This window comes from Rhodopseudomonas pseudopalustris (assembly GCF_900110435.1).
GTDB classification, from domain to species: Bacteria; Pseudomonadota; Alphaproteobacteria; order Rhizobiales; family Xanthobacteraceae; genus Rhodopseudomonas; species Rhodopseudomonas pseudopalustris.
This window is the reverse complement of record NZ_FODT01000007.1, coordinates 1-115,343: the sequence shown is the minus strand read 5'-3', so window position 1 is coordinate 115,343 and position 115,343 is coordinate 1. Positions and strand designations below refer to the sequence as shown.

The window sequence follows — 115,343 nt, the reverse complement described above, 5'->3', positions numbered from 1 at the left end:
GGTCGAAGCCCGTCAGGACACCGTGGTGGTGATCCACTCTTTGACCGACCACCGCCGCACGCTGCCGCTGGAAAAGAAGGGCGAAGTGGTCGAAGCCCATCCCGACTTCCAGGTGGTGATCAGCTACAACCCCGGTTATCAGAGCCTGACCAAGGACCTGAAGCCGTCAACCCGGCAGCGCTTCGGCGCCATGGTGTTCGACTTCCCCAATCCCGATGTCGAGACCGAGATTGTCGCGCACGAAGCCGGCGTCGACACCGCCGTCGCCGCCAAGCTGGTCGAGGTGGCGCAGCGCAGCCGCAATCTGCGCGGCCATGGCCTCGATGAAGGCATCTCGACCCGTCTCTTGGTCTATGCCGGCCGGCTGATCGCGATGGGCATTCCGCCGGCGGACGCCTGCCGCACCGCGCTGGTGCGGCCGCTGACCGACGATCCGGACATGCAGGACACCCTCGACGCCGCGGTCGACACCTTCTTCGGGTGAGACACCAGCGCTGAGATCTGACGGCAGAAGGCGAACAGCATGACCATCAAGCTCGAAGCATACCAAGCCGAACTCGACACCACTGCGCCGGGGCTCTCCGACCTGGTTCAGGCTGTTTACGCCGACGCGGTCCGGCAATTGTCGCCGGCCGGGCTCGAAGACCTGTTCGACGGCGCCTGCGGCCTGGCCCGGCTCGGCAAAGGCAGCGCCGTCGTCGTCGCCTATCTCGACGCGATGCCGATGGTGGCGCGCGAGTGCGGCGAGGAAGCGATCCGCGATTGCCGCCTGGCGGTGATGAAGCTTGCCTCGATGACCTCCGGCGACGTGCTGGCGATGACCTTCGCCAGCCTGCCGGCGGCCGCCAGCCGCTTCAGCGATGCGGAACTGGTGGCCGTCTATCTGCAACTGCTGCATCGTCTTGCAGCCCGCGTGCCGCGCGGGCTGCGGCCGATGCTCAGCCGTATCGACGAGTTGTTGAACCGGCTGACGCTGTCGGGGCTGCGCGCCTGGGCCGAATTCGGCGCGGAGGCGCATCAGCGCAATCTCGCGGCGCAGGCCGCGTATTTCGGGCTGGAATCGCAGGACAGCCGCGCGGTGCTGGAGCGCGAGCGCCGCGGCACCTTGTTTGTCGATGTGCAGCGCCGGCTGTCGGCCTATCTGCGGGCATTCTGGGGCCGCGACTTCCTGCTGCGGCCGACGATCAGCGATCACGAGGATTTCCGCTGCTTCATCGAGGACGGCCGGCTGCATCTGCCGGACGCCGCCGACGTGCATGGCACGGTGTCGGGCCTCGATGTCTATCGCGCCATGGCCGCGCATCTGGCGGCGCATCTGGTCTATACCGGCCGGCTGCCGGTGGCCGACGGGCTGACGCCGGCCGAACGCTTTCTGATCGGCTTTGTCGAAGACGCCCGCGTCGAGCGTCTGGCGGTGAAACGCTTCCCCGGCCTGCGCCGGCTGTGGCGCTCGTTGATGCCGACCGAGGCGACCCCGCCTCCCAGCCATCCGACCATCGCCGTGCTGGAACGCTTTGCGCTGGCGCTGCTCGATCCGGCCGAGCGCATTGGCGATGCCAAGCTCGATGCGTTGGCGGCACGTTTCCACGCCGCGCTCGAGCAAGGCGAAAACATCTCGCTCAATCTTGGCCGGGCGTTGGCCGACCATCTGACCGCGCAGAAGATCATGCCGAGCCTCCGCTTGCTGGAGCGGATTCGTTTGCCCTGGCGCGACGACAACCGCTTTCTGTGGCAGCCGGAACATTTCGACCGGCTGGAAATGTTCGGCGGCGCCGCGTCCGGCGAAGCGCAGATTCGCCGCCGGGTCGGGCTGATGGAGTTCATCAACGAGACCGATGTCGAAAACGCCGGCGATGACGCCCAGGAAATCTGGGTGCTCGGCACCGAGCTGTTCCCCTACGAGGACGAAGGCGTCTCCTACAATCAGCGCGAGGGCCGGCCGCAGGTGTCGGCGCCGGTGCACTATCCGGAATGGGACTACCAGATGCAGGTGGCTCGTCCGAACTGGGTGACGCTGCGCGAGCACGCCGCCACCCGCGGCGCGCCGGCGGTGATCGACACCATGCTGACCGAGCAGAAGGCGGTCGGCCAGCGGGTGCGGCGCATCGTCGATCAGCTGCGCCCGCAGGGGCTGCAGCGGGTGCGCCGGCTCGAAGACGGCGAGGAGCTTGATCTTGGCGCGGCGGTCGACGCCATGGTGATGCTGCGTCTCGGCCGCCAGCCGGATGCGCGCATCACCATGCGCAACGTGATCCATCGCCGCGATCTGGCGGCGCTGATCCTGATCGACCTGTCGGAATCGACCAATGAGCCGGTGCATGGTTCGACCCGCTCGGTGATCGATCTGACCCGCGAAGCCTGCGCGCTGCTGTCGACGGCGATCTCCGGAATCGGCGATCCGTTCGCGATCCACGGCTTCTCCTCGAACGGCCGCCATGACGTGCGCTATATGCGCTTCAAGGATTTCGATCAGCGCTTCGACGCCGACGCCAAGTCGAAACTGGCCGGCATGTCCGGCGGGCTATCGACGCGCATGGGGGCCGCGATGCGCCATGCCGGCCGCTATCTGGCGCAGCGCCGCGAAGCGCACCGGCTGCTCTTGGTGATCACCGACGGCGCGCCGGCCGATGTCGATGAGCGCGATCCGCAGCACCTGCGCATGGATACCAAGAAGGCGGTCGAAGATTTGCGTACCGACGGCATCCGCACCTATTGCCTCAGCCTCGATCCGCTGGCGGACCGCTATGTCGAACGGATTTTCGGCGCCGGCGGCTTTGCGGTGATCGATCACGTTAGCCGCCTGCCGGAACGCTTGCCGACCTTGTTCGGCAGCCTGACGCGCTGACGCGAAGGATGCGTTGCGAGTGTGCGCCCGCCGGAGATTCCGGTAAGAGCACCGGCGCTGCGGCTGCGAAGCCGGGCGCCGAGCGATCAGCGATGGACGAAGCTCGGCTTTCGCTTTTCCAGAAAGGCCCGAATGCCCTCGCGGGCATCGGCGGTCGCGAAGCGGGCGTGCAGTTCGCGCCGTTCGAACAGGATGCCCTCCGCAAGCGGAATTTCAAAAGCGCGATTGAGACTTTCCTTCAGCGCCATCAATGCCGGAGCCGAGAACGAAGCGATCGTCGTGGCGAGTTTCATGGTTTCCTCGCGGAGCCTGTCATCGTCGACCACGCGTGAGACGAGGCCATAGCGATCGGCCTCTTCAGCGTCGAGCGGGCGTGCGGACAGGCACATGTCCATCGCCTTGGCCTTGCCAATGGCGCGCGGCAGGCGCTGCGTGCCGCCTGCGCCCGGCAGCAGGCCGAGCTTGATCTCCGGAAGCGCAAACTTCGCGTTGCGGGCGGCAATGATGATGTCGCACGCCAACGCCAATTCGCATCCGCCCCCGAATGCGAGACCCGCGACCGACGCCAGCACCGGCTTGCGGACCCGTTTGATGGTCTCCCAGTTCCGGGTGATGAAGTTCGAACTGTAGACGTCGCTGTAGCTCCATTCCGCCATGCCCGCGATGTCGGCGCCTGCCGCAAACGCCCGCGCCGTACCGGCAATCACGATGGCGCCGATGCCGTCGTCTGCGTCGAAGTCGAGCAGCGCGGCGCCGAGCGCATCCATCAGCTCATCGTTGAGCGCGTTGAGGACTTCAGGCCGATTGAGCGTGACGATCCCGACCCGCCCTTCCCTTTCGACGATGATCACGTTCTCTGGCACGAGCTTGCTCCTGGTGTTGTCTCCCGCCACCGATTTCCAGTGAGGACGATCCAGCGCCGCCGGCTCTGCTCCTCGTGGCGCGGTCCCCTAAAGGTCGTTCTGCTGCAGCATCTCGCGCAGGCGGAATTTCTGAATCTTGCCGGAAGGCGTCGCGGGCATGGCTTCACGAACGATCAGCCGTTCAGGAATGTACTGGACCGCGAGTTTCTGAGATTTCAGAAACTCGACCATCGCTGGGAAATCGATCGCCCCGCCGCTCCTGGGAACCACCACGGCGCAGGCGCGCTCGCCGAGGCGCTCATCGGGATAGGCGACGATGGCGACCTGCGCGACAGCAGGATGCTTGTAGAGCAGGGCTTCGACTTCGACGACCGGGATGTTCTCGCCGCCGCGAATGATCACGTCCTTGCTGCGGCCGCTGATCCGGATGTAGCCCTCGGCGGTCATGTAGGCGAGATCGCCGGTGTCGAACCAGCCCTCAGCGTCGGTGGCGTTCCAGTGCGGGCGTTTCAGATAGCCGCCGAAATTCGAGCACGCCCGCACCACGAGGCGACCTATCTGGCCGGCCGGCAACGCGTTGCCGTCGCCGTCGACCACCCTCACCTCGACGCCCGGCAGCGCGCAGCCGTCGGTGGTCGAGGCCAGTCTGTCGTCATCGTCGAGCTTGATCAGAGTGACGGCGCCGTTCTCCGTCATCCCCCAAGCAGAAACGATCTTGGCGCCGAGGCCGATCTGCGCCTGTTCGACCAGCGGCCCCGGAATCGGCGCGCCGGCGCAGAGGAAGGTCTTGAGGCTCGGAACCGGCTGCGCGCTCTCCTTCACGACGCGGGTGAGGTCGGTGAGGAACGGGGTGGAGGCCATGGTGAAGCTCACTTGCTCCGCCCGGATCAGTTCGGCCGCCTTGGCCGGGTCCCAGACGTCCTGGAGCACGGCGCTCGCCTTCAGCATGATCGGCAGCATCAGCCCGTACATGAAGCCGGTCTGATGCGCCATCGGCGAGGCCATCAGGATGACGTCGTCTGCGCCGAGCCGGAGCCGCTCGGCATAGGGAATGATATTGGCCATCAGCGTGTTGGCGCTGTGCATCACGCCCTTGGGCTCGCCCGTGGTCCCCGAGGTGTAGATCAGTTGCGTGATGTCGTCCGGACCCGGCCGGTTGCTGCTCAGGATCTTCTGCGCGTCCGGCTGCTGCTCCCATTCCGGGATGGTCAGTAGCGCGTTGAAATCATCTGCCCCGCCGCCGTCGACCACCACGATCCGCTGCAGCGCCGGCAAAGACGGCTGCAGCCCGCGCGCCATGGCTTCGTGATCGAAATTGCGGAAGGTCTTCGGAACGACGAGCACCTTGGCCTCGCCGTGCTTCAGCATGAACGACAATTCGCGCTCGCGGAAGATCGGCATCAAGGGATTGAGCACCGCGCCGATGCGCGAACAGGCGAGGTAGAGAATGCTGAACTGCCACCAGTTCGGTAGTTGCATCGCCACCACATCGTTGCGCGCGACCCCGAGCCGCGACAGCCCGACCGCGACGCGATCAGCGAGCATTGCGAGTTCGCGATAGCTGAAACGGCGCGGCTGACCGCCGTCGAGACGCACCGCCGTCAGGGCGGTCTTGTCCGGGCAGGCGGCGACGCAGGCATCGAGATCGTCGTTGATGGTGCGGTCGTGCCAGAACCCGCGGGCGATGCTCTCGGCCCGACGCGCCGGCAGCAATACGGCATCGAATTCCATGGTCATCTCCCCGTTGTGATCGGCGCGCGTTGTCGTGGCCGCAGCCCTGCTCAGGCCGGCACGGCGGCGCGGCCGGCCCGGCTGCGGGCAATGATGGTCTTCATGATCTGGGCGGTGCCGTCGCCGATCTGGAAGCCGAGCACATCGCGCAAACGCTGCTCCATCACGCCGCGGTCGTAGCCGCCATGGCCGTGCATCAGCAGGCATTGATGCACGACGTCGTAAGCGAGCTTGGGCGCCCACCATTTGCACATCGCCGCTTCGGCGCTGTGCGGCGCGCCCTTGTCCTTCAGCCACAACGCCTGCAGGCACAGCAGGCGCGCGGCCTCGACCTTTGTGTCGAGATCGGCGAGCGGATGCGCGACGCCCTGGAACGCCGACAGCGGCTTGCCGAAGGCCTGCCGCTCGGCCACATGCGCCCAGGTTTCCTCCAGCGCGACCCGCGCCACCGCGAGCACCTGCAGTCCGATCAGCGCGCGGGAGAAGTCGAAGCCCTGCATCACCTGGACGAAGCCCTTGTTCTCGTCGCCGAGGCGATGCGAAACGGGGACTCGGACGTTCTCGAAGAACAGCGAGCCGCGGCCGATCGCGCGCTGGCCGTGGCAGTCGAAGCGGCTGCGGCTGATCCCCGGCAGGTCCATCGGAATCAGCAGCGCCGTCACCCCGTGCGCGCCGGCCTCCACCGTTCCGGTGCGGCCGAACACCACGGCTGCGTCGGCCTGGTCGGCGGCGGAGATCGAGGTCTTCTCGCCGTTGACGATGTAGTCGTCGCCGTCGCGCGCGATGCGCAGCCGCAGATTGGCGGCGTCCGACCCGCCGCGCGTTTCCGTCAGCGCGATCGCCACCAGCGCATCGCCCGCGGTCAGACGCGCAAGCCACGGCTTCACCACCTCCGGCCGGCCGAATTGCGACAGGATCTGTCCGTTCAGCGACGCCAGCAGATTGATGTAGGAGATGCTGAGATCGGCGCGCGCGACCTCCTCGTGGATGACGCCGGCGGCAAGGCAGCCCAGGCCCAGCCCGCCGAACTGCTCCGGCAATTCCGGCGCGATGAAGCCCATCTCGCCCATCGCCCGCATCAGCCCGCGGTCGAGCACGCGCGTCCGGTCGCGCTCCTGGAATCCGGGTGCGATGCGATCGGCTGCAAATCGCCGCACCTGATCGCCGAGCGCGACCAGATCGTCGTTCAGATAAGGATTCACCGATCCGCCTCCCTAACTGCCCGCCGACGCCGAGACTGTCCTCGGCGTCATTCGATGTCCGGAGCGATGTGCTACTTGGCGTATTTGCGGAATTCGGGCTTGCGCTTCTCCTGCAGTGCCTTGACGCCCTCGCGCGATTCCTCGGTGTCGTAATAGAGCTTCAGCGCATACATGCCCATGCCGGCGATGCCGGCCTGATGCGCGGTGTCCATGTTGAAGCTGCGCTTGGCGATGGCGATCGCGGTCGGGCTGCGTTCGCACAGCTCCTCGCCCCATTTCTGCACTTCGGCGTCGAGTTCCTCGTGCGGCACGCAGAGATTGGCGAGGCCCATGGCTTCCGCTTCTTTGCCGGAATAACGGCGGCACATGTACCAGATCTCGCGCGCCTTCTTCTCGCCGACCACGCGCGCCAGGAAAGCCGTGCCGTAGCCGGGATCGACCGATCCCATCTTCGGGCCGACCTGGCCGAAGATCGCCTTTTCCGAACAGATCGTCAGGTCGCAGATCGTCGCCAGCACGTTGCCGCCGCCGATCGCATAGCCCTGCACCCGCGCGATCACCGGCTTCGGCACGTCGCGGATCGCGGTGTGCAGCTCCTCCATCGGCAGGCCGACGGTGCCGCGGCCATCGTAATTGCCGTCATGCGCCGACTGATCGCCGCCGGTGCAGAACGCGCGGTCGCCGGCGCCGGCCAGAACGATGCAGCCGACGTCTTTGTCATAGCCGGCCTTGTACAGCGCCTTGATCAGCTCGTCGCAAGTGGTGCCGCGGAACGCGTTCATCTTGTCGGGCCGGTTGATGATGATCCAGGCCACGCCGTTGCGGATTTCGTAGATCAGGTCCTCGAACTTCATGGGCATCCTCCCGCTGTTTTGTTCTGATCAACCGTTCATCGTCAGCCCGCCGGAGACGCTGAGCACTTGGCCGGTGACGAACGACGCATCGTCGCTGCCGAAGAAGACGATCGCGCCAGCGAGATCGTCCGGCTGGCCGAGGCGTCCGAGCGGGATCGCCTTGGTGAAGGCTTCGACCAGCTTTTCCGGATTGGGCGCGCCGCTGGTGACGCCGGCCAGCAGCGCCGTATCGGTCGGGCCGGGACAGACGACGTTGACGGTGATGCCGTGACGGGAGTGCTCGCGCGCGATCGTCTTCGAGAACGCGACGAGACCGCCCTTGCACGCCGCATACACCGCCTCGCCCGACGAGCCGACACGGGCGGCGTCGGAGGCGACATTGACAATGCGTCCGTAGCGACGCTCGACCATGCCCGGCAGGATGGCGTGATGCATATGCAGCGCGCCCGTCAAATTGATCGCGATCAGCTTCTCCCATTCGCCGGGATCGGACTTGGTGAACGGCTTGAAGATGTCCCAGCCGGCATTGTTCACCAGCACGTCGATCGGACCGAGCTTGGTTTGTGTCGCCGCCACGGCGGCATCGACGCTGGCCCGGTCGGCGATGTCGCACTTGAACGCTTCGGCGACGCCACCGGCCGCGCGGATCTCGGCGGCGACTTTCTCGGCGGCTTCGAGATTGAGGTCCAGCACAGCGACCTTGGCGCCTTCTTGCGCAAACTTGCGGCACGTCGCCCCGCCGATGCCGCCGCCGCCGCCCGTGATCACGACTGTCTTGTTCTGCAGACGCGCCATCCCTGCTTGCTCCCTGTCCCGGTGTTTGACTTTGCCCCCGCTCTTGGCCGACGGTCGCCGACCATGGCTTGGCTTTTAGGACAACATGTTGTTATATCTATCGCGCTGGGCCGAAATCCGCAAGAGGGAGTCGATGGCACGGAATACAAAATCTGCATCTAACACCGCTACAACGAAGACTGAGCTCGCTAACCGATTGTTTTTTCGGCTCTATCAATGCGCCAATATGTTGCATAAAACCGGAACGCGCGCAGTCGAAGCGGAAGGGCTGACCACCCAGCAATGGGCCGTGCTCGGTGCGCTGTCGCGCCCGGTCGCGAAAGCGGGCATGAGCATCGGCGATCTCGCCCGCTATCTGATGGTGAGCCGGCAGAATCTCGCCGGGCTGATCGGCCGCATGGAACGCGACGGGCATGTCGCGATCGTGCCCGATGCGCGCGACCGTCGTTCACGCCTGGTAACGATGACCGAAACCGGCCGCCATGTCTGGAACGATCTCGCCCAACCGAAAATCCGCGCCTATTACGATCAGGTACTTGCGGATTTCTCGATCAACGACACCACGCATGCGCTGCACTACCTGCTCAAGATCCTCGACAATATGAAGCGAATCGACGACGGCGCATCCGACCTGGATGCGGATGAGGAACCTCGGGACTGAACTGCGTCGCCATGCGGTGAGGTTTCAGCTGCGACGCACACACGATCAAAAGCAAAATGGGATGGAAGCAATGAAGGCAGCCTTTATGACCGGCCACGGCGGCAACGAGGTCATCGTGGTCGGCGAGCGGCCGACGCCGCAACGTCAGCCGGGCGAGGTTCTGGTCCGGATGAAGGCGGCGACCGTCAACCGCGTCGACCTCTATATGCGCGACAGCGGCGCGGGGATCACCCATACGCTGCCGCAGATCATGGGCGTCGACGGCGCCGGGGTGATCGAGGCGGCCGATGACGGCGCGCTGATCGGCCGCCGCGTCACGATCTACCCGGGCCTCGTCTGCGGCCACTGCGAATTCTGTGCCCGTGGCGAGCCGGTGCTGTGCGCCAAGATGCGCCTGCTCGGCGAGCATTGCGACGGCACCATGGCCGAATATGTCTGCGTCCCGGCCGCGAATGCGCTGGAAATTCCCGCCGGCCTCGACTTCGCCCAGGGCGCGGCATTGGGCGTGAACTATCTCACCGCCTGGCGGATGCTGTTCACCAAGGCGAAGCTACAGCCGGGCGAAACCGTGCTGGTGTTCGGCATCGGCGGCGGCGTGTCGTTCGCCGCGCTGCAGATCGCCAAAGCCGCCGGCGCGCGGGTGCTGGTGACTTCGCGCAGCGCCGAGAAGCTGAACCGCGCCACCGCCCACGGCGCCGACGCGGTGATCGATGCACCGGCGGACAAGATCCCCGCCGCGGTGATGGGACTGACCGGCGGCCGCGGCGCCGATGTGGTGATCGAGAATGTCGGCGGCGCGATGTGGAGCGCGGCGCTGAAATCGCTGGTGCGGGGCGGCCGGATCGCGACCTGTGGCGCAACGATCGGCGACAATCCGTCCGCCGATCTGCGCCGGGTGTTCATCCGCCAGCTGCAGATCTTCGGATCGACGCTCGGCAATCCCGACGAATTCGCCGAACTGATCGAATGGTGCGCCGCAGGACGGCTCCGCCCCCCGATCGACGCCCGCTATCGGCTCGACGACGTCCGCGATGCCTTTGCGCTGCTGGAATCCGGCGAGCAATTCGGCAAAATCGCCATCGATATCTAACAACAGCGGGGCGCGGCATAGCGCCCCCTCGCCCTGGCGAAGCGCAGAGATCTTCGCTCCCGGACGCCGCGCCGTTGATCCAGATCGAATTTGATCCAGATCAATTCTATTTTCGCATTCCAATACTAGTTTACGATTTAATAGTCCGGGGAAGCTGGGCAACAACCGCTTCAGCGACCTTGCGGAGCACAGGGAGGATCATCGGTATGCTCGACAGGGCGCGCCAGACCACGGGTGACATCGTCAACCGCTGCGAGGCGCTGTTTTCCGATCTCAGTTTCTCCGCCGCGCGCGAATGGAAGGCGGCAAAGCCCGGCCGGATCGTGGTCGGCTTCCTGCCGTATTACGCTCCGCGCGAGCTGGTGCACGCCGCCGGCGGCCTGCCGCTCGGAATCTTCGGCGGCGGCGACCAGCTCGAGGTGATCCACGGCGACGCCTACTACCAGAGCTACATCTGCCGGATCCCGCGTTCGACCATCGAGCTCGGCGTCTCCGGCCGCCTCGATTTCGTCGACGGCATGATGTTCCCCTCGATCTGCGACGTGATCCGCAATCTGTCGGGGATGTGGAAGCTGATGTTTCCCGACAAGGGTGCGCGCTACATCGATCTGCCGCACAATTTCGACGACGACCTCGGCGGCGAGTTCTATGTCAGCGAATTGCGCGAGACCTGCGAATGGCTGTCCGGGATGACGGGCAAGCCGATCACCAGCGAGGCGCTGCGCGCCTCGATCGCGGTGTTCAACGAGAACCGCCGGCTGATCCGCGAGCTGTATGCGCTGCGCGCGGCCGAGCCGTGGCACGTGCCATCCTCCGAGCTGTATCTGCTGCTGCGCGCCGGCATGGTGATCCCGGTCGAGGAGCACAACCAGATTCTCGCCGACTATCTCGCCGCCGCCCGGCTGCAGCAGCAGCCGATCAAGGACAATTCCCGGGTGGTGATCTGCGGCATGTTCTGCGAACAGCCGCCGCTCAACCTGATCAAGTCGATCGAACTGTCCGGCTGCTACATCGTCGATGACGATTTCATCCTGGTCGCCCGCTGGGAAAACTCCGACGTCGCGCTGGACGGCGATCCGCTCGGCAATCTGGCGCGCGCCTATCTGCACGACTCCAAATCGACGCCGCCGAAATACGAGCCCGACGAGGCGAAGAAGGGGCTGTATCTGGTCGACAGCGTGCGCAAGAACCGCGCCGAGGGCGTGATCTTCGCGATGACCAGCTTCTGCGATCCGGGACTGCTCGAGCGGCCGATGCTGCAGGCGGTGCTGAAGCAGCACAGCATTCCGCAGATCGCCTTCAAATACGCCGAGAACTCCGGCCAGATGCAGCCGATCCGCGAGCAGGCCGGCACCTTCGCCGATTCGATCAAACTGTGGAGCGGGGCATGACCATCATCGTCGGACCGAAGACCAGGCCGCCCGAAATCGTCAAGGACGCCTCGATGGCGCGGCAGAAGGAGATGGTCAACGCCCATTACGATCGTCTCGCCAACGCCAAGGAGCGCGGCGAGAAGGTCGCCGCCACCTTCGTGCCGGGCAATCTCAACGAATTGCTGATGTGCTTCGACATGGTCAACAACCTGCCGGAGGTCAACGCCATCCAGAACGGGCTGCGTCGCCAGAGCGGCGCGTTCGTGATGGAGGCAGAGAAGCTCGGCCATTCCGAGGATGTCTGCACCTATGTGAAGTCGGACATCGGCATGATGGCGAAGGGCAATATCGGCCCGAACGGCCGCAGGCTGCCGGACCCGGACGTGCTGCTGCTGTCCTATACCGGCTGTTTCACCTTCATGAAGTGGTTCGAACTGCTGCGCCGCCAATATGGCTGCGAGACCATCATGTTCCAGACGCCGTATCTCGCCGACGGCAAGATCACCAAGGACATGATCGCCTATATGGTGAAGCAGCTGAAGCAGGATGTGATCCCGAAGCTGGAGCGGATCTCCGGCGTCAAGTTCGACATCGACCGGCTGCGCGAGTACCTGCGCAAATCCGCCAAGGCGGAGGACGATCACGTCTGGGTGCTGCAATCGGCGAAGAACAAGCCGTCGCCAATCGACGCCTATTTCGGCGGCATCTATTACATCGGGCCGATCTTCGGCGCGTTTCGCGGCACCGACGACGCGATCGACTACTACAAGTTCCTCCGCGCCGAGGTCGAGCAGCGGATCGCCGAGGGCAAGGGGCCGGTGACGCCGGACGGCGACATGGGCAAGGAACGCTATCGCCTGGTGGTCGAGGGGCCGCCGAACTACACCAACTTCCGTCAGTTCTGGAAGATGTTCTACGACGAAGGCGCGGTGGTGGTCGCCTCCAGCTACACCAAGGTCGGCGGCACCTATGATTTCGGCTTCCGCCACGATCCCGACCGGCCGCTGGAGTCGCTGGCCGAATATTGCCTCAACGTCTACACCAACCGCAATCTTCCGATGCGCGTCGACATGCTCGAAAATTACATGAATGAGTACGAGGCGGACGGGCTGCTGATCAACTCGATCAAGAGCTGCAATTCGTTCTCGGCCGGCCAGTTATTGATGATGCGCGAGGTCGAGAAGCGCACCGGCAAGCCGGCGGCCTTCATCGAAACCGACCTGGTCGACCCGCGCTATTTCTCCGCCGCCAACGTCAAGAACCGGCTGGAGAGCTATTTCCAGATGATCGAGCAGAAGCGCGCCGGCCTGCGCGGCGCGGCCTGAGGGAGGGATGATGCGTACCTTTGTCGGTATCGATCTCGGCTCGACCACCACCAAGGCGGTGCTGCTCGACGAGAACAAAGAGGTGATCGGCCGCGGCATCACCAATTCGCGGTCGAACTACGCCACAGCGGCGCGGGTCGCCTCGGAGGAAGCGCGGATCGACGCCCGCTTCACCCTGTTCCGCCGGGCGCTGCATGCCGGCGAGTCCGGCCACGAACACAGCCGCGACTTCCTGGCCGCGCTGGAGCGCAACTTCCGCCTGGTCCAGTTCCTCGAACAGCTCGACGATCTGGAGGAGACCTGCCACGGCCAACTGAAAAGCGACCGCTTCGCCGCCGTCGCCGGCGCGCTCAAAGAGGCGCTGCACGAGGTGTTCACCCGGCTGCGCGCCGAGGCGCCGGCGCTGTACGCCCCCGACGCCAAGCGCAAGTCCGACTTCTTCCGTGACATCGCCGGCTCGCGCTTCCACGTCCATGCCGAAGCGGTGGCGCGCGAGATGGGCGTGGCGCTCGAGATCGTGCTGAACGCCTACGACAAGTCGATCATCGAGGTCGAGAACCGTCCGCCGGGCGGCGAGCTCAGCGAGAAATTCCGGCGCGCCGCCGCGCGGATGCTCGACGCCGATTCGCACGTCGCCGATGGCGAAGGCGACTACACCAAAATGATCGAAGCCACGCTCGAGATCGAGCTGGAGGAGACCTATCTGGTCGGCACCGGTTATGGCCGGGTGACCCTGCCGTTCTCCAAGGAGCACATCCGCTCGGAGATTCTCTGCCATGGCCTTGGCGCGCACATGATGTATCCGGGCACCCGGACCGTACTCGACATCGGCGGCCAGGACACCAAGGGCATCCAGATCGACGGCCATGGCATCGTCGAGAATTTCCAGATGAACGACCGCTGCGCCGCCGGCTGCGGCCGCTATCTCGGCTACATCGCCGACGAAATGAACATGGGCCTGCACGAGCTCGGCCCGCTGGCGATGCAGTCGAACCGCCCGGCCCGGATCAACTCGACCTGCACCGTGTTTGCCGGCGCCGAGCTGCGCGACCGGCTGTCGCTCGGCGAGAAGCGCGAGGACATCCTCGCCGGCCTGCACCGCGCCATCATCCTACGCGCGATCTCGATCATTTCGCGCTCGGGCGGCGTCACCGACCAGTTCACCTTCACCGGCGGCGTCGCCAAGAACGAGGCGGCGGTGCGCGAGCTGCGCAAGCTGATCAAGGAGAACTACGGCGACGTGACGATCAACATCAATCCCGACTCGATCTACACCGGCGCGCTCGGCGCATCCGAGTTCGCACGCCGCGCCGTCGCTGCCTAAGGAGGATTCTCTATGCCGATCACATCCGGGATCGATGTCGGAACCGGCGCCATCAAGGTGGCGCTGTTCGAGGTGAATGATGGCAAGGAGATCTGCCTCGGCAAGCAGGTCGAGCGGGTGCGGCAACGCGATCCGCTCAAGCTTGCCGGCGAGGTCTACGACAATGTGCTGAAGGAGGCTGGATTGGCGCGCGGCGATATCGCCTATTGCGCCACCACCGGCGAAGGCGAGGCGCTGGCCTTCCACACCGGGCATTTCTACTCGATGACGACACACGCCCGCGGCGCGATTTATCTGCGGCCGGATGCCCGCGCGGTGCTCGACACCGGCGCGCTGCACGGCCGCGCCATCCGGATGGATGAGCGCGGCAAGGTGCTGTCCTACAAGATGACCAGCCAGTGCGCGTCCGGCTCCGGCCAGTTCCTGGAGAACATCGCCCGCTATCTCGGCATCGCGCAGGACGAGATCGGCTCGCTGTCGAAGCAGGCCGACAATCCGGAGAAGGTCTCCGGCATCTGCGCGGTGCTGGCCGAGACCGACGTCATCAACATGGTGTCACGCGGCATCACCGCGCCGAACATCCTGCGCGGCATCCATGAATCGATGGCCGATCGCCTCGCCAAGCTGCTCAAGACCCTCGGCACGATCGACGGCGTGGTGCAGATGACGGGCGGCCTGGCGCTCGACAAGGGGTTGGTCGAGGCGATGCAGGACGCGGTCGCCAAGGCCAAGTTCAACGTCCCGCTCGAGAGCCATCCGGACGCGATCTTTGCCGGCGCTTTCGGCGCCGCATTGTGGGGCGCGTTCCGCCACCAAAAGCTCGCCGACATGGCGAACGCGGCCTGAGCCGTAGCCAGGGCACCACGCCGGTGCCTGTAGCAACGGCATGATGAAATCGGAAAGCGGCATCAAGATCGCGTCCGGACGCAAGAGTGGTCAGGGAGTGACACCATGAACGCTGCCGTAGTCGCGGCGCCGCCCGAGAGATTCAACATTGCCCAGCATCTGTTGTCGGCCAATCGCAGCCGGCCGGACAAGCTGGCCTTCGTCGACGATTCCAGCGCCCTCACCTTCGCCGAACTCGACGACAAAGCGCGGCGGATGGCGGCCGGCCTTCGCGCCCTCGGTGTGAAGCGCGAAGAGCGCGTTTTCCTGCTGATGCTGGACGGCACCGACTGGCCGGTCGCGTTTCTCGGCGCGATCTATGCCGGCGTCGTTCCGGTCGCGGCCAACACGCTGCTCACCGCGGACGATTACGCCTACATGCTGGAGCATTCGCGGGCGCAGGCGGTGCTGGTCAGCGGCGGGTTGCGGGCGACGCTGAAGGCGGCGCTCACCAAAAGCGATCACGAAGTGCACAAGGTGATCGTGTCTCATCCGATCGCGCCGCTCGAACCCAACGAGGTCGACTTCGAGGCCTTCGTCGGCGCGCATGCGCCCCTGGAAAAGCCCGCGGCCACCCACGCCGACGATCCGGCGTTCTGGCTGTATTCTTCCGGCTCGACCGGGCGGCCGAAGGGTGTCGTCCATACCCAGGCAAATCCATACTGGAGCGCCGAGCTCTACGGCCGCAATACGCTGCAGCTGCAGGAGAGCGATGTCTGCTTCTCGGCCGCCAAGCTGTTCTTCGCCTATGGTCTCGGCAACGCGCTGACGTTTCCTCTGACAGTGGGCGCGACCACGCTGCTGATGCCGGAGCGGCCGACGCCGGACGCCGTGTTCAAGCGCTGGCTCGGCGGCGTCGCCGGCCTGAAGCCGACGGTGTTCTTCGGTGCGCCGACCGGCTATGCGGGCATGTTGGCGTCGCCCAACCTGCCGGCGCGCGAGCAGCTTGTGCTGCGGCTGGCGTCGTCCGCGGGCGAGGCGCTGCCGGCGGAGATCGGCCAGCGCTTCCAGCGCCATTTCGGCCTCGACATCGTCGATGGCATCGGCTCGACCGAGATGCTGCACATCTTCCTGTCGAACCGGCCCGAGCGGGTGCGCTACGGCACCACCGGATGGCCGGTGCCGGGCTATCAGATCGAGCTGCGCGGCGATTCCGGCGGAGCGGTGGCCGACGGCGAGCCGGGCGATCTGTACATTCACGGACCGTCGTCGGCGACGATGTATTGGGGCAACCGCGCCAAGAGCCAGGAGACCTTCCAGGGCGGCTGGACCAAAAGCGGCGACAAATACATCCGCAATGAGGACGGCTCCTACACCTATGCCGGCCGGACCGACGACATGCTCAAGGTCAGCGGCATCTATGTCAGCCCGTTCGAGATCGAGGCGACGCTGGTGCAGCATCCATCGGTGCTGGAAGCCGCGGTGGTCGGCATTGCCGACGAGCACGGCCTGACCAAGCCGAAGGCCTATGTGGTGCAGCGGCCGGGCACGACCGTCTCCGAGGCCGAACTGAAGACCTTCATCAAGGATCGGCTGGCGCCCTACAAATATCCACGCAGCACGGTGTTCGTCGATGAGTTGCCGAAGACCGCGACCGGCAAGATCCAGCGCTTCAAGCTGCGCGAAGGCGTGTTGGGCTGAAGTCGCAGCGACAAGACGAAAAGGAGGATGAGATGGCGCTGATGATCAATGACGACTGCACGGCGTGCGACGCATGCCGACCGGTCTGTCCGAATGAGGCGATTGCCGCCGGCGAACCGTTGTTCGTGATCGACGCACTGCGTTGCACCGAATGCGTCGGGGCGGAGGACGAACCGCAGTGCCGCCTCGTCTGCCCTGCCGGCTGCGTCGTCGCCAATCCGGATTGGTCGGAAACGCCGGAAGAATTGCAGGTCAAATACGATCAGCTGCATTCCTGAGTCCGAGATGATGGAGACAACGAAATCAACTTGGACATCGGGCGTCGACGGCAGCGGCGTCATTCGAAGAGCGAGCCGATGAGCAAACCGCTGCAGCCGACCACCCTGTCGATCGCTCTCACCGGATCAGGCGGCGCCGGCGTGATGACCGCCGGCCAGATCCTGCTCGACGCCGCGGCGCATTGCGGGCTCTACGGCCTGATGACGCGATCGAGCGGACCGCAGATCCGCGGCGGCGAAGCCGCGGCGATGATCCGGCTCGCCACCCAGCCGGTGCAAACGCCCGGCGACCGCTTCGACCTGCTGCTCGCGCTCGACTTCGAGAATGTCGAACGCTTCGCCGCCGAACTGCCGCTGGATTCCGGCAGCCTGATCGTGGTCGATCCGGCGGCCGGCGAGGTCCCCGCATTCCTGCGCGCGTCGGGAGCGGCGGTGGCCGGCGTGCCGATGGCGAAACTCGCCAAGACGATAGCCGGCGGCCGCGTCGCGATGATCGCGCTCGGCATCCTGGCGAAGCTCACCGGCCTGCCCGAATCCTCGATCATCGCCGCGATCGCCACCTCGATCGGCCGGAAGAAGCCGGAGGCGATGGAGGCCAGCGCCAACGCCGTTCGCCTCGGCGCCAGCGAGGCGCCGGACGGTGGCGTGTCGCGGCTGGCAATGCCGGCCGAGCCGCGGTCGCACCCGCGCTGGTCGATCACCGGCAACGAGGCCGCCGGCCTCGGCGCGCTGCGCGGCGGCGTCAAATTCGTCGGCGGCTATCCGATCACCCCGGCCACCGAGATTCTCGAATGGCTGGCCGGCGCATTGCCGCAGTGTGGCGGCGTGCTGATGCAGGCCGAGGATGAGCTGGCCTCGATCAACATGATCGTCGGCGCGAGCTATGGCGGCCTGCCCTCGTTGACGGCGACCGCCGGCCCCGGCCTGTCGTTGATGATCGAAACGCTCGGCCTCGCCGTGGCCTCGGAGATCCCGCTTGTCGTCATCGACGTGATGCGCTCGGGGCCTTCGACCGGGATCGCCACCAAGTCGGAGCAGAGCGACCTGAACATCGCCGTCTATGGCCTGCATGGCGATGCACCGCATGTGGTCACCGCGCCGCTGTCGATCGCCGATTGCCTGCTGACCGCGCAATGGTCGGTGCATCTGGCGGAAACCCTGCAGACGCCGGTGATCATGTTGTCCGACCAGTCGCTCGGCCAGACCCGAGCGGTGATCGATCGGCCGGAGGATGTCGAGTTTGCGGGCAAGCGGCTGGTGCTCGAGGGCGATCCGACCAACTACCAGCGTTACGCGCAGACCGAGTCCGGCGTGTCGCCGATGGCGATCCCCGGCACGGCCGGCGGCCAGTACACCGCCGACGGCCTGACCCACACGCCGCGCGGCGCCCCCTCGAGCCAGGCCCGCGACCATGTCGAGCAGATGGACAAGCGCCAACGCAAGCTCGACCGCTTCGATTTCGGCGCGCATTGGGCCGAGATCGACGGCGACGGCGATCTGGCGGTGCTGACCTGGGGGTCGTCGAGCGGGCCGCTGCGTGAAGCGGTCGCCGCCGCCCGCGCCGCCGGCATCCAGGTCAGGCTGATCGCCCTGCGGCTGATCTCGCCGACCCAGCCGGAGCGGCTCGCCGCGGCGTTGCAGGGCGTCAAACGCGTGCTGGTGATCGAGCAGAACCACGCCGGGCAGTTCTGGCGCTATCTGCGCGCCCACTACGCACTACCCGACGACGTCGTGCCGATTCACTGTCCGGGCCCGCTGCCGATCCGGCCCGGCGAGGCTCTGGCGCATATCCAGCAAGGGGCACTGGCATGAATATGATCCCCACCGAGGTCAGGGCGTTGAAGCCCGCCGACTATAAATCCGCGGTCAAGCCGGTCTGGTGTCCCGGCTGCGGCGATCATTCGGTGCTGGTCGCGTTCCAGCGGGCGATGGCGGAGCTGGCGCTGCCGCCGGAACAGGTCGCCGTCGTCTCCGGCATCGGCTGCTCCTCTCGCATCCCGTCCTACACCAGTTGCTACGGTTTCCACGGCGTCCATGGTCGGGCGCTGGCGGTGGCCTCGGGGCTGAAAGTGGCGCGGCCGGATCTGACCGTGGTGGTCGCCAGCGGCGATGGCGACGGCTTCTCGATCGGCGGCAACCACTTCCTGCACGCCTGCCGGCGCAATCTCGACCTGACCTATATCGTCATGGACAATCGCATCTACGGCATGACCAAGGGGCAGCCGTCGCCGACCACGGAATCGGATTGGGACACGGCGATCGCGCCCGGCGGCACCGGGCTGAGCCCGTTCCATCCGCTGGTGATTGCGCTCGCATCGGGCGCCAATTTCATCGCCCGCGGTTTCACCGGCGACGTCGGCGGCTGCGCCAAGCTGATCGTCGACGCGGTCCGCACCCCCGGCTTTTCCTTCGTGCAGATCCTCAGCCCCTGCGTCACCTTCCGGTCGGATCAGCAGAAGGCCTGGAAAAGCCTGGTGCGCGAAGCCATCGTGCCGGAGACCGACGATCCGGCGCGGGCCGCCCGGCGGCTGATGACCGATGACGGATTCAATCTCGGGGTGCTGTATCGCGGCAAGCGACTGCCGTATCAGCCCCGCCCCTCCGCCAACCTCACGCCAAGCCATTTCGAGTCCGAGTTTGCAATATGAGCCAGGTCCAGCAGCACGACCAGATTCCGAGCTTCGACAGCGTCGCGGAGTTCTTTGCCCAGGCCCTCGCGATCGAGGTGGAAGCAGCCGAACGCTACACGCTGCTTGCAGACCAGATGGAGGTGCATAACAACCGCGAGATCGCCGAGATCTTCCGCAAGATGGCGGCGATCGAATCCGAGCACCGCGACGAGGTGGCGCGCCGCGCCGGCGATGCGCTGGTCGCCGGTCGGCCGGCGAATTTCAGTTGGACCGCCCCGGACGGCCCCGAAACCACCGAGCTCGAGCAACTGCATTATTTGATGACGCCGCGCCAGGCGCTGATGCTGGCGCGTCACAATGAGGAGCGTGCGGTCAGCTATTTCGAAGCGATCGCCGCGACCGCAACCGATCCGGCGATCGCCGGCTTCGCCAGGGAGATGGCCGAGGAGGAACGCCAGCACGTCGCCTGGGTCGACCAGTGGCTGCTGAAATTCCCCGCCGACGAGCCGGGCTGGGACGAAGACCCCGATCCGCCGCTGTATTCGGAATGATGCCGCAGCTGGATAGACCGGTTTCGCGCGAGCCGGTACCGGTTGGCGCGTAGCGCAGCGGCCTACGCTCTGCTGGCCGATGGCAGGCGCACCGCTTGGCCGTGCGCGGCCCGCTCGCTCTTGCGCCGCTCGATGTCGATCACCTTCAACAGCGAGGTGAGCGAGACCGATCGCAGCGTGGTGATGGCGATCTCGTCGATATCGCCGAGCACCTTGTGCAGCGCGCGGCTTTCTTCATGATCGTCGGAAGCGGTCAGGTCGGAAGCCGGCGCGGTATCCTCGAACAAGGCGATGATGTCGAGCAGCGTGACGCGCTTCGGATTGCCGCTGAACGTATAGCCGCCGCCGGGGCCACGCACCGATTCAATCAGGCGGGCGCGCACCAGGGTCCGCAGCACCTTGGCCAGATGATTGAGCGAGATGTCGTACTTCTTGGCGATGTCGCCGGCGGAAATCTGCTGATCGGCGTGTGCCGCGAGCTCGAGCACGGCATACAGTCCACACATCGTCGATTTCTGCAGCTTCATCGGCTTCAAACTTTTCTTTTTGATCTCGACTTCCGTCGTTCCGAACGACACGCGCTCCAGTGGTCGAGCCCGCCTAGTCGAGATCCTTCTCCATCCCGATGAATCGGCCGACCATCAAGCCCTGACTGCGGAAGAAAGCGATGACCAGCTGGTTCTCATGCTCGATCATCGTCCGAACCTTCCTGACCCCGGCGTCCGCGAAGATTCTGCAAATTTCATCAAACAGTTGCGTGCCGATGCTATTTACCCTTATCGCAGGATCGACGGTCAGCGCAAACACCCAGCCGCAGCTTTCCGCGCCAAATTCAAAATCCCGGACCTCCCCGGAGATGAACCCGACGACCTGTCCGTTGATCTCGGCCACCAGAAAGGCGCGGCAACCGGTTCGATTGAGGGAAAAGCTCTCATAGAGGTTCTGCCAATAGCGAGGCTTCGCCTGTCCGGTTGCGGATTCGTCGAGCTTGACAATCCATGCCAGGTCGTCGGCTTCAGCCGGCCGGATATGCACCTCGCGAGCGACTTCGCCCACGGCGACCTTGTTCTCGCCACTCATCACGTTCTCCCAATTACCGCCACGCATCGTTCCTGCTCCTAAAGATCAAGGGCAAGAACCACATTCTGCGTGGGTCTGAACCCCAGTCGATCAAAAAAGCCGATCAGGGTGACGTCATTCCAATTGACCACGGTCCTCACGCGGTCGACGCGCAAGCTTGCCAGATGCGACAGCAATTGCGCCAGCAGGAACGACCCGACTCCCTGCGTCCGAAATTCCGCGTCGACCCCGATGGTGTCGAGCACCGCCTCCAATTCGGTCTGGCCGAACTCGCCATAGTCGACCCGCGCCATGACGAACCCGGCCGGGGTCTGGTCGATTTCTGCCAGCATCGACAGCCGGATCCCGTTCTTGCGCAACGCCTCACCCATTTTACGCTGATAGTAGGTGGAACGATCGCGCCCGGTGATGCGGCGATCAAGGCCGATCACGGTGTGAAGGTCTTCCACCGCCATCGACCGCACCGCGATCCGATCCCGCGACAAATCCTCGCCGGGTTCAGCCTGAGCTTCCGTCTCATCCGGCAACATGGCGCAGTCGCGCTCCAGCACCAGCCGCGTCCCCAGCCGGAAGCCGAGGCCCGCGAAGAAGTGGGTCATCGCCTGGTCCGACCACACCACCTGCGTTCGCACCTCCAGCGCATCCCGCCGCCGCGCCTTGGCTTGAAGCTCGCGTAACAGCCCGTGGGCGCCGCCATGCCCCCGCGCCGATTGTGCTATTCCGATCGCATCGAGAATCGTCGCGGGACGGGAGCCGCCGAATTCGCCATCGAGCATATGGGCGAGGACGAAGCCCTCGACTCGGTCGTGCTCAATGTAAGCGAGCGAGATAAACGCATTCGGCTCGTTCAGGCTGGCGGTCAATCGATTCTCGAAAAATCCGCGGCGCGCATGCCCGGTGTTGTCCCGATCGATCTCGACCACCCGTTCGAGATCGGACGGCGTCAACGGACGGATCGCGTGATCGACATTCGACTGCGTTTGCGTGTTCGGCATGAAGTCACCTCGGATGTGGCGCCGAGCAGACGGACGGAGCCTTCCGCCGCTGCCTGGAGGCCGGCTTACAATTCAATTCGACAAATGCGCCTGACGTGTTCATACGGCCGACGACTCCTGAGACGTCCGGCGACCAGCAAGTTCTCCTCGACCGAGCGGGCGGGATCATACTGAACCGTCCTAGTCCAGCACCATCGCACGCAACATGTAGCGTTGCAGCTTGCCGCTGGACGTTTTCGGCAGCTCGTTCACGACACGTATCCAGCGTGGATACTTCCACGGACCGATCGCGCGTTTGACGTGCTCCTTGAGGTCTTGGATCAATACGTTGATGTCTTCATCCTGCGAGGCGAGCACGATGAAGGCCTTCGGCTTGATCAGCCCGTCGATGTCTTCGGCCGGGATCACCGCCGCTTCGGCCACCGTGGGGTGCCTCATCAGCGCCTCCTCGATTTCGAACGGCGACACCCAGATGCCACTCACCTTGAACATGTCGTCGCTGCGGCCGCGATAGGTGTACACGCCATCGGCACGGCGGTGATACTTGTCGCCCGTTCGCGTCCACTCGCCGATGAAGGTCATCCGCGACTTGTCGCGCTGATTCCAGTAGCCCGCGGCGGCGGAGCCGCCATTCACTAACAGTTCACCGATTTCGCCGTCGGCGATGTCGCATCCCTGATCGTCCACCAGCTTCAGCCGATACCCATCGACGGGCACCCCCGACGTGCCGTATTCCACCGCGCTCGGAAGATTGGTCAGGAACAGATGGCCCATCTCGGTCGAGCCGACGCCGTTGACGATGTCGCGGCCGAACCGATTGCGCCAGTTCAATCCGACCTGCGCCGGCAGCGGCTCGCCGGCGGAGACGCACAGCCGCAGCCGCTCCGGCAGCCGCTCGTGCTTGCGCTGCCGATCGGCAAGGATCGCCGCATACAGCGTCGGCACCGCGAACAGCAGGGTCGGCTGGTGCAGCCGCAGCACGTCGAACACCGATTCCGCCGTCGGCCGCTCCGGGTAGAGCACCGAGGTTGCGCCGACCCACATCGAGCAGAACATCGCGTTGCCGAGGCCGTAGGCGAAGAACAGCTTCGCCGCCGAGAACACGATATCGTCCTGGCGATAGCCGATGCGGCGCTGGCCGGCGCTCGTCGCCATGACGCGCGGGCTGGAGTGGACGTGCATCACCCCCTTGGGCATTCCGGTCGTGCCGGACGAATATTGCCAATAGGCGACGTCGTCGGCGCAGGTGCGGGCAGGCGCGCCGCCCTCGTTTTCGGCGGCGAGCAGATCGGCCAGCCGCGCCGCCGCTGATGCTCCCTCGCCGACCGCAATGATCGAGCGCAGATGCGACAGGTCGGTCGCGGCCTCCTCGATCAGCGGCAGCAGATCGGTCGAGACGAACACCGCCTTCGCGCGCGAATCCTCCAGAAGATATCGGTACTGATCGGTGGTCAGCCTTGTGTTGAGCAGCACCGGGACGACGCCGGCGCGGATCGCTCCCCAGAACAGGATCGGAAAATCGACGGTGTCCTGCAACACCAGCGCGATGCGGTCTTCCTGCTCGACGCCGAGCCGCGCCAGCATCGGGCCGACCCGCGCCGCCGCGTCGCGTAGCTCGCCATAGGACAGGCTCCGCAACGGATCGATGAAGGCGATCTTGTCGCCCCGACCTTCCGCGACATTGCGATCCACGAAATCGACCGCCGCATTGTAGTCACGAAGCGGCATGCGTTCTCCCGCGCTGGAGTCCCTCTCCTGCTATCACTTGATCGCGCCCGCTTCCTTGACTTTTGCCAGGTACGGAAAGTCAAAATCCTTCGTGACCTCATGCGTCTTGACTTTAGTCATGGAAGCATTTGGTCGGCGCCGACAGTCTGGCGGCGAGGGAGCGGCCCATGCATGAACCACTGCCACGGCGACACAAGCGACTGCTACGCCTGCAGGTCAACGGACGCTGGCGCGAGGACGCGGTCGCCGACGGCCTGTTGCTGGTCGATTACTTGCGCGACGTCGTCGGCCTGACCGGGGTCAAGAGCGGCTGCGATGGCGGCGAATGCGGCGCCTGCACCGTGCTGATCGACGGCGACCCGGTGCCGTCCTGCATCACGCTGGCCGTGCGCTGCGAGGACCGCCACGTCGAGACCATCGAAGGCCTGGCCGGCAATGGCCGGCTCAACCGGCTGCAGCAGGCGTTCCACGAGCGGCTTGGCACGCAATGCGGCTTCTGTACGCCGGGCATGATCATGGCGGCGGAAGGCTTGTTGCGGCGCAATCCGTCGCCCACCGAAGCCGAGATCCGCACGGCGCTGTCCGGCAATCTGTGCCGGTGCACCGGCTACGCCAAGATTCTCGAATCGGTTCAGGCCGCCGCGGACGTAGCGCCATGACCGCGGCCGCGCAGCCGCAGGGCGGCCTCGACCGCGCCGGAGTCCCGCTGATCGACGGCATCGACAAGGTCACCGGCCGGGCCCGCTACACCGCCGACCTCGACCATGCCGGCGCGCTGGTCGGCCGCATCCTGCGCAGTCCGGTCAGCCACGGCGACATCGTCGTGCTTGATATCAGCAAGGCGCTCGCGCTCGACGGCGTGGTGGCGGTGGTCACCGGCGAGGATTGCGCCAGCACCTATGGCGTTCTGCCGATTGCGATGAACGAATATCCGATGGCGCGCGGGCGGGTCCGCTATCGCGGCGAGCCGGTCGCCGCGGTCGCGGCGATCGACGCCGCAACCGCGCAGCGCGCGCTCGATCTGATCGAATTGAAGCTGCGGCCGCTGCCGGCCTACTACGATTCAAACTCCGCCCGCGCCGCCGATGCGCTGTTGCTGCACGACAACAAGCCCGGCAATATCGAGCGTGAGGTGCACAATGAGTTCGGCGATCTGCGCGCCGGCTTCGAGGCGGCGGATCTGGTGCGCGAGCACGTCTTCGACTGCGCCGAAGTCAATCACGCCCAGATCGAGCCGCATGCCTGCCTGATGGAGTATGATCCGGTCAGCGGCAGGCTGACCGCGCAGAGCGTCTCCCAGGTCGGCTATTACCTGCATCTGATGTTGGCGCGCTGCCTCGAGATCGATCAGTCGCGTATCCGGGTGATCAAGCCGTTCGTCGGCGGCGGATTCGGGGCGCGGGTCGAGGTTCTCAACTTCGAGATCATCGCCGCTCTGCTGGCGCGCAAGGTCGGCGGCAAAGTGTCGATGCAGCTGACGCGCGAGGAAACCTTCATCACCCATCGGGCGCGGCCGCAGACCGATATCAAGCTGAAGATCGGGATGACGCGCGAGGGCCGGGTCACCGCCTGCGCCTGCGAAGTGGTGCAGCGCGGCGGCGCCTATGCCGGATATGGCATCGTCACCATCCTGTATGCCGGCGCGCTGCTGCAGGGGCTCTACGACATTCCGGCGATCAAATATGACGGCTACCGCGTCTATGCCAATCTGCCGCCGTGCGGCGCGATGCGCGGGCATGGTTCGGTCAATGTGCGTCACGCGTTCGAAACGCTGGTCGACCGGATGGCGCGCGAACTCGGCCTCGATCCGTTCGCGGTCCGCCGCGCCAATCTGCTGACCGCGCCGACACGGACGCTGAACGACCTGATGGTCAACAGCTACGGCCTCGGCGATTGCCTCGCCAAGGTCGAGCGCGCCAGCGGCTGGCGCGAGCGGATCGGCCGGCTGCCGCGCGGCAAGGGTCTCGGCATGGCCTGCTCGCATTATGTCAGCGGATCGGCCAAGCCGATCCACTTCACCGGCGAGCCGCACGCGGTGGTGGCGCTGCGGCTGGACTTCGACGGCGGCGTCACCGCGCTGACCGGCGCCGCCGATATCGGCCAGGGGTCGTCGACGGTGGTGGCGATCACGGTCGCCGAGACATTGGGCGTCGCGCTGAACCGGGTGCGGGTGATCTCCGGCGACTCGGCGATCACGCCGAAGGACAATGGCGCCTATTCGTCGCGCATCACCTTCATGGTCGGCAACGCCGCGATCGACGCCGCCAGACAGTTGAAGGAGATTCTGGTCGCGGCGGCGGCGCGCAAGCTCGAGGCCGGCCCGGATCAGGTGGAATGCGCCGGCGAGACGTTCTACGTCGGCAGCGGCGCGCAGGCGGCGCTGTCGTTCGCGGAGGTGGTCAAGGCCGCGCTGGTCGCCGAGGGGGCGATCACCGTCAAGGGCACTTTCACCTGCCCGCCGGAGTCCCAGGGCGGCAAGCATCGCGGCGGCGCGGTCGGCTCGACCATGGGCTTCAGCTACGCCGCCCAGGTGGTCGAAGTCAGCGTCGACGACGCCACCGGCCTGATCACCATCGACAGGGTGTGGGCCGCGCTCGATTGCGGCCGCGCCATCAATCCGCTGGCGGTGGTCGGCCAGGTGCAGGGCGCGGTGTGGATGGGCATGGGCCAGGCGATGTGCGAGGAAACCCGCTATCTCGACGGCCTGCCGGCCCATGCCAGCTTTCTCGAATATCGGATGCCGACGATGGCGGAATCGCCGCCGATCGAGGTGCAGATCGTCGAAAGCCACGATCCGTTCGGCCCGTTCGGCGCCAAGGAAGCCAGCGAGGGCGCGCTGGCCGGTTTTCCGCCGGCGATGGTCAATGCCGTCGCCAATGCGATCGGCGTCGATCTCGATGAATTGCCGGTGACGCCGGACCGCGTCGTCGAGGCGCTAATCCGGCGACGGCGCGAGGCTAGACGCGCCAAACCTGCGAGGGCGGCAACATGACCGACGCGCTGCACTCGCTGCGGCTGCTCCAGCCCGGCAGCATCGACGAGGCGGTCGCGGCGCTGGCGCAGCATCCCGACGCCCGCCTGGTCGCCGGCGGCACCGACCTTCTGGTCAACATCCGCCGCGGCGTCAGGCAGCCCGATCTGCTGATCGACGCCGCGAACATCGCCGAGCTCAAGCAACTGAGCGTGGACGGCGATGCGCTGATCATCGGCGCCGGCGTCACCATCGCCGCGCTTGCCGATGACGCGCTGATCGCGTCGCGCTATCGCGCGCTGGCGCAGGCGGCCGCCTCCATCGCCGGCCCGGGCCACCGCCGGCTCGGCACGGTGGGCGGCAATCTGTGCCTCGACACCCGCTGCATCTACTACAACCAGAGCGAATGGTGGCGCCGCGCCAACGCCTACTGCCTGAAGAACCACGGCGAGACCTGCCACGTCGCACCCAAGGGCAACCGCTGCCACGCCGCCTTCAGCGGCGATCTCGCCCCGGCGCTGCTGGTGCTCGGGGCCGAGATCGACGTCGCCGGACCCGGCGGCAGCCGGCGGATTCCGCTCGCCGAGCTGTATGTCGAGGACGGCAAGGCGCATCTGGCGCTGAAGCCGGGCGAGCTGGTGGTCAAGGTCCGGCTACCGGCCAATCCGGCCGCCTCGGCCTATCAGAAGCTGCGGGTGCGCGGCGCCGTCGACTATCCGCTGGCCGGTGTCGCGGTGGCGCTGGCGCGGTCCGGCGCCGACATCGCGCAGCTACGCATCGCGCTGACCGGCACCAATTCGCGGCCGTTCCTGCTCGCCGGCACCGATGCGCTGGCGCAGCGCCCGCTCGACGACCAGATGCTGAAGGAGATCGACCAGTTGGTGCAGCAGCAGGTGCAGCCGATGCGCACCACGCTGATGTCGTCCAACTACCGCCGGCTGGCTGCCGCCGCGATCGCCCGCCGCCTCACCGGCGAGCTATTCGCGGCATGATCAGTAACGCGCAGCCGCTCAGCGCACCACCTGCAGCGTGCCGCGCACCGCGCTGCGGCCATCGGCGGCGAGTTTGCGCAATCTGCCGACGTCGCGCACCGCGACCTGCGATGCGTCGACCGAAACGCCGATGCAGCGCAGCTTGGCGAAGGCCCGCGACAGCGATTCCGGCGTCAGCCCCAATTCGCCGGCGATCAGGGTCTTGTCATAGGGCAGCACCAGCGCGCAGGCCCCTTGCTGATTCAGAGCCAGCGAGACGAGGAATTCGGCCAGCCGCTGCACGCCGCTCTGCGCCTTGAGCTGCTCCACCCGCTGCACCAGGAAATGCATGTGCTGACAGATCGAAGCGATCATCGAGATCGAAATATCGGGATTGTGGCGGATACAGCGTACCAGATGATCGGCCGGAATCCGCGCGACCCGCGCCTCGCTTACCGCCTCCGCCGTCGCCAGATAGCGGCTGCCGGTGAGCGCAGCGGCTTCGGCGAAGCTGCCGCCCTTGGTCATGATCTCGATCACCGCCTCGTCGCCGGCAAGGTTGCTGCGGAACAGCTTGACCCAGCCGTCGATGACGATGAAGAACGCGGTCGCCGGCTCGTCCTGCCGGACGATCGGCTCGCGCGCCCGCACGTTCACCGCGGTCGCCGGCGCTATCATATGCGCGACGGTTTCCGGTTTCAGTCCGCGAAAGACGGCGATCCGCGTGATGATCTGCAGATCACCGCCGGTCAGTTTCGAGGCCATCGAGGACGCTCACTCCCTGTCAGCCCCAACTAGAGCCTATGCGGGATTTGCCGATCCTTGATCGCCATCAACTATTTTTGGTATTGCGCTGCCAAATTATGTTGCATTGCAGTGCGGAGCGCCTGACTAGGATCGCTGTTCGGCCTCTTCGTCGATCACGCCGCCGAACCGCGCATGGAAACTCTTCTCCGCCGGTGGCAATGGCCCATCCGACGTCTCCAGCATCTGCATCAGATGCTCTTCGGTCTTCACCCAGCAGAGTCGGTAGATATCCCGGCACATCGCTCGCGCCTTGTCGCCGGGCCAATCGTCAGGCAGCAATTGCCGTGGCAAAGAAGGGTCGCGCAATTGCACGCGGCGAAACTCATGCATCAGCAGGGTGCGGATGATGAAGCACTGTTCCGGGTCGAGATTCGACGTACTGCGCAGCGCTCGCGCGACGCTGCGAAAGCGATCGATAAAACTCTGATACTCGCCTGCGACCTTGCCCAGATTCCAGCATTGGTCGACCAACTCCTTGATCGGTCGGCTGGACAACGCGCCGAAGGTCCGTGCCTGCAGGACCACGACCTTGTCGTGCGCACCGGCATTCTGCAGGATGTCCAGCAATGCATCGGTCTGCGCCGATGGATGGGCGAGAGCGCCCGGCGCAATAGCAGCATAGCCCGCCCACAGCAGCTCCTTGCGCAGCGCCGGCGTCAGACTGACGCCCGGCGTCAACACCACTTGCCAATCGCCGGCCCAGGAAATGCTCGCATCTTCGTAGATTCGGCGGAAGGCAAGTTCGAAGCGGCGGCGGCCTGTCGCGGTCAGGCTGTAGTAACTACGCCGCCCGATCTGCTCGGAGACCAGCCATTTTTCGCGCGACAGGCGAAAGACTGACGTGCGCACCGCGCGTGCGTTGAGTCCGAGCGGCTCCACAAGCCGGATGAAGCCGCCGAGCCACACCGTGCCGCCAAGCGGCGCAATCATGTCGCCATAGATCGTGATGATCAGGGAGTTCGCCCGCAACGGGCGATCAGCCAGTTGCTTTGCGATCCACTGGCTCAAGACGCGATTCTTCATGACGGCATTGTAACCCCGAGGATCGCCAGGGGCGACCCTCTCGGCATTCATCCGTAGGACTGTGATGAAAAATCAACAGTCTGCGGAGTTATCAGCGTCCGCCCCCTGAGACGAAAGGCGATGGCGAAAGTCGCGTCCGGCCGCCGCCGGACGCGACCAGCCATCAATCGACCAGCACCCAGTCGCCGTTCCGGACTTCGAGTATCCGGAACGCCGACAGGTCGAGGCCCATATGGTCGGTCGGCGACATGTTGAACTTGCCGTCGGCGCCGATATGGTCCTTGGTCTGCTCGATCGCGTCGCGCACCTTGTTCTTGTCGGTGTCGCCGGCGCGCTTGATCGCCGACACCATGATCATCAGCGCGTCATAGGCATGGCCGCCGAAGGTCGAAACCTCTTCCTTGTAGCGGTCGGTGTAGGCCTTGGCGTAGCCGAGCGCGATCGGCTTCTGCGGATCGTTGTCCGGCAACTTGCTTGCCACCAGCAGAGCGGCGGCCGGCAGGCGGATGCCTTCGGCGGCGCCATCCGACAGCTTGATGAACTCCTCCGACGCCACGCCATGCGCATGGTAGATCGGAAGGCTCAGCCCGAGCATCTTGGCGTTCTTGTTGGCGATCGCCGGTCCCTGACCGAGGCCGAAAATAAACAGCGCCTGCACCCCCGCCGTGCTCCTGATATTGGTGAGTTGCGGGCTCATGTCGGTATCTTTCGGACCGTAGGTCTCGTTGGCGACCAGCGTGATGCCGAGCCGCGCCGCCGCCGCCTCGCTCTCCTTCTTGCCGGATTGACCGAAGCCGCTGGTCTCCGACAACAGCGCGACCTTGGTCAGGTTGCGCTTCTTCATGTCGCCGAACACCCGCTCGGCCGCCATGCGGTCGGTATGCGGCGTCTTGAACATCCATTTCTTCACCGGCTCGACGATCACCACGCCGCCCGCCAGCGAAATGAACGGAATTCCGGCGCGATCGACCAGCGGCGCCATCGACATCGTCGAGCCGGTGGTGGTGCCGCCGATCAGCACGTCGACCTTGTCGTCCTCGATCAGGCGCTTGCCGAAACTATTCGCCTTGGTGGCGTCGGAGCCGTCATCGTAATGGATGAGCTGCACCGGCCGCCCGAGCAGGCCGCCCTCCTGATTGATCTTCTCGACATAGAGCTGCAGGGTCTTCAGCTCCGGATCGCCGAGGAAGGCGGCCGGGCCGGTGACCGAAAGCACCGAGCCGATTTTGATCGGCTCGGCCGCCTTGGCCTGCACGGCCAGGCCGAGCCCAAATGCGGCCGCCAGACATGTTGTCAGAAACCTATTCATTCCAATGCTCCTCCCGTTGGATATATCGACGACGACGATTGAAACTTGCTCTGCTCAAATCCCGAGATAGGCCTCGCGGACCTTTTCATTATCGAGCAGTTCCTTTCCGCTGCCCGACAACACGATCTCGCCGGTCTCGATGACATAGGCCCGATCGGCGATCGCCAGCGCGGCGTGCGCGTTCTGCTCCACCAGCAGAATCGTCATCGCCTGCTTGCGCAGCTCGGTAATGGCGCTGAAGATTTCCTCGACCAGAAGCGGCGCCAGCCCCATCGACGGCTCGTCGAGCAGCAAAAGCCGGGGCCGCCCCATCAAAGCGCGCGCGATGGCCAGCATCTGCTGCTGACCGCCGGACAGCGTTCCGGCCGGCAGCCTGGCCTTCTGCTTGAGAATCGGAAACATCGCATACATGCGCTCGAGATCGTCCGCGATCTCGCCGTCGTCGGCGCGGCAATAGGCGCCGAGGCGCAGATTGTCCTTCACCGACAGCGGACCGAACACCCGGCGGCCTTCCGGCACATGGCAGATACCGAGCCGCACCCGCCTGTCGGCGCGCATCCCGGTGATGTCCTCGCCGTCGAACAGGATGCCGCCGCCGGTCGCCTTCTGCACACCGGAGATGGTGCGCAGCAAGGTGGTCTTGCCGGCGCCATTGGCGCCGACCAACGCGACCAGTTGCCGCCGGCCGACCGCGAGATTGACGCCGCGTAGCGTCGCGATCCGGCCGTAGTGGCTGCCCAGTGCGCGGATGTCGAGCAGCGGCGTCGCCGACGCCGGCCCGCCCGCATCCTGTTGCCCGATCTGACCCGGAACGCGATCGACGAGAGGTGTTTGCAACGGCTCGGTCATGGCGATCACGCCGCCGTGCCGAGATAGGCAGCAATCACTTCGGGATTATCGCGAACGTCGCGCGCCGATCCCTCGGTGAGCTTCCTGCCGTAGTTGAGCACGAGGATGCGGTCGGAGATGTTCATCACCATTTTCATGTCGTGCTCCACCAGAACGACGGTGATGCCGCTATCGGCAATCTTTCTGACCAGATTGTCGATCTCGGCGGTTTCCTTCGGATTGAATCCGGCGGCGGGTTCGTCGAGAAACAGAATCCGGGGCTTGGCCGCCAGCGCCCGCGCGATTTCCAGCCGCTTCAGCGCGCCATAGGACATGGCGCTGGCCTCGCTGTTCAGATAGGGCTCGAGCCCGACATAGACCATCAGCTCGGCCGCGTGCTCCCGCAGCACGGCGTCGGCGCGGCGCAGCGACGGGAACCGCAACATGCTCTTGACCAGATTGCGATCGAGCGACAGATGGCCGCCGACCATCACATTCTCGATCGCCGTCATGTTCATGCAGATCTGCAGATTCTGAAACGTCCGTCCCATCCCCTTGCGCGCGAGTTGATGCGGTGCCAGCCCCGACACCAGCTCGCCGCCGAGGCGGATTTCGCCGTCGCAGGGCGTATAGATTCCGGTGATCAGGTTGAACAACGTGGTCTTGCCGGCGCCGTTCGGGCCGATCACCGAATAGACGATGCCCTGGTCGACACTGAAGCTGACGTTCTGCACCGCCAGCACGCCGCCGAAGGTCTTGCTGAGATCGGAGATTTCGAGCAGCGCCATCAGCGCTTCCTTCCCAGTTTGGCGGCGATCGTCGGCACCAGCCCTTTCGGCAGGAAGATCATCGACACCATCAGGATGACGCCGAAAGCCACCGTCTCCCAGCCTTCGAACGTCGCCAGCGCCTGCGGCAACGCGGTCAGCAGCACGGCGCCGATCACCGAGCCGTAGACCGAGGCCATGCCGCCGACCACCACCATCGTCATCAGTTCGATCGAGTGGAGGAATTCGGCGGCGTTGGGGGTGACGAAGCCGACATAATGCGCCGACAGGCTGCCCATGATGCTGGCGAAGAACGCCGACAGCACGAAGATCGCCACCTTGTAGCGGGCGACGTCGACGCCGACGACCTGCGAGGCGACTTCCGAGCCGTGCAGCGCCCGCAGCGCCCGCCCGAACGGCGAGTCGATCAGGTTCTGGCAGGCCCAGACGCTGAACAGCAGGATGGCGGCGAACAGCCAGTACCATTGCCGCTCGCCATAGATCTCGAACCCGAACAGCGTCAGCGGCGGCACCGACATGCCGTCGGGGCCGCCGGTATAGGCCGCCTCGTTCTTGAGCACGATCGAAATCACGATCCCCAGCCCCAGCGTCGCCATCGCCAGATAGTGGCCGCGCAGGCGGAAGATCGGCGGCGCGATCGCCAATGCCAGCAGCGCCGCGCCGACCGCGCCGACCGCCAGCGCCGCCAGCGGCGGCCAGGAGAAGTGCGTGGTGAGAATCGCCGACGCATAGGCGCCGATGCCGAAGAAGCCGGCGTGGCCAAGACTGATCTGGCCGGCAAAACCGATCAGCAGATTGAGCCCGAGTACGATCACCGCATTGATCGCCATGCGGTTGACGATGTCGAAATAGAACGCGTTCGGCAGTACCAGCGGCAACAGCAGCAGGATCGCGGTGAGAACGAGGAGGCCTGCATGGGCGCGTTTCATACCCGCTCCGTCGTCTTGGCGCCGAACAGGCCGCGCGGCATGAAGAACAGGATGACGAAGATCAGCAAGAACGGCACGGCGTCCTTGTAGGCCGAGGAGACGTAGCCGGCGGTCAACGCTTCGACGATTCCGACCAGCAATCCGCCGACCACAGCGCCGAGCCCGGAGCCGAGACCGCCGACCACCGCCGCCACGAAACCCTTGAGGCCGAGCATGATCCCGACATCGTAGGAGGTCATCGTGATCGGCGTCAGCAGAATCCCGCCCATCGCGCCGATCGCCGCCGACAGCGCGAAACTGACCAGCAGCACCAGCTGGGTATTGACCCCGACCAACTGCGCGGCGAGCGGATCGTAGGACGTCGCCAGAATGGCCTTGCCGGCGACGGTCCTGTTGAAGAACAGCCACAGCGCCAGCACGACCACCGCCGTGGTTCCGAGCACCCACAGGCTCTGCGGCGCCAGCGCAGCGCCGCCGATGTTGATCGGCGCGTCGCCGGAAAACGCCGGGAAGGAAGCGGCGCCCTTGCCGAACGAGATCTGCACCAGACCGCGCAGCACCAACGATGCGCCGATGGTGATGATGATCAGGCTCTCGACGCCGGCGCCCTTGGCCGGCTCGATCGCGAGTTTCTCGACCAGGACGCCGACCATCGCCGGAATTGCCACCGCCAGCAACAGCGCGACCGGAAGCGGCAGGCCGGTCTTGAAGAAGAACACGGTGAGGATGCCGCCGAGCATGATGAACTCGCCCTGCGCGAAGTTGATCACGTTGCTGGCGTTGTAGATCAGCGTGAAGCCGAGCGCCGCCAGCGCATAGGTCGCGCCTACCGTGACGCCGGAAAACATGAATTGCAGGATCTGCGAGAACATCTTGCCTCCTTCGCCGGAACGGCGCGCCTGCACCTAGGACGTGCGCTTGTCGATCACCCGCTTGGCTTTGCCGACGATGGTCCGCTCGATGGTGTCGGTCGCGACCACATGGACGGTGGCGCTGACGCCGATCATCGATTTGATGTGATGCGCGACGTCGCGGCCGATCGCCTCGCGCTGCTCGCGCTCGGTCTGGTCCGACAAATCCGGTTGCAGTTCGACGAACACGTCGAGCTTATCCAGATTGCCATCGCGGCTGACCTGCAGCTGGTATTGCGCGCAGAGGCTCGTATTCCGCAGCAGGATTTCCTCGATCTGAGTCGGAAACAGATTCACCCCGCGAATGATCAGCATGTCGTCGGAGCGGCCGGTGATCTTGCCCATCCGCCGCATGTTGCGCGCGCTGCCGGGCATCAGCCGGGTCAGGTCGCGGGTGCGATAGCGGATGATCGGAAGCGCTTCCTTGGTCAACGAGGTGAACACCAGTTCGCCCTCCTCGCCATCCGGCAACGGCTTGCCAGTGAGCGAGTCGACGATCTCGGCATAGAAATGGTCTTCCCAGATATGCGGACCGTCCTTGGTCTCGACGCATTCGCAGGCGACGCCCGGCCCCATCACTTCGGACAGGCCATAGATGTCGACCGCGTCGATGCCGAGCCGCGCCTCGATCTCCCGCCGCATCTCGTTGGTCCAGGGTTCAGCGCCGAACAGCCCGATCCGCAGGCTGGTGCCGCCCGGTTTGACGTTCTGGCGGGTCAGCTCGTCGGCGATGGTCAGCGAATAGGACGGCGTCGACAACAGCACGGTCGGCTTGAAGTCCTGGATCAGCTGCACCTGCCGCTCGGTTTGACCGCCGGACATTGGTATCACCGCCGCGCCGAGCCGCTCCCCGCCATAGTGGGCGCCGAGTCCGCCGGTGAACAGGCCGTAGCCGTAGGAATTGAGGATGATGTCGTCGGCGGTGGCGCCGGCGGCGCGCAGCGACCGCGCCATCAGCCCGGCCCAGGTCGAAATATCGCGCTCAGTGTAGCCGACCACGGTCGGCTTGCCGGTGGTGCCCGACGATGCGTGCACCCGGACAATATCGCGCATCGGCACCGCGAACATCCCGAACGGATAGGTCTGGCGCAGGTCATCCTTGGTGGTGAATGGAAACTTGGCGAGATCGGCCAGCGACTTCAGATCATCCGGATGGACGCCGGCCTGATCGAACTTGGCGCGATAATGCGCGACGTTGTCGTAGGCGTGCCGCAACGTCCATTGCAGCCGCTGCAACTGCAGGGCCTGCAGTTCATCGCGGCTGGCGAGTTCGATCGGTTCGATCCCTTTCGCATTGACGCTGATATTCATGCCGTCCCCCCTGCTACGAAGTTCTGTCGTTCGCGCCTCGAGGACGCTGTGAACTTTTTCTGCCTCAGCCGTTTCGCCTTTTCGGTCTTTTTGGTCTTTTCGGTCTTACTTGGTTGCGTAGCGCGCGCGCCGCGTCAGGCCGCTCTCACCCCGGTCGCGAGCTGTTCGATGATGGCGCGGTTCTCGTCGACCTTGGCCTGGATGTGCCGGATCTGATCGGCGTCGAGATGGCGGAAGCGCCCCATCGCCTTGAGGTAGTCGGTGATCGGCAGCGGCGCGTCGACCGGATGGGTGAAATGCAGGCCATTGCTCGGAGTGAATTCCCAGAGCATGACGAAATTCGTCTCCACCGCCTTGCGCGCCACTTCCATGTTCTGGTCGGTAGGAAACCGCCAGCCGGTGGTGCAGGGCGAGTAGACATGCAGATAGGCGAAGCCTTGTTTGGAGGCGGCGATCGCCTTGTCGAGCTTGTCGTAGAGATCCTGCATGAAGGCGGTGGAAGCGGTCGCCACATAGGCGCAGCGATGGTTGACCATCAGCAGCGGCAGGTTCTTGGCGTCCTGGGTCTTGCCCTTGGACTCGCGTCCCACCGGCGTGGTCGAGGTCCAGGCGCCGTAGGGCGTGCAGCTCGATCGCTGCATCCCGGTGTTCATGTAGCCTTCGTTGTCGACCACCATGAACAGGATTTCTTCGCCGCGCTCGGCGGCGCCCGACAGCGACTGGAAGCCGACGTCGGACGCGCCGCCGTCGCCGGCGATCGCCATCGCCGTCACCTCGCGGCCCTTGCGCTTGAGCTGGCGCTTGACCCCCGCCAGCATCGGCGCGGTATTGGTCAGGAGTGGATGAAACACCGGCACCTTGGTCCCGGTCAGGCCGTTATAGCCGACCGATCCCATCCCCGGCACGCAGCCCGGCGGCGTTGCCAGCACGGTATCCGGACCGACGCGGCGCAGCGCGTGACGCATCAGCAGTTCGGTGTTGCAGCCCTGACAGCCGGCGAGGCCCGGCGTGAACAAATCCTCCCAGTCGCCGACTTCGTTGTAGATCCGCGCGGTGGTGATGTGGCTCAGCGCCGCGGTCGGGCAGGCCGCGACGCAGGCCGGCGCGCCATCGCACATATCGCATTTGGCGACGCGGCCGTCAGCGGCGTCGCGCGCGATCCCCGCATAGGCGCAGCCCACCGTGCACAGCAGGCAATCGACGCATTTGCCGGCGTCCCATCCGATCACGCCGGTGTCGCCGTCCTTGGCCAGTGCTCCGGCCGGACAGACGGTGACGCATTTCGGATCGCCACACTGGCGACACATCGCCAGTTCGAAGCCGCTGTCCGTCGGCAGCACCTGGAGGCGCGCCCGTGCGCTGTCGTCGGCGCCTTTCTTGGCGGTGGCGCAGGCGCTCATGCATTGCTGACAGCCGTCGCATTTGGCGGCGTCGAAGGCGATCGTGGTGTAGGCCTGTCCCATGCTCACTTCCACAACCGAGACATGAATTCGCGGGCGGTGGTCAGCGGATCGGCGAGCAGCCGGTCGAGCGCCGCCGACAGATCGGTGCGGCGCAGGATCAGTTGCCGGATCACGCCGGCGTCGAAGAACTCGTTGACGCCGAACACGCCCTGCAACCGACCATCGGTGCTGACGACGCGCAGATAGCGGCCGCGCTCCGGATCGAAACGCACCCGCACGTCCGCGCCGGCAGGCGCAGCGCCGACCGAGATCGCGTGGCGGCCGAAGAAGTTGTAGGTGTTCAGCGGCACCCCGCCGGCGTAGCCCTTGACCCCCGGATCGCCGGCCATCGCCATCCCGGCAATGCGTCCCTGCTCGGCGGCGTCGGGCAGAATCGCGTTCAGCACCGCCTGATCGCTGAAGAAGTCCCTGCCCTGGGCGCAATCGCCCGCGGCCCAGACATTGTCGATGTTGGTGCGCATGTAATCGTCGACCAGAATGCCGGCGTCATGCGCGACGCCGCTGCCTTCCAGATAGTCCATCTGTGGCTTCACCCCGGTCGCCACCAGCAGCAGGTCGGCGTCGAGGGTCTGGCCATCGTCGAGATGCACGACCGCACCGCCCGCCCCGGGCGACAGCCTGACGACGCGGTGGCCGGTGACGATGCGGGCGCCGTTATCGGCGAAGGCGCGCTCGATCAGCCCGGCCGCCACCGGATCGAAATAGGCCGCCAGCACCTGGCTCTGCATCTCGACGATGCTGACCTCGGCGCCGGCCTTGACCAGGTTTTCGGCGGCGTGCATCCCGACCAGCCCGCCGCCCAGCACCACCGCCCGGCGCGAGGCGGCGATCGCGGCTTTCAATCGCAGCGCATCGTCCAGCGTGCGCAGCACATGATAGGGAACGGCGTCGATGCCGGGGATCGCCGGCAGCGCCGGTGACGCGCCGGTGGCGAGCAGCAATTTGCCATAGGTGATCTCGCCGCCATCGCACAACGTCGCGGCGCTGCGCTCCGGCGCGACCCGCGCCAGCGCGCGGCCCGGCAGGTAGGAGACGCGGCGCTCGGCGAAATACGCCGGCGTCCGCAGATACACATGGTCCGGCGCCGAGCGGCCGGACACCACATAGGGCAGCACGGTCGGCGAATAAGGCAAATGGCTGTCGCGGGTCAGCAGCGCGATGCTGCCCTCGGCATCATGCATCCGAATGGCGTCGACGGCTTCCAACGCCGCGTGGCTGCTGCCGACGACGAGATATTGGGCTTGCATCATCGCGCGTCCCTCAATCGTTCTCGTTGATCCAGACCGGCCCGCTCGGCACGGCGCCGGTGAGCAGGGCTTCGGTCTGGTCGATCACGCAGTGGAAATGCTCGACCGTGATGTCGGCGCCGGCCAGCCCGCCGATGAAACTGGCGGCCGGGACATGGCGGCCGAGCCGGTACAGCACGCCCTGCACCTCCTGATACATCGGCCCGCAATTCCACCGGAAACCGACCGAGCGATCGACCACGCCGAGCGCCTTGATCCCGGACAGCGCCGACCGCAACGCCTCGACCGGAAACGGACTGAAGGTCTTGATCTTGACGATGCCGACGCGCTTGCCGGCGTCGCGCGCCTCGTCGACCGCATCCTTGGCGGCGCCGGTCATGCTGCCGAGCGTCATCAACGCGAACTCGGCGTCGTCCATGCGATACTGCTCGACCAGCGGCGCAAAGCTGCGGCCGAACCGGGCGGCATATTCCGCGTGCACCTCGGTGATCACACGCAGCGCATTCTGCATGCCGCGGCACTGGCCCTTGCGATAGCGCACGAAGGTGGCCGGCCCCTTGCCGCCGGAGCCGCCGGTGAGCGGGTCGACCGCCATCGGCCGGAGCGGATCGAGCGCGGCGTGCCAGTTGACGTCCTTGTCGCCCATGAAGGCGTCGACGTCGGATTGCTCGGGCAGCGTCACCCGCGCGGCGCCGTAGGAAAGATAGTTGCCGTCGAGGCAGATATTGACCGGTAGCATGACGTCATGGTGTTCAGCGATGCGGAACGCCATGATCGTGGTGTCGAGCACCTCCTGCACCGTCTCGCAATACATCTGCACCCAACCGACCTCGCGAACGGTCATCGCATCCTGATGACCGCCCCAGACCGATTGCGGCGTGATGCCGTCGCGCGTGACCAGCGCCATCACGATCGGCAGCCGCATGCCGGAAGTCCGGAAATACGGTTCGAACATGAAGGCCAGTCCGGGACCGCAGGTGGCGGTAAACGTCCGGCCGCCAGCGAGGGCGGCGCCCTGCAGCACCGAGAGCACGGAGTGCTCACCTTCGGCATCGACGATCTCGGCGTCCATCCGGCCGTCGGCGACCAGCTTGGCCAGATGTTCGACCAGGCTCGACTGCGGCGTGATCGGATAGACCGACACCATGTCCGGCCGCACCATCGCCACCGCCAGCGCCGCCGCCTCGTTGCCTTCGCAAACGATGTGGCGTGGCTTGTTGGATGCCGCGTGGTCCTTCTCCAGGATTGCTGTGCTCATCCCGCCGTCTCCTCCACCATGGCGATCGCGCGGTGCGGACATTCGTTGGCGCAGATGCCGCACCCCTTGCAGGTGCGCAGATCGACATCGAACCAGGCCGGGCGTTCGACCATGCATTGCACCGGGCAGTACAGCCAGCACACCGCGCACTTGACGCATTTGTCGCGGTCCACCACCGGCCGCATACTGCGCCAGTCGCCGGGCAGCATCGGGTTGATGTCGGTCGCGATCGGGCAAAGATCGTCGGGCACGCCGGCCTGGCCCGGATCGAACATCGGATAGGCGCGATGGCTGCTCATGCGGCGGCCTCGCAGCCAAGGCGATGCACCTCGGTTTCATGGTAGCCGCGGTCGAGCGCCGCCAGGTTCTGGCCAAGCCCGGCATCGCGGAAATCGGAGTCCGCCAGCGCCTGTTTCAGCGCGTCGAGCGACACCACGCCGGTGGTGCGGGCGAAGGCGCCGAGCATCAGCGTATTGGTGATCGGCCGGCGAAAGATTTCCATGGCGATGCGGATGGCGTCGATCAAACCGACCGTGCCGACGGCATCCGATAGTTCGAGCGCGGCAAGCGGTTTGCTGGTGGTCTGCACCAGCGTGCCGCCCGGCTTCAGCCCGGCGAAGATGTCCACCGACCGCGCCACGGTCGGGTCGATGCAGACCACGCAGTCCGGATAGGTGATGTTGGTCATGCGGCGGATTTCGCGCTCGTCCGAGCGGAGGAACGCAACCACCGGCGCGCCGCGCCGCTCGAAACCGAACGAGGGAATCGCCACCGCAAACCGGCCTTCGGCAACCAGCCCGGCGGCGAGTATGCCGGCGGCCATCACCGCGCCCTGACCTCCGCGACCATGTAGACGGACTTCGTACATCGCATCCCCTCATTGGCCACTGCCGCCCGCCTTGCAGGTCGGCTCGATAATTTAAGCGCGCGTCCACCCAGGCTGGATGCCCGCACCCGCCGCGCCGCCGCCGCGCTCGGGCGTCCGCGGCAGGGCGAACCCCTGGGTGAATCCGGCACGGCAGATCAGCGTGTATTTGAACCAGCCTCCCGCAACGGCGGCCAGCACGCCGGCGAGCGCAATCAGCAAGCTCGATCCGGCGACCACGCCGGCCACCGCAAGTAGCATCGGCAGCGCGTGGCCGAGCCAGACGAACCGGCGATCGATGGCGGCGAACGCCTGCAACGTTCCGGACGGCGCGCCATCGCGGCGCAAGGTGGCGAGGTAGTTGCGCCAGACCAGCAGGCGGACGCCGGCAAGGCCGGCGAGCAGGATGCCGAACGGCAGCAGCGCCGGCCAGTACAACGCCGCAAGGCTGAGCAGGCCCGCGCCCTCGGTCAGGCCGCTGACCACGATCATGCTGACGCAGATCGAGCATCGCCAAGCTGGGATGCCTTTTTGCGCGCGCAGAATGCGCCCCTGCGCGAAGGCGACGGCGAGGCCGAGCAGACCGGCGATCGCCAGCGCCGCCCGCTGGTCGAACACGATGGCGGCGGCGGCGGACACGACCAGCAACAGGACGATGATCGCTTCGCGCGTCATCCACGACGTCGCCGCGTTGCGATAGACGTTGAACGCGCGCAGCGGCCGGCCGATCTCGAACCAGACCGCGGTCATGCCGGTGCCGACCAGCGCCAGCGCCAGCACCAGCAGCGGCCGCAGATCGTCGGCGGCCGGCGAAGCCAGCGCGGTGACGAACAGCAGGCCGCCGCCGGCGCCGACGCAGATGAAGTTGATCGCCGCCCGCGCGTCCCAATAGGTCTGCTGGCGCGGCATCATCCGATCGATGATCTTGTGCGGCCTGCTCATGTTTCGCTCCCGCCCCAGATGTAAAACACCGACGGATCGGTCTCCAATTCCTCGTGCATCCGGAAGTGCTGCGAACTGGCCAGCAATTGCGAAACATTGCTGTCCGGATCGGCAACGTCGCCGAAATGCATCGCGCCGGAGATGCAGGAATTGACGCAGGCCGGCGTCACGTCCGGATCGACGCCGGGGATCTGGCCGGTGGCGGCGGCGCGGTCGACGCGCCCCTGGCAGAAGGTGCATTTGGTGGCGACCGACAGCCGCTCGGGACTGGACCGTGCGATCTCATGCGTCATCGCCTTGCCGAAGGCGTAGCGCGGCTGGTGCTCGATCGAGCGCGCATCATAGGGGCAGGCCATGATGCAATTGGCGCAGCCGATGCAGATGTCATAGTCGATGGTGACCAGCCCATCCTCGCGCCGGCGGGTCGCCGTGGTCGGGCAGACCTCGACGCAGGGCGGATTGGCGCAATGCATGCACGCCACCGGCAGGAAGGTGCGGCGCACATCCGGAAACTCGCCGGTCTCCTGATCGAGCACGCGCCGCCATTGCACGCCGGGGGCTGTCGCGTTGGCGCTCTTGCAGGCCGCGGTGCAGGTCTGGCAGCCGACGCAGCGGCGCAGATCGATCGCCATCACATAGCGTTTGCTCATGCCGCCGGCCTCTGCATCCGGCGCACGGCGACGCGCACGATATCGGCGCCGGAGCCGGTTGCATCGCTGAGTTCCAGCGTCATCGGCGCGATGGTGTTGAGGCTGGCGCGCTCGCTATCCTTGATATACGGCGTCGCCCAATGGTCGAATTGGCCGATGATCACCAGCGTATCCGGACGCACCCCCTTGACCAGCGCGGCCTTGCCGTAGGTGGCGCCGATATGCGAGCGGACCTCGACCCGTTCGCCCTCGCCGATACCGAGTTTCGCCGCGGTGTCGACATTGATGATGACGCCGGTGTGGCCGTGCAGATTCTCGGACACCTCGTCCATCAGCGCGATCCCGGCATTGCCGCCGGAGTGATACTGCATACTCTTGGTGGTCAGCAGCCAGAACGGAAAATCCTCGCTGCGGGCGCCGGAATTGACCAGCGCGCGCTCCCACCGGCCGGGCACGTCGTGCCAATCGGGCAGCGCCGCATATTCGGCGAGCTGCTCGTCCCACCAGTGCATCTTCTGCTCGTGCAGACGATTGCCCAGTTCGCGCCCGACCCGCAGCAGCCGCTCCTGATAGGGGAGCTCGTAGCGCAGCCCCTGCTGCTCCATCGTCGGGGTCAGGTACCATTGCAGCCGGGACATCGGGATGGCGTAGAAGCCGTGCTCCCTGAACCAGTCGAGCCCGTGGCAGTGCTTGCCGTCGGACAGCGTCGTGGTCGCGGCGCGGCAGATCGAATCCCAGATCTGCTCGGGCTCGGGCGCCTGCGCCGGGTCCAGACTGAAATCATAGTCCTTGCCCTTCAGCGGCGACACGCCGGCAATGCCGCGATTCAACTGCTCGACATAGCCGGTGAGCAGCCCGGTGCGCTTGGCGAGTTCGGTGGCGATCCAGGTGAAGTCGCGCGCATCGCCCTGCGGCTCGACCGCTTTCTGGCGCAGCGCGACGCCATGATAGTCCCAGAAATGCTCCATATACTTGGTGGCGCCCATCCGGATCAGCTGCGTCGATTCAAGATCGGTCGCTTCCGGCAGCAGCAGGTCGGCCATGTAGTTGGTTTCGTCGACCGTGTAGGCGAAGGCGACCATGAACGGAAAGCGCGCGACCGACTCGGCCAGCGCGCGCGTATCCCAGAACGAGATCGCCGGGTTCGAGCGGTAGACGAACCACAGATCCGGATGGGTCGGCTTGGGCATGGTCCAGTCGGGCGGCAGATTCTCCTGAAACATCCAGGCGAGCTGGGTCGGCCCGAGCGCCTGGCTCCAGCCGCCATTGCGGCCGACGATCGGCACCAGCGTGCGGTGCAGGTTGCGCGTGGTCGGCTCCGCTTCCCAGCTGTTGCTGCTGGTCGGATTGAAGTGCTGCACCATGAAGCCGTCGTCGCCCGGCTTGACGCTGAGGTGGCGATTGTCCTGCGGACGGTTGAGGCGCACCGTGGTGCCGACGGTGCCACCGGGATTCTCGAGTGCGCCGACCAGCATGGCGAGCACGGTGCGCGCCCAGCAGCATTCATAGGCGCCCCAGCCATTATTGACCGACTTGCCGAGCGTCACCGCCACCGGCCGCAGCGGCAGGGTGACGCCGTCGATCTCGGTGGTGGCGCCGATGCTGGCGGCCTCGAGATATTCGCCGGCGATGCGGCGGATGGTCGCCGCCGGAACGTCGCAGACCTCCGCCGCCCATTCCGGCGTGTAGCGTTTGATGTGATCGGTGAGCGCCTGATAGGCGGTGACGGCCTCGACATCGGCATAGTCGCGGCGCGCGGAATCGGCGTCGATGGTGACGGCGCGCGCGACGCGGAAGCGTCCGGCGACCACCGGAATCGCCCCAAGCGCATCAAACGCCACCGCGCCGCCGGTCACCTCGTCCCACAGCAACGGCTTGTTGCTGAGCGGATCGCGCAGATACAGCCCGTCGGGGCCGATCAGATAGGGCGATGCGGTGCGATCGCGCAGGAACGGAATGTCGAGCCTATCGAGGCCGTGCTCGTGCACCAGCACATGGATCAGCGCGAACATGAAGGCCGGATCGGTCTTCGGCCGGATCGGCACCCACTCCGCCGAACAGGCGCCGGTGATGGTCAGGCTCGGCTCGACCTGCACCCGCTTGTAGCCGCGAATCCGTGCATCGGCGTGGCGGATGACCGCGGTCGGGCCGCCGGTGACTTCGACATTGGCGCCGAACGCAATGATATAGCGGGTGGTGGGCGTATCGGCGGCGACCGTGAAAGCGCGGTGCCAGAACTCGCCGTAGAGATGTTCGGAGTGGGTGCATTTGACCCCCTGCCCCGAACCGAAACTGTAATCCACCGGGCCCCATGCGGCGAGGAAAGCCGGAAACGAGCCCATGTAGTTCGCCGGCGTGCCGCCATGGCCGAAGCTGGCGGCGAGCCGCGGCAGGCCGGCGTCGTCGATCATGCCCTTGGCGCGAATGCCCTTCAGCCGCTCGGCGATGGTGTCGAGCGCTTCATCCCATGAGATCGGCGTGAAGCCCGGATCTTGATGGCGGCCCTTTTTCGGATTGGTGCGCCGCATCGGCGTCAGGACGCGGTTGGGATTGTAGGTCTTCTGGACGATGCCATAGGCCTTGACGCAGGGCCGGCCGCGGCCCGGGTGCACCTGCTCGGCATCGAAATTCGGCTCGACCTCGGTGACGACGCCTTTCTCGACCTTCACTTTCATGAAGTCCGGGCCGGATACGCAATTGTAGCAGAAGGTCGGAACGCGTTTGACGTCCTCCGTCGCACTCATCGCTTCCTCCTCGAGCGCCCGTGCAGGATGCACGTCGAGCGCAAGGCGCCTTTCAGGAGCGATTGGACGGAACTGGCCCGCGCAGGCATCAGCCGCCAACGCGACGATGCACCGTGCCAATCCACGATCCTTGCGTCTTCCTGCCCTCCGGCACCCCAGCCTGGATTCTTATTTGGTATTTCTATGCCGAATTATTGGATACTTTTGGAGGCCATCATGTCAATTGATATGTATCAAATTATCAGCGCCATATTGCTGCGGCGCGCCCAACCATACTGCAACGCACAATTCCAAAAGCCAAAGCCAGCCACATCAGGAAATTCCTACTGAGCCATCTTGATTTATCTTTTGAGCTTCTTCTTGAATGTTTTGTATCATATCGACGTCGACTTTCGGCTTTCAACCACCAGGGGACACAATGAGACCGACTCTGATCGCTGGCCTATCGGCATCCCATCGGATTGAAATCGATCCCGCACGCAGCATCGACTTTCTCGGTGAGACGCTACGCGTCTATGCCACCCCGGAGCTGGTGCGCGATTTCGAAACCGTATGCCGCGAGCTGATACTTGCGCATACGGATCCAGGAGAGGACTCTGTCGGCACCGGCATCACCATCTCCCACGGCGGCGCGACGCTGTGTGGAATGCACGTCGACATCACGGTGACGGTCAGCAAGATCGAAGGCCGCCTCGTGACCTTCGAGCTCAGGGCGAACGACGCGATCGAGGAAATCAGCCGCGGAAGCCACAGTCGATTTGTCGTCGAGATTGAAAAGCTGCGAAAGAAAGTGGCCGAGAAGGCCGCGAAGAGCAGAGAGGCACAGGGTTGATGACAGCTCTCGTGAGGCAGTTGGGCAAGCCGATGGACGTTCGGCATTTCGGAGCTAACCGCCTGCGACACGAATTCATCGATTCCGGGCGATGACGATTTGATCGGCACCTAGTTTGGGGCGGCGGAGCTCGACCGCTGATCCAAGCCATGATGGCCTTCATCGATGATGATCACGAGACGTATGGGGTCGCCGACCTCCACAGTGCTGCCGATCGCCCCTTCGACCTGTGACCGACCGCTCCTGGAGCCGATCGACAACAGCCCGCCGGTCGAAACCGCGCAACACCCCTACGCCATGCTGGAAAAGCCGTCCATGGCGAAGTAACTCACATCTAATGGCCTCCGGCAACCCCGGGTCGATTCAGACAACTTAGAATTGGGCTTGCGGACTAGCGAACTGGTTAAGACGCAAAGAGATCGGACGCGAAATGCACTTCGCCCACTCTACAAATTCCACCGAAGATAATTGGGAGCCGCTGGCTCGGCATCTGCACGAGGTCGCGGAGCTGGCGCGAAGCTTTGGCAGCAAATTCGGCGGCGGCAACGCGGCCGAACTCGCCGGCCTGTTGCACGATCTCGGAAAATACGCGGCAGCGTTTCAGGAATACATCCGTGGACAGCGAGCGCGCGGCGTCGATCATGCGAGCGCCGGTGCGCAGCAGGTGATCAAGCTCGCCACCGGAATCAATGGGCTGGTCGCCCGTCTGCTGGCCTATGCGATCGCAGGCCACCATGGCGGCCTGCCCGATCAGCACGGCTCAGCCGGGCTCGATGATCGGCTCAAGAAACAGCTTGAGCCGATCGATGCGATCTGGCGCAGCGAGCTGCAGCTCAATGCGGCGGCGCTGTTGCCGACCCCGTTCAAGCCCTACCAGGGCGACGCTGCCGTGCCGGAGCGCATGGCATTTCAGTTCGCCTTCCTCGGCCGAATGCTGTTCTCCTGCCTGGTCGATGCCGACTTCCTGTGTACCGAAGCGTTTTACGCCAGGACCGAAGGACGTCAGGTCGATCGCGCGTGGCCCGGCCTGGCGCAATCCATCGATGGGTTGAACGCGCGCTTCGACAGCTACATTGCCGACAAGCAGCAGCACGCGCCAAACACGCCCCTCAACGCGCTGCGGCGCGACATCCTCAATCACGTCCGCAGAAAAGCCGAGCTGCCGCGCGGCGTGTTCACGCTCAATGTTCCGACCGGCGGCGGCAAGACGCTGGCCTCGCTGGCATTCGCGCTCAACCACGCCAAGCGGCATCAGATGGACCGGATCGTCTATACGATCCCGTTCACCGCGATCATCGAGCAGACCGCCGGCATCTTTCGCAACGTCCTAGGCGACGACGTGCTGCTCGAGCATCACTCGGCGATCGAGCTTGATCCATCCAAGGCCCAAAACAAAGCCGGCGAAGAATACGGCATTGATGATGGCGCGCGCGACGGCAAGCTGCGGCTGGCAGCAGAGAATTGGGCCGCGCCGATCGTGGTCACCACCAATGTCCAGTTCTTTGAAAGCCTGTTTGCCAGCCGCGGCGCGCGCTGCCGCAAGCTGCACAATCTCGCCAACGCGGTGATCATTTTGGACGAGGCGCAGACCATTCCGCTGAATCTGCTGCGTCCCTGCGTCGCCGCACTCGACGAATTGGTGCGCAATTACGGCTGCACGGTCGTGCTGTGTACCGCGACGCTGCCGGCGCTCGGCGCGGACCGTTTCAAGGGCGGCCTCGTCATCAGTCCCGATCGCGAGCTGGCGCCCGATCCGGCAGCGCTGCACAACGCACTGCGGCGCACGACGCAGCGGCTCGCGGGCACCATGACCGATGACCAATTGCTCGAGGACATCGCGCAATCGGGCACGGCGCAGGCGCTGGTGATCGTCAACAGCCGCAAGCACGCGCTCGCGCTGTTTGAACGCGCGCAGCAGCGCGGCATCGATGGATTGCTCCATCTCACCACACGGCAGATCGCAGCCGACCGCCGCTTAATCCTCGCCGACATTCGCCAGCGACTGGTGGACAATGTGCCGTGCGTGGTGATCGCCACCTCGCTGGTGGAAGCCGGTGTCGATCTCGACTTTCCGCGGGTGTGGCGCGCAGAAGCCGGTCTCGATCAGGTGGTTCAGGCCGCCGGCCGCTGCAATCGCGAGGGCCGCGCGCCAGCCGACGCCAGCATCGTCACCATTTTCAAGCCAGCGGAGGCCAAGCCGCCGGCGGAAATCGAAGCGCTGATCGGTGACACCTACCGCATCCTCGAGACGCACAAAGGCGATCTGTTCGCGCCCGCGGCGGTCGAAGCGTATTTCGGCGAGGTCCATTGGCGGCTGCAAAGCGACGGGCTCGATCGCATCAAGATCGCCGATGCCGATGGCCGCAAGGTCGCAGCGCAAACCATGCAGCAGTTCAGCGTCAGCGCGGGGCAGCCCAGCTTTGGCTATCGCACCGTGGGCGACGCCTTCCGTCTGATCGAAAGCGGCATGGCGCCGGTGATCGTGCCGACCGACGCCGAAGCACTCGACACGCTGGCGGCGCTGCGCGGTGGCCTGCCGCCGACGGCCGCGGCGCGGCGGCTGCGCAACTACCTGGTGCAGGTCCCGCCGCGCGAACGCCAGCGGATGATCGACAACGGCCACGTTCGTTTCGTCGAGGCCGACAGGTTTGGCGAGCAGTTTGCGGTGCTCGAAACCACCGCTCTCTACTCCGCCACCAGCGGCCTGCGCTGGGAAGACGCCGACGAATTCACATGGGGGATCGTATGATCTCCTGTCGCCGCCGGCATGCGCGACACCGCAACTTGGACGATTGTTTTCGGATTGCTTCTATGCATGATATCAACGCACAGTTGCGTGTTGGGGGCCGGTATGACGTATGGAATTCGCCTGCGCGTTGCGGGGCGATGGGCGTTGTTCACGCGCCCGGAAATGAAGGTCGAACGCGTTTCCTATGATGTGATGACGCCGTCCGCGGCCCGCGGCATTCTCGAGGCGATTCACTGGAAGCCCGCGATCCGCTGGGTCATTGACGAAATCCACGTTCTCAAGCCGATCCGCTTCGAGTCGCTTCGCCGCAACGAAGTCGGCACCAAGGCGCCGGTCGCCGCGATCCGCAAGGCGATGAAGAGTGGCCATGTCGGCGACCTCACCTTGGTGGTCGAAGACAACCGCCAGCAGCGTGCCGCGACGCTGCTATGTGACGTCGACTATGTGATCTCCGCTCATTTCGTGATGACGCCAAAAGCCGGCCCCGAGGACAACGAGGCCAAGCACCTCGACACCTTCAACCGGCGCGCGCGCAAGGGCCAGGCGTTCCATCAGCCCAGCCTCGGCACCCGTGAATTCCCAGCAAGCTTCGAGTTGATCGAACCCGGCGCGCCGCTGCCTCAGGCCGACGAACAACATCGCTCTGCGACGCTCGGCTTCGGCACGCCGCGCGACCTCGGCTTCATGCTGTACGACATCGATCATGGCGGCGACCGCGGCTCGATTCTGTTTCGCGCCACGCTGGTTGACGGCGTCGTCAAAGTGCCCCCGCCCGGCTCGCCGGAGCTACGTCGATGAGCGCGCTCGCCGCCCTAGTCCGCGCCTATGATCGCATGGCCGCGCGCGGCGAGGTGCCACCGTTCGGGTATTCGCGCACCGAAGTTGGCTTTTGCGTAGTACTCGATACCGATGGAGCCCCAGCTTTCCCTCCAATCGATTTGCGCGAAGGTACCGGCAAGCGGCGAACTGGAAAAATTTTCAATCTACCAACACCTTTGGTTCAACGTACCTCCGGCATCTCGTCGAATTTCCTTTGGGATAAGAGCGCCTATTCCCTCGGGATCACGGCCGGTTCTGGCAAGAGAACTGCCGACGAACACGAGCATTTCAAGAGTTTTCACCAGCGCCTGCTGGCAGGCACGCAAGATCCAGGACTGGCGACATTTTTGCGTTTCCTCGAAACCTGGACGCCGGAAAGATTCAACGTCTTGGGCTGGCAGGAGGATATAAAGGACGCGAACATCGTCTTCGCCCTGAAGGACGAATATCACGAACGCCTTCTGCACCAAAGGGAAGCCGCGCATTCGATTTGGATGGACCTCTACACCAGGGAGCAAGCTAGCGAAGCCCAATGTCTGTTGACTGGAGAGGTTGGACGAGTCGCCCGATCTCATCCGCCGATAAAAGGAGTTTGGGGCGCGCAGTCCTCTGGTGCATTCATCGTATCGTTCAATGCGACGGCATTCACCTCATACGGGCATGATACTGCCCCTATCTCCGAAGCATCGGCCTTCGCCTACACCTCGGTGCTCAACCGCTTTCTCGATCGCGGCAGCGGCCATCGTTTGCAGGTCGGCGATGCCTCGACGATGTTTTGGGCCGAGGCGACCGAGCAGGCCGCCGCGGACGCCGCCGAACAAATATTCGCCTCGCTGCTGGCCGTGAACGAAAACACCGAGTCCAAAAAGGTCGGGGCGCTGCTTGAGAAGATCGCGCAAGGCCGGCCGGTCAGCGATCTGAAGCCGGAGTTGCCCCCCGGCGTGCGCTTCCATGTGCTTGGGCTGGCACCGAATGCCGCGCGGCTATCGGTGCGCTTCTATATCGAGGATGATTTCGACGTCATCGCCACGCGCTATCTGCGCCATCTGCAGCGCCTGCGCATCGAACCGCCGCCGCACGAGCCTTCGCCGTCACTGTGGCGCTATCTGATCGAGACCGCAGTGCTGCGCAAGAGCGAGAACATCGCCCCCAATCTCGGCGGCGACTGGCTGCGCGCCATCCTCGCCGACACGCACTACCCGCTGACGCTGCTGTCGTCGGTGATCATGCGGCTGCGCGTCGATCACGACGTCAACGCGCTGCGCGTCAGCCTGCTGAAATCGATCCTGATCAAGAATTTTGCAATGGAGGCTCCGGTGGCGCTCGATCCGGACTTTACCGACAAAGGCTATCTGCTCGGCCGGCTGTTCGCCGTTTATGAGCACATTCAGGAGGCGGCGCTGGGACGCAACGTCAACGCCACCATCCGCGACAAGTACTATGGCGCCGCCGCAGCCCAGCCGCGCAAGGTGTTTGCGTTGCTCGGCTCCGGCGCGGGCAATCATTTGTCGAAGATCGGCAAGCAGCGGCCGGGGCACCGCGTCAATCTGGAAAAAGCCATCGGCGCCATCATGGACATGATGGACCCTGGCGACGATCCGTTTCCCACCAGCCTGTCGGACAAGAGCCAGGCGTTGTTCACCCTTGGTTACTATCACCAGCGCAACGAATTTTTCCGCAAGTCGGACTCTGCGGATGCCGCTGCCGTTTCGGAGACTGCCCCATGACCTCGCTCACCAACCGCTATGACATCGTGTTCCTGTTCGACGTCACCCGCGGCAATCCCAACGGCGATCCCGACGCCGGCAATTTGCCACGGATCGACCCCGAGACCAATTTCGGCCTGGTCACCGACGTCTGCCTGAAACGCAAGATCCGCAACTACACAGAGCTCGCCAAGGGCGACCAACCCGGCTACCGCATCTATGTGCAGGAAGGCGCGATCCTCAACGAAAAGCACCGCGAGGCTTACAAGGCCGTGCGCGGCGACGGCGACAAATCGTCCAAAGACAAGCTCAACCCGCAAAGCGACGACGAGGCGCGCGCGCTGACCAAGTTCATGTGCGACAATTTCTTCGACGTCCGCACGTTCGGCGCGGTGATGAGCACCGGCATCAATGCCGGCCAGGTGCGCGGCCCCGTTCAGGTGACGTTCGCCACCTCGATCGAGCCGATCCTGCCGCTGGAAATCTCGATCACCCGCATGGCCGCCACCAATGAGAAGGAAAAGGCCGAGCGCGACAAGGGCGGTGACGACGAGCGCACCGAGAACCGCACCATGGGCCGCAAGCACATCGTCCCTTACGGACTGTACCGCGCCCACATCTTCGTCAACGCCAAACTCACCGAGCGCACCGGCTTTGGCCAGGACGATCTCGACCATCTGTTCGCGTCGCTGGCCTCGATGTTCGAGCACGACCGCTCGGCTTCGCGCGGCGAGATGGTGTCGCGGCGCGGCATCGCCTTCAAGCACGCTTCGGCGCTGGGCAATGCCCACGCCCAGGCGCTGTTCGACCGCGTCAAGGTGTGGCGTCGCAGCGGTGACGATCTGATGGCGCCAGGTGACGCCCGCCTCGATAACGCCAAGCCGGCACGGCAGTTCTCCGACTACGAGGTCACGATCGACCGCGACGCCCTGCCCGACGGGATCGAGGTGGTCGAACTGTTCTGATCGATGGCACGCGATCATGCTGCCAGGCGCTGCACCCGAGCTCGACGATCCGATTGCGCTGTCGGCGCTGCAGCATGCGGTGTATTGCCTGCGCCAGGCGGCGCTGATCCACATCGAACGAATGTGGGAGGAGAACCGCTTCACCGCCGAAGGCCGGGTGCTGCATAACAGCGTGCACGAGGCTGCCGACCATCGCCGCGGCAGCATCCGGCGCGTCAGCGCCATGCCGCTGGCCTGCCGACGACTGAATCTCGCCGGCACCGCCGATCTGGTTGAATTTCGCGATGGGCCCGATGGCGAGACCGCTTTCCCCGTCGAATACAAACGCGGCAAGGCCAAGCTGCACCGCGCTGATGAAGTGCAGCTCTGCGCGCAGGCGCTGTGCCTTGAGGAAATGACCGGCCGCCCGGTGCCCGAAGGCGCGCTGTTCTACGCCAGTACGCGCCGCCGCGTCGGCGTGCCGTTCGACGCCGAACTGCGCCGATTGACCGAAGACGTCGCCATCAGCTTCCGCGCGCTGGTGGATGCGGGCCGGACGCCGGCAGCGAACTTCCGAGCCGATCGCTGCAACGCGTGTTCCTTGCTCGATCTATGCCGGCCGAAACTCGCGCGGGAATCCGCCGCCGACTTCCGCAATCGTGCGATCCAGGACGCGCTCGCGGACACGCCACGGAGCGACATGCCGTGAAGAAGCTTCTCAACACGCTATACGTCACCGCCGAGGGCGCATCACTGCGGAAGGACGGAGAGAACCTCGTCGCTGAGGTGGACAAGGAGGAACGTGCGCGCGTGCCATTTCACATGCTGTCGTCGGTCGTTGTATTTGGCGGGGTCTATCTGTCGCCGCCGCTGATCCAGGCGCTGGCGCCGCGTGGCATCACCATCGTTCTGCTCGATCGCGCGGGCCGGTTTCAGGCGCGGATCGAAGGACCTGTGAGCGGCAATGTGCTGCTGCGCCGTGCTCAATATCGAATGTCGGAGCAAGCCGACGACGTGGTTCGCAGCCTGGTCTCGGCCAAGGTGGCAAACCAGCGGGCGGTGCTGCAGCGATCGCTGCGGGACTATGGGGCCGAGATGGCGGCCGGCCCGCGCGCGCAGATCGAGGCCGTGGTTGATCGCATGGCCGGCATCGTGCGGCGAGTCACTTTGGCGAACCTGGGAGTCGACGCTTTGCGTGGCGCCGAGGGTGAAGCCGCGCTCGGCTACTTCTCGGTGTTCGGGCATCTGATCCGCGTAACTGACAAGGAGATGCAATTCGGCGGTCGCAGTCGCAGGCCGCCGCGCGACGCCGTCAATGCCGTACTTTCCTTCATCTACGTGTTGTTGACACATGACTGCCGAAGCGCCGCTGAAGCGGTCGGCCTGGATCCCGCGGTTGGCTTCCTGCACCGCGACCGGCCGGGCCGCCCGAGCCTCGCCCTCGATCTGATGGAGGAATTGCGACCGGTCCTGGCGGATCGTCTGGCGCTCTCGCTGATCAACCGTCGGCAGTTGCGGCCACGCGATTTCGAGAACCTGGACGGCGGTGCGACACTTCTCACAGACGATGGCCGACGCACCGTGCTGACAGCCTGGCAGGATCGCAAGAAGGAAGAACGGCGCCATCCCTTTCTCGACGAGACCGCGAAGCTGGGGCTCGTTCCCTATCTGCAGGCACAGCTTCTCAGCCGACACTTGCGCGGTGACTTGGACGCCTATCCGCCTTGGATCTGGAAATAGCCGAACGCGAAGCAAGAGGCCTGCGATGCTCGTCCTAGTGACCTACGACGTCCGTACCAGCGAACCCGGCGGTCAAGCACGGTTGCGGCGCGTCGCCCGGGCGTGCCAGGACTATGGCCAGCGCGTGCAGTATTCCGTGTTCGAGATCGAAGTCGATCCCGCGCAATGGACCGCGCTGCGATCCCGGCTGGAAAGTCTGATCTCGCCGAAGCACGACAGCCTTCGATACTACTTCCTGGGCTCCAATTGGCGCCGACGCGTCGAACATGTGGGCGCCAAGCCGGCAACGGATTTCGGCGAACCGCTGATCGTCTGATCTGGAGCGCGAACCCAGAGCGCACGCGCAGGAGTCGGAACCTTCGCACCGGACTAAACCGCCGTGATTCAAGATGCTTATGCGGCCAGCGGCATTTCACGACGTGGTGCGCCTGGCCATAAGCTGACGTTCGCGCAAACCGTGCGATTTCACGTGGCGTTGCAGTCGGCTATTGCTACTGACGTCGCTCCCCGCGCGGGAGCGTGGATCGAAACATAACCAGGGGTCGGGCTAAATACCTTGTTCCCCGTCGCTCCCCGCGCGGGAGCGTGGATCGAAACATTAAGAACATCAACACCGACGATGTGCCGCAGACGTCGCTCCCCGCGCGGGAGCGTGGATCGAAACTGTGCGGTCGCGTGACGCTCCCGGGGTTCCTGCGTCGCTCCCCGCGCGGGAGCGTGGATCGAAACTCCAATGCAGCACAGTTTGCGGTGCCCGTGTCGAGTCGCTCCCCGCGCGGGAGCGTGGATCGAAACTGCACCTCGTCGAGCCTCGGGGCGTCGAGGTAACAGTCGCTCCCCGCGCGGGAGCGTGGATCGAAACCTTCTTGGCGCGCAGCAGCTCGGCGGGATCGACGGTCGCTCCCCGCGCGGGAGCGTGGATCGAAACCTCGAGGTGATCAGCCGCGTGCTCGGCGACGGCGTCGCTCCCCGCGCGGGAGCGTGGATCGAAACCCGCCTTCGACGCGGACATTCTCCCACGTCCCGAGTCGCTCCCCGCGCGGGAGCGTGGATCGAAACAGCCTCCCACGCCCTAGAGGCTGGCGGCATCGCAAGTCGCTCCCCGCGCGGGAGCGTGGATCGAAACAGGCGTCCGTACCAGACCGGCAACGGCTGTCCGAGGTCGCTCCCCGCGCGGGAGCGTGGATCGAAACTTCGTCACGCGCGCGTCGTCGTCTTCCATCAAAGTCGCTCCCCGCGCGGGAGCGTGGATCGAAACGCTGTCGACGATCGGTATCCGCACCACCCGCGGGTCGCTCCCCGCGCGGGAGCGTGGATCGAAACGGTTGCACAGCTTTGACGCTGAGGCCGAGCCGATGTCGCTCCCCGCGCGGGAGCGTGGATCGAAACTTGTCGCCCTTGTCCTCAAAGGCCTGCAGCCCGAGTCGCTCCCCGCGCGGGAGCGTGGATCGAAACGAAAACGCGGCCCTTCAGAATCTCACGGGGCCGGGTCGCTCCCCGCGCGGGAGCGTGGATCGAAACACCGCATGGGTGCTGGACACGTCGGCGTTGCGGGGTCGCTCCCCGCGCGGGAGCGTGGATCGAAACAAGGCCATCTTGCTGGCCTTGGGCATCAACGCCGAGTCGCTCCCCGCGCGGGAGCGTGGATCGAAACCGACGTTGAGTTTTGCCTGCCACTTTTGCAGCCTGTCGCTCCCCGCGCGGGAGCGTGGATCGAAACTGCGCCGCCGACCATCTGACGCCCGCCGAGCAGCGTCGCTCCCCGCGCGGGAGCGTGGATCGAAACCGCGCCAAGTCGCCCGGTTACACCGGCACCGGCGGTCGCTCCCCGCGCGGGAGCGTGGATCGAAACTCGACCAGGCGGATCACGTCGCCGCCGTCATTGCGTCGCTCCCCGCGCGGGAGCGTGGATCGAAACATCGAAGGCGACGGCCCGGACTATCTGTGCTGCGGCGTCGCTCCCCGCGCGGGAGCGTGGATCGAAACAACGAATACGAAGCCGAACGCCGCCGGGCGGCCGAGGTCGCTCCCCGCGCGGGAGCGTGGATCGAAACTTTTTATCGTTGTGTATCATTGCTAATACGCATTGTCGCTCCCCGCGCGGGAGCGTGGATCGAAACCCTGAAGCTCAAGTGCTCGCTCAGCGCTGGCGTGTCGCTCCCCGCGCGGGAGCGTGGATCGAAACATTCTGTCCAGCCTATTTTAGGCTATGGCCCGTGTCGCTCCCCGCGCGGGAGCGTGGATCGAAACCGCAAAACCTGTTGCCCGATACGGCTTATGAGGCAGTCGCTCCCCGCGCGGGAGCGTGGATCGAAACTGTTCGTCGAGGCAGCGATCACGACCGATCTCGCCGTCGCTCCCCGCGCGGGAGCGTGGCTCGAAACTTCTACTCGGCAAAGGCGTCCAAAGCCGACCGGGCGTCGCTCCCCGCGCGGGAGCGTGGATCGAAACTTCAAGCAGTAGGGCGCATGGGCGCACGTCTCCCGTCGCTCCCCGCGCGGGAGCGTGGATCGAAACCATGGCGTCGGCGATCTGGCGGCGGGACTCGGCGGTCGCTCCCCGCGCGGGAGCGTGGATCGAAACTGCACGCGCATCGAGACCGTTACCGGCGTGCCCTGGTCGCTCCCCGCGCGGGGAGCGTGGATCGAAACTGCCAAGCCCGGATGGCGTCGCTGTGCGCGTCGAAGAGTCACTCCCCGCGCGGGAGCGTGGGTCGGAACTACTGGACGCTGCATGTCGGCGTGATGCGAAACAATCTAACAGGGACGGAATGTCGGAGAGGGAATGACGCGGGCGTGGGGAGCGTCTGTCCTCGTCCGAAGGCCGCTGAAGTCTTACGATCGCTCGCAAAGGAGATCGTCCTGACGCGCAGGATGATGAATTGAAGATCGATGTCCGAGGCGATCTCGCTGGAATCCTTGCGATTCCTCAAAACGAAAACCCCGGCCACTGGGACCGGGGTTTCGCAAGTCAACTTGGTTGCGGGGACCTGCAACCATCTCAAATTGTTGTTTGAGACGGCGGCCTGAACGACTCTTCTCCCGCGGAGATTACGTCGTAGCTTCATTAGCTCTGGGCCACAGCCCTGCCGATGCATCCCAACCATCAAACTCGATCTGAAGGACCATAAAGTTTCCCAGAACTCAGTCCTGCACCACGGGCGCAGGAAGCACTCAGTAGGCATCCTTGGCAAATGACTCCTTGACCTTGCGTGCGTAGGGTTCGTCCGCCACAAGCGCTCAAGGCGTCCAATCCTATCTTTCGCGAAACGCCTTCATGATTTGATCATGGAGAGGTTTGACTAGGTACGAGGCGACGCTTCTGTAGTCCGCCTGAATAAACGCCTCTACCGGCATACCAGGCACTAGGCGAACACTACCTAGACCGCCAATTTCTTCTTTAGAAAAGCCGATGCGTGCGACGTAAAATGTTGCTGGAGATTTCTGATCCTGCGTTACATCAGCAGAGACGTGGCTAACGCTCCCCCCGATCTCGGGCGTGGTTCGTTGGCTAAATGCTGAAAATCGGAGCACCGCGCGTTGTCCCACTCGCACCTGATCAATATCGCTGGGCGCGATTTTGGCCTCAACATTCAATGCATCATCTTCCGGCACAATTATCATCAACGTCTCACTCGCCCCGACAACCCCGCCAATTGTGTGGACAGCTAGCTGATGGACCGATCCACTCCGCGGAGCGCGAATATCGATTCGCTTAAGCTGGTCTTCTGCGGCAATTTTCCGCTCTAACAGTTCTGCTGTCTTCGCCTGAATTTCACGGAGTTCCTTGGCCACGTCGCTTCGTAGATCTTGATCGATTTGGATTATTTGCAAGCTGGTCTCCGTCTGCTTGCCCTTTGCTTGCGCTGCTCCCGCAATAAGTTGGTTCGCCTCGCCGTCCAGTCGCTCTCCCTCGCGCTCAAGGCTCATCACGCGATTCATGGGAACGAGTCTCTTCTGCCATAGCTCGCGAACACCCGACAGTTCCTGACGAATGAACTCGATCTCTCGTCGCTTCGAGGCAGACTGTCCCGTTAAGCCAGAAATCTCTTCATTGATCTGGCCGATCCGCTCAGTGAGTTGAGACTTCTGACCTTGCCTTGCCAAGCGACGCAATTCGAATAGTCGGGTCTCGCCGGCCAATAGGCTATTGATCTCGCGATCGGCGGATTGCATGATGAGCTCGGTGGGATAGATAATGTCATTTACACCGTCCCGCTCGGCTTCCAGACGCGCCTTTCGCGCGTTTAACTCGTTAAGACTCTTGATTAAGATAGTTAGATTGGCGCGTGTCACCGTTTCGTCGAGCCTCACCAAAACCTCACCTGTAAGCACTCGTTGGCCGTCGCGCACTAGAATCTCTCCAACTACGCCTCCGGTTGGATGCTGCACCTTCTTGACGTCGGATTCGACTACCAAGACCCCCGGTGCGACAACCGCACCGGCGAGCTCTGTGTTCATTGCCCAGGCGCCTGCACCGCAGACGAGCAGAGCAAGCGCCGCGAAACCTACGATGCTATGCTTTCGGATCGAAGAACCCGCTGTGCCGACGTCGCTCGTATCTGTCCAGCTGATCATCCTTTAGCCCTGACTGCCTCGGCGCGTATAGTTGACCGCTGCGACGGGTCTCGCGTCCCCTCCGCTAAACGCTTTACGATCTCATCTTTAGATCCGAAGTGTTGGCATTGCCCATTTGCCATCACCAAAAGAAGATCTATGCCCACAAGCGAAGCCGGCCGGTGCGCCACGATCATCACGATGCCACCCCGTCCTCGCGTTGCCGCGATCGCCTGCGTCAATGCATGGTCGCCTTCAGCGTCGAGGTTTGAATTTGGCTCATCCAGCACAAGCAAGAACGGCGACTTGTACACTGCGCGCGCCAGCGCGACGCGCTGACGCTGTCCAGCGGACAGCGCGGAACCACCCTCACCAATCCGCGTCTCATACCCGTCGGGAAGCCGCAGAACCATTTCGTGGATGCTCGCGACTTTTGCAGCCTCAATGATATATGCAGACTCAGGTCTATCCTCGAAACGACATATGTTTTCGGCGATAGTGCCGTCGAAGAGCTCAACGTCCTGCGGCAGATACCCAATGTGATCTCCCAGCTGTTCGGCGTTCCATTGGTCCAGCGCAGCGCCGTCCAGCCGCACCTTGCCGCGTACGGCCGGCCAAACGCCAACAAGAGCGCGCACCAACGAAGATTTTCCAGATCCGCTTGGACCGATGATGCCGAGGCCGTCCCCGGCCTCCAGCCGGAAATTCGCATTCTGCACCACAAACCGTTGAGTACCCGGCGGCGCCACGGTCAACGCCTCGACAGCGATCTCCTTAACCGGAGGCGGCAGCAAAAGGGACGGTTCCGGCACCGCGAGGCGACTAACTAGGTCGGTAAGCCGACGCCAACTCTGGCGTGCGGCCACGAAATTCCTCCAGTGTGCGATTGCGAGTTCGACCGGGGCCAATGCACGCGATGTCAGGATTGAACTGGCGATGATAATCCCGCCTGTAGCCTGCTGATTTATTACGAGCCAGGCGCCCACGGCAAGCACACTTGACTGCAAGAGCATGCGCAATACCCGCGACAAAGCGCCGAGTCCACCCACCACATCCGATGAGCGCTGCTGAGTATCCATGTAGCGCTCGTTGACGATCGCCCATCGCGTAAACACCCGCCCGATCATGCCCATTGCGCGTAACACCTCGGCATTGCGGCGTCCCGCTTCGAGTATACCGAGCCTCACTGAGGCCGACTGCGAGACCTCCCTAGCAGAGGCCCGGGTCATGACATCCGTTAGAAGCGTCAGCGCTATCAAGAGAACAGCACCGACCAGAGCAGTTAGACCAATCCAGACATGGAAAAGGAAACAGAGGCCAAGGTAGAGTGGCATCCAAGGCAAGTCGAAGAGCGCTGTGGGGCCGAGTCCTCCCAAGAAGCTGCGGACTTGGTCGAGATCACGAACAGGCTGCAAGCCATCGGGCCCCGCGCCCTGGACCAGAGGCAGCTTGACCACGGCTTCATAAGCAGAACGGCTTAAGTGCTGATCGAGCGAAGCGCCGATGCGTACCAGCAAGCGGCCCCGAATAGCGTCGAACACTCCCTGGAACGTGTAGAGTACAATAATGAAGACAAAAAGACCAAGCAGCGTTGGCAGACTGCGACTCGGTATCACCCGATCGTATACCTGGAGCATGAAAAACGACCCGGTTAGCATCAGGACGTTAATGATACCAGTAAAAACTCCAACGGCCACTAACCCGAGACGGCATGCACGGAGGGCATTTGTCACCACTGCCGACGGCACGGACCTCTTCTGTGGCAACGTCACGGCGCCCTCACACTACGCTTGAGCGGACTATCAGGCGACACGGAAATCGTCCGCATGCAGATTAGCAATCGCGACGTTTTGCAGTAGAATGCTAGTCGTCGCATCGACAGTAATCAACGTATCATTCCCAGATTGGCTGGCCGCCGCTAATGCAGCGGAAGCATCAGCGAATATGCCATCATGGAATTCGATAGTGTCCGCTCCGACCGTGAAGTCTGTGATTGTATCCTGCCCAAAACCTGCGCCGAATACGAATTTGTCGCTTCCTGTACTTCCCGTTAGAATATCATCGCCGGCTCCTCCCAGCAGCGTGTCGCTCCCGGCCGTTCCGTTTATTGAATCATTTCCGCCGGTCCCATGAAACCAGGCAGCCCCTTGAATCTGCGCTCGCTCCCAGACGGTATCATCTGCAAACTTGATCTGTTCGATGCCGTTGTTGCTGTTGAACTGATTCTCAACCTTGAGTACTTCACCTGACGAAGTGATCGTCACCGATAGATCATTCGCGCTGCGACTGAACACAACGTCGGACGAATTGAGCCCGATCAGATCAACGACATCCGTGCCGCTGTTATAGCCGTATTCGACAATCGTGTCGTTGCCAGAGCCCGCTCGGTAAATGTAGGTGTCGCTGCCATTATTGCCTTCGAGACGGTCGTTGCCTCCCTTGCCGTCAATTGTGTCGGCGTCGTTCGAGCCGCTCACCGTTTCATTGAAGTCTGTGCCTCGGATCCAAGAGGCCGCGAGGATCTGACTGCGATCCCAGACGGCATCATCTGCAAACCTGATCTGTTCGATGCCGTTGTTGCTGTTGAACTGATTCTCAACCTTGAGTACTTCACCTGACGCAGTGATCGTCACCGATAGGTCGTTCGCGCTGCGACTGAACACAACGTCGGACGAATTGAGCCCGATCAGATCAACGACATCCGTACCGCTGTTATAACCGTATTCGACAATCGTGTCGTTGCCAGAGCCCGCTCGGTAAATGTAGGTGTCGCTACCATTATTGCCTTCGAGACGGTCGTTGCCTCCTTTGCCGTCAATTGTGTCGGCGTCGTTCGATCCGCTCACCGTTTCGTTGGCGTCGGTGCCTCGGATCCAAGAGGCGGCAAGGATCTGACTGCGATCCCAAACAGTATCATCTGCAAACCTGATCTGTTCAATTCCGTAGTTGCTGTTGAACTGGTCCTTAACCTTGAGTACTTCGCCTGACGCAATGACCGTGATCAGAAGATCGGTCGAACTGCGACTGAACAGTACGTCGGACGAATTGAACCCGATCAGATCAACGACATCCGTGCCGCTGTTGTAACCGTATTCGACAACCGTGTCGTTGCCAGAGCCAGCCCGGTAAAGATAGGTATCGCCGCCATTATTGCCTTCTAGACGGTCGTTTCCTCCCTTGCCGTCAATCGTGTCGGCGTCATTCGAACCACCCAACGTTTCGTTGGCGTCGGTGCCTCGGATCCAGGAGGCGGCAAGGATCTGACTGCGATCCCAAACAGTATCATCTGCAAACCTGATCTGTTCGATGCCGTTGTTGCTGTTGAACTGATTCTCAACCTTGAGTACTTCACCTGACGAAGTGATCGTCACCGATAGGTCGTTCGAGCTGCGACTGAACACAACGTCGGACGAATTGAACCCGATCAAAGCAACGACGTCCACGCCACTGTTGTAACCGTATTCGACAACCGTGTCGTTGCCAGAGCCAGCCCGGTAAAGATAGGTATCGCCGCCATTATTGCCTTCTAGACGGTCGTTTCCTCCCTTGCCGTCAATCGTGTCGGCGTCATTCGAACCACCCAACGTTTCGTTGGCGTCGGTGCCTCGGATCCAAGAGGCGGCAAGGATCTGACTGCGATCCCAAACAGTATCATCTGCAAACCTGATCTGTTCGATGCCGTTGTTGCTGTTGAACTGGTCCTTAACCTTGAGTACTTCGCCTGACGAAGTGATCGTCACCGATAGGTCGTTCGAGCTGCGACTGAACACAACGTCGGACGAATTGAACCCGATCAAAGCAACGACGTCCACGCCACTGTTGTAACCGTATTCGACAACCGTGTCGTTGCCAGAGCCAGCCCGGTAAAGATAGGTATCGCCGCCATTATTGCCTTCGAGACGGTCGTTGCCTCCCTTGCCGTCAATCGTGTCGGCGCCGTTCGAGCCGCTCACCGTCTCATTGGCGTCTGTGCCTCGGATCCAACAGGCGGCAAGGATCTGACTGCGATCCCAAACAGTATCATCTGCAAACCTGATCTGTTCAATTCCGTAGTTGCTGTTGAACTGGTCCTTAACCGTGAGTACTTCGCCTGACGCAATGACCGTGATCAGAAGATCGGTCGAACTGCGACTGAACAGTACGTCGGACGAATTAAGTCCGATCAAAGCAACGACGTCCACGCCACTGTTGTAACCGTATTCGACAACCGTGTCGTTGCCAGAGCCCGCTCGGTAAATGTAGGTGTCGCTACCATTATTGCCTTCGAGACGGTCGTTGCCTCCCTTGCCGTCAATTGTGTCGGCGTCGTTCGATCCGCTCACCGTTTCGTTGGCGTCGGTGCCTAGGATCCAAGAGGCGGCGAGGATCTGACTGCGATCCCAAACAGTATCATCTGCAAACCTAATCTGTTCAATTCCGTAGTTGCTGCTGAACTGGTTCTCAACCCTAAGCACCTCACCAGACGCAATGACCGTCATCATGAGATCGGTCAAACTCCGACTGAACAGCACGTCGATCGGATTAAGTCCGATCAGAGCAACGACGTCCACACCACTGCTGTAACCGTATTCGACGATCGTGTCGTTGCCAGAGCCCGCTCGATAAATGTAGGTGTCGCTACCATTATTGCCTTCGAGACGGTCGTTGCCTCCCTTGCCGTCAATTGTGTCGGCGTCGTTCGATCCGCTCACCGTTTCGTTGGAGTCGGTGCCTCGGATCCAAGAGGCGGCAAGGATCTGACTGCGATCCCAAACAGTATCATCTGCAAACCTGATCTGTTCGATTCCGCTAGCGCCGTTAAACTGCCTCTCGATCTTCAGCCTCTCGCCACTTTCAATATTGGCGACGTAAAGATCGTCTCCGCTCCGGGCGAACTCGACGTTCGATGTAGAGAGACCCACAAGACGGACCTCATCAACGTCGGTGCCGCCATCGGACTCGGTCACTGTATCGTTGCCCGAACCTACCCCAAAGATGTAGATATCGCCGCCGCCGCCGCCGCTCAAATAGTCATCACCACCGCGCCCATCGATAACATCTGCAAAAGGCGTTCCGGTGATCGACTCGCTCGCCGAGGTACCAAGGTTGGTGATGATCGCTCCATCATTGTCGACCAAATTCGCCGCAATCGTTTGATCGGACCATACTGTTCCGTCGTCGAAAGCAATGGTCGCTATGCTGCTAGATGCAGCAAGCTGACCTACGATTGTAATCCGGCCATTTATGCCATCTTCGCCAAAGAGAAGGATAACATCGTTGCCATGACGGACCGCCATTACCGATGATGGCGGGATTCCATGCAGGACCAGTTCATTTGCCCCCGAGGCACCTTGATCTTGGATCGTGTCGTTGCCATCGCCTAGTGAATAGACGTAAGTGTCCGAGCCACCACCCCCGGACAAAACATCATCTCCACCGCCGCCACGCATCACATCGTTTACGTTAAATCCAATAATGACCTCGTCGCCCTCTGTTTGCGCCAACACCAGACATTGATAACGAAGATCGGCCTGGGTCCATATTGTGCCGTCCGCAAAAGCGATCCGCTCTACGCCTCGGCTGTACCAGTTATCAAGCTCCTCTTTCAACAAGATGGAGCCACCGTTTCCGGCGCCCGAGGCGCTTTCCCCAATCACTAACGTTAGGTCGTTCCCATTCCGGAACAAGCTAATGTCCGATGGATCGATATTCTCGAGAGTAAGGGTGTCAATAGTGCTAGAGTTTCCACCAGTTCCGTCGAAAATGACGTCATGACCATCGCCTCTTGCGTAACGATAAGAATCGTCTCCCGACATCCCGTTAAGAATATCGTCACCAGCCCCACCAAAAATGCTATCGTTAGTATTGAATCCGTCGATAACATCATCGCTCGACGTAGCGCTCTGCGCCAACACCTTCAAACGAAGATCATTTTGTGTCCACGCCGTCCCATCATCAAAAATAATATTCTCAACGCCACGGCTGTACCAGTCGTCCAACTCGTCTCTCAGCGTAATCGACCCGTCATCGCCGGCACCCGCGGCGGAGTCCGCAATCACTAACGTCAAGTCGTTGCCATTCCGTACCAGCGTAACTACAGCAGGCACAACGCCGTGGATAAGAAGCGTGTCAATTGTGCTGAAGTTTCCGGAGGTACCCTCCTCAATTATGTCGTGCCCGTCCCCGCGAGCATAAATAAACGTATCATCGCCCGGTCCACCGGACACCGTGTCATCGCCCATGCCGCCATCGATGATATCATCGGATCCAGATCCGAATATAACGTCATCCCCGGATGTCCCAGACGCACTGATCAGCGCTGCCCGAATGGTCGCTTGCGTCCAGATCGTACCGTCTGCGAAGATTATCTGCTCGACACCGCGACTGAACCAGTCCTCGAACTCATCCTTCAAAAGAATAGTCGCACCGTCGCCAGCCCCAGGCGTCGTTTCCGCGATTGTAAGCGTAATATCGTTACCGCTTCGGGACAACGAAACTTCGACCGCGTCGATATCTTCGAACAACAGCGTATCGAACGTGCTGAAATTTCCGCTCGTTCCCTCGACGATCACATCATTTCCATCTCCGCGAGCATAGATATAGTTATCATCTCCGGCCCCCCCGCTCATCACGTCGTTTCCACGACCAGCACGAATGACATCGTTCACGTTGAACCCGACAATATCGTCGTCCCCAGCCGTGGATGCATCGGCAATTAACCTCAGTCGGAGGGTATTTTGCGTCCAGATCGTCCCGTCGTCGAATACAACCCGCTCGACACCACGGCTAAACCAATCGTCTAACTCCTCTTTGAGGGTGATCGATCCGGCATCGCCAACGCCCGGCCCGCTTTCCGCGATGACGAGCGTGACATCGTTGCCTGTCCGCGAAAGGCTGACTTGGATCGGATCGACACCATGAAGGAATAATGTATCGAAAGCAGGCGCCTGCCCGTCAGCCCCTTCCTCGATCAAATCGTTGCCGTCACCACGGTTATACACGTATCTATCGTTGTCTCTACCGCCGTTCAGGTAGTCGTCTCCGCCCCGGCCGGTGAGCGTATCCTCATAAGAGAACCCGTAAATCACATCATCAAGCGACGTTCCCGCGGCTTCGTTAAATTGACAAATCAGCTCTTCCCAGCTAATAACTGCACCATCTGCAAATTCAAAAAACTCAATCCGATCGTCTTTCGTGGAAATCAAACCATAGTTGACCTGGAATTGCCCGAGGACATTGAGAACGTCGTCCGTTCCGATGATAGTCACCTGGAGATCATTTGAATCTCCAACCTTACTGAACCTTACGTCGCCGCGACTAATTCCTTCCCGAAACCGTATCGTGTCGTCGCTACCACTGAGGATCATCGTCAGGTTGTCACGAATCGTATCGTGCCCATAACCGCGACCGAATACGTATGTATCGTTCTCGTTTCCGCCACTTAGGAAATCGTTACCCCTTCCACCATCTAGGACATCTGCGTAAGAGAATCCGTAAATGACGTTGTCACCGTCTGTACCGGCCTCTGCGTCCAACCGTTGAATGATGTATTCCCAATCAATGTAGTTGCCATCGTCAAACGTAAAGATCTCAATGCGGTCTACGGTCGTATTTAATAGGCCATATGCCACGGTAAACTGGTCTTCAATGGTAATGACGTCATCGGTTCCGGAAATGCCGATGCTCAGGTCATCGGAGCTCCCGATTCTCTGGAACCAAAGATCTGTTAGCGCGACTCCTTCTCCAAAATGAAGAAAGTCCGGCGTCTCCGCCCAGATCCAGCTCTGGTTGTCTCGAATAATGTCGTGGCCATCTCCGCGGCCGAACATGTATTGGTCGCCGTCATTTCCACCGGACATGAAGTCATCACCAGCACCTCCATTCAGGACATTGGAAGATCCCGTACCAACCAAAACATCGTCAGTAACAAACGACTGCATGCCAACTTGGCGCGCAATCTCCACCATATCCCACACTGTGCCATCGCCAAAGGTGATGACTTCGATTGAAGTATCGAAATCCATATACGCCACACCTAATGACGGCCTGCGACCAGCAAACTCATCGACCACGCGAATTTCGTTCTGTGTGCCAATTTGCGTAATTATGAGATCAGTGCCGTCTCTTCGGAACTCAAGCTGATCAGGGTTCAGATGCACGAAACGGATGGTGTCTTCTTGAGATTCTCCATAACCTTCCATCACGTCTTGGATAATATCAATGCCGAAGTCGCGCCCAATTACATACGAATCGTAGCCAGCGGATCCTCGGGCTTCTTGATTAGACGCATCCAGGTATATCAGATCGGCGTCGTTCGTGCCCGACACGGTGCCCGAGCCCGTTAAGATCGCTTCCTGAGGAATTCCAAGAAGTGTTGCTGCCTGCTGTAGCGTTAGTGCAATTGGTACGTTCTCGTAGGCGCCGACCAAATTCTGGAACAGATAGGCATAGGTAGTCTCCAAGAAGATGCCGCCGCGCTCGAAATCCGGAAGCATCACTCCAATGATACTCTTCCACCCTTCTACGAACTGCGGTGCATCAACCGAAGATTGCGGCGCCGCCATAAAGATCGCCTCCAACATAGGACTGAGCTGTCGGTCTGTCGTAGGCCGAAAGACATCTGCCGCAGCGTCGTATTCGATGCCGGCGAAGAATTGTTCGAGTGGACCTTGCGCTGCCAACCGAACGACGATTTCATCGAGCACATGTGTAGCAAAATTTAGAACGGTCGTTACTGCTGCAATTGCCGCCGAGCCCGGATTGTTTGTTACATCTAGATCAATTGCATCGCCGATATATCGCTCGAGAAACGAGATATCGGCTCCCGTCAAGATCGACCATTCTCCGGCTTCTGGGGTGCTGCTGAGCACCTGCTCACGCGTCGGTCGATCGATCGTTACATCGAGTGCGTCTTTAACGACGTGCCCGCTCGCCAGTCCCCAGTATGTCCCGTTTTCGTCCGTCTTTCTGATCAGAAAATCCCTGACCACTATACCTGTCGCTGTTTCTTCGATCACAAGGTTGAAGTCATCTCGCGGGGCGCTTCCTGGGGTACCCTCCGGAACAGGAACCGCACTTGCCCAAGCTGCCAAAATAGGCCGCGCCGCCGAACGCAACGAGTCAAGATTGGTGGAGTTGAGAGCATACAGGCCGTTCTCCACAATGTTGATGAGACCGTCATCAATCGTCATCGCGACGTGAAGATCAGTAAGGGTCCCATGTCCCTTTATATTTGGGAGCGCCGCGGCCTCCGTACTGACAGATTGATCCCCCAACCAAACCGTATCGGAGTCATTCACATTGAGGTCGACGTGCGCAACGGTGCCCGTTGATCCGTCGGCCTTCGTAAATGAGCCTGTGGATACGATCGTGTTGCCGGCCGACGTGGTCCCGGAAGGAGATGACGCGACCGCAATCGAAACGATGCCGAGCGCATCTAGGCCCACAAGTTCCCCTGGATCGGTTTTGCCGTCTTCGTTTACATCAATCCAGATTTTCAGTGCGTCGAATGTGTCCTCTGCGTCGATGACACCGTCGCCGTCGAACTCTGCTAAATAGTTATCCTGCTCATCAATTCTACCGTCGTGATTTCCGTCGAGCATAGAAAGCTGCTCGAAGCCGGACTGATGCTCGTTTCCGAACATCTCGTCGATATTGTCGATTCTTCCGTTATTGTTCCTGTCTCGAACAAGGAGGCCGTCACCACCGGTCGTCCAGCCTACCTGTTCAGCAAACCCATCGCTGTCGATATCGAAGAAAGCTTTGTTTACGTCTCGTGACGACAGACTAATGCCATCACCATTCAAATCGAGCACTAACGGATCTACCGTTACCCAGCCCGAGTGACCGGTCAATGCCTTCATGGCGTGACCCATGAGAGCTTCCCAAGCGTTCAAGATACTGAAGTCGCTCGGGACATCCATGATGTTCCGCCAGTAGACCTCCAAATCGATGACATAGAGTCCCGCTGTTAGATTCGCTCCGCCAATCGCGAAATTGAAATTTGAAATGAAAGTCTCATTGCCGTTCCAATCTTTAATGACGAGATCGCCTTGCTGATTTCGGCCGTAACGCTCTCCGAGCGCTCCATAGGCCCAAGGGCTTTCAGAAGCATGCCAATGTATTCCACCGGTCAGGGTGACGCCGTACATCGTCATTCGATCGAGAGTACTGGCATCGTCGAACAACATCTGACCTTTGTGAGATATTTCGATACGGTCCTCACCGGCTCCGCTGTAGACGATTGCCCCCGCTCCAGACCCTTTGAGGATGTCGTTGCCTTCACCTAGGTCGATTGTCATCCTGACGCCAGTAGCCTTCACTGTGTCGTTGCCATCCCCAGTGTAGAGCTTCTGAACGTCAGACTTGATATAGACGGTGTCGTCGCTCGACGTCAGATGTACCTCTTCGAAATGGAGATATTTGACGCTAATGCCCGCAATAGAGTCGGCAACCTGGCCGGCTGCGGACGCGCCTCGCGAAGAGTAAAGAGCTCCATCGCCGTCCTGCCTAAGAACGATGCCACTGGTCAAGCCCCGAAAATCGAGCACGTCGCGTTGCTCGGCCGACTGACCGCGGGCATCGATCTCCACAGTGCCGTTCAGCGTAGTAAGGCCATCTCCGACATGCACCGTATCTCTCTCATCGGTCAATTCGATGACTTCGACCGCGTTAGCGCGGTCGATGTCGGTGGCCGACATTCGCAACTCCAGCGTCGGAACGTTGCCACTTGCTTCGTCGGCTACAGCTTTGATCGTCAATTCGACGCCAGCGCTACCGACCGATTCATAGAATACGGTGTCCCTGCCGTCGCCCCCGGCAAGGTAGTCCCTGCCTTCACCACCGCTGAGCCGGTCGTCGCCGGCACCGCCCGCGAGAAGATCTCTTCCCGCACCACCGCGAATAGTGTCGTTGCCATCGCCTCCGTAGACAAAATCGTTGCCGCTAGAGCCACGGATGGTGTCGCCGAGACCACCGGCCGCGAATAGGCTGACTTTAGAAGTCGTATATCCGCGATCTGCAATGGTCGTGGTCAGCGCATCATTGGTTGTCGCAAGAATGATGCGGTCGACAATGCTGGCATCATCCGCATTCCATAGCCACTTCATTCCGGCGCTGGTATCGCTGCCAAACGGCTGGCCCGCCGCTCCACCGGAATACTGCGCAAAAACCTGATTGATCAGATCGGATCGGCCCAAGATATTCGTTTGCGGCGCATCCCTACCAAGGGCCCACAGTTGATCGGAAAAATCCACCGCCAGCGTCTGATCGTCGCTCGAAAGGGCGAGAACCCCGGGCAACGCTTCGGAGTGTTCCGTTTGTAGCACCTTGCCAATCGCGAGCTGGCCCGCGAACTGAGTTAGGATTGTTGCCAGGCCATCAGCCGCGTCCTTGAGAGTCTTGGAGACGTTCGCAAGCGCGATCGCCTTTCCCAGGTCATTAGCGTCATCAAACAACGCTCGAATGCCCGTGTCACCGAAGATACGCGTGCCCTCGTCAATCGCTGAATACGCGATTGCGTCGCGCAGGACTGTTGAGAATGTCGAAGATCCCTGGATGCTTTCAGGCACCAGCAAGGTGCCGATACGCTCGTCAAATAGCGCCGGAACGAAATACTTCGTCGCTTGAGACCAATCACCGTCATATCCCAACACTTCGTTGGCATATTTCAGTATCACCAACAGTGACTGGGAATGCCGTTCGGTGAGGAGGTCCAATGGGATGGAGGGATCCAAATCTAGCCGAAGCGTCGGCGTCGATTGTCCAAGGCGGAGCGAAGCAAGAAACTCACCCTGAACATACGTAGTTAGAAGCTTGGAGAGATCAATCGCCCATGGGCTCGTGCCTTGATATATAAGCGCGTTTAGCGCGGCGTTGTACAGGGGATTTGACGGGTCTGCCGAAGCAAACTGATGTGCCTTTTCGGTCGCCAGCTCGAACGGCATATTGTCGAAGAGGGCGCCGTATTTGCCGTAGAGGCCTGCAACAAGTCCGGCGAGCCCGCCACCCAGCGAATGGCCAGTGAGCGAGATATTGGCGCTTTGAAGATTCTCACCATTGGCGAGAACCTTGTAGAATTCGATCGCCAATTGGGCCTGGGCCCCACCGGGGCTTCCGGCGCCAACACCCCAGCCATTCCAAATGTCACCGTCTAAGATATTCGATCCGATTGGTTCGTCAGTCCCCCGGTAGGCGATCGTCGTCTCTCCGGCCGAGAAACCGGATACTGCTGAAGTGTTGTAGGCACTGGCGTAGAAATTAGATTCTACGTTTTGAGACTGAAATTTTAGAATTGCGTTTCCTACTGAGCTACCAATTCCGCCAAGGTCCTTGATGCCGGGCGCGCCTCCACGATTGTACGCATCCATCGAAAGAATTGCGAGAAACAGCTCTTTGGAAATGGCCATAACTAGGGTCCTGCTTTGAAGTCGCGGGAAGAAAGTGAGTTTGCTAGACGCAATGGCGCAGACGCTGACTCGACTCGGTCTCCGTCGAGTTGGCGATTGTAGTAGTTTGGGATCCATTTTAGCGTTTGGTCGATGCCTCTCGTGATCGACTCTCCCGTTATTCCGATGCGATTAAACGGCCAGACGCCAGGGGAGACGATTTCCAACGTCGCGCCAACCAATCTTGCGCCGGTGCCGAAGCTCCTTCCGAGATCGAGCGGGTCGACCCGCTCGATTGTCATTGGGGCATCCAAATCGCGAAAGCGAACGAGTAACGGTAGGCTCCTGAGAGGCAAATCGACCTTCCCAGACAGTCGCCTGACTTTGCCGAGACCGTCTAGCACCGGTCGCGGCAATGCTCCGCCAGGAAAATTAAAAGCACGCAGCACGATGTAGTCAGCACCGGAGCGGCTATCGGAGCCTTCTCTTAGCAGCGCGAACAGCTGTCCTCTGGGCCCCAGATCAACCACAACGGCATCTCCCCGAATATCTATCCGGAATTCAGCCTGAGAAATGGGAAGGTTCTGCTTGCTGTAGCTCACCTCTACTACGCCCGCCCCTGTCTTGCGGACGCCATCGATTTCCGCCTCTAGCGTAAGGCGATACCGCACCGTGGCACTGTTGATCGCGACGTAACCGGAAACGGCTGCCACAATGAGTGCAAAGCCAATCAGCCACCTCACGACCAATGACCCGCTGCAAAATGCTTTTCACTTGCGGCTGGAAACGGGTGGCTATGGGACTTGTGGAGGGGGGCGGAGAAAACGGCGAATTTAATCGGCGCACCGAATCGCAGCTCAAAATGCATCGCTTCTGACAAGAAAAACAGCCGCATGTGCGCCCATAAATGAACCAATCACCAATAAACTGCACTCTAATCGGCTCACGACGTATTGCAAACGGAATCTCGACAACCAAGCCGTGCGTACGTCGAGACGCCTGCCAGTTCCGACTGCCGAAGCCGTCCGCCGACGTTCGGTCAGACCACCTCCGCTCAGGCGGGCCGCTGCCTATGTCTCGGATGAATAGCGTTGAAAATCCAGAAGCCACCCATCGTCGCGCCGACGACCGGCGGCGCTGAAATCAATTGCCCCGTCAGAAAGCCATTATGCTGCATTGAATCATATCCGAAATACAAACTGAGGAGTCCACCAGCCACGGCACAAGATGACCACCCAAATCCGAGCCAGCGGAAGCTCGCTCCAATGATCAGACAAGGAATGGCAGTCGATATCAGACCGTGCGCCCACATCATCAGGATAAACGGACCCATCGTGAGGAATGACAGAAGCAATAGAACCAGAACAAAGCCGCCAGCGAGAACCGAAGGCCACCCGGCAAATATGCGTTGCTCAATCGGGCGATCGAAATGCACTCCCGGCGAGCGGCTGGGCTGCCAGGTGACAAAGGCATCGGCATGACTTTCATCAATTCCCTGCTCCGCATCTCCGACGAGACGTCGGCGCAGCGATTGCGTCATCAGCGCCAGGATCAATCCGAACGCGATTGCCAGAGGAAATAATGACGTCGCAAAGAACATCGCGTAGGTCAGCGTATAAGACAGCGCTGCGGCGACCGAACTGAGCAACATCTTCCAAAGCTCTGCACTGAGAGCAAACGGAATCGTCAGCGTCAATTGACCGATTTGGGCACAGAGAAAGCACACGAAAATACAAACCACCGCGATCTGGGCCATGACGAAGCCGCCGCGCAGCAAAGCCCACGCGCCCGGCTTGATGATGTTCGATGGCCATCGCCACCATGCGAATAGCGCAGCCAGGATCAACGGGTAGTAGACCGGCGTCCAAGGCATGAACGCATCGGGCATCTTGGCGAGATCGATGCCTCCAAGCGGCTTAGGCTCGGTCGCAATCCCCAGAAATACCTTGAAAACAATGGTGGTCAGCGCCACTGCAAAAAGGACTGCCACGGCCTTCGAAAGACGGATCAGGATGACATCAGTTCGACGCGCCGACGCCGAAGCGTCGGTTCCGGCGTCATTTAGACCGGCCGTGGTCTGGTTGATCGTCATTCCTTCGACACCGAAAGCTCGCTGGCAATCATCTGCGCATTGACGATGTCGGTTTTCGTCAGTTCCCTTGCAATTTGCTCGAGCTTGGTTGCGGCGGCTCGGTTGCGGCCGTCGCGATTGGCGAGCATGAAGAGTGCGTACGCCTTCTTCACATCGCGGGGCTCGGCGACACCGGCGTTGATTGCCTCGCCATAGGCGAAAGCGCAGCCCGGATCGGCGGTCTTCTCGACGCAGCGCTTGAGCAGCTCATTGCCGCGGGCAAGATTCACCTCGCCGGTCCGGGCGCCCAGCGAGTGATAGAAATTGGCCAGAAATCGCATGGCGATCGGTTCGTTTTGATCGGCCGCCATGTTGAGCCACTTGAGCGCATCCTCTGCATGGTCCGTCAAACCAGCCAGATAGGGCATCAACTTACGCGCGCCGACAAAGGCCTGGGCCTCACGGTTGCCCTGCAGGGCCGCCTTTTCGGCGAGCCGATCGGCCTCCACTTCATCCTTTTTGACGCCGTTCCCCTGCAACGTCATGTCGGCCAGACGGAAGGTCGATCTTGCATCGCCCTTGTCCATGGCGAACCGGAAGTAGCGCGCGGCCCTTGCGGGATCGATGCTGCCCATCCAGCCGGAGAGAAACCCCTGACCGACGCCTTTCTGACTTGTATTAAGCTTTGCAAACTCCGGGGATTCCAAGGCCCGGTCGATCACAGCAATCAGCTCGGTGTGGTTCTGCGTGAAAGCCGACTGCGTGAACTTGTCGCCAATACCTATTTGCTGTGTAGCACCAGGGCTGTTGGTCTGGTTGGCGATGACGTTCAAAACGGGGTCTTTCTTCAGCCGCTCACTACCCTGCATTCCGTGCACGAAATCGTCGAGCAGTTGCTCCTTTCGGCTTCGCAGTTGGCCCAAGAAAGTAGCGTTTACCCTCGCAGCCTGATCCTCACGCATCCCCAAACGCGTAGCCACCGGCACAACTTCGTCCGTGATAATCTTTTCAACCCGGCCAGCAAAAAACGTAACTTGCTCCACCACGAATGGAGTAACCTCGCCAATCAGATTAAAGGCGAATTGGCAGGCCTCATTCACCTGCTTCGTGAGCAATTCCATCGCTTCGACATCAATGTTCCTTATCGATGCCCCTGTCTGCCCGCGCGAAGCGAGACGGTTCATTACTTCCCGAACAATCTTGGCAATCTCTACGGCTGTGTCGGTCGCACGGCCGTTAAGAGTTCGCCCCAAATAAGCAGGTATGTCGGACACTGAAGCCTCATGCTTCAGGAATAACGTCGACTTTACCTACTTCCTTCTGGAATTCTACCGGGCGTTATTACCCTAATAGGCAATTCCAGTAGCAACCTCCAGGCCCACTGCAGTTGCAAAGACTCATCGAAACCAATGAACGCCACCCGACTTGTCTTTGAGAATAGCCAACGCGGTAAGAATGGCCGTTGCTCTCGCGCCCAGCTTTAAGCGACCAATTGCGTCGATTAGCCACCCCAACCAATGGGAGAGAAAATGCTGACATCAAAACTGGAAGCAGCGAAGCGTCAGCTTGATTGCGCGATACGGCTTTACTTGACCGACGACCACCTCAGTTCAGTCATCACCCTCTCGCGAGCCTCGTTTCGCCTGTTGTGGGACATTTACCCGACTATCGCGCAAGACGGCTTTGAAAAGCCTTTGGGCAAAGTCATTGAAAACATCGGTTGGCACAAGCTCAACGCAATCACCAATTTCCTAAAACATGCCGACAAGGACACTGAGGCTCAGATGGAGCCCCACGACATAAACGCGAGAACGGGCATTGGGCTCGGCATTATTCTCTACAGCCGCGCGACAGAATCCTGTTCCCCGGAAATGAAGGCCTGGGAAAGCTTGATGACGCTCGACCAGCCGGAGATTTGGGATTCTCACCCCGACCCCGGGCACGATGGGTATGCCGACTTCAAAAGAGCGCTCGACCGATACAAAGTTTCTAACCGCGAGGAACGGCTCGCAATGGGTCGTCACTTTCTGCGCGGATTTAAGCGCATCGAAGCGGGCCTCGCCCCTGAGTGATTTACTCATCCCACCAATGCTTTGTGTCGGCACCCGCCCTCAGGTGCGTTTTGGTGCCTTTTTGTGGCCCCTACGACCAAGCGGTGCCCTTGATTTCACTGAATTTTCGACTAAAGCGTTCCTTTCACACGGGAAGGGTTTCCGGTTCATTTTACGTTTTGATTACACGCGAAACACGCATTGAGAACCGATAAGCTTTTGCTCGAAAGCTTATCAGTCAACGAACTGACTCCATTTGCGACCAAACCTTGTCAGTCGACCGACGGTCTCACGAGGCGTTACGCGGTCTGATTGCCAAGACAACGAGGATGGCTTCTGCGAGTTGACAGATCGTAGTAGTCGATCTTCCAGAAATTCCGACCGCATTCTGGTCGATGGCGCCAAGTCGTGTGTGGATCAGCACCGAAGCGGGACCCCGCCGATCCGCAGAATAAATTGCTGATTTACTTGAGACATATCGAATTCGGCAGGGGTCCCGATCGGCGCCGATCGGGGCCCCTGCTCAAACCAATTTTCAGTTAGAAATCCACTGCTTAAGTGGATCTACGAGAGGGTCCCGCTTCGGCGCAGATTTACAACGGACCGCGGAATTGTGGCGACCGCCACGTGCCGGAGTGCATGTCGGGGTCGCGTTTCCGTCGAGGATCACGCCGACCGCGTGGCAGACGCAGTTCGGGTCGGCGATCATAGCACCGCCGATGGAAAGTCCGCCGTCAATCGGCGCGCTCGACCTTGAGAAACTCCTCATCGAGCAGAAGGCGCGCTCTACGGTAGATGTCCAGGGTCAGCTTGTCCTTGCTTAGAAGACCATCGTAACAGCTTGCGTAGGCCGCGACGCTCACATCGATGAAGTCGTTCGGCAACTTGTCCACGTCCTTGGCGACGCCGTTTGCGATGACGGTAATCGCGTGCAGGCGGGCGCACAATGCGAAGCGAAACGTGAACGTGTGAAAGACATCATCTCTCGGCGGCCACCCCGGCTGATCCGGATGATCTTCGAAGAACTGTTGCGTCATCTCCATGACATGCGTCCGGATCTTCTCGATCAGTCCCGGCGTGAAGCTATCGGCGCGGAACGCTTCCAATTCCTCCTTGGTGTAGCGCTTTCGTGCCTCGTCGATGTTCTTTTGGAAGGTGTCCGCATTCTGGCGCATGTCCGCAAGCTGGGCTCGCGCGCCGGCGGCCCGACGGGCGATGTGGTTCAAGGCGAGAACGTCGCCGCTTTTGGCGCGTTCGCGGGTGTGACGGCACCACTTGCGAAAGCTCGAGGTTCTCCGGCCGCCGGTGAGACGCTTCTTCATGCCCTTTCGGCGCCCCTTGAGGCACGCGACGTCGCGCGAATCCTTGGTCAGGACGACCTGTTTGGCGTGTTCGGCCAGAATCTCCGTCGATCTGACGACGTTCAGCGGTGCATCTCCCTTGAGCATCTCAAGCTCGACGAACGGCGTGATCACAACCTTGTTGTTCGGATCCGTCAGGTAACCGCGCAGCTCGTCCCCCTGCAGGTAGTTGGTATCGACCACCATCCGTGTCATGCGCAACCTTCTCCCCTCAGTCGCTCGGGACTTGCGACAGATCGTCGGCGCGCACCGATCCGGAGATTCTGGTCAGGTCCGCCTTATTCCTTTCGGCCCACGTCGACAGGTTCTTGGGGCGGTACGTCTCGTCACTCTGCCATCGCTCGAAAACGGAGCTATCGATCGTTTCGTTGATCGGGCTCTCGACTGCGGTACCGGAATCGATGGGATCGGCCCCGATCGGTCGCTGATACTCCCTTTGAAGATACCTATAGAATCCGCCGAGGAAGCTTCCATAGGAGTCAATCACCGGCGATTTGATGGTCGGAGAGAACTGGTCGACATCACTGCGAAACGATAGTCCCTGGGCGGCGGCCCGCTTCATCATCCATGCGAACGGCCTCTGGGAGAGCAGGTCGTTCGAGTAGCCGCCGCCGACATTGGCGTGAGCGCCGACAAACCAGCGCTGCTCCGCTTCCGCCAGCGATCGAGGAGCTCTCGGTTGATCCGCATTCGGATCCTTCGGGACACTCCTGGTCCATAATGTAGGGGCGAAATCCGGGCGGTGTTCATCGATGGCCAGCGCGTGCGCGGCTGCGATATTAGGAGTGCGAAGGCTGGTGTTGAGAAAGGAGTGACTCTTTCTGAAGCGGCTGATGCCCACGGGAACGCCTAGGGATCCAACGGTATCGAACACGCCCAGGAACTTGATGTTCACGAAGCGCGAGTACCGCACAAGCCATTCCTCTTCCAGTGTGGGATTCTTCGGAGGATGATTGAGAAGGCGTTCGATCGACGGGACCGTCAATCCCAAGCGATAGCGATCATAAAGCTGCTTGATCGAGAGCGGCCCACCTGGCTTCAGCACGCCGCACCGCGAGACGAATCCGGACAAACTGCGCGCCGTGTAGGATCCCCGGGAAAATCCGAAGATGAAGATGTCGTCGCCGTCGTTGTAGTTTTCGACGAGCCACTGATAGGTCTCGAGAAGTATTTCGTCGATGCCGACACCGAACATTCCGCCGCGCACTTTGCTACCGACCTGCGTTCCCAGGCCGGCGTTGTAGTAGATCGACTGCCTGACCCGGTCTGCACCGACGGGGGCGGTAAGAGCACGGAGCCGCCAGACGTTGGTGTTGTCGTTGGTCGTATTCCACGTGCCATCGAGGAACAGTGCTATCCGCTTTTTAGGCTGGTCGCCTGCCAATTCGCCGGTCATTCTCAATACCTTTGGTGAGCAATGGCCGTGATGTTACCTGTAGTTGTGGCAATTGGTAAGAATTCTTCGTGCGATCCAGCGGTTCTGGTCGGCAGGCGTCGCTCACTGCACCACGCCGGCACGAAGGCCGGGAGCCCGCGCACAGGCCAGTGTGCGGGCTTCAATCATTTCCTGCGTTTCCTATTCGACGTCGATCGTACCGTAGAGCAGGTCGCCGGCCTCGCGGAACATGTGCTCCGCCGCCGCCGACGGGCCCCACCCGAGTGTCACCGGCGGCATGTCGAACACGATCGGCGTGAGGTCCGGCATCAAGCCGTTCGAGTGAAGCTGGAACAGCGATCTGTAGAGCGCGTGCAGGAAGCCGAGTATCTCCTTCATCTCGTCGATGTTGGTCTTGGCCATCAGCGCGTCGGCGTCGGCGCTGCTGACGCTCTTGTGCGCGAAGATCTTGTGCCGGATGTCGCGGTAGGTCGCCTCATAGACCTTTCGCCACTTCGCGACCTCCTTGCGCATGGCGCGCACGTCGTCGGTGGTCAGATCGTATTTCGTGGAGGCGTAGGCCGCGGCGTCGACCGGGGTCATGCCCTGCACGACGCGGCGTTGCTGCAGGCCGGCACGGCTCAGGGCGCCGATAGAGGCCGAGACCGCCATCATCAGCTTGTCGATGTTGTGGAGCGATTTCGGATCCTGGTCGAAGATGCGGCCGAGCACGACGAACGCCGACATCAGCAGCGCGTAGCGCGTCGTCCGCCAGAACATCGGCGTCTCGCGCATCTTCTCGAGCACCTCGGGATTGCGGGCCGGCACCAATTGCGTCGCGAGATAGCCGAAGAAGTATTGCTGCGCGGACTCCTCCTCGCCGCGGAACATCTCCAGTTCGTGCCCGAACGCCGGCGGAGCCGGGGCGGTCGGCGGCGTCACCGTTTGGGACATGGCCACGCCTTGGTCAGAGCCTGCACCTGCTGCCAGCGCCGCTCCACGGCCTGAGAAACGAGATCGACGGCCGCCTCGCCGCCAAAGGCGCCATTGAGTCGTCCGCCCGCGTCTAGGAAGACGTCCTTCATACCCTGCGACCAAGTGATCGCGCGCCAGAGGCGACCGCGCAGAAAAGCACTCACCTGAGAGGAGCCGTCCCGACTCGCAGGCACATAGATCATCTGAATGCGGGCGCGGTCAGTCGGCCGCATATCCGAGCGATCGCCGTCCTCAAAATTGCCGATCGCGCGGATGGCCTGGTACTTCTGTTCGATTACGCCCTCGAGCGAACCGTCGTCTGTCCAGCGTCCTTCAAGCCTCAACCGACATTTCAGCCGCCCGTCCTCCTCGCAGGCCATTTGATGAAAAAACTCCGGCACCGCCGCATGGCCGTCTGCGCCGTCGAGCTCCGGAAAGGACAAGATTGCCTCGACCACGAACTCGCGCTCAAGCGGCGCTCCCGCTTCGACGCTGGGCACGTGGAAATCCTGCCGTCGCAGTCGCCGATGCTCGGGCGTGACGCCGAACAGCCTCAGCAGCGCCTGCATCACCGCAGTCTTGCCAGAACCATTGACGCCCACGAACGCGGTCAGACCTCGAGCCGTGTCGATCGTCGTCGTCTGCGGTCCAAAGCACCGGAAGTTCGTCAGGTGAAGTCGTTCGAGATACATGAGTAATCCGCAATCTTGGGGCGGGCCCGATCCATTATTTCCCAGGGCCGCACAATCAGGAGGAGAAAACGCCCTTGATATGCTATCAAGGCGGCTGTGGACCGCGTACCCGGCCAGGATGACACCCCGCCGGCGCTGGCGGGTGAGATCGGGGGCAATGGAGCCAGAGGGAGAGAAACAGGGGGAGACGCTGATCGGCGACTTCGATGTCGCCGACGAATTGCTTTTTGCAGCCGAGAGCGGCGGCTTGCACGATCTCGGGCCTATTCGCGTGCAACGGTCGGGACAGATCGGGCCGCTGGTCGAGCTGGTTCGAGCCCGACAGCAATATCCTGAAGCCTTTGCGTCCGTGGTGTTTGAAGCACCGTTCGTCGCGACCATCCAGGCTGCCCTTGATCGCGACACCGTGACCGGCACCGAAAAGAACGCGCAGGCCGGCGCTTTTCCGCTTCAACGGCTTGGCGTGAATGGCGAGCGATCGGACCTGTGGCAGCTTTGGGCGAGCCGCGCCGACCAGGCCGCCCTCACCGCCGGCTTCCCAGCGCAAATCGCAGCCGAGATTGTCGGCGCGCTCGGCGAGCTCCAAGACAATGTTTTCCGCCATAGCGAGGCGGCACGTACAGGCCTTATCGCATTCGCTGCGCGGCCTGGTACGTTCGAAGTCGTCGTCAGCGACAGCGGCGTCGGCGTGCTCGCTAGCCTGCGCTCGCATGCGGACTATGCCTGCATCAAGGACGCCGGCGCGGCCTTGAAGGTCGCGGTGGCCGATGGGGAATCCCGCTTCGGCCGCGATAGCGGCTGCGGCTTCGGCATGGGACAGATGTTTCGCGCGCTGGCCAACCATGACGGCGACCTACGTTTCCGCAGCGACGATCACGCGCTCGAGGTTCGCGGGCACAGCCCGAGCCTCCAAGGTCGCATCCAGCTCCGCCAGAAAGCTGCCCTGCCTGGTCTGACCATCAGCGTGCTGTGCCGACCGACGAGCGTTCCGGGCCGAGCGCTCTGAGTCCGCCGTCGGCGCGAAGTCGGAGAGCTGAAGCGCCGTGCGCTTGGTGACTATATTGTGGGCGAGCAGGTCGTCGATTGGCGCGCCCTTAGGTGTCGAGATCCGTGGCCAACGCAGACGGCCAGACTCGGTGAATTCCGCCCGGCGGCGTTTCAGGGTGCGCGCAAAGGCATCGGTCTCAATGAGGATTACCTGGCCGAAGTGGCGCTTCAGGCGGCGAAGAACTTGAGCACCACCGCGCACGACAAGCGTGAGCGGTCGTCCCGCCACGTCGGCGATCTGGCAGAGACGATCGACATGCCAGTCGATTCGGCTCGGCACGCCAGCGCCGGTGCGAAACTCGAATGCAACGATCTCGACTTCCGAGCGCTCCTGCACGAAGCGCATCCAGCGCGTATAGTCCTGATCGGTCCGTGCATTCAGGTGCAGCGCCGCCGGAATCCCCGCCGCCATCAGCTCAGCCCAGCCGAGCGCTATGCGCTTGATGCTGTGCAGATTGTCGGACCGCGGCACGTTCAAGAACAGGCTGAAGTTCGGCACGGTGACCAGCGCGATCCGAAGATCGCGCAGCGTCGACATGATCAGCTCGCGATCGGCAAAGGCCCACCACGCCTCGAGCTTGACGTCCCGATCGACGCCCGAGGCAACGACTGTCGCGGTTTCGGGGATGCGGAAGCGCTCGGCGAGTTCAGCGCGAGTGCGAACATGCGGCTGGCCGCTTCCCATGTGGAAGAGCTCATACAAGGGAACGGCGACAACGGGCTCGTTCAGGACCGATTGGCGGCTATATTTATGCCCGATGAGAGGGATGACGGACGGCAGCGCGGGCGTCTCAAGAGCCGCAACCCGGGGCGTCGGTTCAAGTTCAAAGCCGCCGATCTCGAGGTAGCGCTCGAAGAACTGGTCCGGCTTGTTGCGACAGACGGAGTCACAGGCGGCGCGATCCTCACACGAACAGAAATCGTTGCAGTCGAACACGCCAGCATGGGTGTGAAGGCCTCCACAGGTCTTGAAGTCCGGGCAGCCGCCGCAGCCAAGCGACGGCGCATAGAACGCGGCGTCGTCGCGAAGCCGATGGGACGGCTTGAAGTCGCGTGTGGGCTCCTGCGGGGCGCGTCGGGTCATTTGAGCTTGATCTCCGCAGTTGCTCCGAGGATACCGACGCGCTCGACGACGGCCGGAGCCATGCCCTGTCGCGCATCAACGGCGGCCCGCACGGAAGGCGGCGCGTTGGGAATGCTTGCCACCTGCCGAAGCCCGTCGAACACGACCAGATCCGCCCCCTTCGACTGGATCAGCACAGTGGCGCCCTGACACGCCGCTCCCTTCGCGGTCAGCTTCGCCGTGAGCGTGCGGCTTTCCTCCGACATGCTGACGTCCATTAAGGTTGGCGTCCTGATGCGGTCGATGCCCCTCGCCCAGCGCTTGGTGTAAGGTTTGCCGCTGGCGTTTCGGATGAATTCAATCCCCATCACGCGACCTCCAAGACAGGTGCAAAAGTTTTGGTTTTCCCTGATCGGCGCTCGATCAAAAGACCGCGCGCGGCCAGATTGGACAGGCGGTTGTTCCAGGCCGTCGGCGCCAAGCTCTCTTGGCTCTGCGCAGCAAGACTCGGCGCGCTTGCCGTACCGAGGCGCGCGACGAGATCGAAGGTCGAGCGGTGAGCCTCGTCAAGCTCACCGAGTATCTTCGGATCGCGAACCTCGCCTTCGGGCGTCAGGCGGCAAATCCACAGCGCATCCTTCCGATGCCGCAGAAAAAATTCGAGCTCTTCAGTCACTTCGGGTGAGGCGTTTGCGATGACTGGGTAGAGCGCCGGCAAGGTGGCGCGCGCATAGTCGCGAAAAGCGATCACACCCTCGCGCAGGAAGGAGGCGGTTGCGACGGTGACGCCATCGAAATCCAAATAAACAGGCTCCGGCTCGGCCAGCGGGCGCGCAGCTGCGACCAGCTTTCCAAGCAGCTGACGGCCGGCCTGCACACCGCTGAGCACCGGCTGGCCACCGGCCAGAGTAAGAATCGATAACTTCACTTTTTTATCCTCATTGAACTCAGTGAGTATGGGGAGGATGCATTTTGTTGTCAAGAGCCGCCGATTTTATCCCCGAGTTTCCTCAGGATCGGCCGTGGACGAAGAGCTGGGTGACCCGAATTGGGATTCTATTAACCTAACGCGCCCTAGGAAAATTGTAATCTTCGTGCTACATATTCGCAAAATCTGAAGTGCGAAGGTATCAAATGCCAACTCCACACAACCCTCCCGCGGCCGTACGGCGGGCCCTGCGCAAGCTAGGCGCCGACATCCATGATGCCCGTCGGCGCCGACGGCTGCCGATGGCAGTCGTGGCCGAGCGCGCCTTCACGTCCCGCTCGACTTTGCAAAAAGTCGAAGCCGGGGACACCAACGTCAGCATCGGCATATATGCCGGCGTTCTTCAGGCTCTCGGCCTGCTCGACGGCCTGATTAAAGTCGCCGATATCAGCAACGACAGTGTCGGCCAGGCGCTCGCCAGCGCCGAACTGCCCAAGCATATCCACCTCAAACGCAAAACCGGAGCTTCACGCGATGGCTGACTTTGAGGTGCATATCGATCTCGGTGGCAGCACGCGGCGCATCGGACTGGCAAGGAGCAATCAAGTTCGCGGCTCGGAGACCATTCTATTCGAGTACGATGGCGCGTGGCTTGGTGACCCAGACAAGTTCTCGCTGGAGCCTGCCTTGGCCCTGACGCGGGGCACCTTCGCTCCTCCCCCCGGACTGGCGACCTTCGGCTCCATCGGCGACTCCGCGCCTGACACTTGGGGCCGCCGTCTGATGCAGCGCGCCGAACGTCGCCTCGCCAATCGCGAACACCGCGCCGTTCGCACGCTTGCAGAAAGCGACTATTTGCTCGGCGTTGCCGACGAAACCCGACTTGGCGCACTCCGCTTCCGCTGGGTCGGCGAAGAAGCCTTCCAGGCGCCGATCCGCGCCGGCGTGCCCGCCTTGATCGAACTCGGCCGGCTGCTCGAGATCACCGAGCGCATTCTCCGCGACGAGGAGACGGACGAAGATCTCCAGCTTATCTTCGCGCCCGGCTCCTCCCTCGGCGGCGCCCGACCGAAGGCGTCAGTCGTCGACCAGCATGGCAACCTCTCGATCGCCAAGTTTCCGAAGGAGACCGACGACTACAGCATGGAGACCTGGGAGGAGATTGCGCTGCGGCTCGCTGGCCAGGCCGGCATCGCCACCCCGCAACACGAACTGGTCGAAGTGGCAGGCAAGGCCGTGATGCTGTCGCGCCGTTTCGATCGCAATGACTCCGTCCGCATCCCGTTCCTGTCCGCAATGGCGATGATGGGCGCCAAAGACGGCGAGCGCGGCAGCTATCCGGAGATCGTCGATGCTCTCGCCCAACATGGCGCGCAAGGAAAGAAGGACGCCCATGCCCTTTACCGGCGAGTCGTCTTCAACGTGCTGATCTCCAACGTCGATGATCATCTGCGCAACCATGGTTTCCTGTGGTTGGGAAAGGCGGGATGGTCGCTCTCTCCGGCTTACGATCTCAATCCCGTGCCCACCGATGTGAAGGCGCGGGTACTGACGACGAACATCGATCTCGACGAAGGCACTTGCTCGCTCGACCTGCTCGAAGCCGCGTCGGAATTCTTCGCGCTGACCCTGCCGCAGGCCCGCTCGGTCATCAAAGAAGTCGCCACTGTCACCGCGAACTGGCGTGAAACCGCAAAGGCGGTCGGCGCCCGGTCGGCCGAGATCAACCGCATGGCCAGCGCCTTCGAGCATGATGATTTGAAGCGAGCACTGGCCTTATGACGAGAACCTTCCTTCACAGCTTCGACCCGCCATCGGCCAGCCCGGTCACGGGCACGACCGTCGACCTCGACGTGGCGGATATCGAGGATGCGGGCATCCGCGAGGTACTGCAGACGCCGGGCGCTGCCTATGGCGCATGGTCCATTCTCGACGCGCTCCTGGCGCCGACCGGCGTAGGCACGCCTTTCATTTTCCGTGAACCGCTAGGCCAGGCTCGGGAAGTTAAGGTCGCCCTGTCGGGGCTCTTCGGGCGCTTCGTCGCCCGCGCCTATCTCGAGCGCTACTTCAACCTGTCGATCTTCGCGCATCTGGGCAGCCAGACGATCGATCTGGACCGCCGGCGGAAGGTCAAGATCAAGCGGCTGTCGCGCGGTGACCTGCCCGATTGGATCGCCTGCGCATCGGATCTGTCCTCACTGACGGTCGCCGAGGCCAAGGGCTGTCACGATCCCGGAGGCCCGGCCAAAGCGCTGACGCGGGCCTGGGCGCAGGCCGGCCGCATCGACGTAACCGCCCGGGGCCGCAAGGTCACGGTCAAGCGCATCGCTATCGCAACGCGCTGGGGCATGGCCCACGCCGGCCCGGCGGACGCCCATCTCTCCGTCAAAGATCCGCTCGACGAGGGCGAGCCCATCGAGCCGCTGGAGAAGGAGGCCCTCTTCATCGGCATGCTTCGGCTGCACATCGCCAACCTGATCCGACCGCTCGGTCATGCCGAACTGGCGGGAGCGCTCTATCGGCTGACGCAGCAACCGTTCGCACGCAGGCTTCAAGGCGATCTCGATCTGGCCCGCTCCGCGCTCGACGCAGCTTCGGTAGGAGAAGTGGATAAAACAGCAGCTATGGACGGGCTGGTCGGCGGGATCGTCACCCGCGCCGGTCCGGTGACGGACACGGACGTCACGCCCGGCGATCAGGAGTCGCTTGCGCGCCTCAATCTGCGGCCGGTGTTTGTCGGTGTTGAGCGCGAGCTGATCCGGGCTGCCATCGATGCGGAGCCGCAGACGGTGCGCACGCGGCTGACCCAGTCGGTGCGTCCCGATGATTTCGCGCGGCCCGATCGCGCGGGCGGCTGGATCGTGCCGCTCGGCGAAGAACGGCACATTATCGGCGGGACCTGACGCGGGAATACACGGCAAGACATACCAATTGCCGGTATCGGCAAATAAAATCGGGGCGGAAACATGGATGGACAGGATGGAGATCTCTCCAACGAGGCCGCGGCTCTTGCCGACATCCTCAAATGGTCGGCGGACATTCCCGCTTGGCAACGGGATGCCCTGCGGCGGCTGTGTGGCCAAACGAAGCTGGAGCCGGCGGACCTGATGTCGCTCGTGGCCATCTGCAAGGCCGCCGAGCAAGGCACGCCGCTCGACGCGACCCATATCCGAGATCCCGCCGCCAGCCATGCCGTCGTCAGTCTCGGCGCGCTCCACGGCCTATCAAACGTCAACGCGCTCGCGCCGGGCGAACGCCTGTCCTTTGGAAAGGCCGGGCTGACGGTGATCTACGGCGACAACGGCGCCGGCAAGTCCGGCTATGCCCGTGTGCTTAAGCAGCTCTGCCGCGCCCGTTCCCCCAAAGGTGACGCGATCCTGCCTAACATCTACGCGTCCGCTTCCGGCACGCCATCCGCCAATGTGGAGTTCTATATTGGCGGGCAGAAGCGCAACGCCTCCTGGACACAAGGCACTCCGACCGACGCGATGCTCTCGGCGGTCAGCGTATTCGATTCACGCACCGCCAACGTCCATGTCGAGAACACCAACGATCTCGCCTACACGCCTCTGCCGCTCCGCATCCTCGCCGGCCTTGCGCAGGCCTGTCAGGACGTGAAGGCCAAGCTCGCCGCCGAGATCAAGACCCTGCAGGAACAGACACCGGCCGTTCTTTCCAAACCCGAGTGCAAGCCCCAGACAGAAGTCGGCAAGCTGATCGCAGCACTTTCAGGTAAGACCAAGTCGGAAACGGTTGAGAAACTGTCGGGCCTCACTGCCGAGGAGGAAGCCCGGCTTCAGACCCTCGTCACCGATCTCGCCAGCGATCCGACGCGTACGCTGCGCCAGCTCCAGGGCCAAGAGACCCGCCTCAAGACCATCATCGACCATCTCGAGCGGCTGGCGGGCATCGTGGCTGAGAAAACCCGAACCGGGTTGCACGATGCCCATACGCGTCTCGACACCGCACGCCGGGCGGCCGCTACCGCTTCTGCGAACCTCTTCGCCGACGAGCCGCTGCCTGACATCGGGTCGGACGTGTGGAAGTCGCTCTGGGAGGCAGCTCGGGACTATTCCCGCGCGTCAGCCTATCCCGGTAAAGGCTTTCCCGTCACGGACGCCGACGCGCATTGCGTTCTCTGCCAGCAACCCCTCCGCGAAGAAGCTTCGAAACGCCTGAGTAGCTTCGAGGCCTTCGTCCAGGACGAGAGCAAACGTCGGGAGGAAGAGGCTGAGACAGCCTATGACGAGGCGCTGCAGGATGTCGCGTCAAAGGCAATCGCGATGGCCGACGTTCCGGCCATCATCACGCTGATCCGGGATGATCTTGGACAGGAATCGCTCGCGACATCCGTTCGTCGCGAGATTCTCGCTATGGCCTGGCGCCTGCGCGCCATCCTGCGCACCCATCGTCTCGAAACACTGCCGACCCTGCCGCCGGCAATCGCCGTTTCTCTCGATCCCTTGCGAACGGCTCTTTCTGGCCTGGCGACCCGCATGGAAGCCTTACGCTCGGAGGCCAACTCGCCCCAACGAACCGCGCTTGTCGCCGAACGCGATGCGCTTGCCGACCGTAAATGGCTCGGCGTCGTAGAGTCCGACGTACTCGCCCAGATCACACGCCTCAAGGCCGTCGAGGCCCTCGAAAAGGCGAGCAAGGACACCACCACCAACAAGATCACCACCCAGAGCGCCAGGATCGCGCAGGCGCTCGTGACCAATCGGTTGCGCGGGCGTTTCGCCATCGAGGTCGACAAGCTCGGCGTCGCCGGGCTTGCCATCGAGCTCCAGCAGGCGAAGACGACCGCCGGCGTGCCCTTCTTCCAGGTCCGGCTAATCAACAAGCCGAGCGAGCCAGTCGGCAAGGTGCTGAGTGAAGGAGAGCATCGCTGCGTCGCGCTCGCCGCGTTCCTGGCGGAACTGTCCACGATCGACGCACAATCGGCGATCGTGTTCGACGATCCCGTTTCGTCGCTCGACCACCTGCATCGCGACCGGGTCGCCGCGCGCCTGGCCGAAGCGGGTCAGACTCGCCAAGTGATCGTCTTCACCCACGACATGGCCTTCCTCCTGCTGCAGGACGAAGCGTGCCGCGCGACCAAGGATCGCGAGGCGACGCCCGTCACCTATCGCCTGATCAGCCGCGGCGGCGAGAATTCCGGCTTCTGCCATCAAGATCCGCCCGCCAGCGTCATGCCGCTCGACAAGGTGCTCGACGGCATGAAAGCGCACCTGGCCAATGTGAAGATCCACCATGAGCGCGGCGATCAAGCCAAGTGGCTGCGCGAAGTAACCTCATTCCAGGACCAGTTGCGCACGACATGGGAGCGCGCCGTAGAGGAAGTGGTCGGGCCGGTGATCCGCCGACTGTCGCGCAAGGTCGATACCGCCGGCCTCATCAAGCTCACGGTTCTCACCGACGGCGATTGCGCAACCATGCGCGAGGCGTTCGGGAGATGCTCGGCGCTGCTCCACAGCCAGCCCGGCGAGATCAACCCCCGGCTGCCAGCACCGACCGTCATTCAGGCGGAGATCGACGCGCTCGAAAAGTGGATCGTGGATATCCGAACCCGGCAGGAGACGGCAGCATGACGAAGCTCCAGCGCGTTGCGCCGCCTCCCGCCGAAGGACGTCCGCCATGCTGAAATGGTCGGAACTCAAACGGACCTCCGACATCGTGCTGGCGGTCTGGCCTCACTACCGCCCCCTCCACGAACGCTGGTTCATGCAGGAGCTGGTCGACAAGGACGAACTTCCTCCGGTCTGGCGCGAGCGGATGGTGCCGGGAGAAAACGACACCGTGCGCGCTGACCACTATCCCGAACGCGAGACAGCGATCGCCGCCGCCCAGGCGCTCAACCCGGTCTTGAGCGCTGCCGTTTCTGCCCGCACCATGGATCCTGTCGCGAAGCGATCACTCGAACTGAAGATCGACAAGGCCCTCCAGGCCAAGCAGCGGCTGCTGGAGGAAGAAGTGCTGATGTTGCGCGAAGCCCAACGCCGGCATGCCGACGACGCGCGGCCGGACCCTTCCAGCCTGAAGCTCGCGCCGGAGTCCGAGCGCTATCGACAGGACCTCGCCGAACAACTGGCCGAGATGCCCTATCTCAAGGTCGCCAAGGTCGGCCGCTCGAACAGTCGATGGACTTATGCCCTGGTGTTCCTCGGTCTCGATGGCGCCTGGTCGAAGCCCTATCATGCTGGCGAAAAGGCTGCGCTCACGGCCGAGCGCGCGAAAATCGCAAATGGCTTTGATCTGAGCGCAACCGCCCACTGGGGAAAGACCAAGGCGCGGATCAGACAGATCCTTCTCCCCCGCGCCAACCAGTTGCTTCAAATGGCTAGTGTCCAGCGCCTCCTCGCCGAGGCCCTGGCCCGAGGCGATCATGTGCTTGTCTCCAACGGTATCGTCTTCTGGTACGAGCCGGAAGGCGGGATAGGCTGGCAGGTCAAATCGACGTCTTCGACGAAGGACTCCGAGGGCGCGACGATCTGGAAGGAAGGTACGATCCTCTCCACCAACCACGGTCGCCTCGTGGTGCTTCCCTATATCAAGGAGAATGGCGAGCCGATCCGGGGCCACACCAAAAACGGTCCCAATGATGGGCGCGCCTTGCCCCGCCATCCCGATCACTACGTCGAAATCCCGTTCTCGCTTTACGACGGCGATCTCATGATCGGGCTATTTGGGGAACTCCCTTACGAATGACGAAAATTGTGGCCGTTGCACCGCAAGGACACGGCCCGCTTTAAACCTATCAGGAAGGCAAACCGCGAATGACCACATGGACGTTAGATGATCTTCGCCGGCTCGACCTGAAATACGCGGAGGAAGGCATCCACGTCCATCAGCGGCCATTCCGTGCCGCAATGGAGCTTCTCGGTTCCAACTTCGTCATGGGGGTCGGCGGAAACCCCGAAGTCAAACGGATCATGGACACCTATACCGCCATGGTGCCCGAGGTCAGCACGAGCTGGCCTGGTGCTGGGATCGGTTTCGCTGCGTCCGTCGATCAGGTCCGCAAGCTCACTTTCCCGGTCGTGTTCGGCCAGGTGTCGCTCCAGCCCTGGCAGATAGCAGGGTTCTCTAGCGCCGAGGAATGGTGGAACTGGTGTAGGCAGGATAGGGCAATTGCCGGCGAAGTTTCTCTCGCGGACGCCGATCTCCACGATCTCACCAATGGTTTGAATGAAGTCGAACAAGTGAATCCAGCGGCGACCACGCTCTGGCGCATGGCGCGGTCCAATCTCGAAGATGTGGCGAACACCCTCCCGACGACGTTCAGCCATGACTCGGTAATCCAGCCGATCTGTATGGTGGCCGAACTTTCGATGAAGGCGGCTCTTGTCCGGGACGGTGTCGACCCGGATTCCTTCAGAAAGGGCAAGGACGGTCACAATCTGCCGACGCTTTCCCGCCGCATAGCGGACGCGCGCCCGCACCGCGATGACCCGCGCGTCCAAGCCGTCGTCAGCGCCCTGCCGCCATATGTCGAAAGCCGATACAAGCCGGCCGGATTGAAGCGGCTGCAGGTCGTCAAGCTTGCTTTGGGCGTGCAATTCATCGCCGCATCAAGCTTGCGGCGCATCGCCAGCGCTGATCTCGCGCTCCTGATGGAAACCGACGAATGGCCCGGCCCACGCCAACCATTCCTCATCTAAGGCGCGCGACACAAGCCGGAGAGAACCGAGAAATGACGAAGCACCCGCCACGATGGCAAGCGCACGCGACGAAAGGCTATGACGCCGCCATGTCCAGGCGCTGCGGACAGCTATTGACCGAGATCGTTGCAAATCACCATCGGCGACAGGCTATCTTGGCTGATCCGCTCGACCTGCATCGGGAATTGTTTGCGTCTTTCGCGCCTTCCGACCACCCCGAATATGCAGGCACCTATCGCGGCACGCCTGGCACTTCGCTCTTCGACCGGAGGATTTCTGCCGAGAGCCAACTCGAGCCGGGTAACGACTATGAATTCTGCCTGCCCGGCGAAGTGGTGTCGCGCATGGCCGAGTTGCTGAAGAACTCCCGAGACTTGCTTGCGGACACCAACGCAGACGACTTCGGCAGGCTGATCGCCTTGACCTACACCTTCTGTAAATCGGCGTGGCCTTTGACCCCAATCGGCGTCCAAGACTGACCCCACCCGTCGCGCCACAAGCTCCGCATTTTGCTCCAACTTTTGAGATGGCACCGGGGTCAATGTTGGACGCCGAAAGGGGGCAATATTCGGAGCCGAAACACAAGCGAGAGCATGTCGCTCCACCACGCGATCGACGATGCGCCAACGAACGCGACGGCGCCGGCTTCGAGCAATGTCCAGCCCATCGCACTGCGTCCGTCAGTTGCACCGAAATGGTGCCGGCGTTGCACGTATAGCATGTCCGGCGCTTTGGTCGCGATCAGGCAGAAACTCCACTTACCGGCTCTTTCGGCAGAGGCCTGGCCAAAGACATCTGCCAGTTCGGAATGTGATCGGACCTAATCTTACGTTGTGGCCAAGGCATCGTTCCACCCAATAGGCGGCTCTTGACCCCAATGTCGTAAGAACGAAAACGAAAGAAAAGGCACGCGGCTGTGCACAGAATTTGCACACGCCTTCCACTCAACTATTTGATCTACATGAACTCTCCACCCAATCCATCATGGGACAGACTCACACACCCGACATGCAGTGTTTCGATCGGAGCTAGCCATGCCGTACCTCAGATTCAAACCGCTCCGGTTTCGCACCAGAAACGACCTCGATGAAGCACAACGGACGCGATCGAAATCGAACGAAAACCCAACAAAATCGAAGACGATCGATATCCTGCTGCTCATAGCGATCTGGATGCAGGTTCGAGTCCTGGGGGGACAGCTTTTCGAAGTTGTCCTACGCAAATCGAATGTTATGGCACGTCTGGCAAGTCCTCTTTACGACTATGCGCACACAGCAGCATCGGGAAAGTTAGCAACAGGTCAGTAGATGACCAGCCCATCGGCCGTAAGATGCACGTCATCAGTTGCGGCAAGCAGCAAGACCAGCTCACCTATTCCATCGAACTCCTCAAAGCTCTTCCACTCACCGTAATTGCTCCAGATTTCCTCAACGGTCTTATCTAAATCAATCACGTGTTTTGCCAGCCAATTCCCGGACTGCAGGAATTCCTTGAACTTTGGCGCAAGATCAACGTCTTCACCCAGGCCATTCAGGTGTCCAAGGAGGTATGAAGCAAATGTGAGAAAGCGATCGTACTCTCCCGTGACAGCGTTGAAGCACTTCCAACCATCGCCATCGCCGCTGAAGGCATCCATTGCGGCTTCAACACGATCATCGAGCCCATCGAGTGCTGCGAAGAACGTCTCTTCAAAATGGGCTACCTGCTCGGGATAGAACGACGCGCTCAACCTGGTCGCCGCATATTCACACCAGCTTCCCCAACCTAGACCGAACTGGATGCGAGCCAGATCACTCCCAAAATTGTACGGCCTCTGCAGAAGACCGGGAATCGCGACATCAAATGCTGTACGGTCGTGAACGTGGCCACATTCGTGGGCAAGCTGGTAATAGACATGGGAGAAGCCCTCGCCCTCCCCGTCCATCAGGTGCATCAGGACGTTTGCATTGAATGCTAAATGAGTCTTGAGTACCCCATCACGGAACACGCCGGGTGCCATTGCGACGCCGTGCGCAATCTCAGTTGAAGCTGTCAGGACGTGTGAGGTCTCATATCCGCGGTCGATCTCGGTCAGAGCTTGGGCGTAATCATACGCGACGGTGACGCCGTCGAGGTCCTCCAAGTTCATCCGCGTGCCGATAAAGTTGATATAGGTTGCCGTCTTGTTGGCCAAATCCGTCGCCGTTTTCTCGTCAGCGAAGCCTTTCAGATGAAATGGAATGTTGGCCGGCGCGGTTGAGGTGGCCAGCAACTCCTCTATCGTTTGTTCTGGTGCGTCGCTCACGGTCCGCCCCTAACGAATCAGCGGATTCTCATCATATGAGAGCGGCCCTCAGTCGTCCCGCTCAAGGTTGCGGCGGAAGTTCTCCTCCGTCTCCTCGTCGTCGTCATACGTTTCTTCGAGGCCAGGATCATCGACAAGAAACTCGGCAGCGCCGCTCTCGTAATATTTCTCGACCTCGATGTATGCCTTGCCTAGGTCGTTGATCCAGACATGCAGCCGTGAACGCAGCGCACCCATCTTGCCGGACAATATCTCGTGGCCTTCCAAGTATCTGAAATCGAGCCAAGGCCACTTGTCCTGGAAGAATTCGCCAATCTCGGTTGCTGTGGTGGAAACCGGAAACACCAGGTCAGGCTCACCCTTGAAGTCATCGATGCCTCACGACGGAGTCGAACGCGATCGTCGAGCCGATCCATCCGAAGGCCCTACCGGTGATCCCAACGACCGACGAAGAGCGAGCAGTTTGGATGCGGGCACCGTGGGACGAGGCAAAGGTGCTGCAGCGGCCCCTGCCTAAGCGCCCCCCGATCACAATTGAGTCATTACATCGCAGCCAACCCTGCCGGTTTTACGCTGCGACTTTCCTCCTGCCGCTTCCACGACGCTTCCACGAGCGAAGTTTCGAACCAAAATCCGAGCAGCAAAAAGCCCTCGAAAACGAAGCGTTTTCAAGGGCTTGAAGCTTGGTTGCGGGGACCTGCAACCATCTCAAATTGCTGTTCGAAGCAGCGGCTTAGCCCTGTCGTTCAGTCGGCCCGTCTGATTCAATCAGAACAGGAAGAACTGTGAGTAGACCGCTGGCGTGACGAAGCGGGCACTCACGTCCGAGACTCTTACCGGGTCGGGAAGATAGGCAACCAGCCGTTTCGACTGCCGCGGCGGCTGTGCGACATCGGCATCGCCAATTTGCAGCCTGCCCGAATTCGGCTGGATAAAGTTGAGGAAGAGGATTGAACGCATTGCAGGAAAAACGCCGCGCACGACGTTCGCGCCGCGATGCGGCGTGCAATTCCTCATGGCTGTATCCTCCGTCGGCCCTTCGCCGAATGAGTTGGCTCTGCTGGGACCCCTTTCATTCATCCAGCTGAAGCCAGAGTCACGGGCTGAGATTGGCGCAGGTGCGCCAGTTGAGCAACGGACGATCGGCGGAGCTGGTCGGAGTTGCGTAGCCGATCGTCCGTTGCGTGAGGGAAGCTGCGTAGGCAGCAGGTGTCAGGTAGCCCAGCGCGGAGTGCGGTCGCGTCCGGTTGTAGGCGCCCACCCAGCGGGCGACGACGGCGCGGGCGTGGTCGAGATCGTAGAACAGCGTCTCGTTGAGGAGTTCGTCCCGCATCCGGCCGTTGAAGGCCTCGCAGATGCCGTTCTGCATCGGCTTGCCGGGAGCGATGAAGTGCCATGCGACGCCGGCCTCCTGGGTCCAGGCCAGCATCGCGTTCGAGGTGAACTCGGTGCCATGGTCGGAGACAATCAGGTCGGGCTTGCCACGCTGCCCGATGACCTCGGCCAGTTCGCGCGCCACCCGCCGGCCGGAGATCGAGGTGTCCGGGATCGCCGTCAGGCATTCCTTGGTGACGTCATCAACCACGTTGAAGATCCGGAAGCGGCGTCCCGAGGCAAACTGATTCGACACGAAGTCGACCGACCAGCGCGCATTTGCCCTCGCTTCGACCAGGATCGGCGCGCGTGTGCCAGTCGCTCACTTGCGCCCACGCCGTCGACGCACCGATAGCCCTTCCTCCCGGTAGAGGCGCTGCGTCTTCTTCCGGTTCACCACGTGCCCCTCATGGCGTAACAGCACGTGCAGCCGGCGGTAGCCGAACCGACGCTGCTCCGCGGCGAGTTCGCGCAAGCGAGCGCGAAGCTCGACGTCCGGAGGTCTGCGCGATCGATAGCGGATCGTCTTGCGATCAGCCGGGATCACCCGGCACGCCCGCCGCTCGCTCATCTCATAGGTGGTCACCAGATGAGCGACGGCTTCCCGTTTGGCGACGGGCGTTACCATTTTTTTCCCAGAAGATCCTTCAGCGCGACATTGTCGAGCATCGCGTCGGCCAGAAGCCGCTTCAGCTTAGCGTTCTCTTCCTCCAGGCTCTTCAGCCGCTTGGCCTCCGACACATCCATCCCGCCGAACTTCGCCTTCCAGGCATAGAACGTCGCGCTGCTGATGCCGTGCTTGCGGCAAACCTCCGCGGTCGCCACGCCCGCCTCCTGCTCGCGCAGAACGGCAATGATCTGCTCTTCCGTAAATCTCGATCGCTTCATTGTCCGGTCCTTCCACGGGTCCGGACTCTAGCTTCATTCGGAGGAAATCGAAGGGGTCACAACAGCTCCAGATCGCCGGCCGGTCTCCTGGCTCTTGGATATATCGCTCGTCCGCCTTCCCAGCCAACCACCGGCCAGTGACATCAAGGACGTCGTGATCCGCTTACAGTTGCGAGGGCAGCTGCGGCTCAGGGACGTCGTCCCGCACCGCATTCCCGTTTCACCCCTCTTGCGAGAGACACCTGTGACGCAGCGCATTAACCACGTTCAAATCGGGAGACACGATGAACAGACCGAGCCGTTCCGAGTCTGGAGAGACTCCAAACGAGTCGTAGTTTCAGGCCCTGGAGGCCTCCGGTGCAAAGCCGAAGGCCTCCCCGATCGCAGCGAGACGGGCGCCTATTCAGGACGGTGCCGCTTCATTCCGCACTGACTTGGCGGATCCGCTGCGCTGCTTCGACCATATTGACCAGCGCGCCTTCGACCTCGTCCCAGCCGCGAGTCTTCAATCCGCAGTCTGGATTGACCCACAACTGCCCATCGGACAGCCGCTGTCGCGCGAGTTGGAGCAGCGTGGTCATTTCTTCCACCGACGGCACGCGGGGCGAATGAATGTCGTAGACGCCGGGGCCGATCTCGTTCGGATATTTGTAGGTCTTGAAGGCGTCGAGCAGCTCCATTTTCGAACGCGACGTCTCGATGGAGATCACGTCGGCATCCATCGCGGCGATCGCGTCAATGATGTCGTTGAACTCCGAATAGCACATGTGGGTGTGGATCTGCATCTCGTCGTTGACGCCGGACGAACACAGCCGGAAACACTCGACCGCCCAGTCGAGATAGCTCTTCCATTCGGAGCGGCGGAGCGGCAGCCCCTCGCGCAACGCCGCCTCGTCGATCTGGATCATCTTAGCCCCGGCCCTCTCGAGATCGACCACCTCGTCGCGGATCGCGAGCGCGATCTGGCGACACGCGGTGCTGCGCGGCACGTCGTCGCGCACGAAAGACCAGTTCAGGATCGTCACCGGTCCGGTCAGCATGCCCTTCATCGGCTTTGCGGTGAGCGATTGCGCATATGTCCACCAATCGACCGTCATCGGCCGTGGCCGCGAGACGTCGCCGAACAGGATCGGCGGCCGAACGCAGCGTGAGCCATAGCTCTGCACCCAGCCTTCCTTGGTGAAGGCGAAGCCGGAGAGCTGCTCGCCGAAATACTGCACCATGTCGTTGCGTTCGAACTCGCCGTGAACCAGCACGTCGAGGCCTATCTTTTCCTGCCACTGGATCGTCCGGGCGGTTTCGCCGCGAAGAAACGTGTTGTACTCGGCGTCCGAGATCGTTCCCTTGGCATGGGCCGCACGGGCCTTTCGAACTTGGGCGGTCTGGGGGAACGATCCGATCGTGGTGGTCGGGAAAGGGGGCAGTCGCAAGCGCTGATGCTGGAGCGCGGCACGCGCCGCGAAGCCGCTGTTGCGCTGGGCCAGCGCGGACGTCACCGCCGCGGCACGGGTGATCACGGCGATGTCGTGCACCTTTGGCGACTTGCGACGTGTCGCGACCGCCTTCGCCGAGGCCGACAACTCCTCCTGTACCGCAGCCCGCTCGCCACTCAAGGCCTTCCCCAGCGTTGATAGTTCGCCCATCTTCTGCAGCGAGAACGACAGCCAGTTCTTCAGATCCAGATCGAGACCGGTTTCGAGTTCGAGATCGACCGGAACGTGCAGCAGCGAGCAGGACGGCGCCAGTTGAACGCGGTCGCTCCCTCGCTGCTGCACGATCGGTTCGAGGCGGTCGAGCAGATCGGGCAAGTCAGCGCGCCAGATATTGCGGCCGTCGACGACACCGAGCGACAGCACAAGATCCTTCGGCCCCTTGGCGACGACGGCGTTGATCTGTTTCGGTGCCCGCACCAGATCGAGATGCAGGCCTGCGATCGGCAGCGCCAGCACGGCGTCGAGATTATCGCCGAGCCCGCCGAAATAGGTCGTCAGCATCACGTCGAGATGCGGCAGCGCTCGCGCGATCTGTCCGTAAGCATGGTGAAACGCCAGGCGTTCGCGATCATCGAGATCGAGGACCAGCGCCGGCTCGTCGAGCTGAACCCAATCCGCGCCCTCAGCCGCGAGACGGCCGAGGATGTCGATGTAGACCGGCACCAGTTTCGGCAGCAGCGACAGAACGTCGAAGTCGGCACCCGCGCACTTCCCGAGCTTGAGATAGGTGACAGGCCCGAGCAGCACCGGACGGGTGTCGTAGCCGAGCGCCTTCGCCTCGCGATATTCCTCGAGCGGCTTGAGCGATGCGAGCTGGAAGCTTTGCCCGGCGAAAAGTTCAGGCACCATGTAGTGGTAGTTGGTATCGAACCACTTGGTCATCTCCTGCGCCGGGACGCCCTGCGGTGCAGAATCGCCGTGGTGATGACCATTGGCGCAACCATGCCCTGCGATTTCGGCTTGGGTGCCGCGCGCCATGGCGAAATAGGTAGCAAGTGAGACCGGGCCCCCTCTCCACCCATAGATCTCAGGGATCGCGCCGACCATCACGCTGGTGTCGAGGACCTGATCGTAGAGGGAGAAGTCGTTCGACGGAATCACACTGACGCCCCGCGCGTTCTGCCGGGCCCAGTTCGCCGCGCGCAACGCGGCTGCGACTTTCAAAAGGTCGCTTTCCGTCGATGTTCCGGCCCAGTAGCTTTCGAGCGCGAATTTCAGTTCGCGCCGCGGACCGATCCGCGGCGTACCGAGTGTGGCAACGGCAAGAGAAGTAGTAGATGTGAGAGAAGACATGGCTCAACCCCAAAATGTTGGGGGCAAGGCCTAGCGACGCGACGTGAATCCCCGAACTCCGCGAGCGCGGCGGGGCCACAAGCGCACCACCGGGGCACCCCGCCCGAGGACGTTTCGTTCGACGAGGCAGGTCTCCTGGCTCGCGGGTCGTCGCCTTCGTTCACCTTCCCGGGATCGCTCCCAGTGGCTTTGCTGAACGTCGGCTCGCCGCTGACAGTTGCGGGGGCAGCGCCGGCCTTGCACCGGCTTCCCTCTTAGCTTCGGGACGATCGTGCCCGAAGAACCTCGACGGCGATTACTATGGCGAGTGCCATCCAGCACTGTCAAGCGATCCACGCTTCGATCATCTCAACTAATTAGTTTCCCCCGCGCAAGGCGCGCAGCAGCAGTGCAGATAGATTCTGCCCTACCCCACCGGAGCTATCAGCTTCTGCCACTCGGGATGCAACATCGCCGCATCCGACAAGCGCTTCCGTCCATCGCCTATGATCACACCGGCGCCGGGGCGATCGATCTGACGATCGATGCATCCAGCGCTTCGAACCGATCGAGCCCGAGAGTTTCGTACAACTCGGCGCGGGTCTGCATGTCGCCGAGCATGGCCTGTGTCGAGCCCTCGCGCTGCAACGTGGCATAGAGTTTCTGCTGGGCCTTGTTGGCGACGCGCAGCGACGACACCGGCCAAATCACCATCCGGTAGCCCATCTGCTGAAACTCGTCGGCGGTGAAGAACGGAGTCCGGCCGAATTCGGTCATGTTGGCGAGCAGCGGCACGCCCGGCATCCGAGCAGCGAATTCGCGGAACATCTCGGCTGTGGTCAGTGCCTCGGGAAAGATCGCGTCGGCTCCGGCCTCGATGTACAGCCTGGCGCGCGCCACGGCGCCGTCGATGCCTTCGCTCGCCGCCGCATCGGTGCGTGCGATCAGATAAAGATGGCGGCGCGCCTTGGCCGCGGCGGCGACCTTGGCGGCCATATCGCGGGCATCGGCGAGCTTCTTGTCGTTGAGATGACCGCACTTCTTCGGCAACAGCTGGTCTTCGATATGAACCGCGCCCGCGCCAGCATCCTCGAAGGTACGGACCATGTGCATGACGTTGAGGGCCTCGCCGTACCCGGTGTCGCCATCGACCAGGGTGGGAAGGCCGCCTGCCCGCGCGATCTGCCGGATGAAGAACGCGACTTCGTCGACCGTGATCATGCCGAGGTCCGGCAGCCCCATCGAGGCGGTCATCGCGGCACCCGACAGATACAGCGCCTCGAAGCCGGCCGCCCGCGCCTGCAGCGCGGCCATACCATTGTGCGCGCCCGGCATCCGAACGATGCCGCCTCGCTCGATCAGCGCGCGGAACCGCACGCCTGCGGGGTCGGAGGGGAGATCAGCAGCAACGAGATAGGGCATGGTGTATCTTTCAGGCGTGACGGGATGACGGCGCGGGACCGCGTTGTTCGATCGGCACGAACAGGCGATTTTCTGGTCCGATGTAATTCGCAGTCGGCCGGATTATCTTGTTGTCCTGCCGCTGCTCGATGATGTGGGCGCTCCAGCCCGCCGTCCGTGAGATCACGAACAACGGCGTGAACAGCGAGGTCGGCACGCCCATCGCGTGATAGGAGATGGCGCTGAACCAATCGAGATTAGCGAACATTTTCTTGGATTCGTGCATCACCGCTTCGATCCGATCGGCGATCTCGAACATCTTCACCGACCCGGCCTCAACCGAAAGCCGTCGGGCAACCTCCTTGATGACGCGGTTGCGCGGATCAGCGATTGTGTAGACAGGGTGCCCGAACCCGATCACCACCTCTTTCGCAGCGACGCGGCGCCGGATGTCGGTTTCCGCTTCATCCGGTGTTGCGTATCGCTTCTGGATTTCGAACGCCGCTTCGTTGGCGCCGCCATGCTTGGGGCCACGCAGCGCACCGATCGCTCCAGCGATCGCCGAGTAGAAATCAGCGCCGGTCCCGGCAATACAGCGTGCCGTGAAGGTCGAGGCGTTGAACTCGTGCTCGGCGTATAGGTTCAAAGAGGTGTGCATTGCACGAACGTGGGACTCTCGCGGTCGCGATCGATGCAATAGGTGCAGAAAATGGCCGCCGATGCTGTCGTCGTCGGTCTCGACTTCGATGCGGCGGCCGGTGTGGGCGAAGTGGTACCAGTACAGCAGCATCGAGCCGAACGAAGCCAACAGCCGGTCGGCAATGTCACGCGCCCCGGGATGATTGAGGTCGCCCGCTTCCGGCAGAACGCAGCCGAGCGAGGATACTCCTGAGCGCATCACGTCCATCGGGTGCGCCGCCGCCGGAAGTGCTTCGAGGGCACTCCGCACCGCCGCCGGCAGCCCGCGCAGGCTTCGCAGTCTGGCCTTGTAGGTTGCTAGCTCCGCCGCCGTCGGCAACGCCCCGTGCACCAGCAGATGCGCGATCTCTTCGAACTCGCAGGTCTCCGCCATGTCGAGAATATCGTAGCCGCGATAATGGAGATCGTTTCCGGTCCGGCCGACCGTGCACAGCGCGGTGTTGCCAGCGACAACGCCGGACAATGCCACGGACTTCTTCGGCGGAGCACTGTGACGCGCATTTGCGTGTTCTGTCATTGTTGCCTCCCTTGTCTGCTGAATTGGTCGTCCCGCTACGATGCCGGCTTCCAGTCGAAGATGCCGGTCGCAGGCGCGGCTCCGAGCCGGGACGGCGCCACCGCAAAGCTCAGACCGCTCAGTTCGGCCGAGGTCAGCGACGGCAGTCGCTCGACAAGGTCGAGAAAGCGGTCCTGCTCCGATCGCTCGACGATGCCGTCCGCCAGGGTGCGGAACTTGCCGACATATTGCTCGCGTCCGAACGGGCGACGGCCGAGCGGATGAGCGTCGGCCACGGCGATCTGGTCTTCGACCACGGAGCCGTCGTCGAGAGTGACGACGACACGCGCACCGAACGCCTTCTCCTTGGGATCGCGGCTGTGATAGCGCCGGGTCCATTCCGGATCCTCGACCGTCGAGACCTTGTGCCACAGCGCCACCGTGGCGGGCCGCGCCGCCCGCTCCGGTGCGTAGGAGCGCTCGTGATGCCACCCGCCGTCTTCGAGCGCGACGGCGAAGATGTACATGATCGAGTGATCGAGCGTTTCGCGGCTGGCGCTCGGGTCCATCTTCTGCGGATCGTCGGCACCGGTACCGATTACGTAGTGGGTGTGATGGCTGGTGTGCAGCACGATGCTGCTGATCCTCGACAGGTCCGGCGCGCGCTCCCGCAGCAGCGGTCCCATCCGGCGCGCCAGATCGATCAGTGCCTGGCTCTGATACTCGGCCGAATGCTCCTTGGTGTAGGTTTGCAGGATGGCACGCTTGGGCTCACCCTGCACCGGAAGCGGAACTTGGTACTTCGCCTTGGGGCCGCCGAGCAGCCAGGCGATGAAGCCGTCCTCGCCCTCCCAGGCCGGCGACGGCGCACTCTCGCCGCGCATCACCCGATCCACCGCTTCCACCGCCATCTTGCCGGCGAACGCAGGCGCGTAAGCCTTCCAGCTCGAAATTTCGCCTTTGCGCGATTGCCGCGTCGTCGTGGTGACGTGCAAGGCCTGCTGAACCGCTTGATAGATCACCTCGGCCGGCAGCCGCAGCGACGTTCCGATGCCGGCCGCCGCCGATGGACCGAGATGCGCGATGTGATCGATCTTGTGCTCGTGCAGGCAGATGCCGGTGACGAGGTCGACCTGAATCTCGTAACCGGTGGCGAGACCGCGAACCAGCGCTGCGCCATCGAGACCGCAATGCTGCGCCACCGCCAGAATCGGCGGAATGTTGTCGCCGGGATGCGAATAGTCCGCCGCCAGATAGGTGTCGTGGAAATCGAGTTCACGCACCGCCACACCGTTGGCCCACGCCGCCCATTCGGGCGAAACGCGCCGGTCCGGCGCCAGCCCGAACACCGTCGCGCCGGCGCGATACGGATGTGCCGTCGCTTGCGCACGGGCACTGGCGACCGGGCGGCGCGCGATCGACGCAGCCGCGACCGCGGCATTGTCGATGATCCGGTTGCCGATCATCTCCTCCACCGCGGGCTCGACCGCGACCGGATCGGCAGCGACCTCCGCAATTTTCCAAGCGAGCTGCTCGGTGCGGGGTAAGCGGTCGGCAGAACGGGCGGTTCGGACGGTATGCAGCTTCACGAAATCGTCTCCTGGGTGGTCGTCGTCGGTGAAGAAACTTGGATGGGCGTCGGTCTGCCGGCCTTGTCGACGGCGACCATTTCGAACGAGCCGCGGACTGCGAGTTGCCGGGCACCGGAAATCAGCGCCTCGCTGACGACATCGACCACCACGGTCATCGACGAGCGTCCGACCCGCACCACGCGGGCTGTCAGTTCGACCAGATCGCCGACCTTGACCGGAACATGAAATTCAATCTTGTCGGATGTCGCCATCACGATCGGCTGGCGCGCTCGCCGGGTCGCCGCGACGAACGCGGCCTTGCCCATCAGATTGAGCGCGTTGCCGCCGAACAGCGTCCCGTAGTGATTAGCTTGCTCCGGGAAGATCATCTCGACGAAGCGCGTCTCTGGCGGCGCATCGAAACTTGTCGCACTCACGGCGCCACCTCCTTCGGCTTGTCTTGGCGAATGGTTCGGCATATTGGCGAACGCGGGCCGCCGTAAAGGACTAAACCTGCGAAGAATTGCGAAGCGTGGTGCGGCGATTTGCAAAGATTGCGAAGGCGATCTGCGGAGGTGCGATGAAGAAAGCGTATGTAGGTGCCCGGCTGCGACGGCTGCGCGAGCAACGCGGCATGACGCAGCATGCGCTCGCCACCGCCGTCGGCATTTCGCCGAGCTATCTCAATCAGATCGAAAACAATCAGCGTCCGCTGACGGTCCCGGTGTTGCTGAAACTCAATGCAACGCTCGGCATCGACGTGCAATTGTTCTCAGAGGACGACGAGGCGCGACTGATCGCCGACCTCAAGGAAGCGCTGTCCGACCCGATGATCGGCGAAAGCATGACCGCCAACGACGTGCGCGAACTCGCCACCAGCATGCCCGCAGCCGGCCGCGCCTTGGTGGCGATCTATCGGCGCTATCACCTGGCGCTGGAGCAATCGGCAGCCCTCGCCGCCCGTCTTGGGGACGATCGGCAAGATCGACCGACACCCGCAATGTCCACGCCGTTCGAGGAGGTTCGCGATTTCTTTTATGCAAGGCACAACTACATCGCCGAGCTCGACGAAGCGGCGGAACGAACCGCCGCGGACACCGGACGAACGATCCAGCAGGTCGCGGCGGCGCTGGCCGAGCGGCTGAAATCGCGTCACGGCATCGACGTCCGCGTCGGTGCAACCGGCGACGCATCGGCGGATCTTCAGCGCAGCTTTGACGCGGGCGACAACACGCTTCGGCTTTCGGCCCGGCTGCAACCGGGCCAGCAGGCGTTTCAGATCGGTACGCAGCTCGCCTTTTTGGAGCATCGCGACACGATCGACACGCTTGTCGCAGAAAGTCCATTCGGCGACGAGGCATCGCGAAAATTGGCGCGGATTGGACTAGCCAATTACTTCGCCGGGGCGCTGCTGCTGCCCTACGCCGCTTTCCGGGAGAAAGCCGAATCGGTGCGCTACGACATCACGTTGATCGGTCAGCATTTCGGCGTGGGTTACGAGACCATCTGTCACCGTCTCAGCACGTTGCAGAGACCGGGCGCACGCGGCGTGCCGTTTTTCTTCATCCGTGTCGACCGCGCAGGCAACATTTCGAAGCGACAGTCGGCGACGGATTTCCATTTCTCGCGCGGCGGAGGAACGTGTCCGCTGTGGAACGTCTACGAGGCGTTCTCGCAACCGGACCGGATTCTCACGCAGTTGGCACGAATGCCCGATGACCGGACCTATCTGTGGGTGGCGCGCACGGTTTCGCACGATCAGGCAGGTTATCACGCGCCGCGCAAGACATTTGCGATCGCTCTCGGATGCGATCTGCAGCATGCCGGGCGTCTGGTTTATTCCGACGGCCTCGATCTCTCCAATCCCGCAGCGGCCACGCCTATCGGCGCCGGCTGTCGGATTTGCGAACGGCCCGCCTGCCCGCAACGCGCCTTCCCGCCCGTCGGCCGCGCGCTCCATGTCGACGAAAGCCGCGGCTCGTTCTCTCCCTATTCGACGAATTGACCTGAACTATCGAAGACGAAACATTGCTCGTCGGGAACGCTGCGGTGAAGCATGACGTCGACAGAGCAGGATAATTGCAAACGCTATGTGTGGTTCGGTCCGTATGGCGATGGTCTGGAGCTGCGTTTCGAGCCTACATTCGACATCGCGCTGGGATCGACGCGCCGCGCGAAAGCTGTCATTCGGCGGGTGCTGAGAGTGCTTCGAAAATGGCGTCTCGAAGCGACACTCGACGACATCGGTGCGCGCGCGATCATTCCCACCTCGTCTTTCCAGATGTCCGCCCTGTTAGCCGCGATCGACGCCGAAATCGCAGCCTTCAAGTCCGAAAGAATCCACGCGAAAGTGGTCGAGGAGATCCTTGCGATCAGTGCGCAGGAGCGACTTCGCTGGACCAAGAACGGACGGCTGCCGACATCCGGGCATACCTCTTTCCAGAACGGTAAGAAGTCGATCTTTCTCGTGCTGTATCCCGCTGCCGCAATCGCGTCGCTCGCGCGTTCTCCGGAGCAAGTCGAAGCTTGGCGTCAAGCCGATACTGACACGGCTAAGCATGCAGTCCGCCGCGAAAGCAAATCGACGGCTTGACAGAAACGTCGTGTGAGGCACTATATATTGTATTCGCGGTCTCTCGAATCGTCTGATCGAGGGCTAAGAGGGAATCCGGTGCGGCGTTACCGCCTAGGCCGGAGCTGCCCCCGCAACTGTCAGCGGTGAGCCGACGTCATCACGCCACTGGGAGCAATCCCGGGAAGGCTGACGAAGGCGACGACCCGCAAGCCAGGAGACCTGCCGCGAACAACCAAACGTCCCTGGGCGGGGTGTCCCGGTGGGTCGCTTGCTTTCATGCGCACGGTGTCTCCGTGCGACTTCTGCACGCGCCTGCTCGGCCCCTGCCCGCAATTCGACCCGCGGGGTGCCGATGCCTGTTACCAACCTGACCGACCTTCCTCAAGCAATCATCAAGAGGAGCGGCTCGCAAGCCCCGTTCGACAGTGCCAAGATCAGGTCTGCGATCGCGCGTGCCGGACAGGCGACGGGAGAATTCGGCGAACTCGAAGCGGGACTGCTCACCAGCCAGTCCGTCAAGGTCATCGCGCATCGCTTCGCTGGCCGAGTGCCGCAGATCGAGCAGGTGCAGGATATCGTCGAGCAGGTGCTGATTTCAGCCAACCATCTCACCACTGCGCGGGCCTACATCGTCTATCGCGAAAAGCGTAGTCAGGCGCGCAACGACCGCAAGGTCGCCGTCGATGCGATCGCGTCGATCAACGAATATCTCGATCGCACCGACTGGCGCGTCAATGCCAACGCCAACCAAGGTTACTCGCTGGGTGGCCTTGTCCTCAATCTGTCCGGTAAGGTGGTCGCCAACTACTGGCTCTCGCACGTCTATCCGCCGGAAGTCGGCCGGGCTCACCGTGACGGCGACCTTCACATCCACGACCTCGACATGCTGTCCGGCTACTGCGCCGGGTGGTCGCTGCGGACGCTTTTGACTGAAGGCCTGAACGGCGTGCCCGGCAAGGTCGAAGCCAGCCCACCGAAGCATCTGTCGAGCGCCATCGGCCAGATCGTCAACTTCCTCGGCACGCTGCAGAACGAATGGGCCGGCGCCCAGGCGTTCAGTTCGTTCGATACTTACTTGGCGCCATTCCTGCGCAAGGACAATCTCAGCTACGTCGACGTTCTGCAGGCGATCCAGGAGCTGGTCTACAACCTCAACGTTCCGTCGCGCTGGGGCACGCAGACGCCGTTCACCAACCTCACCTTCGACTGGACCTGTCCGGAAGATCTGCGAGACGAGGTCCCGGTGATCGGCGGCGAGGACATGGACTTCACCTATGGTGATCTGCAGTCCGAGATGGACATGATCAACCGTGCCTACATGGAGATCATGACCAAGGGCGACGCCAAAGGGCGGGTCTTCACCTTTCCGATCCCGACCTACAACATCACGACGGATTTCCCCTGGGAGAGCGAGAACGCTACACGGCTGTTCGAGATGACGGCGAAATACGGCCTGCCCTACTTCCAGAACTTCCTCAACTCGGAACTGAAGCCGCACATGATCCGGTCGATGTGCTGCCGGCTGCAGCTCGATCTCACTGAGCTGTTGAAACGCGGCAATGGCCTGTTCGGAAGCGCCGAGCAGACCGGCTCGATCGGCGTCGTCACGATCAATTGCGCACGGCTCGGCCATCTGCACCGCGGCGACGAGCCGGGCCTGCTGCGTGCACTCGATACCCTGCTCGAGATCGGCCGCACCAGCCTCGAGATCAAGCGCAAGGTGGTGCAGCGCTACATGGACGACGGGCTGTTTCCCTATTCGAAGCGCTATCTCGGCACGCTGCGCAATCACTTCTCCACGCTCGGCGTCAACGGCATCAATGAGATGATCCGCAACTTCACCGCGGGTCACGAGGACATCTCGACGCCGTGGGGGCACGCTTTCGCGGTGCGGCTGCTGGATCATGTCCGCGCCCGGATGACAACCTTCCAGGAACAGACCGGCAATCTGTACAATCTCGAGGCGACGCCGGCGGAAGGCACGACCTATAGGTTCGCCAAGGAAGACCGCAAGCGCTATCCCGGCATCCTGCAGGCCGGCACCGAGGACAATCCGTACTACACCAACTCCAGCCAGCTTCCGGTCGGCTTCACCGACGATCCGTTCGAGGCACTGGAACGCCAGGACGATCTTCAGCGCAAATACACCGGCGGGACGGTGCTGCATCTCTACATGGGGTCGAAGCTCTCCTCTGGCGAGGCGTGCAAGAAGCTGGTGCGACGCGCGCTGGAGAACTTCCGGCTGCCTTACGTCACGGTGACCCCGACCTTCTCGATCTGCCCGACCCACGGCTACATCGAAGGCGAACACGCCTTCTGCCCGACATGCGACGCCGAACGCCTCGCGGCCAAGCGGCTCGCTGCTCATCACTGACCAGAAGGAAACGAGAGATGAACGCCCACGTCACCATTCCCGCCAATGCAACCGAAGCCATCGAGCTGACCGACGCCGAGCGTCAACCCTGCGAAATCTGGACGCGGGTGATGGGCTATCACCGCCCCGTCTCCTCGTTCAACCGTGGCAAGATCGGCGAATTCAATGACCGCAAGTACTTCACCGAAGCCCGCGCCAAGCTCGGTTGAGCTGCGGATCGGCGGTCTCGTCCGGCTGTCGACCTGCGACTGGCCGGGCGAACTGGTCGCGACCGTGTTCTGCCAAGGCTGTCCCTGGCAGTGCGGTTACTGCCACAACCCACATCTGCTGCCCGCCCGCGGGACGGATCAGCTCGCATGGCCGGACGTGCTCGCATTCCTCGAAACACGACGACGCCTGCTCGACGGCGTGGTGTTCTCTGGCGGCGAGCCGACGCTGCAGGCGGGCTTGCCGTCCGCGATCACAGCCGTGCGCGCGCAAGGCTTTCGTGTCGGCCTGCACACCGCTGGTCCATATCCCGAACGGCTCGCCCGTGTGCTGCCGCTGCTCGATTGGATCGGCTTCGACGTCAAAGCGCCGTTTGCCGAATACGACCGGATCACCGGCGTTGCCGGCAGCGGTGACAGCGCGCGCGCCAGCCTGGCGCTGGTTCTCGCTAGCGGAGTGGAATGCGACCTGCGGACAACTGTTCATCCGGATCTTCTCGGCCAACCCGCCCTGGACCGGCTGTCTGCGGACCTCGCTGCGCTCGGCGCCGGACGCACGCGCATCCAATCGTTTCGTGACACCGGCGCCAAGATTTCAATACCTCCCACAACGAATGCCGCCTAAAGTCGGCACAACCTGTTGACCGGATAGCCGCACTAATACAATATCTAGATGTCACGGTCTTTCGAGTCGCGTGAGCGACCCGAGAGCTAAGAGGGAAGCCGGTGTAACACCGGCGCTGCCCCCGCAACTGTAAGCGACGAGCCGACGTCCGAAATTCGTCACTGGGCCCCACCAGGCCCGGGAAGACTGGACCGACGCGACGACCCGCGAGCCAGGAGACCTGCCGTGACATTTGCAATCGTCCCTGGGCGGGGTGTCCCGGTGGGTCGCTTAGCGGTCGTTGCGGTCCTGACGGACGAACTTCTGCTCGCGTATCCGCTCGCGCTCCCCGCCCCAACACCACGGGGTCTTGGGAATGTCTTTCGGAACCGACGCTGCGTCTGCCGCACCTCACCCGGCAGTGCCGCCGCCCTTCTCTGCCGTTGCCGCAGGAGGGGCCATCCACGATCAAAGCTATCAGGTGATCCGACGCAACGGTCAGGTGTCGCCGTTCGACGCGTCGAAGATCTCGGTTGCGCTGACCAAGGCGTTCCTCGCCGTCGAAGGCAGCAACGCCGCCGCGTCCCGGCGCGTGCACGACACCGTTGCCGAACTGACCGACCAGATCGTCGCCAACCTCACCCGCCGCGTCGGACCGGGCCGCACCTTCCACATCGAGGACGTTCAGGATCAGGCCGAACTCGCCCTGATGCGCGGCGAGCACCACAAGGTCGCGCGCGCCTATGTGATCTATCGTGAGGAGCGCGCCCGTGAGCGCGCCAAGGCGGCGACCGCGCAGGCCAAGCCAGCCGAACCGGTGTTGCGCACCAAGGCTGGCGACGGCACGTTGCATCCGATCGATTTGCCGCGGCTCTCTGCCGTCATCACCGAGGCCTGCGCGGGACTCGACGGCGTATCGGTCGATGCTGTTCTCGCCGAGACCCAGCGCAATCTCTACGATGGCATCAGCGACGACGAACTGGCGCTGGCGCCAATTCTCGCCGCCCGGACCTTCGTCGAGACCGAACCGGACTACACCAAGGTCAGCGCGCGCCTGCTGCTCGACAAACTCCGCCGCGAAGCCCTGAGTTTCGTCGACGGGCGGTCGCGGCAGGCGACGCAAGCGCAGATGGTGGACGGCTATGCCGAGTATTTCAGCGCCTATCTCGAAGCCGGCATCGCGCACGACCTGATCGATCCCGAAATCGGACGTTTGGATCTTGCCCGGCTCGCCGCCGCGATCAAACCCGAGCGCGACCTGCAGTTCGACTATCTCGGCCTGCAGACCCTTTACGACCGCTACTTCCTTCACGTCCACGGTACGCGGTTCGAGCTACCGCAGGCGTTCTTCATGCGGGTGGCTTGCGGTATCGCGCTGCGCGAGGTCGATCGCGAGGCCAAGGCAATCGAGTTCTACGATCTGTTGTCGTCGTTCGACTTCATGGCTTCGACGCCAACCCTTTTCAATTCCGGCACGCTGCGGCCGCAATTGTCGTCCTGCTTCCTCACCACGGTGCCCGACGATCTCGACGGCATCTTCAAGTCGATCAAGGACAACGCACTGCTGTCGAAATACGCCGGCGGGCTCGGCAACGACTGGACCCGCGTCCGCGGTCTCGGTGCCCACATCAAGGGCACCAACGGCGAGAGCCAGGGCGTGGTGCCGTTCCTGAAAGTCGCCAACGACACCGCGATCGCGGTCAATCAGGGCGGCAAGCGCAAGGGCGCGGTCTGCGCCTATCTCGAGACCTGGCACATCGACATCGAGGAATTCCTCGACCTGCGCAAGAACACCGGCGACGACCGCCGCCGCACCCACGACATGAACACCGCCAACTGGGTGCCGGACCTGTTCATGCAGCGCGTCGAGCAGGATGGCCTGTGGACGCTGTTCTCGCCCGACGAAACGCCGGATCTGCACGATCTGACCGGCCGGGCCTTCGCCGAGCGCTACGCCCTTTACGAAGCCAAGGCCGCACGCGGAGAACTGCGCGTCACCAAGCAGGTTCGCGCGGTCGATCTGTGGCGGCGGATGCTGACGATGCTGTTCGAGACCGGGCATCCGTGGATCACCTTCAAGGATCCTTGCAATCTGCGCTCACCGCAGCAGCATTGCGGCGTGGTGCATTCGTCGAATCTCTGCACCGAGATCACGCTCAACACCTCCGAGCGCGAGGTCGCGGTGTGCAATCTCGGCTCGATCAACCTCGTCAATCATGTGGCGCAAGGCCGGCTCGATCACGATCGGCTGGCCCGCACGGTGACGACCGCGATGCGGATGCTCGACAACGTCATCGACGTCAATTTCTACACCATCCCCGAGGCGCGGGCGTCGAATCTCCGGCATCGCCCGGTCGGTCTCGGCCTGATGGGCTTCCAGGACGCGCTCAACATCCTGAGACTGCCCTACGCGTCCGACGAAGCGGTCACCTTCGCCGACGAGAGCATGGAAGCGATCGCCTATTGGGCGATCTCGGCCTCGACCGAGCTTGCGGCCGAACGCGGCCGCTACGCGTCCTACGACGGCTCGCTGTGGTCGCGCGGCATTCTGCCGCTCGACTCGATCCGTTTGCTCGATGACGCGCGTGGCATCGAAATAGAAGTCGATCGAAGCCATCGACTGGACTGGGAGGCGCTGCGCCAACGCGTCGCGACGACCGGCATGCGCAATTCCAACGTCATGGCGATCGCCCCGACCGCGACCATCTCCAACATCTGCGGCGTGTCGCAGTCGATCGAGCCCGCCTATCAGAACCTCTACGTCAAATCCAACATGTCGGGCGACTTCACCGTCGTGAACACCCATCTGGTTCGTGACTTGAAGAGCCGGGGCCTGTGGGACGAGGTGATGATCTCGGACTTGAAGTACTTCGACGGCAGTCTCGGCCAGATCGACCGTGTACCCGACGATCTCAAGGCGCTGTACGCGACCGCCTTCGAGATCGACGCTGCCTGGCTGGTGGAAGCCGCGGCCCGACGGCAGAAATGGATCGATCAGGCTCAGTCGCTCAACCTGTATCTCGCCAATCCCAGCGGCAAGAAGCTCGACGCGCTGTATCGGCTGGCATGGCGGCGAGGACTGAAGACGACCTACTACCTGCGGTCCCGATCGGCAACCCATGTCGAAAAGTCGACGCTGAAGGGCACGGACGGCAAGCTCAATGCCGTGTCGGCGTTCATGCCTGCGGCCGTCGCTTCGGACGCTGCGCGCGGCAACACCGCCAACGGACACGTCGACACCGAAGCGTGGGGCAAGACCTGCGCGATCGACGATCCGACCTGCGAAGCCTGCCAGTGATCGACGAAGGGATTTCACAATGCTGCAAGCGATGAAGAACGCCACCGCCAAGGTCGACATCTTCGCCGATCTCGAAACGGCCGCCACAAAGGAGACGACCGGCCTCGGCGCCATCGATCGGGGCGCCGCGCGCGTGCGTGTCGACGACAAGCGGATGATCAATGCCCGCGCCGACGTCAACCAGCTTCTGCCGATGAAATATCGCTGGGCATGGGAGAAATACTTGGCGGCCTGCAACAATCACTGGATGCCGACCGAGGTCCCAATGCAGGCGGACATCGCGCTGTGGAAATCCCGTGACGGCTTGAGCGACGACGAGCGGCTCACGCTCAAGCGCAATCTCGGATTTTTCGCGGCATCCGAGTCCCTGGTCGCAAACAACATCGTCCTCGCGATCTACCGCCACCTCACCAATCCCGAGTGCCGTCAATATCTGCTCCGCCAGGCATTCGAAGAGGCGGTCCACACCCACACCTTCCAGTACATCGTCGAAAGTCTCGGCCTCGATGAGGGCGAGCTGTTCAACATGTATCGGGAAGTGCCGTCGATCACCGACAAGGCGGCGTGGGCGCTCGAATACACCCAGCACCTGGACGACCCGCACTTCAAGACGGGGACGCTTGCGAGCGATCAGGCCTTTCTGCGCGACCTCGTCGCCTTCTACGTCGTGTTCGAGGGCATGTGGTTCTACACCGGCTTCGTCCAGATCCTGTCGCTCGGACGGCGCCAGAAGATGGTCGGGATCGCGGAGCAATATCAATACATTCTGCGTGATGAATCGATCCACCTGAATTTCGGCATCGACGTCATCAATCAGATCAAGCTCGAAAACCCTGCGGTGTGGACGGCGTCGTTTCAGGACGACATCCGCGGCATGATCCACGACGCCGCCGAGCTCGAAGCCGCCTATGGCCGGGATACGATGCCGCACGGCCTGCTGGGGCTGAACGCGCCATTGTGCGAGAGCTATATGCACTTCATCGCCAACCGCCGCTGCGTTCAGCTCGGGCTTCGCCCGGTGCTCGCCGACACTGACAATCCGTTCCCCTGGATGTCCGAGACGATGGACCTGAAGAAGGAGAAGAACTTCTTCGAGACCCGCGTCATCGAATACCAGAACGGCGGGGCGCTGGATTGGGACTGAACGATGCAATCACCTCATTCGAAGCCGGCAGCCCGCGGCGGGCGCCGGACCGAGCCGATCGAACCGCAGCGCGGTTCAGCCGGATCGTCGAACGCAGCACGAAATCCGCAAGGAGACGATCCGGCTCCGCCGAGCGCTTCGTCGATTGCGGCCGGACCGTCCGGCGGCATCGAGACGGCACGACGCACACGACGATGGCGTTGGCGCGCGCTGGCATGGCGGCTGCAATTTCAATTCTGGCGGGGATTGGAGCTGCTGGTCCGGATCGCGGTGCTGCGCGAGCGGCCTCGCCGAAGCGACCTGCGATCCGCCGACCTGCCGCCGCCGATCGGCGAGGATCGGGACGATCCGTGGCGACGCCAACTCAGCATCGGTCACGGCTGCTCCGGGCCAGATCTTGCAACACCGTCGATCAGCGCGCTCGATATGGGACCCGCCCACCAGGAGGCGAACGGGCGGATTGCAGTGTGCGTGGTCGGCGACGGTGACGTCGTCGTCCAACTGCTGGAACGCCTGGCGAATATGGGCGTTCGCGTGCACGCCACCGCGGATACGATCGATGACTACAGCGTTCTCGAGCGCATCGGCGCCGTCCCGCATCGGTTCGAAGACATGCCGGCGGTCGCCGCGGGAATCGACCTGCTGATTTCCACGAGCTTCTCCAGACCGATCGGCGCCACCGTCCTGGCCCGGCTTCCCGAATCCGCCGTCGTCATCGATCTCGCCGGCCCGCCCGGCAGCGTCGATTTCGAAGTCGCGCAGCGGCTCGCCCGGCGGGCGATCTGGGAGCCGCCGGTCGATGGACGCTTCGACGCGAGTTGGCGCAGCGTAGCCGATCAGATCGAGAAGCTCTAAGCTCGTTAGAACGGCTGAGCTCCGGGACGTGGCGCGGATGCCGTCCGCCGGAATGGCGAAATTAGTTCAAACGCATCGCCATGCGTGCCTGCAAAACCGACCGAAGCTTCGAGGCCATGATCTATCTTACCGCCGCAGTCATCAACTCACGTTGAATCCCCACAGGCCCTAGCTTCATTTGGACGAAACCGAAGATGTCACAGCATGGCCAGCTCAGCCTTGAGGAGCGCATTGAGATCTACCGGCTGCATGCAGGGGGTAAATCTCAGAACGACGCTTGATCGGTCGCCCTCGACGATCAGTCGGGAACTGCGACGCAACTCGCTGCCTTCCAAGAAATGGGGCGGGCGGCTACGAACCTGTCCGGGCTCAGCAATTGGCGGATCGCCGGCGGCGCTGGGATTGCCGCTTCAAGTTGGCGCCAGCCGGACCTGCGGGACCTTGCGATGGGTCATTCTCCCGAGCAGATCGCTGGACGACTGGCGCTGCAGCATGGTCGCGTCATCATCCGCCATGAATCAATCTATCCCTTTATCTATCACCGAAAGGCCCAGAAGGATTACTGGCATCGTCTGCAGCCTCCCCATAAGCTCACACGCGGGCGCAGAGGCGGTAGTCCCGCCAGCTTCATCAAAACATCGGCGTCCGATCACCGATCGACCTGCCGGGGTGGAAGGCCGCCCGGTGCTAGGCCCCTGGGAAGCCGACTTCATGCTGTCCGCCCGGTACGGCCAAGGATTACTTGTCCTGCACTAACGACCGACCTGCTTCAGCATCGTTCAGCACCAGGTCGACCGCAAAGCTGTCCTCACCGCCTCGACCATCGGCCATGAACTCGGCGACTTGCGACCGGCGTTGCGCAAAACCATCAGCTTCGACAACGGGACCGAATATGCCGAGCATCACAGGCTTCACGATACCCTCTCGGCGTCCATCCTTCTTCTGTGATCCTCACAGTCCCTGGCAAAAGGGCAGCGTGGAAAACTCCATCGGACGCTTGCGTCGCTTGCTACCACCCAAAACCGATCTCAACTGCATCACAGCAGCCGAACTCCAGCGGCATGTCAACCGCCTTAAAAAACACCACGCAAATGCCTGGACTTCAAGATACCCGCCCAGGCATTCTCAAAACTCAAATCAACTGTTGCACTTCAACCGTGAATCCGTCAGGTCGCCGTGAGTATTACGTCTACGCTAGACTAGGATATCAGCGCCGGAAGATGCCGCTCCTTCAGCATTTCGGCACGAGCGCAATAAATCGCGTCCCCTTGCCGGAAGCGGACTGCACGGAAATGGTGCCGCCGTGAGCCGTGATGATCTTGTGGGTGATGAATAGCCCCAGGCCAAGATGAGCCGCGCCGGTGTCCCTGGTTTCACAGTCAGCGCCGCGTGAGAGGGGTTTGAAAATCGTCCTCTGCTCGTCCAATGGTATCGGTTCGCCCTCATTGTGCACCGAGATGAACACCTGATCCGCCTCACCGACGATCTTCACCGTAACGGAGCTGTCGGCCGGACTGTGCTGCAGGGCATTGCCGATCAGATTTGACAACACCTGCCCCATTCTGGCCCGATCCCACGCGCCCACAGTCTCACCCAGCGTGGAGATCTCGATCTGCCTGACATCGAACAACGATCGCATCTCGTCGACGATCTGCCCCCCGAGCTCGGCAAGATTCATTTGCTTTCGATGAAGCGGGATCTCCGAACCAAAGGTCGTGCGCGTCAGTTCAAGAAGGTCGTCGAGAATCGAGGTTGCGCGCTCCATAGTCAGCGCGATCTGTCTGGCCATCGCCTTCTGCTTGCCGTCGGTGACGTTGAGGCTGGCTATCCGTCGCGCCGCCATCAGCGCCGCCGCGATCGGGTTTCGCAAATCATGTCCCAATACACCGAGGAACAGGTCTCGCGACCGATTGGCCGTCATCGTGTATTCGGCGACGGATTCGGCGATCGCCTGATCGATCGCCTCGTTGAACCGGATCATATCTTCACGTTCGTCGGGCCGCCCTGTGCGTGTATTTGTCCACTGGTTCAGGATGCTGGCCCGCAAAGCTCGAAATTCCGATACCACTTCGTCGATCCGGAAACCATCCTTGATCCGGAGCAGGGCATGAACCTCGGCCGCGGTTCGGGCGAACTCGTCGTCCCGCTTCTCCAAACCACACGATTTGGCAAAACGTTCCTTTTCCGTCTGCTCGGATTCGAGATCGTCTGCGATGAAGTCGAGCAGCTCGACAATGTGGTTCTTTAGCGCCAGGTGGGACATCGTTTCGCTGGCGGGCGTCCGGGTCTCCGCGAACCGCACCCATTCTTGGACAATCGAATCAATATTGGCGCGTATAAAATCCGCGAGGCGAAGCGGCGTTTCGGATTGCATCGTAACTATGGCCCTAGACATGAGGCTCCTTCCACAATCTTGTGCAGACACGGAAGGCTCTGATTTGTAGCGAAATGCACCCAGCAGTGGAATATACCCCAAAGCTTTGGGATTTTCACCATGAAAAGCACTGGATTTTCGGCCGACCGCGCGGGAAACCGGCTTTCGTTAAGGGCCGTTCGAATTCATCAGCCGGCTTTTCAACCGGCATGATTCCCCCCAGTTCAGACCGGGATGATTGTCGACAGTTTTAAGTCCGCCTGCTCCGGCGCGTAGCGCAGTCCCTGTCGGGGCGGCGCAGCGGTGGAACTGGTGGAGACGATCGATCAGGCCGATGTCGTAGTGGCAGAACCGCACGATCTGGTCGCCGGTCTGCAATTCGGCGATACCGATCAGTTCGCCGATCAGCGCCTCGCTGACGAAGATGCGCTGACCCTGCCACATGATCTCGCCGGAGCTGCGCACGCGCCGCGCCGCGCCTAGTGGTGGCGTCGTGCCAGGGGCCCTAGCAGGCTGTTGAAGAAGTCCGGCATTCAATGGGATTGAAGGCTGCAGTCGTTCGACATGCGACGGCTTCAGCTTTGAGTGCGGATGGCCTCGCTGTCTTGGGGAGCTTCACGCCGCTGCTCCCA

General features: G+C 62.5%; 88 protein-coding genes, 3 pseudogenes, 1 CRISPR repeat array, 4 riboswitches and 1 other annotated feature (1 of these 97 running past the window's edge). Of the genes and pseudogenes, 42 read left to right on the top strand and 49 right to left on the bottom strand.

Annotated features, from left to right (window positions below):
- A protein-coding gene (locus BMY71_RS15015; protein ID WP_011501968.1) for a CbbQ/NirQ/NorQ/GpvN family protein crosses the window boundary here: on the top strand, positions 1-484 show its 3' portion. It extends 326 nt beyond the left edge of the window; only the last 484 of its 810 coding nucleotides appear in the window; its start codon lies beyond the left edge, outside the window; it ends in the stop codon at positions 482-484.
- Positions 485-523: 39 nt separating this feature from the next.
- Entirely contained in the window at positions 524-2,845 is a 2,322-nt protein-coding gene (locus BMY71_RS15010) for a nitric oxide reductase activation protein NorD (RefSeq protein WP_092684763.1), read from the top strand.
- 86 nt (positions 2,846-2,931) lie between these two features.
- Here BMY71_RS15010 and BMY71_RS15005 read toward each other — a convergent pair whose 3' ends face one another.
- The 5 genes from BMY71_RS15005 to badH form a co-directional block, all read right to left on the bottom strand.
- Entirely contained in the window at positions 2,932-3,708 is a 777-nt protein-coding gene (locus tag BMY71_RS15005) for an enoyl-CoA hydratase (protein WP_092685015.1), read from the bottom strand.
- Positions 3,709-3,795: 87 nt separating this feature from the next.
- Entirely contained in the window at positions 3,796-5,439 is a 1,644-nt protein-coding gene (gene aliA / locus BMY71_RS15000) for a cyclohexanecarboxylate-CoA ligase (protein ID WP_092685013.1), read from the bottom strand.
- A 50-nt stretch (positions 5,440-5,489) separates the two neighbouring features.
- Positions 5,490-6,641 (bottom strand): cyclohexanecarboxyl-CoA dehydrogenase, encoded by a 1,152-nt coding sequence (gene aliB / locus BMY71_RS14995; RefSeq protein WP_092684761.1) that lies wholly within the window; start codon positions 6,639-6,641, stop codon positions 5,490-5,492.
- 71 nt (positions 6,642-6,712) lie between these two features.
- The gene (gene badI / locus BMY71_RS14990) at positions 6,713-7,495 is read right to left on the bottom strand and encodes a 2-ketocyclohexanecarboxyl-CoA hydrolase (RefSeq protein WP_092684759.1); all 783 of its coding nucleotides are present in this window, start codon (positions 7,493-7,495) and stop codon (positions 6,713-6,715) included.
- Positions 7,496-7,522: 27 nt separating this feature from the next.
- Positions 7,523-8,290: a 2-hydroxycyclohexanecarboxyl-CoA dehydrogenase gene (gene badH, locus BMY71_RS14985; protein WP_092684758.1), complete on the bottom strand. Its 768-nt coding sequence runs from the start codon at positions 8,288-8,290 to the stop codon at positions 7,523-7,525.
- Between the two features lie 133 nt (positions 8,291-8,423).
- On the opposite strand from badH, the gene BMY71_RS14980 reads away from it, so the two are divergent.
- The 11 genes from BMY71_RS14980 (at position 8,424) to BMY71_RS14930 (ending at position 20,048) form a co-directional block, all read left to right on the top strand.
- A complete protein-coding gene (locus BMY71_RS14980) occupies positions 8,424-8,951 on the top strand; it encodes a MarR family winged helix-turn-helix transcriptional regulator (protein ID WP_011501961.1) in 528 nt (175 codons plus the stop codon).
- A 70-nt stretch (positions 8,952-9,021) separates the two neighbouring features.
- Complete coding sequence (locus BMY71_RS14975) at positions 9,022-10,041, top strand: zinc-binding dehydrogenase (RefSeq protein WP_092685011.1); 1,020 nt, start codon at positions 9,022-9,024, stop codon at positions 10,039-10,041.
- A gap of 206 nt (positions 10,042-10,247) precedes the next feature.
- A complete protein-coding gene (gene bcrC / locus BMY71_RS14970; RefSeq protein ID WP_092684755.1) occupies positions 10,248-11,432 on the top strand; it encodes a benzoyl-CoA reductase subunit C in 1,185 nt (394 codons plus the stop codon).
- The gene (gene bcrB / locus BMY71_RS14965; protein ID WP_092684753.1) at positions 11,429-12,739 is read left to right on the top strand and encodes a benzoyl-CoA reductase subunit B; all 1,311 of its coding nucleotides are present in this window, start codon (positions 11,429-11,431) and stop codon (positions 12,737-12,739) included. Before bcrC ends, bcrB begins: the two co-directional genes overlap by 4 nt.
- A 10-nt stretch (positions 12,740-12,749) precedes the next feature.
- Positions 12,750-14,063, top strand: a complete 1,314-nt coding sequence (bcrA, locus tag BMY71_RS14960) for a benzoyl-CoA reductase subunit A (RefSeq protein WP_092685009.1) — start codon at positions 12,750-12,752, stop codon at positions 14,061-14,063.
- Between the two features lie 12 nt (positions 14,064-14,075).
- Positions 14,076-14,909, top strand: coding sequence for a benzoyl-CoA reductase subunit D (gene bcrD / locus BMY71_RS14955; RefSeq protein ID WP_092684751.1), 834 nt, complete (start codon positions 14,076-14,078; stop codon positions 14,907-14,909).
- Positions 14,910-15,014: 105 nt separating this feature from the next.
- Complete coding sequence (locus BMY71_RS14950; protein WP_092684749.1) at positions 15,015-16,589, top strand: benzoate-CoA ligase family protein; 1,575 nt, start codon at positions 15,015-15,017, stop codon at positions 16,587-16,589.
- A gap of 32 nt (positions 16,590-16,621) precedes the next feature.
- On the top strand, positions 16,622-16,867 hold the full coding sequence (locus BMY71_RS14945) for a YfhL family 4Fe-4S dicluster ferredoxin (RefSeq protein ID WP_092684747.1): 246 nt from the start codon (positions 16,622-16,624) through the stop codon (positions 16,865-16,867).
- Between the two features lie 78 nt (positions 16,868-16,945).
- Positions 16,946-18,679, top strand: a complete 1,734-nt coding sequence (locus BMY71_RS14940) for a 2-oxoacid:acceptor oxidoreductase subunit alpha (protein WP_092685007.1) — start codon at positions 16,946-16,948, stop codon at positions 18,677-18,679.
- Complete coding sequence (locus BMY71_RS14935) at positions 18,676-19,515, top strand: 2-oxoacid:ferredoxin oxidoreductase subunit beta (protein WP_175557683.1); 840 nt, start codon at positions 18,676-18,678, stop codon at positions 19,513-19,515. The genes BMY71_RS14940 and BMY71_RS14935 overlap by 4 nt, the downstream gene beginning before the upstream one ends.
- Positions 19,512-20,048 (top strand): ferritin-like domain-containing protein, encoded by a 537-nt coding sequence (locus BMY71_RS14930; protein ID WP_092684743.1) that lies wholly within the window; start codon positions 19,512-19,514, stop codon positions 20,046-20,048. The genes BMY71_RS14935 and BMY71_RS14930 overlap by 4 nt, the downstream gene beginning before the upstream one ends.
- Before the next feature lie 62 nt (positions 20,049-20,110).
- Here the strand turns inward: BMY71_RS14930 and BMY71_RS14925 are convergent, their stop codons facing one another.
- The 4 genes from BMY71_RS14925 to BMY71_RS14910 form a co-directional block, all read right to left on the bottom strand.
- Complete coding sequence (locus tag BMY71_RS14925) at positions 20,111-20,575, bottom strand: Rrf2 family transcriptional regulator (protein WP_011501950.1); 465 nt, start codon at positions 20,573-20,575, stop codon at positions 20,111-20,113.
- A gap of 73 nt (positions 20,576-20,648) precedes the next feature.
- Entirely contained in the window at positions 20,649-21,155 is a 507-nt protein-coding gene (locus tag BMY71_RS14920; protein WP_011501949.1) for a GNAT family N-acetyltransferase, read from the bottom strand.
- A gap of 11 nt (positions 21,156-21,166) precedes the next feature.
- The gene (locus tag BMY71_RS14915; RefSeq protein ID WP_244526064.1) at positions 21,167-22,075 is read right to left on the bottom strand and encodes a GNAT family N-acetyltransferase; all 909 of its coding nucleotides are present in this window, start codon (positions 22,073-22,075) and stop codon (positions 21,167-21,169) included.
- Between the two features lie 228 nt (positions 22,076-22,303).
- Positions 22,304-23,851 (bottom strand): benzoate-CoA ligase family protein, encoded by a 1,548-nt coding sequence (locus tag BMY71_RS14910; RefSeq protein WP_092684741.1) that lies wholly within the window; start codon positions 23,849-23,851, stop codon positions 22,304-22,306.
- A 167-nt stretch (positions 23,852-24,018) separates the two neighbouring features.
- On the opposite strand from BMY71_RS14910, the gene hcrC reads away from it, so the two are divergent.
- The 3 genes from hcrC to hcrB are packed head-to-tail and all read left to right on the top strand — an operon-like array spanning position 24,019 to position 27,814.
- Positions 24,019-24,510 carry a 4-hydroxybenzoyl-CoA reductase subunit gamma gene (gene hcrC, locus BMY71_RS14905; protein WP_041805756.1) on the top strand — a complete coding sequence of 164 codons (492 nt, stop codon included), beginning with the start codon at positions 24,019-24,021 and terminating at the stop codon, positions 24,508-24,510.
- On the top strand, positions 24,507-26,843 hold the full coding sequence (hcrA, locus tag BMY71_RS14900; RefSeq protein WP_092684739.1) for a 4-hydroxybenzoyl-CoA reductase subunit alpha: 2,337 nt from the start codon (positions 24,507-24,509) through the stop codon (positions 26,841-26,843). Before hcrC ends, hcrA begins: the two co-directional genes overlap by 4 nt.
- Positions 26,840-27,814, top strand: coding sequence for a 4-hydroxybenzoyl-CoA reductase subunit beta (gene hcrB / locus BMY71_RS14895; RefSeq protein ID WP_092684737.1), 975 nt, complete (start codon positions 26,840-26,842; stop codon positions 27,812-27,814). The genes hcrA and hcrB overlap by 4 nt, the downstream gene beginning before the upstream one ends.
- Before the next feature lie 18 nt (positions 27,815-27,832).
- Here the strand turns inward: hcrB and BMY71_RS14890 are convergent, their stop codons facing one another.
- The 16 genes from BMY71_RS14890 to BMY71_RS14815 all read right to left on the bottom strand — a co-directional run bounded on the left by BMY71_RS14890 (position 27,833) and on the right by BMY71_RS14815 (position 44,868).
- On the bottom strand, positions 27,833-28,558 hold the full coding sequence (locus tag BMY71_RS14890) for a Crp/Fnr family transcriptional regulator (protein ID WP_092684735.1): 726 nt from the start codon (positions 28,556-28,558) through the stop codon (positions 27,833-27,835).
- A 126-nt stretch (positions 28,559-28,684) separates the two neighbouring features.
- The gene (gene paaX / locus BMY71_RS14885) at positions 28,685-29,623 is read right to left on the bottom strand and encodes a phenylacetic acid degradation operon negative regulatory protein PaaX (protein ID WP_092684733.1); all 939 of its coding nucleotides are present in this window, start codon (positions 29,621-29,623) and stop codon (positions 28,685-28,687) included.
- 163 nt (positions 29,624-29,786) lie between these two features.
- Positions 29,787-30,932, bottom strand: coding sequence for an ABC transporter substrate-binding protein (locus BMY71_RS14880; RefSeq protein ID WP_011501941.1), 1,146 nt, complete (start codon positions 30,930-30,932; stop codon positions 29,787-29,789).
- Positions 30,933-30,986: 54 nt separating this feature from the next.
- The gene (locus tag BMY71_RS14875; protein ID WP_175557689.1) at positions 30,987-31,691 is read right to left on the bottom strand and encodes an ABC transporter ATP-binding protein; all 705 of its coding nucleotides are present in this window, start codon (positions 31,689-31,691) and stop codon (positions 30,987-30,989) included.
- A 95-nt stretch (positions 31,692-31,786) separates the two neighbouring features.
- Entirely contained in the window at positions 31,787-32,548 is a 762-nt protein-coding gene (locus tag BMY71_RS14870) for an ABC transporter ATP-binding protein (protein WP_092684731.1), read from the bottom strand.
- On the bottom strand, positions 32,548-33,477 hold the full coding sequence (locus BMY71_RS14865) for a branched-chain amino acid ABC transporter permease (RefSeq protein ID WP_011501938.1): 930 nt from the start codon (positions 33,475-33,477) through the stop codon (positions 32,548-32,550). The genes BMY71_RS14870 and BMY71_RS14865 overlap by 1 nt, the downstream gene beginning before the upstream one ends.
- Positions 33,474-34,349 (bottom strand): branched-chain amino acid ABC transporter permease, encoded by an 876-nt coding sequence (locus tag BMY71_RS14860; RefSeq protein WP_011501937.1) that lies wholly within the window; start codon positions 34,347-34,349, stop codon positions 33,474-33,476. The genes BMY71_RS14865 and BMY71_RS14860 overlap by 4 nt, the downstream gene beginning before the upstream one ends.
- 33 nt (positions 34,350-34,382) lie before the next feature.
- On the bottom strand, positions 34,383-35,699 hold the full coding sequence (gene paaK, locus BMY71_RS14855) for a phenylacetate--CoA ligase PaaK (RefSeq protein WP_011501936.1): 1,317 nt from the start codon (positions 35,697-35,699) through the stop codon (positions 34,383-34,385).
- A 134-nt stretch (positions 35,700-35,833) separates the two neighbouring features.
- Positions 35,834-37,162 carry an NADH-dependent phenylglyoxylate dehydrogenase subunit beta gene (gene padI, locus BMY71_RS14850; protein WP_092684729.1) on the bottom strand — a complete coding sequence of 443 codons (1,329 nt, stop codon included), beginning with the start codon at positions 37,160-37,162 and terminating at the stop codon, positions 35,834-35,836.
- Between the two features lie 2 nt (positions 37,163-37,164).
- Entirely contained in the window at positions 37,165-38,412 is a 1,248-nt protein-coding gene (padH, locus tag BMY71_RS14845; RefSeq protein WP_092684728.1) for an NADH-dependent phenylglyoxylate dehydrogenase subunit epsilon, read from the bottom strand.
- A gap of 10 nt (positions 38,413-38,422) precedes the next feature.
- Positions 38,423-39,667 carry an NADH-dependent phenylglyoxylate dehydrogenase subunit alpha gene (padG, locus tag BMY71_RS14840; protein WP_092684726.1) on the bottom strand — a complete coding sequence of 415 codons (1,245 nt, stop codon included), beginning with the start codon at positions 39,665-39,667 and terminating at the stop codon, positions 38,423-38,425.
- Entirely contained in the window at positions 39,664-39,966 is a 303-nt protein-coding gene (gene padF, locus BMY71_RS14835; RefSeq protein WP_092684724.1) for an NADH-dependent phenylglyoxylate dehydrogenase subunit delta, read from the bottom strand. Before padF ends, padG begins: the two co-directional genes overlap by 4 nt.
- Positions 39,963-40,535: an NADH-dependent phenylglyoxylate dehydrogenase subunit gamma gene (gene padE, locus BMY71_RS14830; RefSeq protein ID WP_092684722.1), complete on the bottom strand. Its 573-nt coding sequence runs from the start codon at positions 40,533-40,535 to the stop codon at positions 39,963-39,965. Before padE ends, padF begins: the two co-directional genes overlap by 4 nt.
- Positions 40,536-40,586: 51 nt before the next feature.
- Complete coding sequence (locus BMY71_RS14825; RefSeq protein WP_092684720.1) at positions 40,587-41,474, bottom strand: DmsC/YnfH family molybdoenzyme membrane anchor subunit; 888 nt, start codon at positions 41,472-41,474, stop codon at positions 40,587-40,589.
- The gene (locus BMY71_RS14820; protein WP_092684718.1) at positions 41,471-42,124 is read right to left on the bottom strand and encodes a 4Fe-4S dicluster domain-containing protein; all 654 of its coding nucleotides are present in this window, start codon (positions 42,122-42,124) and stop codon (positions 41,471-41,473) included. Before BMY71_RS14820 ends, BMY71_RS14825 begins: the two co-directional genes overlap by 4 nt.
- Positions 42,121-44,868: a molybdopterin-dependent oxidoreductase gene (locus tag BMY71_RS14815; RefSeq protein ID WP_092685003.1), complete on the bottom strand. Its 2,748-nt coding sequence runs from the start codon at positions 44,866-44,868 to the stop codon at positions 42,121-42,123. The genes BMY71_RS14820 and BMY71_RS14815 overlap by 4 nt, the downstream gene beginning before the upstream one ends.
- Positions 44,869-45,286: 418 nt before the next feature.
- Here BMY71_RS14815 and BMY71_RS14810 point away from each other — a divergent pair, with 418 nt between their 5' ends.
- The 8 genes from BMY71_RS14810 (at position 45,287) to cas2 (ending at position 53,974) form a co-directional block, all read left to right on the top strand.
- Positions 45,287-45,700, top strand: a complete 414-nt coding sequence (locus tag BMY71_RS14810; protein WP_092684716.1) for a thioesterase family protein — start codon at positions 45,287-45,289, stop codon at positions 45,698-45,700.
- A gap of 107 nt (positions 45,701-45,807) precedes the next feature.
- Positions 45,808-45,922, top strand: a sequence feature (AL1L pseudoknot).
- Positions 45,923-46,130: 208 nt separating this feature from the next.
- Positions 46,131-48,449 (top strand): CRISPR-associated helicase/endonuclease Cas3, encoded by a 2,319-nt coding sequence (locus BMY71_RS14805; RefSeq protein WP_092684714.1) that lies wholly within the window; start codon positions 46,131-46,133, stop codon positions 48,447-48,449.
- 66 nt (positions 48,450-48,515) lie between these two features.
- Entirely contained in the window at positions 48,516-49,247 is a 732-nt protein-coding gene (gene cas5c, locus BMY71_RS14800; protein ID WP_430715332.1) for a type I-C CRISPR-associated protein Cas5c, read from the top strand.
- Positions 49,244-50,995 (top strand): type I-C CRISPR-associated protein Cas8c/Csd1, encoded by a 1,752-nt coding sequence (cas8c, locus tag BMY71_RS14795; RefSeq protein ID WP_092684710.1) that lies wholly within the window; start codon positions 49,244-49,246, stop codon positions 50,993-50,995. Before cas5c ends, cas8c begins: the two co-directional genes overlap by 4 nt.
- Positions 50,992-51,939, top strand: a complete 948-nt coding sequence (gene cas7c / locus BMY71_RS14790) for a type I-C CRISPR-associated protein Cas7/Csd2 (RefSeq protein WP_092684708.1) — start codon at positions 50,992-50,994, stop codon at positions 51,937-51,939. The genes cas8c and cas7c overlap by 4 nt, the downstream gene beginning before the upstream one ends.
- A 16-nt stretch (positions 51,940-51,955) precedes the next feature.
- Positions 51,956-52,627 (top strand): CRISPR-associated protein Cas4, encoded by a 672-nt coding sequence (cas4, locus tag BMY71_RS14785; RefSeq protein ID WP_092684707.1) that lies wholly within the window; start codon positions 51,956-51,958, stop codon positions 52,625-52,627.
- A complete protein-coding gene (gene cas1c / locus BMY71_RS14780; protein ID WP_092684705.1) occupies positions 52,624-53,658 on the top strand; it encodes a type I-C CRISPR-associated endonuclease Cas1c in 1,035 nt (344 codons plus the stop codon). The genes cas4 and cas1c overlap by 4 nt, the downstream gene beginning before the upstream one ends.
- A gap of 25 nt (positions 53,659-53,683) precedes the next feature.
- Positions 53,684-53,974, top strand: coding sequence for a CRISPR-associated endonuclease Cas2 (gene cas2, locus BMY71_RS14775; RefSeq protein ID WP_092684703.1), 291 nt, complete (start codon positions 53,684-53,686; stop codon positions 53,972-53,974).
- Positions 53,975-54,157: 183 nt separating this feature from the next.
- Positions 54,158-56,241: direct repeats of the CRISPR family, unit length 32 nt; unit sequence GTCGCTCCCCGCGCGGGAGCGTGGATCGAAAC.
- A gap of 671 nt (positions 56,242-56,912) precedes the next feature.
- Here the strand turns inward: cas2 and BMY71_RS14770 are convergent.
- The 6 genes from BMY71_RS14770 to BMY71_RS14750 all read right to left on the bottom strand — a co-directional run bounded on the left by BMY71_RS14770 (position 56,913) and on the right by BMY71_RS14750 (position 73,834).
- On the bottom strand, positions 56,913-58,235 hold the full coding sequence (locus BMY71_RS14770) for an HlyD family type I secretion periplasmic adaptor subunit (RefSeq protein WP_092684701.1): 1,323 nt from the start codon (positions 58,233-58,235) through the stop codon (positions 56,913-56,915).
- Positions 58,232-59,980, bottom strand: coding sequence for a type I secretion system permease/ATPase (locus tag BMY71_RS14765; RefSeq protein ID WP_430715336.1), 1,749 nt, complete (start codon positions 59,978-59,980; stop codon positions 58,232-58,234). The genes BMY71_RS14770 and BMY71_RS14765 overlap by 4 nt, the downstream gene beginning before the upstream one ends.
- 36 nt (positions 59,981-60,016) lie before the next feature.
- Positions 60,017-70,600 (bottom strand): calcium-binding protein, encoded by a 10,584-nt coding sequence (locus BMY71_RS14760; RefSeq protein WP_139202650.1) that lies wholly within the window; start codon positions 70,598-70,600, stop codon positions 60,017-60,019.
- Between the two features lie 2 nt (positions 70,601-70,602).
- The gene (locus tag BMY71_RS24435; RefSeq protein WP_139202649.1) at positions 70,603-71,322 is read right to left on the bottom strand and encodes a hypothetical protein; all 720 of its coding nucleotides are present in this window, start codon (positions 71,320-71,322) and stop codon (positions 70,603-70,605) included.
- Positions 71,323-71,633: 311 nt separating this feature from the next.
- Positions 71,634-72,671: a hypothetical protein gene (locus BMY71_RS14755; RefSeq protein WP_092684695.1), complete on the bottom strand. Its 1,038-nt coding sequence runs from the start codon at positions 72,669-72,671 to the stop codon at positions 71,634-71,636.
- Entirely contained in the window at positions 72,668-73,834 is a 1,167-nt protein-coding gene (locus tag BMY71_RS14750) for a tetratricopeptide repeat protein (protein WP_092684693.1), read from the bottom strand. The genes BMY71_RS14755 and BMY71_RS14750 overlap by 4 nt, the downstream gene beginning before the upstream one ends.
- Positions 73,835-74,179: 345 nt before the next feature.
- Between BMY71_RS14750 and BMY71_RS14745 the strand changes: the two genes are divergently transcribed.
- Complete coding sequence (locus BMY71_RS14745; RefSeq protein ID WP_139202647.1) at positions 74,180-74,722, top strand: hypothetical protein; 543 nt, start codon at positions 74,180-74,182, stop codon at positions 74,720-74,722.
- 713 nt (positions 74,723-75,435) lie between these two features.
- Here the strand turns inward: BMY71_RS14745 and BMY71_RS14740 are convergent.
- The 7 genes from BMY71_RS14740 to BMY71_RS14705 form a co-directional block, all read right to left on the bottom strand.
- Entirely contained in the window at positions 75,436-76,257 is an 822-nt protein-coding gene (locus BMY71_RS14740; RefSeq protein ID WP_139202646.1) for a hypothetical protein, read from the bottom strand.
- Between the two features lie 16 nt (positions 76,258-76,273).
- Positions 76,274-77,458 (bottom strand): T6SS phospholipase effector Tle1-like catalytic domain-containing protein, encoded by a 1,185-nt coding sequence (locus tag BMY71_RS14735; protein WP_092684687.1) that lies wholly within the window; start codon positions 77,456-77,458, stop codon positions 76,274-76,276.
- Between the two features lie 180 nt (positions 77,459-77,638).
- Positions 77,639-78,391 carry an AbiU2 domain-containing protein gene (locus BMY71_RS14730; RefSeq protein WP_092684685.1) on the bottom strand — a complete coding sequence of 251 codons (753 nt, stop codon included), beginning with the start codon at positions 78,389-78,391 and terminating at the stop codon, positions 77,639-77,641.
- On the bottom strand, positions 78,376-79,104 hold the full coding sequence (locus BMY71_RS14725) for an AAA family ATPase (RefSeq protein WP_092684683.1): 729 nt from the start codon (positions 79,102-79,104) through the stop codon (positions 78,376-78,378). Before BMY71_RS14725 ends, BMY71_RS14730 begins: the two co-directional genes overlap by 16 nt.
- 853 nt (positions 79,105-79,957) lie before the next feature.
- Entirely contained in the window at positions 79,958-81,235 is a 1,278-nt protein-coding gene (locus BMY71_RS14715) for a DUF4417 domain-containing protein (RefSeq protein WP_092684679.1), read from the bottom strand.
- Complete coding sequence (locus BMY71_RS14710; protein WP_092684677.1) at positions 81,232-81,582, bottom strand: hypothetical protein; 351 nt, start codon at positions 81,580-81,582, stop codon at positions 81,232-81,234. The genes BMY71_RS14715 and BMY71_RS14710 overlap by 4 nt, the downstream gene beginning before the upstream one ends.
- Positions 81,582-82,142 carry an STAS-like domain-containing protein gene (locus tag BMY71_RS14705; protein ID WP_244526063.1) on the bottom strand — a complete coding sequence of 187 codons (561 nt, stop codon included), beginning with the start codon at positions 82,140-82,142 and terminating at the stop codon, positions 81,582-81,584. Before BMY71_RS14705 ends, BMY71_RS14710 begins: the two co-directional genes overlap by 1 nt.
- Before the next feature lie 206 nt (positions 82,143-82,348).
- On the opposite strand from BMY71_RS14705, the gene BMY71_RS14700 reads away from it, so the two are divergent.
- The 7 genes from BMY71_RS14700 (at position 82,349) to BMY71_RS14670 (ending at position 90,282) form a co-directional block, all read left to right on the top strand.
- Positions 82,349-82,684: a helix-turn-helix domain-containing protein gene (locus BMY71_RS14700; RefSeq protein WP_092684675.1), complete on the top strand. Its 336-nt coding sequence runs from the start codon at positions 82,349-82,351 to the stop codon at positions 82,682-82,684.
- Complete coding sequence (locus BMY71_RS14695) at positions 82,677-83,924, top strand: type II toxin-antitoxin system HipA family toxin (protein WP_092684673.1); 1,248 nt, start codon at positions 82,677-82,679, stop codon at positions 83,922-83,924. Before BMY71_RS14700 ends, BMY71_RS14695 begins: the two co-directional genes overlap by 8 nt.
- A complete protein-coding gene (locus BMY71_RS14690; RefSeq protein ID WP_175557682.1) occupies positions 83,921-85,045 on the top strand; it encodes a hypothetical protein in 1,125 nt (374 codons plus the stop codon). Before BMY71_RS14695 ends, BMY71_RS14690 begins: the two co-directional genes overlap by 4 nt.
- Before the next feature lie 63 nt (positions 85,046-85,108).
- The gene (locus BMY71_RS14685; protein WP_092684671.1) at positions 85,109-87,733 is read left to right on the top strand and encodes an AAA family ATPase; all 2,625 of its coding nucleotides are present in this window, start codon (positions 85,109-85,111) and stop codon (positions 87,731-87,733) included.
- Between the two features lie 46 nt (positions 87,734-87,779).
- Complete coding sequence (locus BMY71_RS14680; RefSeq protein WP_092684669.1) at positions 87,780-88,850, top strand: hypothetical protein; 1,071 nt, start codon at positions 87,780-87,782, stop codon at positions 88,848-88,850.
- A gap of 68 nt (positions 88,851-88,918) precedes the next feature.
- On the top strand, positions 88,919-89,803 hold the full coding sequence (locus BMY71_RS14675) for a hypothetical protein (RefSeq protein ID WP_092684668.1): 885 nt from the start codon (positions 88,919-88,921) through the stop codon (positions 89,801-89,803).
- 32 nt (positions 89,804-89,835) lie between these two features.
- Positions 89,836-90,282, top strand: coding sequence for a hypothetical protein (locus tag BMY71_RS14670; protein ID WP_139202645.1), 447 nt, complete (start codon positions 89,836-89,838; stop codon positions 90,280-90,282).
- An 821-nt stretch (positions 90,283-91,103) separates the two neighbouring features.
- Here the strand turns inward: BMY71_RS14670 and BMY71_RS14660 are convergent.
- Together BMY71_RS14660 and BMY71_RS14655 are read right to left on the bottom strand one after the other, a co-directional pair.
- On the bottom strand, positions 91,104-92,087 hold the full coding sequence (locus BMY71_RS14660; RefSeq protein ID WP_092684662.1) for a hypothetical protein: 984 nt from the start codon (positions 92,085-92,087) through the stop codon (positions 91,104-91,106).
- A 48-nt stretch (positions 92,088-92,135) separates the two neighbouring features.
- On the bottom strand, positions 92,136-92,432 hold the full coding sequence (locus BMY71_RS14655) for a hypothetical protein (RefSeq protein ID WP_092684660.1): 297 nt from the start codon (positions 92,430-92,432) through the stop codon (positions 92,136-92,138).
- 32 nt (positions 92,433-92,464) lie between these two features.
- Between BMY71_RS14655 and BMY71_RS25285 the strand changes: the two are divergent.
- Positions 92,465-92,767 (top strand): annotated as a pseudogene (locus BMY71_RS25285) (hypothetical protein); the annotation flags it as partial.
- Between the two features lie 88 nt (positions 92,768-92,855).
- Here the strand turns inward: BMY71_RS25285 and BMY71_RS14645 are convergent.
- From BMY71_RS14645 to BMY71_RS14615, 7 genes and pseudogenes are all read right to left on the bottom strand, one after another.
- Positions 92,856-93,104: a hypothetical protein gene (locus tag BMY71_RS14645; protein ID WP_139202644.1), complete on the bottom strand. Its 249-nt coding sequence runs from the start codon at positions 93,102-93,104 to the stop codon at positions 92,856-92,858.
- 79 nt (positions 93,105-93,183) lie between these two features.
- A pseudogene (locus BMY71_RS14640) lies at positions 93,184-94,349 on the bottom strand (IS3 family transposase).
- 60 nt (positions 94,350-94,409) lie between these two features.
- Positions 94,410-94,610: riboswitch (cobalamin riboswitch) on the bottom strand.
- A 158-nt stretch (positions 94,611-94,768) separates the two neighbouring features.
- On the bottom strand, positions 94,769-97,135 hold the full coding sequence (gene metE, locus BMY71_RS14635; RefSeq protein WP_092684657.1) for a 5-methyltetrahydropteroyltriglutamate--homocysteine S-methyltransferase: 2,367 nt from the start codon (positions 97,133-97,135) through the stop codon (positions 94,769-94,771).
- 108 nt (positions 97,136-97,243) lie between these two features.
- Positions 97,244-97,438, bottom strand: a riboswitch (cobalamin riboswitch).
- 186 nt (positions 97,439-97,624) lie between these two features.
- On the bottom strand, positions 97,625-98,536 hold the full coding sequence (gene prpB, locus BMY71_RS14630) for a methylisocitrate lyase (RefSeq protein WP_092684655.1): 912 nt from the start codon (positions 98,534-98,536) through the stop codon (positions 97,625-97,627).
- 10 nt (positions 98,537-98,546) lie between these two features.
- Complete coding sequence (prpC, locus tag BMY71_RS14625) at positions 98,547-99,731, bottom strand: bifunctional 2-methylcitrate synthase/citrate synthase (RefSeq protein ID WP_092684653.1); 1,185 nt, start codon at positions 99,729-99,731, stop codon at positions 98,547-98,549.
- Positions 99,732-99,766: 35 nt separating this feature from the next.
- A complete protein-coding gene (locus BMY71_RS14620; protein WP_092684651.1) occupies positions 99,767-101,299 on the bottom strand; it encodes an MmgE/PrpD family protein in 1,533 nt (510 codons plus the stop codon).
- A complete protein-coding gene (locus BMY71_RS14615; RefSeq protein WP_092684999.1) occupies positions 101,296-101,670 on the bottom strand; it encodes an acyl-CoA thioesterase in 375 nt (124 codons plus the stop codon). The genes BMY71_RS14620 and BMY71_RS14615 overlap by 4 nt, the downstream gene beginning before the upstream one ends.
- A 191-nt stretch (positions 101,671-101,861) precedes the next feature.
- On the opposite strand from BMY71_RS14615, the gene BMY71_RS14610 reads away from it, so the two are divergent.
- The 9 genes and pseudogenes from BMY71_RS14610 to BMY71_RS25570 all read left to right on the top strand — a co-directional run bounded on the left by BMY71_RS14610 (position 101,862) and on the right by BMY71_RS25570 (position 113,498).
- Positions 101,862-103,286, top strand: a complete 1,425-nt coding sequence (locus BMY71_RS14610; protein ID WP_092684649.1) for a short-chain fatty acyl-CoA regulator family protein — start codon at positions 101,862-101,864, stop codon at positions 103,284-103,286.
- A gap of 51 nt (positions 103,287-103,337) precedes the next feature.
- On the top strand, positions 103,338-103,874 hold the full coding sequence (locus BMY71_RS14605) for a hypothetical protein (protein ID WP_092684647.1): 537 nt from the start codon (positions 103,338-103,340) through the stop codon (positions 103,872-103,874).
- Between the two features lie 19 nt (positions 103,875-103,893).
- A riboswitch (cobalamin riboswitch) is annotated at positions 103,894-104,097 on the top strand.
- Between the two features lie 111 nt (positions 104,098-104,208).
- Positions 104,209-106,230 carry a ribonucleoside triphosphate reductase gene (locus tag BMY71_RS14600; protein WP_092684645.1) on the top strand — a complete coding sequence of 674 codons (2,022 nt, stop codon included), beginning with the start codon at positions 104,209-104,211 and terminating at the stop codon, positions 106,228-106,230.
- Between the two features lie 17 nt (positions 106,231-106,247).
- On the top strand, positions 106,248-106,439 hold the full coding sequence (nrdD, locus tag BMY71_RS25455; RefSeq protein ID WP_092684643.1) for an anaerobic ribonucleoside-triphosphate reductase: 192 nt from the start codon (positions 106,248-106,250) through the stop codon (positions 106,437-106,439).
- Positions 106,396-107,061: an anaerobic ribonucleoside-triphosphate reductase activating protein gene (locus BMY71_RS14590; protein ID WP_092684641.1), complete on the top strand. Its 666-nt coding sequence runs from the start codon at positions 106,396-106,398 to the stop codon at positions 107,059-107,061. Before nrdD ends, BMY71_RS14590 begins: the two co-directional genes overlap by 44 nt.
- A 37-nt stretch (positions 107,062-107,098) precedes the next feature.
- A riboswitch (cobalamin riboswitch) is annotated at positions 107,099-107,303 on the top strand.
- A 113-nt stretch (positions 107,304-107,416) separates the two neighbouring features.
- Positions 107,417-110,338, top strand: coding sequence for a ribonucleoside-diphosphate reductase subunit alpha (locus BMY71_RS14585; protein WP_092684639.1), 2,922 nt, complete (start codon positions 107,417-107,419; stop codon positions 110,336-110,338).
- A 31-nt stretch (positions 110,339-110,369) separates the two neighbouring features.
- Positions 110,370-111,482, top strand: coding sequence for a ribonucleotide-diphosphate reductase subunit beta (locus tag BMY71_RS14580; RefSeq protein WP_430715335.1), 1,113 nt, complete (start codon positions 110,370-110,372; stop codon positions 111,480-111,482).
- A 270-nt stretch (positions 111,483-111,752) separates the two neighbouring features.
- A complete protein-coding gene (locus BMY71_RS14575) occupies positions 111,753-112,337 on the top strand; it encodes a hypothetical protein (RefSeq protein ID WP_139202643.1) in 585 nt (194 codons plus the stop codon).
- Between the two features lie 194 nt (positions 112,338-112,531).
- Positions 112,532-113,498, top strand: a pseudogene (locus BMY71_RS25570) (IS30 family transposase).
- A gap of 70 nt (positions 113,499-113,568) precedes the next feature.
- On the opposite strand, the gene BMY71_RS14565 reads toward BMY71_RS25570, so the two are convergent.
- Both BMY71_RS14565 and BMY71_RS14560 read right to left on the bottom strand, forming a co-directional pair.
- Positions 113,569-114,711 (bottom strand): sensor histidine kinase, encoded by a 1,143-nt coding sequence (locus BMY71_RS14565; RefSeq protein WP_244526062.1) that lies wholly within the window; start codon positions 114,709-114,711, stop codon positions 113,569-113,571.
- 168 nt (positions 114,712-114,879) lie between these two features.
- A complete protein-coding gene (locus BMY71_RS14560; protein WP_092684631.1) occupies positions 114,880-115,176 on the bottom strand; it encodes a hypothetical protein in 297 nt (98 codons plus the stop codon).
- Between the last annotated feature and the right edge of the window lie 167 nt (positions 115,177-115,343).

What these genes read in the sequence shown, in the direction of transcription:
- BMY71_RS15010 (WP_092684763.1), top strand. Translation starts at nt 524, where the DNA reads ATGACCATCAAGCTCGAAGCATACCAAGCCGAACTCGACACCACTGCG.
- aliA (WP_092685013.1), bottom strand. Translation starts at nt 5,439, where the DNA reads ATGGAATTCGATGCCGTATTGCTGCCGGCGCGTCGGGCCGAGAGCATC.
- badI (WP_092684759.1), bottom strand. Translation starts at nt 7,495, where the DNA reads ATGAAGTTCGAGGACCTGATCTACGAAATCCGCAACGGCGTGGCCTGG.
- badH (WP_092684758.1), bottom strand. Translation starts at nt 8,290, where the DNA reads ATGGCGCGTCTGCAGAACAAGACAGTCGTGATCACGGGCGGCGGCGGC.
- BMY71_RS14980 (WP_011501961.1), top strand. Translation starts at nt 8,424, where the DNA reads ATGGCACGGAATACAAAATCTGCATCTAACACCGCTACAACGAAGACT.
- BMY71_RS14975 (WP_092685011.1), top strand. Translation starts at nt 9,022, where the DNA reads ATGAAGGCAGCCTTTATGACCGGCCACGGCGGCAACGAGGTCATCGTG.
- bcrC (WP_092684755.1), top strand. Translation starts at nt 10,248, where the DNA reads ATGCTCGACAGGGCGCGCCAGACCACGGGTGACATCGTCAACCGCTGC.
- bcrB (WP_092684753.1), top strand. Translation starts at nt 11,429, where the DNA reads ATGACCATCATCGTCGGACCGAAGACCAGGCCGCCCGAAATCGTCAAG.
- bcrA (WP_092685009.1), top strand. Translation starts at nt 12,750, where the DNA reads ATGCGTACCTTTGTCGGTATCGATCTCGGCTCGACCACCACCAAGGCG.
- bcrD (WP_092684751.1), top strand. Translation starts at nt 14,076, where the DNA reads ATGCCGATCACATCCGGGATCGATGTCGGAACCGGCGCCATCAAGGTG.
- BMY71_RS14950 (WP_092684749.1), top strand. Translation starts at nt 15,015, where the DNA reads ATGAACGCTGCCGTAGTCGCGGCGCCGCCCGAGAGATTCAACATTGCC.
- BMY71_RS14945 (WP_092684747.1), top strand. Translation starts at nt 16,622, where the DNA reads ATGGCGCTGATGATCAATGACGACTGCACGGCGTGCGACGCATGCCGA.
- BMY71_RS14940 (WP_092685007.1), top strand. Translation starts at nt 16,946, where the DNA reads ATGAGCAAACCGCTGCAGCCGACCACCCTGTCGATCGCTCTCACCGGA.
- BMY71_RS14935 (WP_175557683.1), top strand. Translation starts at nt 18,676, where the DNA reads ATGAATATGATCCCCACCGAGGTCAGGGCGTTGAAGCCCGCCGACTAT.
- BMY71_RS14930 (WP_092684743.1), top strand. Translation starts at nt 19,512, where the DNA reads ATGAGCCAGGTCCAGCAGCACGACCAGATTCCGAGCTTCGACAGCGTC.
- BMY71_RS14925 (WP_011501950.1), bottom strand. Translation starts at nt 20,575, where the DNA reads ATGAAGCTGCAGAAATCGACGATGTGTGGACTGTATGCCGTGCTCGAG.
- BMY71_RS14920 (WP_011501949.1), bottom strand. Translation starts at nt 21,155, where the DNA reads ATGCGTGGCGGTAATTGGGAGAACGTGATGAGTGGCGAGAACAAGGTC.
- BMY71_RS14910 (WP_092684741.1), bottom strand. Translation starts at nt 23,851, where the DNA reads ATGCCGCTTCGTGACTACAATGCGGCGGTCGATTTCGTGGATCGCAAT.
- hcrC (WP_041805756.1), top strand. Translation starts at nt 24,019, where the DNA reads ATGCATGAACCACTGCCACGGCGACACAAGCGACTGCTACGCCTGCAG.
- hcrA (WP_092684739.1), top strand. Translation starts at nt 24,507, where the DNA reads ATGACCGCGGCCGCGCAGCCGCAGGGCGGCCTCGACCGCGCCGGAGTC.
- hcrB (WP_092684737.1), top strand. Translation starts at nt 26,840, where the DNA reads ATGACCGACGCGCTGCACTCGCTGCGGCTGCTCCAGCCCGGCAGCATC.
- BMY71_RS14890 (WP_092684735.1), bottom strand. Translation starts at nt 28,558, where the DNA reads ATGGCCTCGAAACTGACCGGCGGTGATCTGCAGATCATCACGCGGATC.
- paaX (WP_092684733.1), bottom strand. Translation starts at nt 29,623, where the DNA reads ATGAAGAATCGCGTCTTGAGCCAGTGGATCGCAAAGCAACTGGCTGAT.
- BMY71_RS14880 (WP_011501941.1), bottom strand. Translation starts at nt 30,932, where the DNA reads ATGAATAGGTTTCTGACAACATGTCTGGCGGCCGCATTTGGGCTCGGC.
- BMY71_RS14870 (WP_092684731.1), bottom strand. Translation starts at nt 32,548, where the DNA reads ATGGCGCTGCTCGAAATCTCCGATCTCAGCAAGACCTTCGGCGGCGTG.
- BMY71_RS14865 (WP_011501938.1), bottom strand. Translation starts at nt 33,477, where the DNA reads ATGAAACGCGCCCATGCAGGCCTCCTCGTTCTCACCGCGATCCTGCTG.
- BMY71_RS14860 (WP_011501937.1), bottom strand. Translation starts at nt 34,349, where the DNA reads ATGTTCTCGCAGATCCTGCAATTCATGTTTTCCGGCGTCACGGTAGGC.
- paaK (WP_011501936.1), bottom strand. Translation starts at nt 35,699, where the DNA reads ATGAATATCAGCGTCAATGCGAAAGGGATCGAACCGATCGAACTCGCC.
- padI (WP_092684729.1), bottom strand. Translation starts at nt 37,162, where the DNA reads ATGGGACAGGCCTACACCACGATCGCCTTCGACGCCGCCAAATGCGAC.
- padH (WP_092684728.1), bottom strand. Translation starts at nt 38,412, where the DNA reads ATGATGCAAGCCCAATATCTCGTCGTCGGCAGCAGCCACGCGGCGTTG.
- padG (WP_092684726.1), bottom strand. Translation starts at nt 39,667, where the DNA reads ATGAGCACAGCAATCCTGGAGAAGGACCACGCGGCATCCAACAAGCCA.
- padF (WP_092684724.1), bottom strand. Translation starts at nt 39,966, where the DNA reads ATGAGCAGCCATCGCGCCTATCCGATGTTCGATCCGGGCCAGGCCGGC.
- padE (WP_092684722.1), bottom strand. Translation starts at nt 40,535, where the DNA reads ATGTACGAAGTCCGTCTACATGGTCGCGGAGGTCAGGGCGCGGTGATG.
- BMY71_RS14825 (WP_092684720.1), bottom strand. Translation starts at nt 41,474, where the DNA reads ATGAGCAGGCCGCACAAGATCATCGATCGGATGATGCCGCGCCAGCAG.
- BMY71_RS14820 (WP_092684718.1), bottom strand. Translation starts at nt 42,124, where the DNA reads ATGAGCAAACGCTATGTGATGGCGATCGATCTGCGCCGCTGCGTCGGC.
- BMY71_RS14815 (WP_092685003.1), bottom strand. Translation starts at nt 44,868, where the DNA reads ATGAGTGCGACGGAGGACGTCAAACGCGTTCCGACCTTCTGCTACAAT.
- BMY71_RS14810 (WP_092684716.1), top strand. Translation starts at nt 45,287, where the DNA reads ATGAGACCGACTCTGATCGCTGGCCTATCGGCATCCCATCGGATTGAA.
- BMY71_RS14805 (WP_092684714.1), top strand. Translation starts at nt 46,131, where the DNA reads ATGCACTTCGCCCACTCTACAAATTCCACCGAAGATAATTGGGAGCCG.
- cas5c (WP_430715332.1), top strand. Translation starts at nt 48,516, where the DNA reads ATGATATCAACGCACAGTTGCGTGTTGGGGGCCGGTATGACGTATGGA.
- cas8c (WP_092684710.1), top strand. Translation starts at nt 49,244, where the DNA reads ATGAGCGCGCTCGCCGCCCTAGTCCGCGCCTATGATCGCATGGCCGCG.
- cas7c (WP_092684708.1), top strand. Translation starts at nt 50,992, where the DNA reads ATGACCTCGCTCACCAACCGCTATGACATCGTGTTCCTGTTCGACGTC.
- cas4 (WP_092684707.1), top strand. Translation starts at nt 51,956, where the DNA reads ATGCTGCCAGGCGCTGCACCCGAGCTCGACGATCCGATTGCGCTGTCG.
- cas2 (WP_092684703.1), top strand. Translation starts at nt 53,684, where the DNA reads ATGCTCGTCCTAGTGACCTACGACGTCCGTACCAGCGAACCCGGCGGT.
- BMY71_RS14770 (WP_092684701.1), bottom strand. Translation starts at nt 58,235, where the DNA reads ATGATCAGCTGGACAGATACGAGCGACGTCGGCACAGCGGGTTCTTCG.
- BMY71_RS14760 (WP_139202650.1), bottom strand. Translation starts at nt 70,600, where the DNA reads ATGGCCATTTCCAAAGAGCTGTTTCTCGCAATTCTTTCGATGGATGCG.
- BMY71_RS14755 (WP_092684695.1), bottom strand. Translation starts at nt 72,671, where the DNA reads ATGACGATCAACCAGACCACGGCCGGTCTAAATGACGCCGGAACCGAC.
- BMY71_RS14750 (WP_092684693.1), bottom strand. Translation starts at nt 73,834, where the DNA reads ATGAACCGTCTCGCTTCGCGCGGGCAGACAGGGGCATCGATAAGGAAC.
- BMY71_RS14745 (WP_139202647.1), top strand. Translation starts at nt 74,180, where the DNA reads ATGCTGACATCAAAACTGGAAGCAGCGAAGCGTCAGCTTGATTGCGCG.
- BMY71_RS14740 (WP_139202646.1), bottom strand. Translation starts at nt 76,257, where the DNA reads ATGACACGGATGGTGGTCGATACCAACTACCTGCAGGGGGACGAGCTG.
- BMY71_RS14735 (WP_092684687.1), bottom strand. Translation starts at nt 77,458, where the DNA reads ATGACCGGCGAATTGGCAGGCGACCAGCCTAAAAAGCGGATAGCACTG.
- BMY71_RS14730 (WP_092684685.1), bottom strand. Translation starts at nt 78,391, where the DNA reads ATGTCCCAAACGGTGACGCCGCCGACCGCCCCGGCTCCGCCGGCGTTC.
- BMY71_RS14725 (WP_092684683.1), bottom strand. Translation starts at nt 79,104, where the DNA reads ATGTATCTCGAACGACTTCACCTGACGAACTTCCGGTGCTTTGGACCG.
- BMY71_RS14715 (WP_092684679.1), bottom strand. Translation starts at nt 81,235, where the DNA reads ATGACCCGACGCGCCCCGCAGGAGCCCACACGCGACTTCAAGCCGTCC.
- BMY71_RS14710 (WP_092684677.1), bottom strand. Translation starts at nt 81,582, where the DNA reads ATGGGGATTGAATTCATCCGAAACGCCAGCGGCAAACCTTACACCAAG.
- BMY71_RS14700 (WP_092684675.1), top strand. Translation starts at nt 82,349, where the DNA reads ATGCCAACTCCACACAACCCTCCCGCGGCCGTACGGCGGGCCCTGCGC.
- BMY71_RS14695 (WP_092684673.1), top strand. Translation starts at nt 82,677, where the DNA reads ATGGCTGACTTTGAGGTGCATATCGATCTCGGTGGCAGCACGCGGCGC.
- BMY71_RS14690 (WP_175557682.1), top strand. Translation starts at nt 83,921, where the DNA reads ATGACGAGAACCTTCCTTCACAGCTTCGACCCGCCATCGGCCAGCCCG.
- BMY71_RS14685 (WP_092684671.1), top strand. Translation starts at nt 85,109, where the DNA reads ATGGATGGACAGGATGGAGATCTCTCCAACGAGGCCGCGGCTCTTGCC.
- BMY71_RS14680 (WP_092684669.1), top strand. Translation starts at nt 87,780, where the DNA reads ATGCTGAAATGGTCGGAACTCAAACGGACCTCCGACATCGTGCTGGCG.
- BMY71_RS14675 (WP_092684668.1), top strand. Translation starts at nt 88,919, where the DNA reads ATGACCACATGGACGTTAGATGATCTTCGCCGGCTCGACCTGAAATAC.
- BMY71_RS14670 (WP_139202645.1), top strand. Translation starts at nt 89,836, where the DNA reads ATGACGAAGCACCCGCCACGATGGCAAGCGCACGCGACGAAAGGCTAT.
- BMY71_RS14645 (WP_139202644.1), bottom strand. Translation starts at nt 93,104, where the DNA reads ATGAGGAATTGCACGCCGCATCGCGGCGCGAACGTCGTGCGCGGCGTT.
- metE (WP_092684657.1), bottom strand. Translation starts at nt 97,135, where the DNA reads ATGTCTTCTCTCACATCTACTACTTCTCTTGCCGTTGCCACACTCGGT.
- prpB (WP_092684655.1), bottom strand. Translation starts at nt 98,536, where the DNA reads ATGCCCTATCTCGTTGCTGCTGATCTCCCCTCCGACCCCGCAGGCGTG.
- prpC (WP_092684653.1), bottom strand. Translation starts at nt 99,731, where the DNA reads ATGACAGAACACGCAAATGCGCGTCACAGTGCTCCGCCGAAGAAGTCC.
- BMY71_RS14615 (WP_092684999.1), bottom strand. Translation starts at nt 101,670, where the DNA reads ATGATCTTCCCGGAGCAAGCTAATCACTACGGGACGCTGTTCGGCGGC.
- BMY71_RS14610 (WP_092684649.1), top strand. Translation starts at nt 101,862, where the DNA reads ATGAAGAAAGCGTATGTAGGTGCCCGGCTGCGACGGCTGCGCGAGCAA.
- BMY71_RS14605 (WP_092684647.1), top strand. Translation starts at nt 103,338, where the DNA reads ATGACGTCGACAGAGCAGGATAATTGCAAACGCTATGTGTGGTTCGGT.
- BMY71_RS14600 (WP_092684645.1), top strand. Translation starts at nt 104,209, where the DNA reads ATGCCTGTTACCAACCTGACCGACCTTCCTCAAGCAATCATCAAGAGG.
- nrdD (WP_092684643.1), top strand. Translation starts at nt 106,248, where the DNA reads ATGAACGCCCACGTCACCATTCCCGCCAATGCAACCGAAGCCATCGAG.
- BMY71_RS14590 (WP_092684641.1), top strand. Translation starts at nt 106,396, where the DNA reads ATGACCGCAAGTACTTCACCGAAGCCCGCGCCAAGCTCGGTTGAGCTG.
- BMY71_RS14585 (WP_092684639.1), top strand. Translation starts at nt 107,417, where the DNA reads ATGTCTTTCGGAACCGACGCTGCGTCTGCCGCACCTCACCCGGCAGTG.
- BMY71_RS14580 (WP_430715335.1), top strand. Translation starts at nt 110,370, where the DNA reads ATGAAGAACGCCACCGCCAAGGTCGACATCTTCGCCGATCTCGAAACG.
- BMY71_RS14565 (WP_244526062.1), bottom strand. Translation starts at nt 114,711, where the DNA reads ATGCAATCCGAAACGCCGCTTCGCCTCGCGGATTTTATACGCGCCAAT.